Source organism: Flavobacterium zepuense (genome assembly GCF_007097145.1).
GTDB classification, from domain to species: domain Bacteria; phylum Bacteroidota; class Bacteroidia; order Flavobacteriales; family Flavobacteriaceae; genus Flavobacterium; species Flavobacterium zepuense.
In genome coordinates this window covers 173,015-288,357 of record NZ_VJVZ01000003.1, presented here as the reverse complement: position 1 = coordinate 288,357, position 115,343 = coordinate 173,015, and the positions used below count along the sequence as shown (strand labels likewise).

112 protein-coding genes and 1 riboswitch (2 of these 113 running past the window's edge) are annotated in these 115,343 nt (G+C 41.0%); of the genes, 57 read left to right on the top strand and 55 right to left on the bottom strand.

Features of this window, described 5'->3' with window-relative positions; all coding sequences use genetic code 11:
• From FMM05_RS06590 to FMM05_RS06575, 4 genes are all read left to right on the top strand, one after another.
• Positions 1-2,349, top strand: partial view of a translocation/assembly module TamB domain-containing protein gene (locus FMM05_RS06590; protein WP_235894366.1) — the 3' portion only. 2,196 nt of this gene lie to the left of the window's left edge; the window shows 2,349 of its 4,545 coding nt (coding positions 2,197-4,545); the start codon falls outside the window, past its left edge; it ends in the stop codon at positions 2,347-2,349.
• A 209-nt stretch (positions 2,350-2,558) separates the two neighbouring features.
• Positions 2,559-3,545 carry a 6-phosphofructokinase gene (pfkA, locus tag FMM05_RS06585; RefSeq protein WP_143372549.1) on the top strand — a complete coding sequence of 329 codons (987 nt, stop codon included), beginning with the start codon at positions 2,559-2,561 and terminating at the stop codon, positions 3,543-3,545.
• 44 nt (positions 3,546-3,589) lie between these two features.
• A complete protein-coding gene (gene gap, locus FMM05_RS06580) occupies positions 3,590-4,591 on the top strand; it encodes a type I glyceraldehyde-3-phosphate dehydrogenase (RefSeq protein ID WP_143372548.1) in 1,002 nt (333 codons plus the stop codon).
• 140 nt (positions 4,592-4,731) lie between these two features.
• Positions 4,732-5,592 carry an N-acetylglucosamine kinase gene (locus FMM05_RS06575; protein ID WP_143372547.1) on the top strand — a complete coding sequence of 287 codons (861 nt, stop codon included), beginning with the start codon at positions 4,732-4,734 and terminating at the stop codon, positions 5,590-5,592.
• 73 nt (positions 5,593-5,665) lie between these two features.
• On the opposite strand, the gene FMM05_RS06570 is transcribed toward FMM05_RS06575, so the two are convergent.
• The 3 genes from FMM05_RS06570 to FMM05_RS06560 are packed head-to-tail and all read right to left on the bottom strand — an operon-like array spanning position 5,666 to position 9,702.
• Positions 5,666-6,046, bottom strand: coding sequence for a RidA family protein (locus FMM05_RS06570; RefSeq protein ID WP_143372546.1), 381 nt, complete (start codon positions 6,044-6,046; stop codon positions 5,666-5,668).
• Between the two features lie 10 nt (positions 6,047-6,056).
• On the bottom strand, positions 6,057-7,001 hold the full coding sequence (locus tag FMM05_RS06565; protein ID WP_143372545.1) for a hypothetical protein: 945 nt from the start codon (positions 6,999-7,001) through the stop codon (positions 6,057-6,059).
• A gap of 1 nt (position 7,002) precedes the next feature.
• Positions 7,003-9,702: a putative LPS assembly protein LptD gene (locus FMM05_RS06560; protein WP_394345146.1), complete on the bottom strand. Its 2,700-nt coding sequence runs from the start codon at positions 9,700-9,702 to the stop codon at positions 7,003-7,005.
• A 123-nt stretch (positions 9,703-9,825) separates the two neighbouring features.
• Between FMM05_RS06560 and FMM05_RS06555 the strand changes: the two genes are divergently transcribed.
• From FMM05_RS06555 to FMM05_RS06515, 9 genes are all read left to right on the top strand, one after another.
• Complete coding sequence (locus tag FMM05_RS06555) at positions 9,826-10,986, top strand: N-acetylmuramoyl-L-alanine amidase (RefSeq protein ID WP_143372543.1); 1,161 nt, start codon at positions 9,826-9,828, stop codon at positions 10,984-10,986.
• 66 nt (positions 10,987-11,052) lie between these two features.
• Complete coding sequence (locus tag FMM05_RS06550; protein ID WP_143372542.1) at positions 11,053-12,036, top strand: MlaD family protein; 984 nt, start codon at positions 11,053-11,055, stop codon at positions 12,034-12,036.
• 33 nt (positions 12,037-12,069) lie between these two features.
• Entirely contained in the window at positions 12,070-13,401 is a 1,332-nt protein-coding gene (locus FMM05_RS06545) for a (Fe-S)-binding protein (RefSeq protein ID WP_143372541.1), read from the top strand.
• 20 nt (positions 13,402-13,421) lie between these two features.
• Positions 13,422-13,874: an LNS2 domain-containing protein gene (locus FMM05_RS06540; protein WP_143372540.1), complete on the top strand. Its 453-nt coding sequence runs from the start codon at positions 13,422-13,424 to the stop codon at positions 13,872-13,874.
• Positions 13,875-13,877: 3 nt separating this feature from the next.
• The gene (locus FMM05_RS06535; RefSeq protein WP_143372539.1) at positions 13,878-14,672 is read left to right on the top strand and encodes a (Fe-S)-binding protein; all 795 of its coding nucleotides are present in this window, start codon (positions 13,878-13,880) and stop codon (positions 14,670-14,672) included.
• Positions 14,673-14,683: 11 nt separating this feature from the next.
• Entirely contained in the window at positions 14,684-15,166 is a 483-nt protein-coding gene (locus FMM05_RS06530) for an ABC transporter ATPase (RefSeq protein WP_143372538.1), read from the top strand.
• A gap of 81 nt (positions 15,167-15,247) precedes the next feature.
• Positions 15,248-18,154, top strand: a complete 2,907-nt coding sequence (locus FMM05_RS06525) for a glycoside hydrolase family 3 N-terminal domain-containing protein (protein ID WP_143372537.1) — start codon at positions 15,248-15,250, stop codon at positions 18,152-18,154.
• A gap of 189 nt (positions 18,155-18,343) precedes the next feature.
• Positions 18,344-19,477, top strand: coding sequence for an N-acetyl-alpha-D-glucosaminyl L-malate synthase BshA (gene bshA, locus FMM05_RS06520; RefSeq protein WP_143372536.1), 1,134 nt, complete (start codon positions 18,344-18,346; stop codon positions 19,475-19,477).
• Positions 19,474-19,899: a protease complex subunit PrcB family protein gene (locus tag FMM05_RS06515; RefSeq protein WP_143372535.1), complete on the top strand. Its 426-nt coding sequence runs from the start codon at positions 19,474-19,476 to the stop codon at positions 19,897-19,899. Before bshA ends, FMM05_RS06515 begins: the two co-directional genes overlap by 4 nt.
• Before the next feature lie 215 nt (positions 19,900-20,114).
• Here FMM05_RS06515 and FMM05_RS06510 read toward each other — a convergent pair whose 3' ends face one another.
• Positions 20,115-20,900 carry a hypothetical protein gene (locus FMM05_RS06510; RefSeq protein ID WP_317129562.1) on the bottom strand — a complete coding sequence of 262 codons (786 nt, stop codon included), beginning with the start codon at positions 20,898-20,900 and terminating at the stop codon, positions 20,115-20,117.
• A 191-nt stretch (positions 20,901-21,091) separates the two neighbouring features.
• On the opposite strand from FMM05_RS06510, the gene FMM05_RS06505 reads away from it, so the two are divergent.
• The 7 genes from FMM05_RS06505 (at position 21,092) to FMM05_RS06475 (ending at position 26,083) form a co-directional block, all read left to right on the top strand.
• A complete protein-coding gene (locus FMM05_RS06505; protein ID WP_143372533.1) occupies positions 21,092-22,129 on the top strand; it encodes a formimidoylglutamase in 1,038 nt (345 codons plus the stop codon).
• A 165-nt stretch (positions 22,130-22,294) separates the two neighbouring features.
• Entirely contained in the window at positions 22,295-23,572 is a 1,278-nt protein-coding gene (locus FMM05_RS06500) for a DEAD/DEAH box helicase (RefSeq protein ID WP_143372532.1), read from the top strand.
• 47 nt (positions 23,573-23,619) lie between these two features.
• The gene (locus FMM05_RS06495; RefSeq protein ID WP_143372531.1) at positions 23,620-23,937 is read left to right on the top strand and encodes a hypothetical protein; all 318 of its coding nucleotides are present in this window, start codon (positions 23,620-23,622) and stop codon (positions 23,935-23,937) included.
• Positions 23,937-24,212 carry a hypothetical protein gene (locus tag FMM05_RS06490; RefSeq protein WP_143372530.1) on the top strand — a complete coding sequence of 92 codons (276 nt, stop codon included), beginning with the start codon at positions 23,937-23,939 and terminating at the stop codon, positions 24,210-24,212. The genes FMM05_RS06495 and FMM05_RS06490 overlap by 1 nt, the downstream gene beginning before the upstream one ends.
• Positions 24,213-24,890, top strand: a complete 678-nt coding sequence (locus FMM05_RS06485) for an ATP-binding cassette domain-containing protein (protein WP_143372529.1) — start codon at positions 24,213-24,215, stop codon at positions 24,888-24,890.
• Positions 24,887-25,726, top strand: coding sequence for an endonuclease/exonuclease/phosphatase family protein (locus FMM05_RS06480; RefSeq protein WP_143372528.1), 840 nt, complete (start codon positions 24,887-24,889; stop codon positions 25,724-25,726). The genes FMM05_RS06485 and FMM05_RS06480 overlap by 4 nt, the downstream gene beginning before the upstream one ends.
• Before the next feature lie 3 nt (positions 25,727-25,729).
• A complete protein-coding gene (locus FMM05_RS06475) occupies positions 25,730-26,083 on the top strand; it encodes a hypothetical protein (RefSeq protein ID WP_143372527.1) in 354 nt (117 codons plus the stop codon).
• Between the two features lie 3 nt (positions 26,084-26,086).
• Here the strand turns inward: FMM05_RS06475 and hutI are convergent, their stop codons facing one another.
• Positions 26,087-27,322, bottom strand: coding sequence for an imidazolonepropionase (gene hutI, locus FMM05_RS06470; protein WP_143372526.1), 1,236 nt, complete (start codon positions 27,320-27,322; stop codon positions 26,087-26,089).
• A 74-nt stretch (positions 27,323-27,396) separates the two neighbouring features.
• On the opposite strand from hutI, the gene corA reads away from it, so the two are divergent.
• The 4 genes from corA (at position 27,397) to FMM05_RS06450 (ending at position 31,012) form a co-directional block, all read left to right on the top strand.
• Positions 27,397-28,479, top strand: coding sequence for a magnesium/cobalt transporter CorA (gene corA / locus FMM05_RS06465; RefSeq protein ID WP_143372525.1), 1,083 nt, complete (start codon positions 27,397-27,399; stop codon positions 28,477-28,479).
• Positions 28,480-28,499: 20 nt separating this feature from the next.
• Positions 28,500-29,198, top strand: coding sequence for a DUF1003 domain-containing protein (locus tag FMM05_RS06460; RefSeq protein ID WP_143372524.1), 699 nt, complete (start codon positions 28,500-28,502; stop codon positions 29,196-29,198).
• Positions 29,199-29,295: 97 nt separating this feature from the next.
• Positions 29,296-30,174 carry an SDR family NAD(P)-dependent oxidoreductase gene (locus FMM05_RS06455; protein WP_143372523.1) on the top strand — a complete coding sequence of 293 codons (879 nt, stop codon included), beginning with the start codon at positions 29,296-29,298 and terminating at the stop codon, positions 30,172-30,174.
• Between the two features lie 40 nt (positions 30,175-30,214).
• A complete protein-coding gene (locus FMM05_RS06450; protein ID WP_143372522.1) occupies positions 30,215-31,012 on the top strand; it encodes an AraC family transcriptional regulator in 798 nt (265 codons plus the stop codon).
• Here FMM05_RS06450 and FMM05_RS06445 read toward each other — a convergent pair.
• Positions 31,005-31,502: a GNAT family N-acetyltransferase gene (locus FMM05_RS06445; protein WP_143372521.1), complete on the bottom strand. Its 498-nt coding sequence runs from the start codon at positions 31,500-31,502 to the stop codon at positions 31,005-31,007. The two genes, FMM05_RS06450 and FMM05_RS06445, sit on opposite strands and share 8 nt — an antisense overlap.
• A 239-nt stretch (positions 31,503-31,741) precedes the next feature.
• Positions 31,742-33,139 carry a class II fumarate hydratase gene (gene fumC, locus FMM05_RS06440; protein WP_143372520.1) on the bottom strand — a complete coding sequence of 466 codons (1,398 nt, stop codon included), beginning with the start codon at positions 33,137-33,139 and terminating at the stop codon, positions 31,742-31,744.
• Between the two features lie 215 nt (positions 33,140-33,354).
• Between fumC and FMM05_RS20950 the strand changes: the two genes are divergently transcribed.
• Positions 33,355-33,522, top strand: coding sequence for a hypothetical protein (locus tag FMM05_RS20950; protein WP_185965522.1), 168 nt, complete (start codon positions 33,355-33,357; stop codon positions 33,520-33,522).
• A gap of 95 nt (positions 33,523-33,617) precedes the next feature.
• Here the strand turns inward: FMM05_RS20950 and FMM05_RS06435 are convergent, their stop codons facing one another.
• The 4 genes from FMM05_RS06435 to xth form a co-directional block, all read right to left on the bottom strand.
• The gene (locus FMM05_RS06435) at positions 33,618-34,271 is read right to left on the bottom strand and encodes a hypothetical protein (protein ID WP_143372519.1); all 654 of its coding nucleotides are present in this window, start codon (positions 34,269-34,271) and stop codon (positions 33,618-33,620) included.
• Positions 34,272-34,383: 112 nt separating this feature from the next.
• Positions 34,384-34,554, bottom strand: coding sequence for a hypothetical protein (locus FMM05_RS20945; protein ID WP_185965521.1), 171 nt, complete (start codon positions 34,552-34,554; stop codon positions 34,384-34,386).
• Between the two features lie 68 nt (positions 34,555-34,622).
• Complete coding sequence (locus tag FMM05_RS06430) at positions 34,623-35,498, bottom strand: bestrophin family protein (RefSeq protein WP_143372518.1); 876 nt, start codon at positions 35,496-35,498, stop codon at positions 34,623-34,625.
• A gap of 189 nt (positions 35,499-35,687) precedes the next feature.
• Entirely contained in the window at positions 35,688-36,458 is a 771-nt protein-coding gene (gene xth / locus FMM05_RS06425; protein WP_143372517.1) for an exodeoxyribonuclease III, read from the bottom strand.
• Positions 36,459-36,634: 176 nt separating this feature from the next.
• Here xth and FMM05_RS06420 point away from each other — a divergent pair, with 176 nt between their 5' ends.
• Entirely contained in the window at positions 36,635-36,994 is a 360-nt protein-coding gene (locus FMM05_RS06420; RefSeq protein ID WP_143372516.1) for a hypothetical protein, read from the top strand.
• A gap of 101 nt (positions 36,995-37,095) precedes the next feature.
• Here the strand turns inward: FMM05_RS06420 and FMM05_RS06415 are convergent, their stop codons facing one another.
• Entirely contained in the window at positions 37,096-37,815 is a 720-nt protein-coding gene (locus FMM05_RS06415) for a hypothetical protein (RefSeq protein ID WP_143372515.1), read from the bottom strand.
• 215 nt (positions 37,816-38,030) lie between these two features.
• On the bottom strand, positions 38,031-40,130 hold the full coding sequence (recG, locus tag FMM05_RS06410) for an ATP-dependent DNA helicase RecG (RefSeq protein WP_143372514.1): 2,100 nt from the start codon (positions 40,128-40,130) through the stop codon (positions 38,031-38,033).
• Positions 40,131-40,347: 217 nt separating this feature from the next.
• On the opposite strand from recG, the gene FMM05_RS06405 reads away from it, so the two are divergent.
• Entirely contained in the window at positions 40,348-41,037 is a 690-nt protein-coding gene (locus FMM05_RS06405; protein ID WP_143372513.1) for a hypothetical protein, read from the top strand.
• A 15-nt stretch (positions 41,038-41,052) separates the two neighbouring features.
• Complete coding sequence (locus tag FMM05_RS06400) at positions 41,053-41,538, top strand: hypothetical protein (RefSeq protein WP_143372512.1); 486 nt, start codon at positions 41,053-41,055, stop codon at positions 41,536-41,538.
• Positions 41,539-41,590: 52 nt separating this feature from the next.
• Here the strand turns inward: FMM05_RS06400 and FMM05_RS06395 are convergent, their stop codons facing one another.
• Together FMM05_RS06395 and FMM05_RS06390 are read right to left on the bottom strand one after the other, a co-directional pair.
• Positions 41,591-43,033 (bottom strand): FAD-dependent oxidoreductase, encoded by a 1,443-nt coding sequence (locus FMM05_RS06395; protein WP_143372511.1) that lies wholly within the window; start codon positions 43,031-43,033, stop codon positions 41,591-41,593.
• An 80-nt stretch (positions 43,034-43,113) separates the two neighbouring features.
• Entirely contained in the window at positions 43,114-44,091 is a 978-nt protein-coding gene (locus tag FMM05_RS06390) for an LptM family lipoprotein (RefSeq protein WP_143372510.1), read from the bottom strand.
• Between the two features lie 110 nt (positions 44,092-44,201).
• Here FMM05_RS06390 and FMM05_RS06385 point away from each other — a divergent pair, with 110 nt between their 5' ends.
• On the top strand, positions 44,202-45,344 hold the full coding sequence (locus tag FMM05_RS06385) for a cysteine desulfurase family protein (protein ID WP_143372509.1): 1,143 nt from the start codon (positions 44,202-44,204) through the stop codon (positions 45,342-45,344).
• Between the two features lie 32 nt (positions 45,345-45,376).
• On the opposite strand, the gene FMM05_RS06380 is transcribed toward FMM05_RS06385, so the two are convergent.
• The 4 genes from FMM05_RS06380 to lpdA form a co-directional block, all read right to left on the bottom strand.
• Positions 45,377-45,661: a hypothetical protein gene (locus FMM05_RS06380; RefSeq protein WP_221932250.1), complete on the bottom strand. Its 285-nt coding sequence runs from the start codon at positions 45,659-45,661 to the stop codon at positions 45,377-45,379.
• Between the two features lie 87 nt (positions 45,662-45,748).
• A complete protein-coding gene (locus FMM05_RS06375; protein ID WP_143372508.1) occupies positions 45,749-46,225 on the bottom strand; it encodes a hypothetical protein in 477 nt (158 codons plus the stop codon).
• 12 nt (positions 46,226-46,237) lie between these two features.
• The gene (locus FMM05_RS06370; RefSeq protein WP_143372507.1) at positions 46,238-46,621 is read right to left on the bottom strand and encodes a carboxypeptidase-like regulatory domain-containing protein; all 384 of its coding nucleotides are present in this window, start codon (positions 46,619-46,621) and stop codon (positions 46,238-46,240) included.
• 132 nt (positions 46,622-46,753) lie between these two features.
• Positions 46,754-48,142: a dihydrolipoyl dehydrogenase gene (gene lpdA, locus FMM05_RS06365; RefSeq protein ID WP_143372506.1), complete on the bottom strand. Its 1,389-nt coding sequence runs from the start codon at positions 48,140-48,142 to the stop codon at positions 46,754-46,756.
• Between the two features lie 140 nt (positions 48,143-48,282).
• Between lpdA and FMM05_RS06360 the strand changes: the two genes are divergently transcribed.
• Both FMM05_RS06360 and FMM05_RS06355 read left to right on the top strand, forming a co-directional pair.
• Positions 48,283-48,873, top strand: a complete 591-nt coding sequence (locus tag FMM05_RS06360; protein WP_143372505.1) for a hypothetical protein — start codon at positions 48,283-48,285, stop codon at positions 48,871-48,873.
• 2 nt (positions 48,874-48,875) lie between these two features.
• Positions 48,876-49,871, top strand: a complete 996-nt coding sequence (locus FMM05_RS06355; protein ID WP_143372504.1) for a hypothetical protein — start codon at positions 48,876-48,878, stop codon at positions 49,869-49,871.
• A 282-nt stretch (positions 49,872-50,153) separates the two neighbouring features.
• Here FMM05_RS06355 and FMM05_RS06350 read toward each other — a convergent pair whose 3' ends face one another.
• The gene (locus tag FMM05_RS06350) at positions 50,154-51,923 is read right to left on the bottom strand and encodes an ABC transporter ATP-binding protein (RefSeq protein ID WP_143372503.1); all 1,770 of its coding nucleotides are present in this window, start codon (positions 51,921-51,923) and stop codon (positions 50,154-50,156) included.
• A gap of 13 nt (positions 51,924-51,936) precedes the next feature.
• On the bottom strand, positions 51,937-52,671 hold the full coding sequence (gene truA, locus FMM05_RS06345) for a tRNA pseudouridine(38-40) synthase TruA (RefSeq protein WP_143372502.1): 735 nt from the start codon (positions 52,669-52,671) through the stop codon (positions 51,937-51,939).
• A 160-nt stretch (positions 52,672-52,831) separates the two neighbouring features.
• Here truA and FMM05_RS06340 point away from each other — a divergent pair, with 160 nt between their 5' ends.
• Positions 52,832-53,329, top strand: coding sequence for a metallophosphoesterase family protein (locus FMM05_RS06340; protein ID WP_143372501.1), 498 nt, complete (start codon positions 52,832-52,834; stop codon positions 53,327-53,329).
• On the opposite strand, the gene FMM05_RS06335 is transcribed toward FMM05_RS06340, so the two are convergent.
• From FMM05_RS06335 to FMM05_RS06320, 4 genes are read right to left on the bottom strand one after another with little or no spacing between them, the layout of a single operon-like run.
• On the bottom strand, positions 53,326-53,955 hold the full coding sequence (locus FMM05_RS06335; RefSeq protein ID WP_143372500.1) for an outer membrane beta-barrel protein: 630 nt from the start codon (positions 53,953-53,955) through the stop codon (positions 53,326-53,328). The genes FMM05_RS06340 and FMM05_RS06335 overlap by 4 nt on opposite strands.
• Positions 53,956-53,957: 2 nt before the next feature.
• Positions 53,958-54,701 (bottom strand): hypothetical protein, encoded by a 744-nt coding sequence (locus tag FMM05_RS06330; protein WP_143372499.1) that lies wholly within the window; start codon positions 54,699-54,701, stop codon positions 53,958-53,960.
• Between the two features lie 13 nt (positions 54,702-54,714).
• The gene (locus FMM05_RS06325; RefSeq protein WP_143372498.1) at positions 54,715-55,329 is read right to left on the bottom strand and encodes an outer membrane beta-barrel protein; all 615 of its coding nucleotides are present in this window, start codon (positions 55,327-55,329) and stop codon (positions 54,715-54,717) included.
• A gap of 3 nt (positions 55,330-55,332) precedes the next feature.
• Positions 55,333-56,052 (bottom strand): hypothetical protein, encoded by a 720-nt coding sequence (locus FMM05_RS06320; RefSeq protein WP_143372497.1) that lies wholly within the window; start codon positions 56,050-56,052, stop codon positions 55,333-55,335.
• Positions 56,053-56,173: 121 nt separating this feature from the next.
• Between FMM05_RS06320 and FMM05_RS06315 the strand changes: the two genes are divergently transcribed.
• On the top strand, positions 56,174-57,172 hold the full coding sequence (locus FMM05_RS06315; RefSeq protein WP_143372496.1) for a 2-hydroxyacid dehydrogenase: 999 nt from the start codon (positions 56,174-56,176) through the stop codon (positions 57,170-57,172).
• A 70-nt stretch (positions 57,173-57,242) separates the two neighbouring features.
• On the opposite strand, the gene FMM05_RS06310 is transcribed toward FMM05_RS06315, so the two are convergent.
• Positions 57,243-57,653: a DUF4293 domain-containing protein gene (locus FMM05_RS06310; protein WP_143372495.1), complete on the bottom strand. Its 411-nt coding sequence runs from the start codon at positions 57,651-57,653 to the stop codon at positions 57,243-57,245.
• A 187-nt stretch (positions 57,654-57,840) separates the two neighbouring features.
• Between FMM05_RS06310 and rho the strand changes: the two genes are divergently transcribed.
• On the top strand, positions 57,841-59,778 hold the full coding sequence (gene rho, locus FMM05_RS06305) for a transcription termination factor Rho (protein WP_143372494.1): 1,938 nt from the start codon (positions 57,841-57,843) through the stop codon (positions 59,776-59,778).
• A gap of 104 nt (positions 59,779-59,882) precedes the next feature.
• Here rho and FMM05_RS06300 read toward each other — a convergent pair whose 3' ends face one another.
• Genes FMM05_RS06300 through FMM05_RS06290 form a run of 3 tightly spaced genes read right to left on the bottom strand, consistent with a single transcriptional unit; the run spans position 59,883 to position 63,203 of the window.
• Positions 59,883-62,144, bottom strand: a complete 2,262-nt coding sequence (locus FMM05_RS06300; protein ID WP_143372493.1) for an ATP-binding protein — start codon at positions 62,142-62,144, stop codon at positions 59,883-59,885.
• Positions 62,145-62,150: 6 nt separating this feature from the next.
• Positions 62,151-62,756 carry a biliverdin-producing heme oxygenase gene (locus FMM05_RS06295; protein ID WP_143372492.1) on the bottom strand — a complete coding sequence of 202 codons (606 nt, stop codon included), beginning with the start codon at positions 62,754-62,756 and terminating at the stop codon, positions 62,151-62,153.
• A 12-nt stretch (positions 62,757-62,768) separates the two neighbouring features.
• Positions 62,769-63,203 carry a response regulator gene (locus tag FMM05_RS06290; protein WP_143372491.1) on the bottom strand — a complete coding sequence of 145 codons (435 nt, stop codon included), beginning with the start codon at positions 63,201-63,203 and terminating at the stop codon, positions 62,769-62,771.
• Between the two features lie 606 nt (positions 63,204-63,809).
• Here FMM05_RS06290 and FMM05_RS06285 point away from each other — a divergent pair.
• The 5 genes from FMM05_RS06285 to FMM05_RS06265 all read left to right on the top strand — a co-directional run bounded on the left by FMM05_RS06285 (position 63,810) and on the right by FMM05_RS06265 (position 70,334).
• A complete protein-coding gene (locus FMM05_RS06285; protein WP_143372490.1) occupies positions 63,810-66,287 on the top strand; it encodes a YfhO family protein in 2,478 nt (825 codons plus the stop codon).
• 58 nt (positions 66,288-66,345) lie between these two features.
• Positions 66,346-67,635, top strand: coding sequence for a glycosyltransferase family 4 protein (locus FMM05_RS06280; RefSeq protein WP_143372489.1), 1,290 nt, complete (start codon positions 66,346-66,348; stop codon positions 67,633-67,635).
• A gap of 12 nt (positions 67,636-67,647) precedes the next feature.
• Positions 67,648-68,154, top strand: a complete 507-nt coding sequence (locus FMM05_RS06275) for a MepB family protein (RefSeq protein ID WP_143372488.1) — start codon at positions 67,648-67,650, stop codon at positions 68,152-68,154.
• Positions 68,155-68,310: 156 nt separating this feature from the next.
• Positions 68,311-69,768 (top strand): glycoside hydrolase family 30 protein, encoded by a 1,458-nt coding sequence (locus tag FMM05_RS06270; RefSeq protein ID WP_235894365.1) that lies wholly within the window; start codon positions 68,311-68,313, stop codon positions 69,766-69,768.
• A gap of 89 nt (positions 69,769-69,857) precedes the next feature.
• The gene (locus tag FMM05_RS06265; RefSeq protein ID WP_143372487.1) at positions 69,858-70,334 is read left to right on the top strand and encodes a hypothetical protein; all 477 of its coding nucleotides are present in this window, start codon (positions 69,858-69,860) and stop codon (positions 70,332-70,334) included.
• Between the two features lie 2 nt (positions 70,335-70,336).
• Here the strand turns inward: FMM05_RS06265 and FMM05_RS06260 are convergent, their stop codons facing one another.
• The 3 genes from FMM05_RS06260 to FMM05_RS06250 all read right to left on the bottom strand — a co-directional run bounded on the left by FMM05_RS06260 (position 70,337) and on the right by FMM05_RS06250 (position 73,672).
• A complete protein-coding gene (locus FMM05_RS06260; protein WP_143372486.1) occupies positions 70,337-71,239 on the bottom strand; it encodes an alpha/beta hydrolase in 903 nt (300 codons plus the stop codon).
• Between the two features lie 243 nt (positions 71,240-71,482).
• Positions 71,483-73,171 (bottom strand): GH39 family glycosyl hydrolase, encoded by a 1,689-nt coding sequence (locus FMM05_RS06255; RefSeq protein WP_143372485.1) that lies wholly within the window; start codon positions 73,169-73,171, stop codon positions 71,483-71,485.
• 141 nt (positions 73,172-73,312) lie between these two features.
• Positions 73,313-73,672, bottom strand: a complete 360-nt coding sequence (locus tag FMM05_RS06250) for a winged helix-turn-helix transcriptional regulator (protein ID WP_143372484.1) — start codon at positions 73,670-73,672, stop codon at positions 73,313-73,315.
• A gap of 127 nt (positions 73,673-73,799) precedes the next feature.
• Here FMM05_RS06250 and FMM05_RS06245 point away from each other — a divergent pair, with 127 nt between their 5' ends.
• Positions 73,800-74,666, top strand: coding sequence for an SDR family oxidoreductase (locus FMM05_RS06245; protein WP_143372483.1), 867 nt, complete (start codon positions 73,800-73,802; stop codon positions 74,664-74,666).
• A 49-nt stretch (positions 74,667-74,715) separates the two neighbouring features.
• On the opposite strand, the gene lepB is transcribed toward FMM05_RS06245, so the two are convergent.
• The 7 genes from lepB to FMM05_RS06210 all read right to left on the bottom strand — a co-directional run bounded on the left by lepB (position 74,716) and on the right by FMM05_RS06210 (position 82,031).
• Positions 74,716-75,363 carry a signal peptidase I gene (lepB, locus tag FMM05_RS06240; RefSeq protein WP_143372482.1) on the bottom strand — a complete coding sequence of 216 codons (648 nt, stop codon included), beginning with the start codon at positions 75,361-75,363 and terminating at the stop codon, positions 74,716-74,718.
• A gap of 28 nt (positions 75,364-75,391) precedes the next feature.
• Positions 75,392-76,651: a voltage-gated chloride channel family protein gene (locus tag FMM05_RS06235; RefSeq protein WP_185965520.1), complete on the bottom strand. Its 1,260-nt coding sequence runs from the start codon at positions 76,649-76,651 to the stop codon at positions 75,392-75,394.
• 39 nt (positions 76,652-76,690) lie between these two features.
• Positions 76,691-76,755: riboswitch (Fluoride riboswitch) on the bottom strand.
• Positions 76,756-76,778: 23 nt separating this feature from the next.
• A complete protein-coding gene (locus FMM05_RS06230; protein ID WP_143372481.1) occupies positions 76,779-77,138 on the bottom strand; it encodes a heavy-metal-associated domain-containing protein in 360 nt (119 codons plus the stop codon).
• A gap of 48 nt (positions 77,139-77,186) precedes the next feature.
• Positions 77,187-77,951, bottom strand: a complete 765-nt coding sequence (locus tag FMM05_RS06225; protein WP_143372480.1) for a TIGR02757 family protein — start codon at positions 77,949-77,951, stop codon at positions 77,187-77,189.
• Between the two features lie 42 nt (positions 77,952-77,993).
• Positions 77,994-79,694, bottom strand: a complete 1,701-nt coding sequence (locus FMM05_RS06220; RefSeq protein ID WP_143372479.1) for an LIC_10190 family membrane protein — start codon at positions 79,692-79,694, stop codon at positions 77,994-77,996.
• A 4-nt stretch (positions 79,695-79,698) separates the two neighbouring features.
• Complete coding sequence (locus tag FMM05_RS06215; RefSeq protein ID WP_143372478.1) at positions 79,699-81,369, bottom strand: LIC_10190 family membrane protein; 1,671 nt, start codon at positions 81,367-81,369, stop codon at positions 79,699-79,701.
• Positions 81,366-82,031, bottom strand: a complete 666-nt coding sequence (locus tag FMM05_RS06210) for an ABC transporter ATP-binding protein (RefSeq protein WP_143372477.1) — start codon at positions 82,029-82,031, stop codon at positions 81,366-81,368. Before FMM05_RS06210 ends, FMM05_RS06215 begins: the two co-directional genes overlap by 4 nt.
• 269 nt (positions 82,032-82,300) lie before the next feature.
• Between FMM05_RS06210 and msrA the strand changes: the two genes are divergently transcribed.
• Positions 82,301-82,852, top strand: a complete 552-nt coding sequence (msrA, locus tag FMM05_RS06205; protein ID WP_143372660.1) for a peptide-methionine (S)-S-oxide reductase MsrA — start codon at positions 82,301-82,303, stop codon at positions 82,850-82,852.
• A 61-nt stretch (positions 82,853-82,913) separates the two neighbouring features.
• On the opposite strand, the gene FMM05_RS06200 is transcribed toward msrA, so the two are convergent.
• From FMM05_RS06200 to FMM05_RS06175, 7 genes are all read right to left on the bottom strand, one after another.
• Entirely contained in the window at positions 82,914-83,240 is a 327-nt protein-coding gene (locus tag FMM05_RS06200; RefSeq protein ID WP_143372476.1) for a DUF6787 family protein, read from the bottom strand.
• 93 nt (positions 83,241-83,333) lie between these two features.
• Entirely contained in the window at positions 83,334-83,792 is a 459-nt protein-coding gene (locus FMM05_RS06195; RefSeq protein ID WP_143372475.1) for a DUF6146 family protein, read from the bottom strand.
• A gap of 102 nt (positions 83,793-83,894) precedes the next feature.
• A complete protein-coding gene (locus FMM05_RS06190; protein WP_143372474.1) occupies positions 83,895-84,170 on the bottom strand; it encodes a hypothetical protein in 276 nt (91 codons plus the stop codon).
• 44 nt (positions 84,171-84,214) lie between these two features.
• Positions 84,215-84,439: a hypothetical protein gene (locus tag FMM05_RS06185; RefSeq protein WP_143372473.1), complete on the bottom strand. Its 225-nt coding sequence runs from the start codon at positions 84,437-84,439 to the stop codon at positions 84,215-84,217.
• Between the two features lie 370 nt (positions 84,440-84,809).
• Positions 84,810-84,950, bottom strand: a complete 141-nt coding sequence (locus tag FMM05_RS20940; RefSeq protein WP_185965518.1) for a hypothetical protein — start codon at positions 84,948-84,950, stop codon at positions 84,810-84,812.
• Positions 84,951-85,164: 214 nt separating this feature from the next.
• Positions 85,165-85,707 carry a GNAT family N-acetyltransferase gene (locus FMM05_RS06180; protein WP_185965517.1) on the bottom strand — a complete coding sequence of 181 codons (543 nt, stop codon included), beginning with the start codon at positions 85,705-85,707 and terminating at the stop codon, positions 85,165-85,167.
• Position 85,708: 1 nt separating this feature from the next.
• Entirely contained in the window at positions 85,709-86,074 is a 366-nt protein-coding gene (locus tag FMM05_RS06175) for a VOC family protein (protein ID WP_143372471.1), read from the bottom strand.
• Between the two features lie 131 nt (positions 86,075-86,205).
• Here FMM05_RS06175 and FMM05_RS06170 point away from each other — a divergent pair, with 131 nt between their 5' ends.
• The 12 genes from FMM05_RS06170 (at position 86,206) to FMM05_RS06110 (ending at position 96,642) form a co-directional block, all read left to right on the top strand.
• The gene (locus tag FMM05_RS06170) at positions 86,206-86,913 is read left to right on the top strand and encodes an HAD family hydrolase (RefSeq protein WP_143372470.1); all 708 of its coding nucleotides are present in this window, start codon (positions 86,206-86,208) and stop codon (positions 86,911-86,913) included.
• Positions 86,888-87,757 carry a phosphoribosyltransferase family protein gene (locus FMM05_RS06165; protein ID WP_143372469.1) on the top strand — a complete coding sequence of 290 codons (870 nt, stop codon included), beginning with the start codon at positions 86,888-86,890 and terminating at the stop codon, positions 87,755-87,757. The genes FMM05_RS06170 and FMM05_RS06165 overlap by 26 nt, the downstream gene beginning before the upstream one ends.
• Complete coding sequence (locus FMM05_RS06160; RefSeq protein WP_143372468.1) at positions 87,717-88,271, top strand: TerD family protein; 555 nt, start codon at positions 87,717-87,719, stop codon at positions 88,269-88,271. Before FMM05_RS06165 ends, FMM05_RS06160 begins: the two co-directional genes overlap by 41 nt.
• Positions 88,272-88,275: 4 nt before the next feature.
• On the top strand, positions 88,276-88,884 hold the full coding sequence (locus FMM05_RS06155; RefSeq protein ID WP_143372467.1) for a TerD family protein: 609 nt from the start codon (positions 88,276-88,278) through the stop codon (positions 88,882-88,884).
• Positions 88,885-88,894: 10 nt separating this feature from the next.
• On the top strand, positions 88,895-89,995 hold the full coding sequence (locus FMM05_RS06150) for a toxic anion resistance protein (RefSeq protein WP_143372466.1): 1,101 nt from the start codon (positions 88,895-88,897) through the stop codon (positions 89,993-89,995).
• 20 nt (positions 89,996-90,015) lie between these two features.
• Complete coding sequence (locus FMM05_RS06145; protein ID WP_143372465.1) at positions 90,016-90,990, top strand: hypothetical protein; 975 nt, start codon at positions 90,016-90,018, stop codon at positions 90,988-90,990.
• A gap of 4 nt (positions 90,991-90,994) precedes the next feature.
• Positions 90,995-91,549, top strand: a complete 555-nt coding sequence (locus tag FMM05_RS06140; RefSeq protein ID WP_143372464.1) for a TerD family protein — start codon at positions 90,995-90,997, stop codon at positions 91,547-91,549.
• A 23-nt stretch (positions 91,550-91,572) separates the two neighbouring features.
• Positions 91,573-92,235 carry a TerD family protein gene (locus FMM05_RS06135; protein ID WP_143372463.1) on the top strand — a complete coding sequence of 221 codons (663 nt, stop codon included), beginning with the start codon at positions 91,573-91,575 and terminating at the stop codon, positions 92,233-92,235.
• A 54-nt stretch (positions 92,236-92,289) separates the two neighbouring features.
• On the top strand, positions 92,290-93,276 hold the full coding sequence (locus tag FMM05_RS06130) for a TerC/Alx family metal homeostasis membrane protein (RefSeq protein ID WP_143372462.1): 987 nt from the start codon (positions 92,290-92,292) through the stop codon (positions 93,274-93,276).
• Positions 93,277-93,338: 62 nt separating this feature from the next.
• Positions 93,339-94,085: a 3-oxoacyl-[acyl-carrier-protein] reductase gene (gene fabG, locus FMM05_RS06120; protein ID WP_143372460.1), complete on the top strand. Its 747-nt coding sequence runs from the start codon at positions 93,339-93,341 to the stop codon at positions 94,083-94,085.
• A gap of 32 nt (positions 94,086-94,117) precedes the next feature.
• Complete coding sequence (locus FMM05_RS06115) at positions 94,118-96,145, top strand: hypothetical protein (protein WP_143372459.1); 2,028 nt, start codon at positions 94,118-94,120, stop codon at positions 96,143-96,145.
• Between the two features lie 77 nt (positions 96,146-96,222).
• Entirely contained in the window at positions 96,223-96,642 is a 420-nt protein-coding gene (locus FMM05_RS06110) for an META domain-containing protein (protein WP_143372458.1), read from the top strand.
• A 51-nt stretch (positions 96,643-96,693) separates the two neighbouring features.
• Here FMM05_RS06110 and FMM05_RS06105 read toward each other — a convergent pair whose 3' ends face one another.
• Positions 96,694-97,089, bottom strand: a complete 396-nt coding sequence (locus tag FMM05_RS06105; protein WP_143372457.1) for a glyoxalase — start codon at positions 97,087-97,089, stop codon at positions 96,694-96,696.
• A 75-nt stretch (positions 97,090-97,164) separates the two neighbouring features.
• Positions 97,165-98,430 carry an OmpA family protein gene (locus FMM05_RS06100; protein ID WP_143372456.1) on the bottom strand — a complete coding sequence of 422 codons (1,266 nt, stop codon included), beginning with the start codon at positions 98,428-98,430 and terminating at the stop codon, positions 97,165-97,167.
• Positions 98,431-98,537: 107 nt separating this feature from the next.
• On the opposite strand from FMM05_RS06100, the gene FMM05_RS06095 reads away from it, so the two are divergent.
• Positions 98,538-99,890 carry an NAD-dependent succinate-semialdehyde dehydrogenase gene (locus FMM05_RS06095; protein ID WP_143372455.1) on the top strand — a complete coding sequence of 451 codons (1,353 nt, stop codon included), beginning with the start codon at positions 98,538-98,540 and terminating at the stop codon, positions 99,888-99,890.
• Positions 99,891-100,061: 171 nt separating this feature from the next.
• On the opposite strand, the gene FMM05_RS06090 is transcribed toward FMM05_RS06095, so the two are convergent.
• From FMM05_RS06090 to uvrA, 4 genes are all read right to left on the bottom strand, one after another.
• A complete protein-coding gene (locus tag FMM05_RS06090) occupies positions 100,062-102,464 on the bottom strand; it encodes an alpha-ketoacid dehydrogenase subunit alpha/beta (protein ID WP_143372454.1) in 2,403 nt (800 codons plus the stop codon).
• A 255-nt stretch (positions 102,465-102,719) separates the two neighbouring features.
• A complete protein-coding gene (locus tag FMM05_RS06085) occupies positions 102,720-105,557 on the bottom strand; it encodes a gluzincin family metallopeptidase (protein ID WP_317129561.1) in 2,838 nt (945 codons plus the stop codon).
• Between the two features lie 128 nt (positions 105,558-105,685).
• Positions 105,686-106,411, bottom strand: a complete 726-nt coding sequence (locus FMM05_RS06080) for an LOG family protein (RefSeq protein ID WP_143372453.1) — start codon at positions 106,409-106,411, stop codon at positions 105,686-105,688.
• Between the two features lie 92 nt (positions 106,412-106,503).
• Positions 106,504-109,344 carry an excinuclease ABC subunit UvrA gene (uvrA, locus tag FMM05_RS06075; protein ID WP_143372452.1) on the bottom strand — a complete coding sequence of 947 codons (2,841 nt, stop codon included), beginning with the start codon at positions 109,342-109,344 and terminating at the stop codon, positions 106,504-106,506.
• 125 nt (positions 109,345-109,469) lie between these two features.
• Between uvrA and FMM05_RS06070 the strand changes: the two genes are divergently transcribed.
• From FMM05_RS06070 to FMM05_RS06060, 3 genes are all read left to right on the top strand, one after another.
• The gene (locus tag FMM05_RS06070; protein ID WP_143372451.1) at positions 109,470-109,808 is read left to right on the top strand and encodes a DUF6650 family protein; all 339 of its coding nucleotides are present in this window, start codon (positions 109,470-109,472) and stop codon (positions 109,806-109,808) included.
• A 1,004-nt stretch (positions 109,809-110,812) separates the two neighbouring features.
• The gene (locus FMM05_RS06065) at positions 110,813-111,058 is read left to right on the top strand and encodes a hypothetical protein (protein WP_143372450.1); all 246 of its coding nucleotides are present in this window, start codon (positions 110,813-110,815) and stop codon (positions 111,056-111,058) included.
• 124 nt (positions 111,059-111,182) lie between these two features.
• Positions 111,183-112,094 carry a hypothetical protein gene (locus FMM05_RS06060; protein WP_143372449.1) on the top strand — a complete coding sequence of 304 codons (912 nt, stop codon included), beginning with the start codon at positions 111,183-111,185 and terminating at the stop codon, positions 112,092-112,094.
• Between the two features lie 100 nt (positions 112,095-112,194).
• Here the strand turns inward: FMM05_RS06060 and FMM05_RS06055 are convergent, their stop codons facing one another.
• The 3 genes from FMM05_RS06055 to FMM05_RS06045 all read right to left on the bottom strand — a co-directional run.
• The gene (locus FMM05_RS06055; RefSeq protein WP_143372448.1) at positions 112,195-113,763 is read right to left on the bottom strand and encodes a L,D-transpeptidase family protein; all 1,569 of its coding nucleotides are present in this window, start codon (positions 113,761-113,763) and stop codon (positions 112,195-112,197) included.
• A 214-nt stretch (positions 113,764-113,977) separates the two neighbouring features.
• Positions 113,978-115,048, bottom strand: coding sequence for an agmatine deiminase family protein (locus FMM05_RS06050; protein ID WP_143372447.1), 1,071 nt, complete (start codon positions 115,046-115,048; stop codon positions 113,978-113,980).
• 151 nt (positions 115,049-115,199) lie between these two features.
• Positions 115,200-115,343 carry the 3' portion of a carbon-nitrogen hydrolase gene (locus FMM05_RS06045; protein WP_143372446.1) on the bottom strand. Its footprint extends 732 nt past the window's final position, so 144 of the gene's 876 nt are visible here — the last part of the coding sequence; the start codon falls outside the window, past its right edge; it ends in the stop codon at positions 115,200-115,202.

Here is a 115,343-nt window from a genome sequence, read left to right as displayed (position 1 = left end):
AAGGTATCTGATTTTAGCCTTATCAATGTAACGCAAAATGATACGCTGTACCTGCGTACCGAGTTTAACGGCGGTAATAAGGACACCGATAGCTTTAAGCTGAATCTTTTCCATACTATTGATGATAAGAATAATTCGGTTGTAGGGTTTAAAAAATCAGAGATCAACTTTAAAAACTACCAGTGGTTTATTAACGAGCAAAGCGATCGTAATAACAAGATTGTCTTCAATAAAAAATTGACCGATTTTTCTATTGATAAGATATCCATGTCGCATAACGACCAGGCAGTAGAGCTTATGGGGCTTATAAAAGGCAAGGATTATAAAGATTTGCACCTTTCGTTTAATGATGTAGACCTTAATAAAGTAACGCCTAATATAGACAGCCTTAGTTTTGGCGGAAGGCTAAACGGCGAGGTAAGCTTTAAGCAAAATAAAAACCAGTTTGAACCGGCATCTGCCTTAACTATCGATTCGCTTAGGGTAAATAAATTCGTACTGGGCGATATGAACCTTAATGTAGAGGGCGATAAAACCTTTAAAAAGTTTGCGGTTAACAGTGCTATCGTCCGCAATGGCGAAGAAACGTTTTACACAGCAGGCTCTATAGATATTGTAAATAAAGAAACGGTATTATCGTTAGATGCGGCCTTTGCCAATTTTGATCTTGGCCCGCTTACCATTTTCTTAAAATCGGTATTCCCTGAAATTCGTGGTAAAGCCAGCGGCCGCGCAGCTATTGTGGGCAATGCAAAAGACCCTGAAATTAACGGACGACTCTATATTAAAGGAGGAGGGGTAAAAGTAGGCTATCTTAATACCGATTACGATTTTGAGCAGGATGCCACGGTAGATATTAACCAGGAGCTGATACTCTTCAGGAATATAGAACTTACAGATACTAAATATAAAACTACGGGCAGGCTAAACGGCAGTGTTAAGCACAAGCTGTTTAAGGACTGGGGGCTGGACCTTGATATAACTACAGACAGGATATTAGTGCTGGATACTAAAGACAGCGATGATGCCATATATTACGGTACTGCCTTTATAAAAGGCAAGGCCGAGATTACCGGACCTACCACATCCTTATATATAAGTGTAGAAGCAACATCTGCCGCCGGGACAGATATTAAGATACCTATAAACAATGCAGGTACCAGCAGCACCGCAGCTTCCTACATCCATTTTTTAAGTCCGCAGGAAAAACTCAACAAGCTAAACGGTGTGGTATCGCAAACCAAAATGCTTAAAGGCCTTGAGATGAATTTCGATCTTAATATTACCCCCGATGCGCGTATAGAGGTTATTATAGATAAGAACACAGGGCATAGCTTATCGTCTACGGGTTATGGTACAATGCTCCTTAATATTAATACCCTCGGTAAATTTAATATGTGGGGCGACTACCAGGTGGTAGATGGGCAATATAACTTTAAGTATGGCGGCCTTTTTGATAAAAAATTCACCGTTAAAAAAGGTGGTACCATAGTTTGGGAGGGCGACCCTACCCGTGCAAGGCTAAACCTGGAGGCAGTTTATAAAACGCAGGCTAACCCGGCTGTATTATTAGAGAACCCTGCCTTTAGCAGGAACATACCGGTAGAAGTAGGTATTGTGCTTACGGGTAACCTTACCACGCCGGAGCCTACATTCTCCATCAATTTTCCGGGTGCGAGTTCGGTATTAAAATCCGATCTTGATTACAGGCTGAGCGATCAGGACACGCGCGAAATACAGGCATTGTCATTATTATCTTCGGGTGGGTTTACCAGTGCCAGTGCAAACGGTGCGGTATACGGCAGCCTTTTTGAAAGGGCCAGTAGCCTTTTTAACGACCTGTTTACCGATGGCGACAGCAAATTTGTGGTGGGCCTAAACTATATAAACGCTACCAAGAACCCATATGTAGAAACCAATTCTCAGGTGGGGGTTACGGTATCATCTCAAATAAACGACAGGATAACTATAAACGGCCAGCTGGGTGTACCGGTGGGTGGTGTAAATGAGAGCGCCATTGTAGGTAATGCCGAGGTGCAGGTGCGTATTAATGAAGAGAATACCTTTAAATTCAGGATGTTTAACCGCGAGAACGATATTAACTTCTTAGGGGAGGGTATAGGCTATACCCAAGGCGTGGGTTTAACGTATGAATTAGACTTTGATACCTTTAGCGAGCTTATGGCCAAGATATTTAAAAATGGTAAAAAAGAAGAGGTAAAAACAAATACTACTGATATACCGGATTCTGAATTTTCGCCGGAATATATCAAATTTGTAGAGAGCAAAAACAAGAAAAAAGCCGGCGGTGAAGAAAAGCCCCAGGAAAAAATTCCTGAAACTGATTAATTGATAATTTTAGTTTTTTAAAATTTTACATAATAAAAAAAAGCAGGTGTTTTTTTAAGGAAACACCTGCTTTTTTTGTCAATCTTAACAGTATGTGTAAAAAAACTTATTAACGAAAACGATTGAATCTTTGCGTATTTTATAATATAAGGTATTTTACAATATAAAATTCATATTAAATTATTAATTTTACAATCAAATACAAAAAAATGTCAGTTAATATAACGAAGATTGGTGTGCTCACATCAGGTGGAGATTCACCTGGTATGAACGCCGCAATTAGGGCCGTGGTACGTACATGCGCCTTTCATAATATAGAATGTACAGGTATTTACAGAGGTTACCAGGGAATGATAGAGGGAGATTTTGAAATTATGGGCCCGCGTTCTGTAAATAACATCATCAATAAAGGAGGAACAATCCTTAAATCGGCCCGCTCTAAAGAGTTTATGACCCCCGAAGGCCGAAAAAAAGCACACGAAAACCTTGTTGCAGCCGGTATAGATGCCCTTGTGGTAATAGGTGGTAACGGTAGTTTTACCGGTGGGCTTTTATTTAATAAAGAATATGGCTTTCCTGTTATAGGTATACCGGGCACTATAGATAACGATATTTATGGTACCAGCTTTACCTTAGGTTATGATACTGCCCTTAACACGGTTGTAGAAGTAATAGATAAAATCAGGGATACCGCAAGCTCGCACAACAGGCTTTTCTTTGTAGAGGTAATGGGGCGCGATGCAGGCCATATTGCGCTTAATGCAGGTATTGGTGCAGGTGCCGAAGAAATCCTTATCCCGGAAGAAGATATGGGCTTAGACAGGCTTGTAGATTCCCTTAAAAAGAGTAAGGCATCGGGCAAATCATCAAGCATTGTGGTGATAGCCGAAGGCGACAGGATAGGCAAGAGCGCTTTTGAGCTTAAAGATTATTTTGACCAGAACATGCCGGAGTATGATGTGCGTGTATCGATACTTGGGCACATGCAGCGTGGTGGTGCACCGTCTTGTTTTGACAGGGTACTGGCAAGCAGGCTGGGTGTAAAAGCAGTAGAGACATTGCTGGAAGGCAATTCTAATTATATGGTTGGACTTTTAAAAGACGAAGTGGTGCTTACACCACTTGAGCAGGCTGTAAAAGGAAAATCTCAAATTGACCAGGAACTTATCAGGGTATCTGATATTGTTTCTATATAATGCTCTTAATAAATTTCAACAAACAAAAAAACAATTAGAAGAAAATGGCAACAGTTAAATTAGGAATAAACGGTTTTGGCCGTATTGGCCGAATCGTTTTCCGCGAAACTTTCAACAGAGATAATGTTGAAGTTGTGGCTATTAACGACCTGCTTGATGTAGATCATTTGGCTTATTTATTAAAATATGATTCAGTTCACGGCCGTTTTAACGGTACAGTAGAAGTAAAAGACAACCAACTTTATGTGAACGGCAAACACATTAGAGTTACTGCAGAAAAAGATCCTAAAAACCTTAAATGGGATGAAGTAGGTGTAGACGTAGTTGCAGAATCAACAGGTATATTTACTACTATAGAAACAGCTTCACAGCATATTACAGGTGGTGCTAAAAAAGTTATCATCTCTGCTCCATCGGCTGATGCTCCAATGTTTGTAATGGGTGTAAACCATGAAAAAGCTACAGCTGCAGATACTGTTGTATCTAACGCTTCTTGTACAACAAACTGTCTTGCTCCGCTTGCTAAAGTAATCAACGATAACTTTGGTATTGTAGAAGGTTTAATGACAACTGTTCACGCTACAACTTCAACTCAAATGACTGCTGATGGCCCTTCAAGAAAAGACTGGAGAGGTGGCCGTGCAGCAAGTATAAACATCATTCCATCATCTACAGGTGCTGCAAAAGCAGTAGGTAAAGTAATCCCTGAGCTTAACGGTAAACTAACAGGTATGTCGTTCCGTGTTCCTACGGTAGACGTATCGGTGGTAGACCTTACTGTAAAAGTTGCTAAAGAAACCTCTTACGAAGAGATCATGGCAGTACTTAAAAAAGCTTCAGAAAACGAGCTTAAAGGTATCCTTGGTTTTACAGAAGATGATGTTGTATCTCAGGATTTCGTTTCAGATAAAAGAACTTCGATTATAGATTCTAAAGCCGGTATTGGCCTTAACTCTACATTCTTTAAATTGGTTTCATGGTATGATAACGAATACGGTTATTCAAGCAAGCTGATAGACCTTTCGGTGCATATTGCATCGCTATAATAATTTTTACCTTGTCCCGCTTTTTAAAAGAAAGGCGGGACATTGTTTTTATATATGAGCTGGTTTCGCCCAAAAACAGGCTTATTTAACCCAAATTTAATAGTATAGTCCCAAACTTAACCCAAAACTAACCCAATATTATGGTATTAATAGTTGATAGTGGCGCGACCAAAGCCGATTGGATAGCGCTGGATGACGACGGTAACAGGCTTTTTACCACCCAAACATTAGGCCTTAGCCCCGAAGTTATCAATAAGGAAGAAGCTCTTGAAAGGCTTGAGGCACGTTTTGATATTTATAATAACCGCAAAGAGGTTTCTAATTTATATTTCTACGGCGCCGGATGTGGTACCGACAGGATGAAAAATTACATGACTAACGTATTTAAGGAATTTTTCCCTAATGCAGATGTTAGTGTAAAAGAAGATACTTATGCAGCGGCTTATGCTACAAACCCGAATAACGATAAGGCAATTATATGTATATTAGGTACAGGCTCTAACTGCAGTTACTTTGATGGCGAAGGCCTTCAGCAAAAAGTACAGTCGCTTGGCTACATAGCTATGGATGATTGCAGTGGTAACCGTTTTGGCCGCGACCTGGTTCGTGCCTATTACTTTAACAAGATGCCTGCGCACCTTTCTCAAAAATTTGAGCAGGAGTACAACCTTGACCCGGATATTATTAAGCACAACCTTTACAAAGAGCCAAACCCTAACGCCTACCTGGCTACGTTTGCAAAATTCCTTATCCAGAATAAAGATGAGGCTTTTATCAAACAAATTATTGTTGATGCCATGCAGGTATTTGTAGATAACTACATTACACAGTATGATAACGCACGTGAGGTGAAAGTACACTTTGTGGGATCTATTGCATTTTACCTTAAAGCTGAGCTTGCCGAAGTTTTGGGCAAAAACGGGCTACAGCTTGGTAATGTGCTAAGAAGGCCTATAGACGGGCTTATTGAGTACCATGAGGTTAATAAAGCTGCTAAATAATTTACAGCTATTACATAAAAAAGGGTTGCAACAATAGTGTTGCAACCCTTTTTTATTTGGCTAAAACTAAGTTTTAGTTAATTACAGCTATCATAGATATCTCTACATTAACATCTTTAGGCAGGCGTGCCACCTGTACGGTTTCGCGAGCAGGGGCAAACTCTTCATTTAGGTAACTGCCGTATACTGCGTTTATTTTGGCAAAATCGTTCATGTCACTAATAAAAATGGTTGCTTTAACAACATCGTCAAAAGTGGCACCGGCAGCCTCCAAAACGGCTTTCATGTTTTCCATAACCTGTTTGGTCTCGTCTTCTATAGAGCCTATAACAAGGTCGCCCGCAGGGGTAAGAGGTATCTGCCCTGATGTGTAAAGCGTATTGCCTGCAAGCACCGCCTGGCTGTATGGCCCAATAGGAACAGGAGCTTTATCTGTAAAAATAATCTTTTTCATAATTTATGTATTAAAAATATAATTCGTTTCTAACGTTTACACCCTCTTTTTCAAGGTGATCTCTAAGTTTCTGCCAGTCGCTATCGTATAACGTGGCGGCATAATATCGTTTATTTTTATAATTGTTTGTAATAACTCTTAAGGCATTTGGTGCGCGATTTTCGATTGGTACTAAAACAATTTCTTTTATGTCGTTTAAAGTGTAAATAATTTTCTTTCTAAATATAACGTGATTTCTAACCACAAGGTATTTTTCGTTAATACTAAAGTAATACAGTTGAGCCGACATAAAGTAATATATGATAAGGAGTATTAACAGGAAAAAACATGATGCAATATGCTGATGTAAGACAATAAACACAATAAACATGCATAAGAAAAAACCACTAAAGAGTACAAATGTGGCACCCGTAAGACTAAATAATAATGGTTTTTTATAATTGTAAAAATGTTCGCCCTCAATATTTATTTTGGTAGAAGTAGGGCGGCTCAAAACGGTTTTTTCTGGGTTTAGTAATGCGTCAAGGTACATTTTTAATTCACTTGAATTTTCATACAGCTCGTCATATATAAAAACTACATCGCCATTGGTAAAAGTTATTTTTGCCGCCTCTTTATAGTGGGGTAGCATGTCTTCAAATTTTTGCCTGCCGGTATACGTTACGTCTTTTATATAGCTTAGCTTGTAAAACCTACGGTTTACCTGGATGGATTTTTCGGTTATAATTATCTTTGGGGTATTTTTATGATACCGTATTAGTAAATAAAATGCTGCAATAAGCAAAGCAATTCCTAAAAGCGGCAGAAAGTAAATTTTATTTTCTTTGTTGCCCTTGCTTATTTCCTGTAAGAAGGTACTTATGAAAGCAAACGAAAGAAAACAAAATAATGCAAATAACCCCGTAAGACTAACGTAAAAATGAAAGAAGCTTCTCCTCGAACTAACACTATCCATATTAATTACCAACCCTTTGATCAGGCACCTGGCGCTTATCGTATTTAATATCGCTAAGTACCGATGATTTTATCCCTATAAAAAAGCCCCAGTAAGTATTATCGCCAAACGGAACCCAGTTAAAATCCATCCTCCAGCTTAAAAGGTCTCTTTCAAAACGCAATTGGGTAAAAGTAACGCCCTTTTGCACAAAGTCGTAACCGGTAGAAAAGCCCATCTTCCAGCGCGGAGTAATATCAAGGTTGCCCGATACCATTAAAGAGCTGCCACTGATCTTTTTTTCTCGGTTATTGTTAGTATATGTTAAGGAGTAGGCAAGTCGCAAATCCCACGGCAGTTTTGCATTATAAAATCCACCCTCCGATTTATCTTCCTTTTTATCGGTATCTTCATCGTCCTTAAAAAGGCTCTGCCTGCTGTCGCTCAGGTCGGTTGCGCTACCAAACAAGTCATCGGTACGGCCACCGTTACGTGCGGTTTGGCTGTCTTCATCTTTACCCTGACCCGATTTGCCGTCGCTGCTGGCAACAGAGTAGTTCATGGTAATGTTAGCGCTGGTAAGCCTGAAAAGGCTACCGCCGTTATCAATATTATAAGTGTCTATCCTTTGTCCGGAGTTGTTAATAGCGTAAGGATCTAATGTAGTACCAAAGTTAATATTCATCTTTTCCTTAAAAAGATTGGTACCTGCCGTAACCCTTAGGGGAGACCACGCTAATGAGTCGGCAGCCATGTTATAGCTGGTGGTAAAGTTAAGGTTGTTTAGCAGCATAACTTTTTTAGGCTCGGTAGCGGTTTCGTTCTCGTCATCCCTAACTTTTGCCTCAAAGGTATTGTTTACTGCAATACCTACATTACTACTATATTCCTGCCCCGGTGGTGAGTATAAACCACCCGTAAACCGGCTGTAATCGGCATAATTACCGTTAGCGTCTATTTGGTAGGTATCCCAATACTGGTCAAAACTCGGCGTGTAGGTATATGTAAGCGACGGACGCATAACGTGGCGTATGGCTTGTAATTTTCTGTCATCTCCAAAGTTAAACGTACCATATATGGTAGTACCAATACTTGTTGAGAAATTATAGGTACGGAAAGAGTCAAATCCTTTTACATCCCTAACAATAGATGAATCGTTTACAAATTCTCTCCTAATGGTATTCATTACCCATGTTTCCTGATAGTTGGTACTTGCCGAAACACTAAAATATTTAAATACCTTAAAGTTTGTGCTTAGTGGTATGGTATGCTGCAAACCGCTTTTGGCATCCCTAAACATTTGGGGTTTAAAAAACAAGGAGTCATACGTTTGTATCCTGTTTTCGCCACGAAGGTTGTATTGTAAGTTTATGTTTTTTATAAAACCTTTTTTAGGTGCATCGGCAGGAGCAAATAAAAATATCCTGTCTACACTGGCCTGTAGGGTAGGCAGCGTCATGTTAATGACTTCAGTATTCGTGTTCTGGCTGTGGGTGGCTGTAAGCGATAAGTTTACCTGTGGTACACTCCTGAATGTTTTAGAATAGGATATTGATGAGTTCATGGTGTTTACCAATGATGCTCCTACGTTTACAGTATTTAACGACTGCCTGAAATACTTGCTTGAACCTAAATTAACACTGGCCGAGAACCTGCTATCCGGGCTTGCCTTAGCATCCTGGTTATGCGACCATTGTATATTGTAGTTTTTTGCCCGGGTATAATCGGGTAAACCTCTCTCGCTGGTAATGAGGTTTTCAAAACGCACGTTAAGATTACCGCTAAAATTATATCGTTTAGCATAATTGGTTTCAAACCTTAACCCGTAACTACCATTGGTATAATAATCTCCGGTAACGGTAAGGTCGTAATAATCGCTAAGGGCAAAATAGTAACCACCGTTTTGCAGGTAGTAACCTTGTGAGTTACTGTCGCCATAGGTAGGGAATATTAAGCCGGATTCTGCCTTATCGCTCATAGGGAAAAATGCAAAAGGTAATCCCACCGGCGTAGGCACATTGGCAATAACCATATTAGTAGGCCCTACAACTACCTTTTTGCCCGGAACAAATTTTATTTTGTTGGAGTAAAAATAATACTCCGGGTCTTTCATATTTTTAGATGTGGTAAACTTTGCACCTTTAATAAAGTAAACGGAGTCGTTTTCTTTTTTAGTGATCTCGCCCATAACCCTAAACTCACCCTGATCGGTACGCGAGTTCCAAACGCGTGCTTTCTTGGTTTTAGTATTAAAATGTATCGAGTCGGCTTCCACCACGCTGCTGCCCTGTTTAAAGTAAGGGTACTGTGTGTAATTACCTAATGAGTCTTTAATGCGGCCGGCAAAAACTTCATCGGTATCATATTTCATGACAATAATACCCGACTTAAGTTCTATATCCTTATAATATAATTCGGCCTCATTATACAAAGTGAGCTCTTTTTTACGTTGATCTATTTTCTCGTAATCTTTAGCTTTTCGCCTTGTTACTGCATCCAGCCCCTGTTTCTTTTTAGGTTTTATGGTATCAGTAATAGGAGTATTGGCAACACTGGTAGTGTCGGTAAGTATGGGGTTATCTGTCGTTATCCTTGTGGTATCAGGCTGTTGTACAGCAGGTATCGGATTTTTTTTACCCGGAAGGTCCTGAGCCGAAACCTGAATACTACCTAATGTTAGGAAAAATGATGATAAAACGATATGAAATAAGTTTGTACGCAATGGTTTTAATACTATTTTTGTATCAGTGTGGCTTATTTTTTGGAGTGTCAAACTTACAATATTTTTGGCAAAATTAATCACTAATTGTAATTATAACACAAGCAACATTATAACCAAATGACAATGACAGGAAACACAAATTTAAAACTGGCTTTTTTTGCTTTTATTATATTTTGCGGCGCAAGTTTTGGGCAGGGCAACTCAAAATTCAGGGTAGTGCTCGATCCGGGCCACGGCGGTAAAGATTATGGTGCTATTTATCATGGCTTTATCGAGAAAAATATTGCGTTGAATGTGGCGCTAAAGGTGGGAAAATTGCTGGAAGACCAGGGCGTGCAGGTAATCTTTACCCGTAAAACCGACGTTTTTATAGAACTTACCGAAAGGCCTAATATTGCTAACAAGGCCGATGCCGATATTTTTGTTTCCATTCACTGTAACGGCGAAGTTAAAAAAACGGCTTTTGGTACCGAGACCTTTGTTATAGGTCCCACTAAGAACGCGTCTAACTTAGAAGTTGCCAAGCACGAAAACTCGGTAATTACATTAGAAAGTAACTATAAGGTAAAATACGCAGGCTTTGACCCTAATGCCCCCGAGACTATAATAGGTATAGTATTGCAGCAGGAACAAAACATTAACCAGAGTATAGACCTGGCCAGTAAAATGCAGGATGGCTTTACCAATGTGGTTAAAAGAAAGAACAGAAGCGTTAAGCAGGCGCCTTTTTGGGTTCTACACAAAACAGCTATGCCAAGCATACTTATAGAGCTGGGCTTTTTATCCTACCAACCGGAAGGGGAGTACCTAAATTCTGAAGCTGGGCAAAACGAAATGGCGCAATCTATAGCAAAAAGCATTGTTGCTTATAAAAAAGAATATTTTACAGCAGGTACCCAGGATTATAAAGAGCCTGCCGAAGTACCCGTTGTAAGTAAGCCGGTTGCTGAACCTAAAGCCAAGCCGGTTGCCGAAACCAAGACTGATGAGCCTAAACCATCGGCACCTGTTACAGCTGCTGATAAAGGGGTAGTATTTAAGGTGCAGATATCTGCAAGTAGTAAAGTTCTGGAGCTTAGCCCATCTAACTTTAAAGGGTTAAGCAATATATCTAAAGACTCAAGTACCGAGGTTATAAAGTATTTTTATGGTGCAACGGCAGATTATGCCCAGGCAAGGGGAGAACTTTTAGAGGAAGCTAAGGCTAAAGGCTATACATCGGCCTTTGTGGTTGCTTTTAAAGACGGTAAAAAGATAACCGTACAGGAAGCTTTGAAAAGGTAACCTTTAGAATAATATTCACATATTACTAATTTATTTATCCTACATTTGTTAAAAAAATAACCTGTTTTGAAAATAACAAGAGAAGCAAAGACGGCAATACTGGTAATAGTTTCCATTTTATTATTTATTTGGGGCTACAGTTTTTTAAAAGGAAGAGACCTTTTTAACTCATACCAAACTTATTACGTAATATATAGTGATGTAGAAGGATTGTCGCCATCTGCACCTGTTACTCTTAACGGGCTTGTTGTAGGTAAGGTAACATCTATACAGTTTAAAGACCTTGTAAAAGGCGACCTTTTAGTAGAGCTTCAGGTAAAAACTGATTTTCCTATCTCTAAAACAAGCCACGCAACATTATATGAGCCGGGCTTTGGCCTTTCGGGAAAACAAATTGCATTAATTCCTGATACAAAAAATACTGATCTTGCCGAAGATGGCAGCTATCTGCAAAGCGGCTTAAAGCCGGGTATGCTTAGTGTTGTAGGTGAAAAATTATCGCCATTGCAAACTAAAGTAGAGGCTACCGTAGTAACTGCCGATAGCTTACTTCACAATCTTAGTAATGTGTTTGATAAGCAAACACAGCAAAACCTTAGGGTTGCTATTGCAGAGATGAGCAGTACCATGAGAGAATTTAACCAGGCGGCACATAGCCTTAATGGTACTATAGCCGGTAACAGGAGCAACATAGATGCTACTATGGCGAACCTTAACCGTACAAGTGCTAACTTTGCAAAAATATCCGACTCTATAAACAGTGCAAACCTGGGCCAGGCGGTAAGAAAGCTGGAACAGTCGCTTGCTAATGTAGATCATATTATTAATGATGTAGAAGCAGGTAAAGGTACTCTTGGCAAGTTGCTTAAAGATGATGCCATGTACAATAATCTTACAGATGCATCTAATGAGTTAAAATTATTGTTAGCCGACCTTAAGAACAATCCTAAGCGTTACGTTCATTTCTCTGTCTTTGGTAAAAAAGGCACTCCGTACGTAGAGCCTGCCGAAGACGATAAAAAAGACAAAAAAACTGAAAAGACTGAATAGTGCCCACCTCAGGGCGCTACTTACCTTTACTATATGAGTTACATAGATAATATCCTGTTTGTTATTATACTCGCCGCAGGTTTTGGCTACTTTGCCATGAACATTAAAAAGCTGTGGCGCAATATCAAACTGGGCAGGAGCATTAACAGGTTTGATAATCCTTCGGCCCGCTGGAACAACATGGCCATGATAGCCCTTGGGCAGTCTAAAATGGTGCGCAGGCCGGTATCGGGGGCATTGCATATAATAGTATATGTAGGCTTTGTTATCATCAACATCGAACTTCTCGAAATTATAATAGATGGTATCTTTGGTACCCATCGCATTTTCTCGTTTATGGGAGGGTTTTATAATTTCCTGATAAGCTTTTTTGAAGTGTTGGCACTTGGTGTAATAGTTGCGGTTGTAACGTTTTGGATACGCCGTAATGTTATTAAACTATGGAGGTTTGCCCACGGCGACCTTAAAGGCTGGCCTAAAAGCGATGCAAACATTATCCTGTATTTTGAAACTGTACTAATGGTGCTTTTCCTTGCCATGAATGCTGCCGATTTTCATTTACAAACCATAGGTGCCGAGCATTTTACAAAAGCGGGCGCTTTTCCAGTTTCAGGATTGATATCCCCATTATTTAGCGGAATGAGTGAAGGCACGGTTATGATAATCGAACGTGCGGCATGGTGGTTACACATTTGCGGCATCCTTGCGTTTATGAACTACCTTTATTTCTCTAAACACTTACACATACTGTTAGCTTTCCCCAATACCTACTTTGCAAGACTGGACCCTAAAGGTAAATTTGAAAATTTAGATTCGGTTACCGCCGAGGTTAAATTAATGATGGATCCTAATGCCGACCCTTTTGCTGCACAACCGGCCCCGGCCGAAGGTGAAGAACCGGCAAAATTTGGTGCAAGTGATGTACAGGACCTTAACTGGGTGCAACTACTTAATGCCTATACCTGTACTGAGTGTGGCAGGTGTACATCTTCCTGCCCGGCCAACCTTACGGGTAAAAAACTATCTCCGAGAAAAATCATGATGGATACCAGAGACAGGCTGGAAGAGGTGGGTAAGAACATCGATAAAAATAAAGGCACGTTTGTTGATGATGGTAAATCATTATTAAACGACTATATAACACCCGAAGAACTTTGGGCATGCACCACATGCAACGGCTGTGTAGAGGCCTGCCCGGTAAATATAGATCCGCTGTCAATCATTATGGATATGAGGCGTTTTCTTGTTATGGAGCAGAGCGCTGCGCCTAAAGAGCTTAACGGTATGATGACCAATATAGAGAACAATGGCGCGCCGTGGCAGTACAGCCAGATGGACAGGCTTAACTGGAGAGAAGAATTGTAAAGTTTAAAGTGACACATATAATGAAAAACGAGGATATCGAAAAGAACCTTCAGCCGATTACAGAAAATGGCGAACATTTAAGCCCAATATTGCCTCCGGGTATTAAAAACTACCTGATTGATATTGATGGTACCATTTGCGACGATATCCCTAACGAGGAGCCCGAAAGGATGGTTACTGCCGAAGTGTACCCCGATGCACTGGAAACGCTGAATGGATGGTATGACGAAGGGCATATTATATTTTTCTTTACATCGCGTACAGAAGCACATAGGGAAGTTACAGAAACCTGGCTTAAAGAGCACGGTTTTAAATACCACGGTATGCTTATGGGCAAACCGCGCGGGGGTAATTACCACTGGATAGACAACCACCTTGTTAAGGCTACACGATACAGGGGCAGGTTTACAAACTTAATTGAAAAAGAGGTTACCATTCAGGTTTTTGATGATGGTAAGCACGACGAAGATTAAATTATGACTCAGGAAAATATCACAGTTCCTACAATGGCCGATATGATGGCTACAGGGCAGCAGCCGGAAGTTTTATTCTGGGTGGGCTGTTCGGGTAGTTTTGATGACCGTGCTAAAAAAATAACCAAGGCGTTTGTTAAGATATTAAACAGCGCCAAGGTGACTTTTGCCGTATTGGGAACAGAGGAAAGCTGCACTGGAGATCCCGCTAAGAGGGCCGGTAATGAGTTTTTGTTTCAAATGCAGGCTATGGCAAACATAGAGGTATTAAACGCTTATGATGTAAAAAAAATAGTAACGGCCTGCCCGCACTGTTTTAATACCATTAAAAATGAATACCCCGGGCTGGGTGGTACCTATGAAGTGGTACACCATACCCAGTTTTTAAAATCGCTTTTGGATGACGGCAGGCTAACTGTAGAGGGCGGCCAGTTTAAGGGCAAAAAAATTACGTTTCATGACCCATGCTATTTAGGCAGGGCAAACAATATTTATGAGGCCCCCCGCGACCTTATAGAAAAACTGGATGCCGAACTGGTAGAAATGAAACGCTCCCGCCGTAATGGCCTTTGCTGTGGTGCAGGTGGTGCCCAGATGTTTAAGGAGCCCGAGCCGGGAAATAAGGATGTGAATGTAGAAAGGACAGAAGATGCCCTGGAAACGCAGCCTGAAATTATTGCAGCGGGCTGCCCGTTTTGCAATACCATGCTTACCGATGGTGTTAAAGCCAAAAACCGTGAGCATGATATTAAAGTAATGGATGTGGCAGAATTAATTGCCAATGCGAAGGATTTATAAGAAAAGAAATTATGTACGTTGAATTTGATACATTGCCAGAAGAGTCCAGGATTTGGATTTACCAGTCTAACAGGAAATTCTCGGATGAAGAAGTTGCCGAAATAGAAGCTGCCCTAAAGCAGTTCCTTGAAAACTGGGCGGCACATGGTGCCGGTCTTGAGGCTGGTTACGAGTTAAAATATAACAGATTTATAGTTATTGCCATCAACCAGGATACACAGGCTGCTACCGGTTGTTCTATAGATGCATCGGTGCAGTTTATACAGGCGCTTGAGGCTAATTATGGTGTAGACCTTCTGGATAAAATGAACGTTACTTTTAAACAGGGCGAATTTATTACCCACAAGCCCTTAATTGAGTTTAAAAAGCTGGCAAAAGATAAATCGGTTTCTGCTAATACTGTTGTGTTCAATAACCTTGTAAATACTGTAGGAGAGTACCGCGAATTTTGGGAAGTGCCTGCATCAGAGAGTTGGCACAGCCGTTTCTTTTAAGCATAAACATTTAAGCGATAATTAAGATCATCATTATGCTAAAGTAATGATGATTTATTTATTTAAAAATACCGAGGATTAATGAGGTTTTTTGCCCTACTATTTTTGTTTGCATTGCAGGCTGTATCGGCGCAGCAGGCTATGGTTTTTAATGATTATAAGTCGCCTGCCGAAAAAAAATGGACCGACAGTGTTTACAATTCTTTTTCGTTTGACGAAAGGGTGGGGCAGCTGTTTATGGTGGCAGCGTATTCTAATAAAGATTCTGCACATGTAAAAGGCATTGACAGGCTTATTTCCGATTATAAAATTGGCGGACTGATATTCTTTCAGGGTGGCCCTACAAGGCAGGCCAAGCTAACCAACCGTTTTCAAAAAAAATCTAGACTTCCTTTATTTATAGGTATTGATGCCGAGTGGGGTCTTAGCATGAGGCTCGACTCTACCTACCGATACCCTTGGAATATGACATTGGGTGCCGTTCAGGACCTTTCCCTTATAGAAAAGCAGGGCTACCAGATGGCAGAACAGGCTAAAAGGGTAGGCATCCATTTTAATTTTGCCCCGGTGCTGGATATCAACACCAATCCTGATAATCCCATCATTGGCAACCGTTCCTTTGGCGAAGACAAAAACAACGTTACCAACAGGGCGCTTGCCATGATGCGCGGTATACAAAGCAACGGCGTTTATGCTACCGGCAAGCACTTTCCCGGGCACGGCGATACTGCTACCGATTCGCATGTTGGCTTACCGGCACTTCCGTTCGATAAAAAGCGGCTGGATGATGTAGAGTTCTTTCCCTATAAAAAACTGTTTGCTGAAGGGCTTTCAAGTATCATGGTGGCGCATTTAAGTGTGCCATCACTGGAACCTACACCTAATTTGCCTACATCGCTTTCCTATAATGTGGTAACTAATATCGTGCAGCGTGATCTGGGCTTTAAAGGCCTTATTTTTACCGATGCACTTAACATGAAAGGGGCCAGCGGCTACATGCAGCCGGGCGAGATAGACCTTGAGGCCTTTCTTGCCGGTAACGATGTATTGCTTTTTGCAGAGAACGTTCCGCTTGCAATAGAAAAATTCCGCCAGGCTTATACCGATACCATTCTTACAGAAGAAAGGTTACAGTTTTCGGTTAAAAAAATACTGGCATACAAATACAGGGTAGGGCTTAACAAGTATAAGCCTATCGACCTGAAAGGCATCAACCAGGAGCTTAATGCTTCTAAATACGATGATCTTAATTACCAGCTGTATGAAAATGCCGTTACGGTATTAAAAAACGAAGCTGAAATCGTGCCTATTGCTGAGCTCGAAAATGAAAAGATAGCCTATGTAAAAATGGGCGACGATGATGGCGCTAACTACTTGGCTACGCTTCAAAAATATGCCGATGTTACCGAGGTTAAGGAGGACACGCTGACCGTGCTCACCAAAAAGCTCAAAGAATACAGTACGGTTGTGGTTGGCTACCACAAAGCCGATGGTGCCTGGAAAAAGCACGACTTTAGCAATAAAGAACTGGAGTGGCTGGATACCATTGCAAAAAATAAAAGGATAATCCTTACAGTGTTCGCCAAGCCGTATACGCTTAATAAGATAAAAGATTTTAAAAATATTGAAAGTGTTGTACTGGCCTACCAAAACAACAGCTTTGCACAAACTGTTGCAGCTGAAATTGTTTTTGGTGCTTTAGGGTCTAAAGGCAAAACGCCCGTATCTATTGGTACTACTTTTAAGGTTAATGATGGCCTCCACACCAAACAGATCAACAGGCTGGGTTTTACAACGCCTGAAAATGTAGGTATGAGTTCTGCTAAGCTTAGCAATATCGACCTGATCGCGGAGCGTGCCATCAAAGAAAAAATGACACCCGGCATACAGGTGCTTGTGGCGCGAAGAGGTAAGATCATCTACCAAAAATCTTTCGGTTACCATACATATGATACTAAAGATTTAAAGGTTAAGGATACCGATATTTATGATGTGGCATCGCTTACAAAAATGTTGTCTACGCTGCCAAACATCATGCAGTTGTATGATAAAGGCCAGTTGAAGCTTGATGAAAAACTGGGCGACATGCTGCCGGTTTTTTCCAGGACCGATAAGAAAAACATTGTTTTAAAAGATATGTTGCTGCACCAGGCACGTTTTCAGCCTTGGCTGCCGTTTTACCAGCAAACGCTTGATAGCTTAAAGCGTCCGGATTCGCTGTACTATAGAAAAATGTATAGTCCGGAATTCCCCCACCAGGTGGCAGAGAACCTTTTCTTAAGGGAAGACTATCCAACCATAATGATCGAAAAAATTGCTGAAAGCAAGCTGCTTGCTAAAAAAGAGTATAAATACAGTGACTTCTCGTTCATCCTGCTAAAAGAATTCTTAGAAGTTAAAACCGGTAAAACGCTGGATGTACTGGCTGATCAGGCGTTCTTTAAACCACTTGGGGCTAACAATACAACCTATAACCCGTTGCGTAAATTTGACATGAGCGCCATACCGCCAACGGAGATTGATAATTACTTTAGGTATCAAACCATACAGGGCTACGTGCACGATATGGCTGCTGCCATGCAGGACGGTGTTGCAGGGCATGCGGGGCTTTTTTCTAACGCGCAGGATGTTGCCAAGATCATGCAGATGTACCTTCAAAAAGGGAATTACGGCGGCAAACAATACTTTTCTGCTAAAACGTTCGACACCTTTAATACCTGCTATGAGTGCAAAGAAGGAAACAGGCGCGGTTTAGGTTTTGATAAGCCACAGATAGAAAAATCAGGCCCTACCTGCGGATGTGTGTCTAAAGCCAGCTTTGGCCACACCGGCTTTACGGGTACTATGGCATGGGCCGACCCGGAAACAGGTATAGTATATGTTTTCCTTAGCAACCGTACCTATCCAGAAGCAGGCGAAAACAGGCTGTCTAAAGAAAACATTAGAGAAGACATACAAAAAGTAATACAGGAAGCGATAATAGAGTAGTTATCGGTTGATGGTTGTCCGTTGATGAGTTTAACAGAGTCGCTCTGGCAACTGACAACTATCAACCGTCAACTTAACTAAAGAAATCCTGCTTTTTTGGAAGGTATTTATTACGTTAATTAAAGTACAAAAACGGTTTAGGCCGTTTTTTTTATTTAATTTCGTTGTTTTATTTTTGAATACTTTTTTATGAAAATCGCAATAGTTTGTTACCCCACCTTTGGCGGGAGCGGCGTTGTTGCAACCGAATTAGGTTTGGAACTTGCCCGCAGGGGACACGAGATACACTTTATAACATACAGGCAGCCCGTGCGCCTTGCACTGCTTAACCCCAATATACATTACCACGAAGTACACGTACCGGAATATCCGCTGTTTCATTACCAGCCGTATGAACTGGCGCTATCCAGCAAACTGGTAGATATGGTTAAGCTGCACGGTATAGAACTGCTGCACGTGCACTACGCCATTCCGCATGCTTATGCAGGCTATATGGCCAAGAAAATGCTTAAGGAGCAGGGTATTAAGATCCCTATGGTTACCACCCTTCATGGTACCGATATTACCCTTGTAGGCAATCACCCGTTCTATAAGCCGGCGGTAAGTTTCAGTATTAACCATTCTGATGTGGTAACGTCGGTTTCGCAGGACCTTAAAGATGAAACCTACAGGCTCTTTGATATTAAGCGCGAAATTTTTGTGATTCCTAACTTTATAGAAGTTAATCAGGAAAAATCGGCTAACACACCATGTAAAAGGGCTATTATGGCTCCGGGTGGCGAAAAGATAGTTACACACATAAGTAACTTTAGGGAAGTAAAACGCATACCCGATGTGGTTAAGATATTTAATGAGATACAAAAGAGCATCCCTGCCCGCCTTATGATGGTAGGTGATGGCCCCGAACGCGAACCTGCGGAAAAACTGGCGGAAGAGCTGGGTATTAGTGATAAGGTGGTTTTCTTTGGCAACAGCCATGAGATTAACGAGATACTTTGCTTTTCTGACCTGTTCCTGCTGCCTTCGCAAACGGAGAGCTTTGGCCTTGCAGCCTTAGAAGCGATGGCTGTTGGTGTACCGGTTATATCGTCTAACACCGGTGGATTGCCAGAGGTTAACCGTGATGGGTATTCAGGGTATCTTGGCAATGTGGGTGATGTACGAGGGATGGCTGAGAAAGCCGTCTCAATTTTATCGGACGATGATAAGCTTGCACAATTTAAAGCCAATGCCCTTGAGGTGGCAAAAGAATTTGATATTCAACGCATAATGCCTATGTATGAGCAAATATACCGCAGGGCACTAAAACAACAATTTGTATGAAAAAACTAATTACTCTTACCTGCTTTTTGGTCTTAATGGTTAGCTGTAACGCTAAAAAGGAGACAATTACAAACGATCCTAATGCCGGATTCGACGTTTTAAAGAAAGAAGCTTACGGCGGAAAAGATCAACCCGGCCATGCAACCATAAAATCTCAGGAAAAGCTCGCAGCATTGTACAAAGAGCTTAATGTTGAGGAAGTTCCGCAGATAGATTTTGCGTCGTTTAATGTTGTTGTATTGTATATGGGGCAAAAAAATACCGGAGGTTACAGTATAGATGTTGCTAATGTAGGTGTCAGCGGTAACACAGCGTATATTAAAAAAGTTGAGGCAGCACCTGAGGATATGGCAACTATGGCACTTACAAACCCGTATGTAATTGTAAAGGTTCCTAAAACCGATAAAGTAGTAGTAGAATAATAAGATGATATATAATATAGCCGCCTAAATTAATTTTTAGGCGGCTTTTTCTTGCGTGCGTATTTAAGTGTAAGTTATTATATTTTTAGAAGCTGCTAAACGTAACTATCGTTATTTATAAATTCAGATGCCGGTCTACGCCGATGTACCTGTAATAAATTGCAAAAAAAAGAGGCTGCCTAATGGCAGCCTCTTTTAATATAGTTTAACAAGTACTATTTAAGCGTAAATGTTTTGTTGCCAACAAGTTGGTCTTTATCAAAAACGTTTACAGTGTAAAGTCCTTTTGCAAAATCTTTACCGGCAATAGTTTCAGCAACTTCCATAGTTTTACCTTCATAAATAGCGTTGGTAATAAAGCTGTATGTAAGGGTATAGTCACCAAAAACTTCTGTTTTCTTTTCGCCTACTACGTTGTTTTTGCTGTCAATAACCTGTATATAATACATTTTGTTACCAGTTTTAGCTACTTCGTTAGCAGCAAGTGTAAAGCTCACTTTAAGCACATCTACACGTTTAGCTTTCTCAGTAGCAACAAGTTTACCGGAGCTTTTTTCTTTAAACGATTCGGCTTTAAGGTTAAGTACCTGCACTTTAGCTGCTTTTTCTACAGTCCTGCTAAGGTTTTCGTTTTGAGACATAAGCGTATCGTTATAACGCTTAGTTTCGCCTAAAGCTGTCATAGTGCTGTCGCGTTGAGTAGTAAGCGTACCATTCTCTTGCTTGAGCTTGTTATTTTCGGCAATAAGCTTATCCATATCACGCTTTAGCCTCCTGTAGTCGTCTTTAAAGTGCTGTAACGATTTTACATCACCTTTTGATTTTTCTACTTCGGCAATTAAACTTTCAATTTTTGCACGCTCTGCAACCAGCTCTTCGCTTAGCCCGGTGTTTTCTGCAATAGCAGCATCATAATTTGCTTTGGCAGCTTTAAGGTCGTTTAACAAACCTTCTTTTTCAGTTACTAATTTCTTTTCAGTTTTCTCACTATCTGTACTCATTTTGTACATATAAGCTAAACTTCCCACAAGTAAAATTGATAATACAATAATAATTGCCTTTAAACTTGAATTGCTTTTTTGGTTTTCCATCTTAAATTATTTTTTTCAAATTTATATATATTTTAATAGTCCGTTTTCTTTTTAACGAAAAATTAAAGAATTATAGTATTTTTGACTGCAACTTTACAGCTATGGAAAACATCATAAGGTTTACTCAGGCCGACCTAACTAAGTATACATCACAGCGCAGTGGAGAGATAAAATTTGGTGAGCGTATTCTTACACTTACCAATGATGCCACCCTGTTTGACGATATAGAAACCTCTGAGGCAGAATTTGTTCTGTTTGGGATACCCGAAGATATTGGCGTACGTGCCGACTATGGCAGGCCCGGTACTGCACTGGCATGGGAGCAGGCCGTAAAGAGCATTGTAAACCTGCAGCACAACAAATTTTGCAAGGGCGGAAGGTTATTAATTTTAGGCCAGCTTGATGTTGCCGCTGCCCAAAAAGAGGCAGAAACGCTTGATGCGGGTACTAAAGAAGGCCGCAAGCAGCTGATGCTTTTGGTAGAAAAAATTGATAAAGACGTTTCGCATATTATATGCCAAATTGTAAAATCGGGTAAAATACCGGTTGTAATAGGCGGAGGCCACAATAATGCTTACGGTAACATAAAAGGTACTGCCCTTGCGAAAGGCAAGCCCGTAAACGCTATAAATTTTGATGCCCATGCCGATTTCAGGATGCTGGAAGGAAGGCACAGCAGTAACGGCTTTTCTTATGCTTTTGAGGAAGGTTTCTTAAAGCACTACTTTATATTTGGGCTGCACGAAAACTATGTATCTAAAGGGGTTATGGAGAGCATAAAAAAATATGCCGAGAGGATACGCTACAATACTTACGAGCAAATTGCCATCCGCAAGGAAAAAGGCTTTGCCGAGGAAAAGGAGAAGGCCCTGGAGTTTATTCGCGAAGAGCCTTTTGGGCTGGAGATAGACCTTGATGCTATTTTAAACACAGCCAGCAGCGCCATGACGCCAAGCGGTTTCAGCGTAGAAAAAGCAAGGCAGTTCGTGCATTATTTTGGTAAGAACAACAACGCGGCCTACCTGCATATTTGCGAGGGCGCACCTAACTTTGGCTACGAAAATAACCCGCAGCTTACAGGTATGCTGATAGCCTGCCTGGTTACCGATTTTATAAAATCTAAAGAAATTAAACTTTAATTTTTTGTAAATAAAAAAGTTGAAAAAGCAGGAAATTATTCCTGCTTTTTGTTTGTTATACACCGGTAAATACCGCCAATAGCCTTATATATGCCTAAAGCTGGGCAAAAAGGCGTATCTTTGCCGCAGCTTGGCACTAACTGTTAAGCACTTAATACGTTTTAAATGAAATTTGAAGATCTTAATTTACTAAGAAATATACAACAGGCCCTAACCGAGGAAGGTTACGAAAACCCTACCCCAATACAGGAACAGGCCATACCCGTAATTATGGATGGGACCGACCTTGTAGGCTGTGCCCAGACCGGTACCGGTAAAACGGCTGCCTTTGCAGTGCCTATACTGCACAACCTGCACCGCATAGTGGGTTCTGCTACTAAAGTTAAATACATACGTGCCCTTGTAGTTACCCCTACCCGCGAGCTTGCCCTGCAAATTGGCGAAAGCTTTGATACGTACGGCAAATACACTAACATTCGCCAGCTTACTATTTTTGGCGGTGTAAACCAAGTTTCGCAAACCGATCAGCTTCGTAAAGGTGTCGATATCCTTATTGCTACCCCGGGAAGGCTATTAGACCTTCATAAGCAGGGTTTTATTAAGTTTGACCACCTGCATACACTTGTGCTTGATGAAGCCGACCAGATGCTGGATATGGGCTTTATCAACGATGTAAAGAAAATTATTAAACTTACGCCCGATAACAGGCAAACGCTGTTGTTTTCGGCTACCATGCCGGTGGCAATACGCGAACTTGCTGATACATTCCTTACTAAACCGCAGTATGTTTCGGTTGCGCCGATATCATCTACGGCGGAAAAAGTTAAACAACAGGTATATTTTGTAGATAAAGGCGATAAGCGCAAGCTCTTGTACCACCTTATCCGCAACGAAAACCTGGATAATGTATTGGTGTTTACCCGTACCAAACACGGAGCCGATAATGTAGTTAAGGCCCTTAAAAAGAACGGTGTAGAAAGTGGTGCCATTCACGGTGATAAATCACAGAACTCAAGGCAGCGCGTGCTGGAGGCTTTTAAAAATAAAGAAATACCCGTACTGGTTGCTACTGATATTGCTGCCCGTGGTATTGATATTGAAAGCCTGCCGTTTGTTATAAACTTTGACTTACCGAATATTCCTGAAACCTACGTTCACCGTATTGGCCGTACAGGCCGTGCCGGTAATAGTGGTTTAGCCATATCATTTTGTGCTAAAGATGAGAAACCTTATCTTAAAGATATAGAGAAGCTTATCCGTATGCAGATAAAGGTTATAGAAGGACACCCTTACCCTTACGGAATGGGCGAAGATGCCGAAAAAGAAGGCCAAAAGCCGGATTTAAGGAACAAGCAGCCCAAAACCGGACAGGGAGGCAACCAAAAGAAAAACAATTCAAGGAAGTCAGAAGCTTCTAAACAAAATAAAAAACGCTGGTACTAACCGGCGTTTTTTTATTAAATTTGGGTTTAACCAAATAAACCATACCAATGAGCATTGTTTACCACTACGCTACTGTTATAAAAGCAATCGACGAACTAAGGGAAAAAGGCTACACCGAAGATTTCAACATACAGGAAAACTGGCTGGCGTACCATTCGGGTAAATTTAGCCACGACGAATTTGAAATTACCCACCTTTACTTTTACGAAGGCGACAGCAACCCGGATGACGAGGCTACCGTATACGGCATAGAGTCTACATCGGGAGTTAAAGGAGTACTGGTTACAGGTAATGATGCCTTTCCTGAAAAAGCTTCCAGCAAAATTGTAGACAAACTACTGGTTCATAAAAAGGATAAGGAATAGTGATTCCTAAAGCGTTCTGGAATTACTACTTTACCATTAACGCCGTTAGTGTGCCGGCATCCGGTGTATTGGCAATATCTGGGCTGCATTGGTTCCCTATCGCGTTGTGTACTTTTGGCCCCTGCATGGGGCTTTTGGCGTACTACACATTTTACAGGCAGCATTATTATTTTTATTACAACCTGGGTTACACCAAAACCAGGCTTGCCTTTATGGTTTTTGCCCTCAACGCAATCATGGCCATACCGTTGCTTATTTTAATCCTGAGCTTTTAAATGAATACCCTTACCATAACACAACTTACCAAATCGTTTAAAGGCAAGGTAGTGCTTGATAATGCCGGCCTGCGCTGTACTACGAGTGATATATTGAGTATTTTTGGCAGTAACGGTTCGGGTAAGTCTACGTTGTTAAAGATACTATTCGGTACAGAAAAGGCTGATAGCGTCAGGATACAATTTAACGATGTTTATGTAGCGGCAAAGCACATTATCCCAAAGCAAATAATTGGCTACCTGCCGCAGGATCCGTTTATTCCTAAGGCATTAAAGGTCAGGGATGTCATTCCGCTATACTTTAAAGGCGATTTACAGGACAAAATATTTTATGCCGATGGCATCCACAAAATGACCAATACGCAGGTAGGAAAGCTTTCTATGGGCGAATTACGCTATTTAGAGCTGCTGCTTGTGGGCAATTTAAACCATTCGTTCCTGATGCTCGATGAGCCATTCTCTATGGTAGAGCCGTTATTTAAAGAAAAGATAAAGGAGTTTTTAATAACACTATCGGCAAATAAAGGTATTATTGTAACCGACCATTACTACCGCGATGTGCTGTCTATAAGCAACAAAAACCTTTTGCTAAAAAACGCACAGCTCATACCTGTTAACACAGAAAGCGAGCTGGCGGCTTTGGGCTACCTGCCTACTTCACAAAATATCTCAATATGAAAAAATTACTGATACTCGCTTTTACGCTTTCAACAGGTATAGCAGCTGTTGCGCAAAATATTAAGTTAATGAGTTACAACCTAAGATTGGAAACTACAACCGACGGCGATAACCAATGGAACAACCGTAAGGCCTGGCTGGCACAGCAGGTACTGTTTTACGAACCCGATTTTATGGGCGTGCAGGAAGCATTACCGCAACAGGTACACTACTTAGACAGTACATTTGCACACTACAGCTATATAGGTGTTGGCCGGGATGATGGCAAAAACCAAGGCGAATATTCGGCTATTTTTTATAATGATAAAAAGTATAAAGTTGTGCAGCAGTCAACGTTCTGGCTTTCGCAAACTCCCGATAAAGTCTCCAGAGGCTGGGATGCCGCCTGTAACAGGGTGTGCACCTACGGCCTGTTTGAAGACAAAACTACCAAACAAAAGCTATGGGTTTTTAATACCCATTTTGACCATATAGGCGATGTTGCCCGTGTAGAAAGTGCAAAACTTATAATCGCCAAAATAAAGGAACTTAACAAACAAAACCTGCCGTTTGTACTTACCGGCGATTTTAATTTAGAAGATGACAGCGAGAGCATTAAGCTTATAGCATCGCAATTAAAAGATAGCAAAGCCATTGCAAAACAGGTTTTCGGGCCGGATGGCACTTTCAACAATTTTGAATTTAATAAGCCGGTTACAAAGCGTATCGATTATATCTTTACAGCCAGTAAAGGAATAACTGTAAACAAATATGCCGTTTTAAGCGATTCTAAAAATTGCAGGTATCCAAGCGACCACCTGCCAGTGTATGCCGAGATCTCGGTATCAAAAAACTAAAATATGAGCAACGAAACATTAAGCGGCCTTATAACAGATAAAGGTTTTGATAAGTACAAAGATGCCCTGCAGGCCAAATGCGATACAGCGGGAATCGACTTTATTTACACTTATGGTAACGATGGCAAAAGCCTTACCGTATGGCTTAACTTTGGCAACATACCCGCCACCATTGCAGCCGATGTAAGTGGCAATATTACCTTTACCTACTTTCAGGGAGGCGGACGGGTACAGGACAACTTTAGCGATTTCACTGCTCAGGACTTCCTAACACTTGTAGACCATGCCTATTTATTTCTTCGCGACGGCGGTTTTGATGTACACCGCGAATGGTACAGCGCATTGCAGAAAGCATAATAACTAAATTATCTGCCCCTCAATAATAACCGTATCTATTAAGTTACTTCCAAAGGCATACGGCAACTGATAGTAGGAGGTAAGTGGTTTGGTAATGATAATGCTAGCACTTTTACCTACAGTGATACTGCCGTGGCTGTTACTTAACCTCATGGCATAAGCACCGTTTAGGGTGGCGGCATTAATGGCTTCTTCGGGAGTCATTTTCATTTTAATGCAGGCCGTTGCAACAACAAGGTTCATGTTGCCGCTTGGTGTGGTGCCGGGGTTAAAGTCGGTTGCCAAGGCAAGCGGCAATCCCGCATCCAGCATTTTGCGTGCGGGTGTGTAAGGGATACTAATAAAAAAGGAGCAGGTAGGTAAGGCCACCGGCATGGTATTACTGTTCTTTAAAGCTTCAATATCTTCATCAGTCACAATTTCAAGGTGGTCTACACTCAGGGCGTCGTGCTTAACGCAGGCGGCAATACCATCAATGGCGGTAAACTGGTTCACGTGAATTTTAGCACGCAGGCCGTACTTTTTGCCGGCATCCATAATACGCTCGGTTTCTGCTACCGAGAAATATCCCGTTTCGCAAAAGGCATCAATATAATCGGCCAGCTTTTCTTCGGCTATAGCCGGAAGCATTTCATTCACAATTAAATCGATATAACCAGAATGGTCTTCCTTAAATTCTTTAGGAAAGGCATGCGCCCCCAAAAATGTAGCCTTAATAGCAATAGGGTAGGCCTCGCGCAGGCGTTTGATAACACGCAGCATTTTAAGCTCGCCATCAACGGTTAGCCCGTAGCCCGATTTTATCTCAACAGCACCCGTACCCTGCTGCATGACTTCTTCCAGCCGTAATTTAGATTGTGCAAACAAATCGTCTTCGGTAGTTTCATTCAGCTTTTTAGCCGAATTTAAAATGCCGCCGCCACGGTTGGCAATTTCCTCATAGCTTAGGCCGTTAATGCGGTCTACAAACTCCTGCTCCCGGTTGCCGGCATACACAATATGGGTATGGCTGTCGCACCAGGCAGGGAGCACGGTTTTGCCTGTAGCGTCAATCAGCTGTGCATTGGGCAGGGTGGGGCAGGTATCCATTGTGCCAAAGCCTTTAATAATGTCGCCATCTAAATGCAGCCAGGCATTGTTAATCAGGGGCAGTTGCGCCATCTCGGCACCACTCAGTTTGGTTATTCCGCTTTCGCGGATTTGAAGTAATTCTTTTATATTGGTTATAAGGATAGGCATATTTAAACTTTTTGTAAAAATAAGAAGCGTTTTTAAAAAACTCCTATATTTATAGGATACAAATTTGCTTTTTAGTGAAAAGGATAGAATACAGAAAAGTACGCAAGGTACAGCCCAACTATTTTGAATATACCGGGGAGTATAAGACAGAGCCTGTAGAAATGCAGCTTTTTGTTTTTAATGAAGATGGGTATGAAGAATACAAGAACGTATCGTTAGACCGTGTGGTTAAGGAATGTAAGGACGAACTGCAAATAGATGATACCAAGTGGCTTAATGTGCATGGGCTTCATGATATTGAATTGGTTAAGCAAATAGGCGACCTTTTTAAGATAGACAGCTTAGTGGTGGGCGATATACTCAACGTATCGCGCCGCACGCGTATTGAAGAGCTGGGCGACGTGCTGTTCTTTAGTGTAAAATCGATACTGCCTGAAGAAGAAAACGGTAACATTAAGACTGAACAGGTTAGCTTTTTGCTGAAGGATGAAGTAATTGTATCATTCCAGGAAAAAAAGAGCGACTATTTTGAGCACATCCGTGGGCGTATCCGTACCGGTACGGGCATTGTTCGTAAAAAGAAAAATGATTTCCTGCTGTACCTTATGCTGGATGCCATTATGGAGAATTTTTTCATAACCATAGAAAAGTATGAGGGCAAAATAGAGCTGTTAAGTGACGAATCGAAATCGGCTACGCGCCGCAATTTTATAAGCGAGGTAGAAAAAACAAAAGACAACCTTATCTTTTTAAAGCGTGCCATAACGCCCTTGCGCGAAGCTTTATATAACCTTAAAAGCGCTAAAGAAGATGAGGAATACGAAACCATTAATAAAAGCACCCATACCTATTTTGCCCGCCTGCACCAAAAATGCCTTGAACTTCAGGACCAGATAGATTACGACCTTACCTCTTTAGACAGTGCGTCCAATTTTCATTATTCGGCGCAAAGCCAAAGGATGAACCAGATCATGAAAACCCTAACCATCTTTTCGGTTATTTTTATGCCGCTTACCTTTATAGTGGGGGTGTACGGTATGAACTTTGATAATATGCCCGAACTGCATACAGAGCACGGTTATTATATAGTGTGGGGTGTCATGCTGGTTACCATTATTTGCATGGTGTTTTATTTTAAAAAGAAAGACTGGTTTTAGTCTTGAATACAATAGATTAAATGAAATTTACGAGTGATATTTCGGGAAAAGAATTCCCACAGCGCGAAAAGGTGGATGCCAGCCTGGTACGCAAACCTATAGTTGACGTCATTAAAAAAGACCATCCGGATTTTGATGATACCTGCAGCCTGGCAATGACCGAACTTAACGAGTACCGCGAAAAATATATAGCCGACTTTTTGCAGCAGGAACTGGGCCAGCTGGATGAGATGGAAACCAAGGTGGTTCAGGCGCTTAAGGATAAGACACTAATATCGGACAATCCTGATGACGATGATGACTTGGCTAACGCTACCTTTGGGCAACGTGTAGCCGATAAGGTTGCCTCTTTTGGTGGCAGCTGGACGTTCATTATCATCTTTGTCACCTTTTTATTGGGTTGGATAGCCGTTAATATTTTGTTGCTGGCTAATAAGGGCTGGGATCCGTATCCTTTTATCTTGCTCAATCTTATACTATCGTGCGTAGCGGCGTTACAGGCTCCCGTGATTATGATGAGCCAGAACCGCCAGGGCGAAAAAGACCGCGACAAAGCTCAAAACGATTATATGGTGAATTTAAAGTCGGAACTGGAGATACGCATGCTCCATGAAAAGATAGACCACCTTATACTACACCAGGAGCAATCGCTTATCGAAATTCAGAAAGTTCAGGTAGATATGATGAACGATATTTTATCCCGTCTCGAAAAAAAATAAACCTGAACGTTACAACAAAGTAAGTTTGAACGTTCCAACAAAATGCCTACCTCTGTATTACCCGAACTTTGTACTATAATAGTAAAACAATTATATTATGCAAAAAGTTTGGTTTATAACAGGAAGTTCAAGAGGATTGGGCCGCAGCCTTACGGTAGCGGTATTAGAATCGGGAGATAAAGTGGCCGCTACGGCGCGTAACATTAGCCAGTTAGATGATTTAGCAGCAAAATACGGCGATAGGCTGCTGCCGGTACAACTTGATGTTACCGATTATGCACGTGTGCATGATGCCGTTGCCGAAACAGTTGCCCATTTTGGTAAGATTGATGTATTGGTTAATAATGCCGGCTTTGGTATAACCGGAGCCGCAGAGGCTTACACTGATGAGCAGGTGCGCAGCCAGCTGGAAACTAACCTGTATGCGGTTATAGAAGTTACCCGTGCCGTTTTGCCTTACATGCGTAAACAAAAAAGCGGTAGGATCTTACAGGTAAGCTCAATTGGCGGCAGGATGGGTACCGCAGGCGTAAGTATATACCAGGCGGCTAAATTTGGCGTAAGCGGGTTTACAGAGTCGCTTGCGCAGGAGGTTAAAGAGTTGGGTATCTGGGTAACATCGGTAGAGCCGGGAGGTTTCAGGACCGACTGGGCCGGTGATAGCATGACCTACGCTCCTACAATAGAAGAATACAGCCTGGTAAACAGCAGGGCAGATTTCTTTAAAGGCGGGACTTTTGTAGCCGTAGGCGACCCTGATAAAGCAGCGCAGGTAATGGTAAACCTGACTGCACATCCTAACCCGCCGGTGCATTTAGTGCTGGGTAGTGAAGCTATAAAAATGCTTGGGAATATGGACGATTTAAGGGCAAAAGAAAAAGAAGAATGGCTCCCGGTAAGCCTTAGTACTGATCATGTGGACAATGCAGGCGACTTTTTTAATTCTGAGTTTACAAAGTCTTATTTAAACCGATAATCATGGCACGGGCACCCCAGTGCCTGTGTTTTTTATACTTATGGGAAACATATTTAGAAATAGCGGTGTTATCTATTCCTGTTATACTACAATTAGCAGGGAGAGCGAAAACTTTATCCCTGAGCATATTTTTACGTATATAGAATCTGGCAGCCTGCAAATTAATGTTGGGCATACCGTGTATATCCTTAAAGCGGGCGATTTTGCTTTTTATGTAAAGAACAGGCTGGCAAAGTTTATCAAACAACCTGTAGAGCAGGGTAGCGAATACAAATCGCTTTCGGTAATGCTTGATACGCAAACGTTGTTAAAACTAAAAGAGAATTATAAATATACCGATGAAAAATCTCAATTTCAGTCGGTTATTGGCCTTGAGCCAAACCCGCTGTATAAAAGCTATGCCGAATCGCTTATAGCCTACATTAATACCGAAGATAAGCCCAGCGAAAAACTGCTGGACATAAAAGTACAGGAAATTGCACTTTTACTTTTAGAAACACAGCCACAACTGGCTAACGTTTTGTTCGACTTTAACGATCCTGGTAAAATTGACCTGAAAACCTTTATGGTTCGCAACTTTCATTTTAATGTCGACTTAAACCGGTTTGCCTACCTTACGGGTAGGAGCCTTAGCACGTTTAAACGCGATTTTGAGAAGATTTTCAGCACTACGCCTAACAAATGGCTGCAACAAAAACGCCTGGAGGAAGCCCGTTCTCTTATTGAGAAAGGCAAAAAACCATCGGATGTGTATTTAGAGGTAGGTTTTGAAAACCTGTCGCATTTTTCGTTTGCTTTTAAAAAGGCGTTTGGCGTTGCGCCCTCGCAGCTTACTTAAGTATAAGCTGCATAAATTGCAAATCCAGCCAACGGTCAAATTTATAACCCGACTGCCTTAAGATTCCGCCATCTGTAAAACCAAACTTTTTATGGAAGGCAATGCTGCCTGCGTTATCAGCATCTATGCAGCCCACCATGCAGTGCAGGCCTTGCTGCTTGGCAAGAGAAATTAACTCTGCTAATAATATGTTGCCAATACCTTTACCTGTGTGCGAGGGCTCTACATATACCGAATGCTCTACTGTATATTTATAACCTTCCTTTACCCTAAAAGTACCGTAGCTTGCGTAGCCTACAAGAACATCATCCTTTTCGGCAACAATAACCGGCAAGTTGGCAGCCTGTTTATCGGCAAACCATTGCTGCATATCGGGCAGTGTTTTTGTGCTGTAATCATATACGGCGGTACTGTTTAAGATATTAAAATTCATAATATCTAAAATAGCAGGCAGGTGCTGGGTAGTGGCGGGTTTTACTATAATATTCATAGTACAAAGATAATTTTTATTTTAGCCACGAATTACACAAATTTTCACCAATCTAATTAGTTTCAAAATTTGTGAAATTGGTGTAATTCGTGGCAAAGAAAAAAAGAATTATATGCCGCTACTCCGAAGCTCATAAAAAATGCCGAAAATATTTTACTATAAATATGGCACTCCTCCGGAGTTAAAAAAAACCTGCACAATTACTCGTGCAGGCCTCTGTTATAATTTTTGGGTAGGAACTATTTTAAAGAACCCACCATATCTTCGGGTTTAACCCATGCATCAAAATCTTCCGGGGTTACATAGCCTAAACGTACCGCCTCATCTTTAAGGGTAGTTCCGTTTTTGTGGGCTGTCTGGGCAATTTCGGCAGCTTTGTAATAGCCAATTTTGGTGTTAAGCGCCGTTACAAGCATTAAAGAGTTGTCTACCAATTCTTTAATACGGGTGTAGTTAGGCTCAATACCCTGTGCGCAATGCTCATCAAAAGATATACATGCATCGCCCAATAAACGTGCCGACTTTAAGAAGTTGGCCGCCATAACCGGTTTAAACACGTTAAGCTCGTAATGGCCCTGCATACCGCCTACGCTAATGGCAACGTCGTTGCCCATAACCTGCGCGCAAACCATAGTAAGCGCTTCACATTGTGTAGGGTTAACTTTACCCGGCATAATAGACGATCCCGGCTCATTTTCAGGTATGATGATCTCTCCAATACCAGAACGCGGACCCGAAGCCAGCATACGCACATCGTTAGCAATTTTATTTAGAGAAACTGCAAGTTGTTTAAGCGCACCGTGTGCCTCTACAATAGCATCGTGAGAGGCAAGTGCCTCAAATTTATTGGGAGCCGTTACAAATGGCAATCCTGTAAATTTAGCAATGTATTCGGCTACCTTAACATCATAACCATCAGGCGTGTTAAGTCCGGTACCCACGGCAGTTCCGCCAAGGGCAAGTTCAGATAAATGCGCCAGTGTATTTTTAACCGCTTTAATGCCATAAGTAAGCTGCGCCACGTAGCCGGAAAGCTCCTGCCCAAGGGTTAGGGGAGTAGCATCCATAAGGTGGGTACGGCCTATTTTTACCACATTCATAAACTCTTCCGATTTTGCCTTAAGCGTATCTCTAAGTTTTTCTACACCCGGTATAGTAACCTCTACCACAGCTTTGTAAGCAGCAATGTGCATACCGGTAGGGTAGGTATCGTTAGATGATTGCGATTTGTTAACATCATCGTTAGCTTTAAGAACCGGTTCGCCTTCGCCTATTTTAAAGCCGGCAATTACCTGGGCGCGGTTAGCCACCACCTCGTTAACGTTCATGTTACTTTGTGTGCCCGACCCTGTTTGCCAGATAACTAAAGGGAACTGGTCGTCCAGTTTGCCTTGTAATATCTCTTCGCACACCTGTGCAATGGCATCGCGTTTTTCTACGCTAAGCACACCCAGGTCGTGATTGGCATAAGCAGCGGCTTTTTTAAGGTATGCGAAGCCCTCTATAATTTCTTTAGGCATAGAGCCTACAGGGCCAATTTTAAAGTTATTGCGGGAACGCTCGGTTTGTGCACCCCAGTATTTCTCTGCAGGTACTTTAACTTCACCCATGGTGTCTTTTTCAATCCTGTACTCCATTTTTTAAAATGTTTATGGTTGTAATGTTTATTAAGGTTAACAGCCCCGTAAAAGCCTGGCTGTGTGCAGGCAGTTTTTAAAGCCAGCCAAAAATAAGCATAAATGAAGGGTAAAGAAAATGATTTCGTATTTAATTTTGTATGAATTTTAGCGTATACCCGTTGCTTAAATAAAATATTCACACTATATTTGGTGCATTAAAAATAAACACAGACATGGAATTTTCTCAATACTTAGGCTTTTTAGCTTTTTTAACGATCATCTCAATAGGTTTTTGGTTAATGATGTTTTTAGTACCGTTTGTAATGTACTGGGTAACCGGAGGCGCTATAGAGCTTATTAAAGAAAAAAGGACAGAGAAAAAGCTTGCTAATAAAGAGTAATTTCTTTACCATATAAAATAACAAAGCCCCTGAATTTCAGGGGCTTTGTTATTTTATATGGACTGCTGTAGATATCTGTAAAAAAGATAATATAATTATTCTTTAATAACCATTACAGTAGCTTTAAAGCCTGTGGCGAGGTTCCATTGGTTATTAGAAATGAGGCCCTGCTTATCGTCATATACCCTGAACTCAGCCGTATTTGGGCCAGATGTACCCTGATTAAGTGCCTCAAAATCAACTTTATTAAAACCCGGATCTAAGGTTATCTGAATACCTTTAAAGCTGTTGATGAGGGTGACTTCGGCAATAACTACCCTGTCGTTAACCATGACTTTGATGCGGTCGCCATCTTCGGCACCAAAATCGCGTGCCATAACCTGTATGTATTGTGATTTAGTACGTACTTCTCCAAAACTCTGATTACCCCTATATGCTTCATTCGATTCGCCTTCAGGCTTAACAGCCGCTCTCTCAGCAAATTCGCTACTTCGGTTTACGTATTTCTCTTCCTGAAACATACTAAATTCGCTTTTCTTTTCACCTACACTAAATTTAGGGAGGTTAAAGTCGCTTTTTTCCTTTGGCTTAGCTGAAAAAGGGCTATCCGGACTCACAGTTGTGGTAGAAGGCGTAATGGTTGTATTAGCCTTTGCCTTGGGTATAGCTATGCCACCCGAATGCGTATCTACCTGAGCGTAAGTGCTAAGCGACAATAAAAACAACGATATAAGAAAAATTTTCTTCATGTAATCCTGTAAGATAAAAACAAAGTAACAAAAATTCTGCCAGTATTTACAAGAACTGTAGTATTTGTGAGGTTAATAACGTTTTTAAAGCGGTTAAATTGCAGAGGATCGTTTATTTATGCCTGCCTGTACGGCTTTGTTCAGCATCCCAATCGGTGGTGCTGTCGTTGCGGTCGCGGTCGTCTTTGCGTGTAACGTTACCGTCTTTGTCTATGTAAATGTTATTATTAACGTTGTCATCGGCGCTGGTGGTGCCTTCTGATGGTTTTTTATCGGTACTCATAATTTTTTTTTACACGTAAAATTATTGATTTTGAAGCCTAATGTTGTTAATTTGATATTAATTAATGTTTATTGAAGCAGTTCTTCAACATTTCTTTTAATGTTTTCTGATATCTTCTCTAGCGGAAGGTCGTTAGCATCGGTGCCAAAAGGGTCTTCAATTTCCTCGGCTATAAGCTCCAGGCTTGCAAGTACATAAAATATAAAAACCACCACAGGGACTACAAAATATCCCAACTGAAACACATATCCAAAAGGCAGTGTCATCACATAAAAGAAAATGAATTTCTTGATGAAGGCACTGTAAGAATAGGGTATTGGAGTGTTCTTGATACGCTCGCAGGCGCCGCAGATATCGGTAAGGCTAAGTACCTCTGCGTTGAGTATAATTAATTGGTCGCCAGTTAGTTTGCCACCAATGTATAGGTCGTTTACCCTGCCCGTAATGGCCTTGGCTACCATGTTTGGCTTATGGTTGTAATGGGCGGGTGAGAGGGTAGCATCATCAAAGAGTTCATGGCTAATGTCGGCGTTCTTTAGGTGCAGGTTAAGCACTGAAGCATACGTGGGTATCATCCTCTTAAAGAAGTCTTTATCTTCTTTATCTTCTTTATCTTTAAGCATTACAGCAAGCTTTATGGCCAGGTTTCGGCTGTTGTTAACGAGCGAGCCCCACATGCGGCGGCCCTCCCACCAGCGGTCGTAAGCGGTGTTGGTGCGAAAAACCAGCAACAGCGATATTACAAACCCCAGCATGGTATGCATAACCGTAGTGTTTTTAATGTGGCTGGTATCGGCCAGTTGCCAGTACTCAATTTCCAGGAAAGCAACCACCGCAGAATACACGCCAATTCCCGCCATTAAAGGGATTAGCTTCCTGAACGTATCGCCTTTATGGAACCTGAAAATAAACGAAAACCACTCTTTGGGATTATACGATAGCATTTTTTTTCGCGTTGTTGGGAAGGCTAATTTACAAAATTTATCCCGACCAAAAACAGGGGTTTATTAGGCTAAAATCTTGCACAAGTACAGTTGCCGAAGCGCGAGGGTTAACTTTATTTTAAAAAATATTGCCGCGCTTCTACAGGCTCAGCATAACAATATTGTTGTTTATTGTTTAAGAATTACATGCTACTCCCCAACTTCAATCCATACCGGGGCGTGGTCGCTGGTTTTTTCCCAGCCGCGCACTTCGCGGTCTACCCCTGCGGCGGTAAGGCGTGAGGCAAGTTTGGGCGAGAGTAGAAAATGATCTATGCGCAGCCCGGCGTTGCGGCCGTATGCGTTCCTAAAATAATCCCAAAAAGTGTAAATCGTTTCGGTAGGGTACAGCTTTCGTATAGCATCCGTCCACCCCTGGGCTACAAGGTTATGAAAAGCCTCCCGCACTTCGGGCCTAAAAAGGGCATCGTTTACCCAGCGTTGGGGCTTATAAACGTCCAGTTCGGTTGGCATAACATTATAATCGCCCACCATAACCACGGGTATGTTAAACTCCAGCAGTTGTGCCGCACGGGCGGTAAGCCTGGCAAACCATTTCAGCTTGTATTCCAGCTTGGGGCCGGGCGCAGGGTTGCCGTTGGGCAGGTACAGGCAGCACACCAGTATGTTGTTAACCATGGCTTCTATGTACCGGCTTTGTACATCATCAGGGTCGCCGGGCAGGCCGCGGCCCACCTCTTCAATATCATATTTAGACAGGATGGCAACGCCATTCCATTGCTTTTGTCCGTGCCAAATGGCATTATATCCCGCGGCGTTTATTGCCTCTATGGGAAATTTTTCCTGCGGAGCCTTTAGTTCCTGCAGACAAACAACATCAGGTTTGGCTTCTGCCAGCCATCTAAGCAGCACATTCAGCCTGCCGTTTACACCATTTACATTATAGGTTGCTATTTTCATAATGTTAAATTACATAGATAATCTTAAACTTAATGTTATAAAAATTATATTTCTTCTAATAAATAAGACGTTACAAATTATTAATAGTGTATCACTTGTTAAAATTTTCTTAATGTTATAATTTCTTAAAACTCGTAATCCTATATTCACGTAAATATTTACAAATCGAATATTATATGAAACACCATTACTTTATTGTTTTAGAATTGCCAGGGGAAAGCAATCTAAAAATTACAGAAGGGCAGGAAGTACCAAGATCTTTTTGGGAAAATGCAGCAACAACTGTGGGCAATGGCAATGCAAAAATTATTTGTACGCGCCAGGACACAGGGGTATCTGAAGATCTGCGGAAACACGTAACAAAGGTTAAACAATTTACCACTTACATATTGGTAAGTTTGCGCCTTAACCGAAAGGTATCTAAAAAAAACAGAACTCTTAACAGGCAGTTGTCGCAATGTATTAGCGATACCGCAACCGGGCTCGTGTTAGAAAATGATACTAATTTTAGCCTCTATACTATTGAGGCTGCTTAAGCAAAACAACACACACCTTACAAAATAGCATACACCAACTTTACTATTACTAAATAAAAAATGCTGCACCATGTGCAGCATTTTCTGTATGTATTACATAATTACAGCTTTTTACCGGCCTTATCTATTATTTTCTGAATCCTTTTATCAAGATCTTCCATAAGCTCGGTTAAAGCGCTCTGGCACATTGGCAATATCTTTTCAGCCTTCATAACCGGTACACCGCCCACCATAACACCGGTTTTTTTAGAGTTGGCATGCTCGTTAATGGTAAATACCTTATCGCCTTTTTTGTTGTACACCACAATATTGGTATAAGCCTGCATTTTAGTGGTTGCAGTGCCGCCGACGCCAAAACCTTTGTTAAGTGCAAACTTTACGTAAACAAACATAATACCGTCTACATCATTAAATATCTTTTCCATGCCCTCTTCATTCTTCTTGCCATTGTTATGGTCAAGGGGCTTGTAGCCCTCTATAACCTCAAAACTGCTGGCAGTATAACCGGCAGTATATTCGGGCATAAAGCTTTGGTAAGCGGCATTACCTGTTACAGTAGCTTCGGGTACTAAATCAAAAGGGAATTTTTTAGCGTATTCATTAAAAAATTTATCGTGGTATTCTTTTAATAACGGCTGAAGGTTAAACGTAGGGTCGTTCATCAGGTCGGCAGCAACCGTTACGGCATCAAGGCCGACATCGGCAAGGTCTACCTGCTTCTCAGCATAAAAAGTAACCACGGCTACTTTTTTTCTTTGGGCAAAACCAGGTAAAGCAACCGCAACCATAGCAACAACAAGAAGCATCTTTAGCTTTTTCATAAGTAATTGTTTTTAAATATCTTAAAAGGATTATTGTGCGGCAAAGAAAGCAAAATCCCGCACACGGCAAACAATCATTTTAAATTATTTTTAAAATTAACATGCTTATTTTGAGAATTATACAGTTTACCGATAAAAGCGCGTAACTCATCCCGATAGTTATTGATAATCTTTAAGCGTTACGACTTTATGACTTTTGACATTACGACTTTCGACTAACTAATATAATTCCAGATGTTCTTTTTCTTGGTCATTTCTATATAAGCATGCCTAAGGGCAGCATGCTCCGGCCGCGCCATAGGCGCGTCATCCTTAAGGAGTTTAATGGCTTGTTCGCGCGCAATTAAAAGTATTTCTTTATCTTTAACAATATCGGCAATTTGCAGGTTAAGTACGCCGCTTTGCTGCTTGCCCATAATATCGCCGGGGCCGCGCAGTTTAAGGTCTACCTCGGCAATTTCAAAGCCATCGTTAGTGCGCACCATAGTTTCCATACGCAGTTTGCTGTCGTTGCTAAGTTTTTGGCCCGTCATTAAAATACAGTAAGACTGGTCGGCACCCCGGCCCACACGACCCCTGAGCTGGTGCAATTGCGAAAGCCCAAAACGCTCGGCACTTTCTATAACCATAACGCTGGCATTGGGTACGTTAACGCCTACCTCTATAACCGTAGTGGCTACCATAATATTGGTTTTACCTGCCGAAAACCGCGCCATTTCGCTGTCCTTGTCGGCGGGCTTCATTTGCCCGTGAACAATGCTAACGCTGTATTGCGGCAGCGGAAAATCACGCGAAATACTCTCATAGCCGTCCATAAGGTCTTTGTAATCCATTTTTTCGCTTTCCTGTATCAATGGGTATACGATATAGATCTGTCTGCCTTTGGCAATTTCATCTTTAAGGAATTTCCACACCTTTAAGCGGTTGCTGTCGAACCTATGAACCGTTTGGATAGGCTTACGCCCCGGCGGAAGCTCATCGATTACCGACACGTCCAGGTCGCCATACAGGCTCATGGCCAGCGTACGCGGAATAGGGGTGGCTGTCATGACCAACACGTGCGGCGGAATCTCGTTTTTTTGCCAAAGTTTGCTGCGCTGCTCTACGCCAAAGCGGTGCTGCTCATCGATTATTGCCAGCCCTAAATTTTTGAATTGTACTTTATCTTCTAACAAGGCATGGGTGCCGATGATGATGTGCAGGCTGCCATCCTCTAATGCTTCATGAATAATGCGGCGTTCGGATGTTTTGGTAGAGCCTGTAAGTATTTTTATATTGATGCCCAGTGGGGCGGCAAGTTCGCTCAACCCGATAAAATGTTGGTTTGCCAAGATCTCGGTAGGGGCCATTAGGCATGCCTGAAAGCCGTTATCCAGTGCCAACAGCATACTCATGAGCGCCACAATGGTTTTACCCGAACCCACATCGCCCTGCAGCAGGCGGTTCATTTGGGCAGCCTGGCCCATGTCGTTACGTATTTCTTTAAGCACGCGTTTTTGCGCGCCTGTCAGGTCAAACGGAAGGTGGTTGTTGTAAAACGTAGTAAAATACTCGCCCACGTTACCAAAAGGATGCCCTTTTATTTTGTGCTTGCGTACCAGATTTTTTGTAATAAGCTGTAGCTGAATAAAGAACAGCTCCTCAAACTTTAACCTGAATTGCGCCTTTGCCAGCAACTCCTGACTTTTAGGAAAGTGTATGTTAAACAACGCTGCATTTTTAGGTATCAGCTGCAACTCATTTATAATAGATGCAGGGAGGCTGTCGGTAAACAGGGCCTGTGTCTCGGTAAAGAGCTGCTGCATCATTTTGTTAACCACTTTGTTGGTAATGCCGCGCTGCGTAAGCTTCTCGGTGCTTGGGTAAATGGGCTGCATTGCGCTGCGCAGGCTGGCCTCGTGTTCGGCAAGGGGCTCCATTTCGGGGTGCGCCATGTTAAACAGTCCATTAAAGGCGGTTGCCTTACCAAATATCACATAAGGCACGTTAAGCTTAAGGTTTTCCCGTATCCATTTCTGCCCCTGAAACCACACCAGTTCCATCTCGCCCGTACCATCGGTAAAAGTGGCCACCAGGCGGGTGCGCTTGTCGCCAACGGTTTTAATATTGATAACCTTGCCCACCACCTGAACCTCTGCACCGCTATTCGTCAGCTCGTTAATGCGGTAATAGCGGGTACGGTCTATATATCGGTTAGGAAAAAGGTTTAGCAAATCGGCATATTTAAAAATGCCCAACTCTTTCCGGAGCTGCTCACCGCGCGCCGGACCCACACCTTTTAGGTATTCTATGGGGGTTTCGAGAAGGTTGTTCATTAACTTATCCTTTAAGAGTAATCAAGACCGCCTGCTCTATAGGCAGGCGGTCTTATGCGCAAAGATAAGGTATTACTGAAAAGTTTTAAATATGGATTTTGATAATGGTTGCTAAGTCCAAAAAAATCCAATTTTTAGAACGCATGGCTTTAACATTTAGGAATGTAGCCTAAATAATAATATATTATAATTGATTATTTTTATCCGAAAAATTGCAATGGATTTTCAGACGGATTTACAAAGATTACTATGGCATGAGTTCGGTCATTTATGTATTGATATCATTCAAATTGAATATTATAATAACTATGAGTTCGAAAGTTTTTTTGCAAATTTTCATTCTAATGCAATTTCTACATTCAAGTGGGGTGGTGGTGTTAAAATTATTCCTTCAGTAAAATTTACAGACATGGTTAATGATATACAATTGACTTCATTTTGTCTCATCAGTACAATTTCGGGATGTGTATTTCAAACAATTTTTTTAAAAGATATTGGTGTAGATGTAAACTTTAATGATTGTTTTTGTTTGAATGCAAAATGTTCAGGTTATCAGGATAGTATGTCATTTTATCAAATTAATTCTCAATTCAGATTAAAGCATGGGTATTCAATTAATTATATAAATTTTATTGAAAAAGAATTGCAAGTTTTATATGCTGATATCATTAATAAAAATAAAGTTTTTTTAAATCATCTGAATAATATATCTTTAAAATATAGAGACATAATTCTAAATGATTATAAGGCAAAAGGTAATCCTAATAGATATGAATTTAATTTTTCACAAGAAAGAATTAATGTTTTAGTGAAAGAAATAACTGAAATCATAAATGACACATCATTTTATGGTGAAATAATCACTATGAAAGATTTAATAATACAGAAAATTACTTTTAAAAGTTAAAATACTAAGCCAAGTATGAAATACTTATTCCTTTTCTTTATATCTACAGCACTTTTTGCACAGAAAAAAAAGAATTTAGACTCTTTACCGGCTTTAGAAAAATTAATTATTTACAACTATACTCCGCGGCCAAACCACGGCTATATTTTAACCTTCTATAAAAAGTCATCAATTCCAAAAGTTCTAAAAAAAGCACTAAAAAAGAGGTATAGCAATTTTAGAATTGCAAACCCCGGTAAAAAATTTAGGGAAACTGATGTTGTGAGCAATGCTCATTTACCTCCGAGACAATTATTATTTACAGTTCGCAATGCTAACTATTGCAGCGTGGTGTACAGACAGGGCGGAAGGTCTTTAGGAACTTATTTCGCATTTTCTGAAATTATAGATAATAAAGTTACATTACTTCATGTATATTACTTATCAGGTCCTACAATTAACACCTATGATGATTTTGTAAATGCCATTAGGCAAGGTAATTTTTCAGAGTTAAGCTTTTAAAATCAGTAGAAACCATAATTTTAAATTCTATAGTTTGAAATCGGCAATATGCCTACTTCCCACACCTGCCCCTTGGCGAATTACTTTCATGCAGCACAATTTCTGAATGAAGGAACTGTGCCGCAGCCGCCGAATCTTTTACTTTAACAGCACTGCGCTCTAACATAGCTGCTTCAAATTCGGTCAGTACAGTGGCTCTTAGCCCGTTTTCTTTCCATTGCGGGGTTCTGCATTCTTTAGAGATAGCGCGTGCCAGTGCAATGGCATCCAGCAGCGCCTGGTTGGCTCCCTGGCCTTTAAACGGACTCATGGGGTGGGCGGCATCGCCTATTAAGGTGGCACTACCGGCGTTTGCCAGTAAATTTGCCGTGAGCATTTCCCTGTCGTACACCGGGTAACCGGATATATTAGCCTGTGGCGTGGCAGCCATTATCTGTGGGATAGGGTGGTGCCATTGGGTTCTTTTACACGCCTCTTCTTTAAGGGCTTGTTGCCCCAAAGCACTTAGCGCCTTAGCATCCTCTTCGGACATGGGGAAACTGAGTTGCCACATTATAGCATCGGCCGTATAGGGCATCATATAAATACGCTCGTTGCCGTTTGCGGTTTGAAATACCGTGGCGGAATCCAATAGCGGACTTTCGATACCCTTAAGCGCGCTTAACGGGCAAATACCCAGTATAACAATGCAGTCGAGGTAGCGCAACGGTGCAGCGTCTTCACCTATAAGGAGCCTCCTTACCGAACTACGGATGCCATCTGCTCCAACAACAAGGTCGGCTTTAGCATTTACTACTTCGCCATTTACACTAAAGCTAAGCTGAATGCCGCCGCCATCAACCGCTTTATAATCAGTTAGCTGATGGTTCCATAGTATCTTGTCGTGCCCGCCCAACTGCTTCAACAGAGCCGCCCGCAATGCCTGCCGCGCAATATGTATGTTAGACCGTTTGGCGGGGCCTTTAGCCTCCTCCTGTATCCATTTACGGTTGCCCCATTCGCCAATAATAGTCCCATCGGTAGTATGAACCACATGCCTTGTAGAAACCACACCATCGTTTAAAGTAAAAATGCCCAGGCCTTGTATTGCTTTACTGGCTTGTTGCAAGGTTAGCCCGTAGCCCTGCGAACGGGCATTAAAATTGCTATCGCGCTCGTAAAGGGTAAAGGGTATGCCACGGTGCAGGCAGGCCACAGCTAGTGCTACACCGCCAATGCCGCCACCAATAATGGCAACGTGCGGATAATTTTCGTTATAAGGTAGCGTGTTAGAGGTGGTTGTTACAAGCCCCGATCCGCCGCAATTAGGGCAGACATAAGAAGAGCCTTTAGGCCGCACGGGAGCTGTACCTTCGGCATTTGATTTTTCAAACAGATCGAGCGCTATCTGGTAGTTAAGCCGCACTTTTTTGCTGAGTTTACGGCGTTTTGTGCCTACACCTTTGCATTCATCGCAAACAGTCCATTTTACAGCTTCATTTTCTAATTTTTCCACAACTCTTTGTTAGCCTGTTTATAACCAAAAGCCTGAAAATTAGCAGTAATTTTCAGGCTTTTGTATATTTATATATTTGGTTATTGCGCTACCGAATATTGCCCAAAGTAATACACACCCGGTTCGGTAGTATTGTCATCCGGTTGAAAATTCTCTAAGCTACCCGTTGCCTGGTTGTAAAATATGGCATTTACTAAATAAATGTCGTAATTATAAAAACCGCCGCTTAGGGTAGTAACAATCCTTATGGTGCCATCCTGTGCCTGCCAGCGTTGCGTTTGCTCCGGCGCATCTATACTCGGGTTGCATATACGCGTGTTTTGCGGGTTGTTTGGGTTGGCAATAGTACCGCTAAATACCCTTAGGTTAATATCGTAAATGTCAAGATTATCTTCAATATTAATTGTAGCTGTACCTACGGTTGTAGAAAATGCTGCTGACGGAAACTCTAATACTAATGCTTCATCTGCTTTTGCAGTAAATACCCTGCCGTCGCAGTTTTGGGTTTGCACAGGGTTGCCCGTATCCTCATCTTCAAAATCAAAATCAAAGCCGCGGGTAGTGGTTACGCTTCCAAATGCATTATCCTGTATGCGTATCTCTTCGCCGTCTTTAGTAAAAGTAACATCAGTAAGCCTAATGGTATGCTGAAAGCTCACAACACCGCCACTGGTTATCCGGGTTGTTAAAACCGATATGGTTCCCTGGCCTTCCCATTGGTCAATTACAACAGGGGTAGAGGGGGCAAACTGGGTACATATAACATCGTTGGCTACTTCGCCGCTGTAATTCCTGTAGGTAATGCTGTTTGTAGAGCCGCTAAAGGTAACTACGCGTGGTGTGCCGTTGGTTTCTACATTGGGCAGGAGGGTGTTACGGTCAAATTGCAGGATTAAAACCTCGGTGCCTACAATTTTATAAAGCACATCATCGCCGCAGGCCGTAGGGTTTTGGTCGTTATCAAAATCGAATGTTTTAAAGCTCATTTCGCCATCATCACAGCCCGAAAGGGTGCTTAATGCTATAATGGCAAGTACAAAGCCAAAAATCTTTTTCATAAGTGCATAATTTTAAACAAAAATACTATTTTTTAGTTGGTTCATGAAAGCTTTTGCCACAGCGCGCCCAAAAATAGTTTGGCAATACATTTTTGAGTAATTTTGCCTCAATGAAAAAAGCTTATTTAGACAACGCCTCTACCACAGCTATGCACCCCGATGTTATCGCGGCAATGGTGCAGGTTATGGCCGATGTATACGGTAACCCATCGAGCACGCACAGCTATGGCCGAAGCGCAAAAGTAGTGCTGGAAACGTCACGCAAAACCATTGCCCACCTTATAAACGCCGAAGCACGCGAAATTATTTTCACGTCGGGCGGTACAGAGTCTAATAATCTTGTAATTCGTGGTGCGGTTAGAGATTTAGGCGTGCAGCGCATTATTACCAGCAGGGTAGAGCACCATTCGGTTTTAAACAGCGTGCCCGAAGTTGCAGCCGAATTTGGCATTAATGTAACCTATCTTGACCTGTTACCCGGAGGCCAGCCCGATCTTACACAGCTTGAAGCCCTGCTTGCCGAAAATATCCCTACACTGGTAAGCCTTATCCATGTTAATAACGAAACGGGGGTGGTTTTAGACTTGCTAAAAACAGGTAGCTTATGCCGACAGTACAAGGCGCTTTTTCATACCGATACAGTACAATCTATAGGTAAAACGGAGTTTGACCTTCAAAACCTTCCGGTAGATTTTTTAGTGGCAAGCGCCCATAAATTTCACGGGCCTAAGGGTGTCGGGTTTATTTATATAAGAAAAAATATCGGCTTAAAGCCGATGATTTATGGCGGTGAACAGGAAAAAGGCCTGCGTGGCGGTACCGAAGCGATCCACCAGATTGCCGGTATGGCAAAGGCTTTAGAATTATCGTACCAAAACCTTGAAACTGAGAGGGAGCACATATCAGCCATTAAAAGCTATTTGTTAGAGCAACTGAGCATACACTTTACCGGATTTAAAGTAAATGGTTTACCCGAAGATGGTAACGGCAGCGAACTTTTTTACAATATAACCAACGTTTTACTGCCTTTGCCGGAAGATAAAACCGCCATGATATTGTTTCACCTTGATATGCAGGGCATCGCAGTATCGCGCGGGAGTGCCTGCCAGAGCGGGAGCATTAAGCCATCGCACGTGTTGAAAGAAATTTTACCCGAAGCCGATATTAAAAAACCGTCGCTTCGTATATCGTTCAGCCATTACAATACTAATGAAGATATCGATCTGCTTATTGCGGCTTTAAAGACTGTGTAGCGTAAAAGATCACCAGGAATGGTGATCTTTTACTATTTCTTTTTCTTTGATTTAGATTTCTTCTTACCGCCTTTTTTGCCGGATTTTTTACCTGCTTTTTTCTTGGCAGTTTTCTTTTTACCCGACTTCTTTTTCTTCTTCTTGCCCCAGTTGTCCTGCATTTTGTCGTAGGCTTTGTCGGATATTTTCGACTTTTTCTTAGAACGCGCTTTACCCTTGCGCTTGCGGGCGTTTATATTATTTACAAGCGAGTTTTTTACCCCCAGCTTGTTCTTTTTCTTGCTGCCTTTTTTAGCTTTTTTCTTTAGTTTACTCATAATGCTTTGGTTTTGTAAAACTAAAGTTACGCTAAAGTTATGGGCAACGTATGCGCTATAACATTAATATGGGAAGTGTTTAGTGATTTAATTACTCAAAACCAGTTCAGCAGCAATGGTAGTGATCTCAATTTTAGTATCGGCCCAATTGCCGGATGAATACCCGTATATAGCTGGGGCTTTATTATCGTATACCATACCAATGGCAGGCTCATAGGCAATTCTCTTTTCTATTTTGCCGGGCTTGTTAACATCGGCTTTAAAATTAAATTTGTGTACGTTCTTACCAATTATAAGCCATTCAAAAACAACATACAAGCCCTCCTTTGGCATTGCAATGTTAAGTTTAGAAAGGTCGGCTTCGGTAATGCCTGCACCTTTTTTTGCAGTGCATAAAATATTCTGGCTGTATAAAACAGCTCCGGGTTTCCCTTCGGCATCAGGCGTGTATAGCCTTATGTTTAAAACAGCATTGCGTATTTCGTTTCGTGTGGCAAAACGTATGGTTTTTAAATAGGGTGTTTTCTCATATGAATCTTCATATTTAAACAGCTTGGCTATCATCCAGGGGCGTTCTCAACAGGCAAAATAGCGGTATATATCAGCTTGGCTAAACTTGCCGGTGCATGCCTCTATATTATTTTTTTTGCCAATAACCACTTCCTGAAGCTCTATTGCAGCCGGCGACAGCAATATATACTGTGGCAGGTTTAAGGCACTAACCTGAAGCGTTTCGTATCCAATGGCAGATAAGACCAGCATAGCATCATCGGCAAGGGCAGGGAGGTTAAAGCTGCCGTTTTCATTTGCAGTAGTTCCAATGTTTTTACCATCAACCCAAATGTTTACATAGGGTACAGGCTGATTAGTGGTTTTGTCTTTAATTATGGCCGATGTTTGCGCAAAGAGGCTATTGCAGCACATAAATAAGATTACAAAGTATTGTAGCGTTAATTTCATTTATGGTACTTGGTTGGTTATTACCATAACGAAAATGTAGGATTTTTATTTGTGAATTACCTATATAAAAAAATCCGCCCAAATTGCTTGGACGGATCTGTATGTTTGAGTCAGAATCTAAATTCTGAAATCTTAGATGTGAATCACTTCATCATAAGCGGCAGCAGCAGCTTCCATAATGGCCTCGCTCATGGTAGGGTGAGGGTGAACCGACTTAATGATCTCGTGGCCGGTAGTCTCTAACCTGCGGGCAACAACAGCCTCGGCAATCATATCGGTAACGCCGGCGCCAATCATGTGGCAGCCTAACCATTCGCCGTATTTAGCATCAAAGATAACTTTTACAAAACCATCAGAATTACCCGATGCTTTTGCTTTACCCGATGCACTGAAAGGGAATTTACCCACTTTAATTTCGTAACCTTTTTCTTTAGCAGCTTTCTCAGTAAGGCCTACCGAAGCAATTTCCGGAGTAGCATACGTACAGCCCGGTATGTTACCGTAATCAAGCGGCTCTACATGAAGGCCTGCAAGTTTTTCTACACAAAGGATACCCTCGGCCGAAGCAACGTGTGCAAGCGCCTGGCCCGGAACCACATCGCCAATAGCGTAGTAACCCGGTATGTTCGTTTGGTAGTACGAATTTACAAGTATCTTATCCCTGTCGGTAGCGATACCCACTTCTTCCAATCCAATATTTTCGATGTTCGATTTGATACCCACAGCAGAAAGAACGATATCAGCTTCGATGATCTCTTCGCCTTTAGCCGTTTTAACGGTAGCTTTAACGCCATTGCCGCTGGTGTCAACTTTTTCAACCGAAGCATTGGTCATAACCGTAATACCCGATTTTTTAAGCGAACGCTCAAATTGTTTCGAGATATCTTCGTCTTCTACCGGTACCACGTTAGGCATAAACTCAACAATAGTTACCTGCGTACCCATAGAGTTGTAAAAATGTGCAAACTCTACGCCAATAGCGCCTGAGCCTACAACGATCATACTTTTAGGCTGTTCCGGCAACACCATAGCCTGGCGGTAGCCAATTACTTTTTTACCGTCCTGTGGCAGGTTAGGCAGCTCGCGTGAGCGTGCACCTGTAGCAATAATAATGTTATCGGCGCTAAGTTCGGTTACGTTACCGTCTTTATCGGTTACGTCCATTTTTTTGCCCGGCTTAACTTTACCGGTACCAAAAATAACCTCGATCTTATTTTTTTTCATAAGAAACTGAACACCTTTGCTCATACCCTCGGCAACGCCACGGCTACGGGCAATTACAGCGCCAAAATCCTTATCAAACTCGTTTATTGTTAATCCGTAATCAGATGCATGTTTAAGGTAATCAAAAACCTGGGCACTTTTTAAAAGCGCTTTAGTAGGGATGCAACCCCAGTTAAGGCATATGCCGCCAAGGCTTTCTTTTTCTACAATGGCTACTTTAAAACCTAATTGAGAAGCCCTTATGGCTGTTACATAACCGCCCGGGCCACTGCCTAAAACAATAATATCGTATTTCATTAGTATATAATTTGCTTTAATATTTGAGTGTACGAAAATAAGGATTTATTTAGAATTAGGGAAATGTTTTCGGCACATGCACGTTGATAAATTATAATAATTTAATTTTAATATCTTTGTTAACCCCTAAGCAAATATATATGGCTATATTAGATATATTTAATAACGAAATTGTAGAATTTGTAAATTTTCCAAATGATCAGGTGTTTTCTATAGAGTTTGGGGCTGGTCGGGGCTGCTTTGGTAAAAAGTTTCTGCCGGCATGTTATTTGACTGATGCCGTTAATAACAATTTACCGCATTTTAGAGAACTTGAAGAATATAGTGAAAATTCTCAATGTCATTACCTAGATTCTATGTACGATTTTATTAATTCTGAGGATTTAGGCAGGACATTTACCAAATTAATTTTCTGTAATCCCTATGATTTTGGAGTAGGGGGATATGGGGAAACAAAACAGTTTCTTTCAAGAGCTGGACAGCTTTTAGATGTCGGAGGTGAAATATTAATGATTGGTGGTGTAAAAAATAGATGGGTAAAACATAAAAATGCTGTAACTTTCTACGAAGAATTAATTGCTCATAATAATCTCTCCTACGAATTTCAGATATCTCAGCCAATTGTTCTAGATGAAAATCATGAATATAGACAGAATCACGTATTTACATTATGCGATATTAATGTGGAAATTAAACCTACACAAATGTACAAAATCACTAAAGTCGCTTAATTATGGAAAATATTATTTTAGAAGCAAGAAATACATTTAGTGATGTGCACTTGACAAATGATTACCGTATTAAGAGATATAGGAATAATTTTCAGATACACTTGAATACTTTGTTTGACATATCTAACGTAATTGTTGATGATAGTCAAGCAATATTTAATGATACGGCTTTAATACTGACAGATAGAATATATCATCAAACAGAAGGCTTTGTTATCGAGAGTCTTGACGATTTAGAAGATGAAAGTATTAATGAAGAATTCGATAACCTGCAAGGTTTTTTATATGAAAAAATAAGAAGAGAATTGGGAATGTATTATGATAGAACATCGTTGGAACTTTTAAAGATGATAGATAGGACAGTCCATTCGGCTATATTATCAGTTAAATACAATTATTTTTCAAAGTGTAATGAGTTTATAAATCCATGGGAATCTGAAAATAATATTTTTACAGATAATAAAGTACTCCACTTATTTTCAACTAATAGGGATGAAGTTGTAGATTTTATAGATGACGATTCTAATGAGAGTAATGAAATAAGTGATAAGAAAATATGGATTTTAGCTAAAGGACATAGAAGTGATACTACTCATGGATTTGTCCGTGATTTATTGGGTTTGAGAAATACTATCCTTGCTATCCTTGATGAATCTGCAAGTTCATATAGAAATCCTATGAAAACAGAAATAATTATCAGAAAGCTACGTCAAATGGGAATATCCCAAGACGAATATTCTGACAGCAATATAAAAAATTGGCTTATTACTCCTCTAAAGAGAAATAATAGGATTGGTTCAAGTAAAGATGGATATTTTATGTTGAATACCTGTGATGATATAGCATTCTCTTATGGAAGTCACCTTGAAAATTTAAAGGGCTATTTTAGAACACTTGAGAGTCATAGAAGGTTAGCTGAACAAAAAAATTGTTTAAGTACTCATAATTTAAATGAGCATATCGAATTCCTATTACGATACTTAAATTTGCCATCCTAAATCCAGTAGTCTTATTAAATAGTAATCAAACCATAGTTTATCAATATACGATAGTTTGTCAAAAAAGAGGTCTCTGTTTAAAACGAAACCTCTTTTTTTGATTTATCGGACTTAGTCTAAAATTCCGACAATCTAAATTCTAAAATACCAATCTCAGAATCCAAAAGTGAAATATTAGGCTATTTGTAAGTTTATTCCTGTAAAATATGGTCGTAAAATAGGCCTGTTTAAAGCAACTTAAAATCCAAAAGTGAAATATTAAGCCCTTTTTGGGTCGAAAAACTACTTTTCAGTCTCCACTGCAAACTGCGAGTAGTATAAATTTTTGTAGTACCCCTGTTCGCGGTTTATAAGCTCATAGTGGGTGCCTTCTTCTACAATTTTACCTTTGTCCATCACAATGATCTTATCAGCGTTTACAATGGTAGCCAGCCTGTGGGCAATAACTATTGAGGTCCTGTTTTTGGTAACGGCATCGGTGGCGTTGCGTATCAGTTCTTCACTGTAAGTATCTATGGATGAGGTTGCTTCATCTAAAATAAGGATGCTTGGGTTGCTTACATACGCCCTTAAAAACGCTATTAACTGGCGCTGCCCTGATGACAGCATTACGCCACGTTCCTTAACGTTATAGTCATAACCGCCCGGCAGGCTCATGATAAAGTCGTGTACGCCAATGGCTTTAGAGGCCTTTACTACGTCTTCGCGTGTAATGGCAGCATCATTTAAAGTGATGTTATTCAGGATAGTATCGGCAAATAAGAACACATCTTGCAGTACAATGGCTATCTGCCTGCGAAGGCTGTGGAGGCTAAAATCGTCTATATTAGTGCCGTCTATTGTTACACTGCCGCTGTTGATCTCGTAAAAGCGGTTTAACAGGTTAATTATCGTGCTTTTACCGGCTCCCGTAGCGCCTACAATGGCTATGGTTTGGCCGGCATCAATTTTAAGCGATATGCCTTTTATAACTTCTTCGTTTTCTATATAGCTGAACCTAACATCTTTAAAGTCAAGCTCTCCCTTAAAGTGCCATGCCTCGGTAGTGCCGTTCTTCTGGGTGTTACCCTGCATATCCAGCAGCTCAAAAACCCTGTCAGACGCTACGATACCCATTTGCATTTCGTTGAATTTATCGGCTATCTGCCTTAGCGGGTTGAATAGCATGGGAATGAACATGATATAGGCAAACATGTCGCCGGGCCTGGTTATAGGGTCGAGGTTTAAGATGCTGATACCCGCATACCAGATTACGAAACCCATTGTAAGAGAGGAGATTATATCGGCAATGGGGAAGAAGATGGAGTTGTACAGGATGTTTTTTTGCCAGGCATCGTTGTGTTTTTTGTTGATTACCTTAAACTTTTCGTACTCAATATCCTCACGGTTAAAGAGCTGAACGATCTTCATGCCTGTAACGCGCTCCTGCACAAAGGTATTAAGGTTGGCAACCTGGGTACGTACCTCCTCAAAAGCGCCTTTCATTTTCTTTTGGAAGATGCGCGTGGCAATTACCAGTAAAGGCATGGCAAGCATTACGATAATGGTTAGTTTCCAGTTCATTACAAACATAACGATAAGGATAACCAGCATTTTTAGCATGTCGCTTATTATCATAAATAATCCCTGGCTGAATATCTTAGAGATGCTCTCAATATCAAATACGGTACGGGTTACAAGACGGCCAACTGCTTCGTTATCAAAGAATTTCATCCTGAAACTGCTGATGTGTGCAAACAATTTTTCGCGGATATCTTTTACAATATCCTGCCCGAGCCAGTTGGCCCAGTACACAAAATAAAATTGCGCTGCAACCTCTAAAATGAGCATAATACCCATAAGGCCAATGTAATATAACAGGCCTGAGTGGTCTTTTTTTATAAGGTACATGTCTACCGACTGTTTTAGCAGGTAGGGGCGTGCCGCAGCAAATATAGATAATGCTATAGAGAATATTATAACCCACGCAAAACGAGCGCGGTAGGCTTTTGCAAACCGCATCAGTTTTGTTAGTGACGAGGTTTTATGTGGAGTGTTTGTAGTGGCTTTCATATAATTTAATGGCTTAAAGGTACGGATAAATTACCTTAGTAAGGTACAGCCCGTGTGCAGGTACCGATGCTCCGGCATGGCCCCGGTCGCGGCTTTCTATAATGGTTCGTACATCATCAACAGTTATCTTGCCAATGCCCACATTTACAAGGGTTCCCACAATGGCGCGTACCATGTTGCGTAAAAAACGATCGGCAGTTATGGTAAATACCAGCTTGTTGCCGTGCAGTTCCCACTGTGCCTGGGTGATCTTGCAGTTGTAGGTACGTACGTCGGTATGGGCTTTAGAAAAGCACTTAAAATCAGTGGATTGCAAAAGCACCTGTGCGGCTTCGTTCATACGCGCTACATCCAGCGGGTGAAAATGGTACCAGCTGCCCTCGTTATCAAAGGCATCTTTGTAGGTGTGTATGTGGTATTCGTAGGTTCGGCTGGTGGCATCAAAACGGGCATGGGCATCATCGTGCAGCGGTATAAAGCCGTATACCACAATGTCTTTGGGTAAAAATGAGTTGAGTTTTTGGGTAAGCGCGGTGTTGTTAATTTCGGTATCAATGTCAAAGTGGGCATACATTTGGCGGGCATGCACACCGGTATCGGTACGGCCTGCGCCAACAACATCTATTGGAGTGCGAAGCAGGGTAGTTAGGGCCTTGTTTAAAGTTTCCTGTACCGATGGGCTGTGCGGCTGATACTGCCACCCACAGTAGTTTTTACCATTGTATGCAAACGCTATAAAGTACCTCAAAACTGTTGTAATAATTTAAAGTGCAAAGATACTTATTTAAGTTGGAAAGTAGTAAAGTTGAACGTTGTAAAGTAAGAAACTCCCCATTAACGAATAGCTATATTTTTATTACGGAATTTAACTTTGTAACTTTACAACATTAAAACTTTATAACAGTAAATTGAAAAAAATCCTCCTTCTTTCTGATACTCACAGCCATATTGACGATACTATAATGAAATATGTGTGCCTGGCCGATGAGGTTTGGCATGCGGGAGATATTGGTAATCTGGGTGTTACCGATGCTATTAAGAAAGAAAAGCCGTTGCGTGCCGTTTACGGTAATATAGATGATGCATCGGCAAGGCAGGAGTTTCCGCTAAATAACCGCTTTTTTTGCGAAGGGGTAGATGTATTAATTACCCACATAGGCGGATATCCGGGTAAATACAACCCTACTGTACGGCAGGAACTGGCGCTAAATCCGCCGAAGCTGTTTATTTGCGGACATTCGCATATACTTAAAGTTCAATACGATAATAAATACAACTTACTTCACATGAACCCCGGTGCCGCCGGGACACACGGCTTTCAGCAGGTGCGAACCATGCTGCGTTTTGAGATAGACAACGATAAGATACAGGCGCTTGAAGTAATTGAAATTGCCCGAAAAGGCTAAAGTTTGATACCTACCACTATATTGAGCTGGTGCAGTGTGCCGTAAAATGATTTGTATTCACTTTTTGTTTCGGTCTCGGGTTTTAATAGTGAATAGTTGAGTCCTGCAAACACCATAAACGACTTTGTAACAGCATAATCTACATTAAAACCGGCGTTATAAGAGGTACCGCTTTGCGTACCATATTTTTTAGATCCTGTTTTTTGGCGCACATCGGCATAACCGATACCTATTTTAGGATTTACCGTTATCTTCTTGTAAACCGGTATCTTATACATTATTTCGCCAAAATAATTGGTAATATTGGTATGGTCTATATTGCCTGCCAGCGATGCATCGGTTACATCATATTGCGAAAATTCTAAACCTGCATTAAGGTAAAAATTGTAGACAGTGATGAGGCTGAGTGACATCCCGAACCCTAATTTAGCTTTATTAGCTTTTGCCAGCACATTATCTCCCACGGCTCCGGGAAAAATATAATATACCCTAAAGCTTTCGTCAAACTGCTGATACTTAACCTTATCAATATACGTACTGTCATATACCCGTTCTTCTTCTTCTTCCTGAGCCTGTAAATTTGCAAATACAAACAGGGCTACTATAATAAATACTGCTTTTTTCATGCCTAATATTCTATAATATAGTTAACAGGTTCATTACCAATGTGGATGGTAGTTTGCGCGTAAGACGATATGCCATTTACAATACCATTGTTGTAGGTAAATACAATATCCTGATTTTTAGCTACCTTAAAAACATAATGTGCCGATGTATCATCATATGGCCCTGTAGTATCATAATTAAAATGCGCAGGGAGGTTGTAATCATATATTGCATCGTTTACCAATCCGGCTAATTCAATATCAATATAACCGTAATAATACAAAGGGATATTGTTGACGGTAACCGTCAGTTCTGTCTGGTTATCAAGGTTAAAGATTCTCTGCTCGCCAAAATTAAGGTCAAAATCGGTTATGTTTTCGGGCTTGATACCAGTTATAATTGAATTAGAATAATTTGAATTGTAATGTGTACTTGTTTCTACTTCCCGATTAATAAACAAAGCAATATTATCCTGATCCCTTGGCATAGGGAATATCATGCGGTAATAACCATTACTGTCTGTAGTTGTGTACGTTATAATATCTTCGTCGCTATCAGAATGTGCTCCAAAAATAAATGAAGATTCTCCGCCGGAGCCTTCTTTAGATACATAAACGCTGACATCTATATTGTTAAGCGGCAGATTGTTTTCGTCTACTATGCGGCCTTCAAACACTATTTTTTTAGTACCGCTGTATTCAAGGCGGTCGTCACAACCTGTTAATAACAAGAATACTAAAATTAAGTAAAATAATTTTTTCATCATAGCCTTATAATTTTTAATCGATACCTACCTTTAATCCCAAAGAAAAATTTAACTGGTTCAGGTTGCTAAAAAACTTTTCATCCTTTGCATTTGCTGTAACATCAGGATACAGGAAACCGTAGCGTGCCCTGCCAAATAAGCCTAAAGCTTCGGTAAGTTTAAAATCTATATCGGTCCCTACACTAAAAGCCGCCCCACGTTGCTTGCCGTAGCTTTTACCTGCTGTTTTTTGATGGATCATCACGGCACCGCCGGTTATAAGCGGACTCACAGCAAACCGCCTATTATCTATCGGAATTTGGTATAACAGCCGTGCATAATAGTTGTTAACATTGGTATGTTCTATATTTCCTGCAAGAGCTGCATTGGTAACGTCATATCCTGAAAATTCATAACTGCCGGCCAGGTAAAATTTACGATAACTAATAAGGTTCATTTCAAAACCAAAGCCATATTTGCCCTCATTGCCCTTGCTGAGTACATTATCGCCACTCGCGCCGGGAAAGGTATAATATACTTTTAGGAAGGTGTTAAACGCAAATTTATCAACAGGTTTGGCAATGCTATCGGTAGTTTGGGCATAGCCAAATTGTAGGCACAAAGCCAGTAAAATTGTATATAATTTCATGGCTTAATAGTTTAATTGGTATATAACAGGCTCTGTGCCAATGGGTATTTGTACCTCATGGTTGCTAACTACCTGAACTCCTGCCTCGTTGCCGCTTCGTGTTTGGTATTTTAATGTAACGGTCTGATCTTTACCCACATTATAATTGGTCATTATATATGCATTTACGCCATCAACAGGGGGGAGGTTAAAGTTGTAATCTATAACGCTTTCGCTTACTTTACCTATGGTATTAAGCTTGGTTAACGATTGGCCGCTTGTGTTTGTAAAATCAATTTGCAGTGTAGTACTGTTGGCAACCTCATAAAGTTGTGTAACACCAAAATCAATTTTATAATCAGTAAGGTTTTCGGTTCGTAAATTAGTGATAACCAATTTAGAATACGACTCATTTACAGCTATTCCCGGTATATCCTGATTGATAAACAATACAATATTATCCTGGTTTTTAGGCTGCGGAAAAAACATTTTATAGTCGCCATTGCCATCGGTAGTAGTATAACTTATCATATCATGGTCATAAGCAAAAAGATAGTTAAGGCCATTGGCATCTTCATCTTTAGAGATGTAAACGCCCACGGGCAGGTTGGCTATAGGGTTTCCGGCAGCATCGGTTACACGCCCCTGATAGGCTATGCGTATGGTAGAATCGTATTTTAGCTCGTCCTGACAGCTTATAAGCAGGAATGGACAGAGTAGTAATAGTAGTATTTTTTGTGTCATAGCGGTAGGTGGTTATGCTACAAAGATGCTCGAAATTTTAAAAGGTTGCTTTGTGGTATCATTATTATTTTTGATGTATATTACAATAGTTACAAATAGTTAACAATTATAGTAGTAGATTATGAAAATTATTATGTTTTCTGCACAGCCTTATGACAAGGTTTTTTTTGACAGATACAATGTAGATATAGGCATTGAGATAGAATATCTGGAAACGCATTTGGGCCCGCATATTGTAAATGTGGTTGATAATGCCATTGGTGTGTGTGTATTTGTTAATGATAAATTAACCGCAGATGTTATAGCCACCCTTGCACAAAAAGGTGTGAAAATTATAGCCCTTAGGTGTGCCGGGTTTAATAATGTAGACCTTGATGCTGCAAAAAGGTATGGTATACGCGTTTGCAGGGTGCCTGCGTATTCTCCCGAAGCCGTGGCCGAACACGCTGTTGCAATGCTTTTAACCCTTAACCGTAAGACCCATAAAGCATATAACCGTGTGCGCGAGCAAAACTTTTCTTTAACAGGGCTATTAGGGTTTAACCTGCATCAAAAAACTGTAGGTGTTATAGGTACAGGCAAAATAGGCAGGGCTTTTTGTAAGATCATGCTTGGTTTTGGGTGCAGGGTAATCGCGTATGACCTGTTTGAAGACGCTCAGCTTATAGAACTTGGCGTTAATTATACCACACAGGAGGAGTTAATGCGCCAATCGGACATTATATCGCTGCATTGCCCCTTAACTGCCGATAATCATTATCTTATAAATAAAGATACTCTTGCTTTAATGAAGGATGGTGTAACGCTGATAAACACCAGCCGTGGCGGGCTTGTTTGTACTGCCGATATTATTGAAGCCCTCAAGCAGCATAAAGTAGGGCATTTAGGTATAGATGTATATGAGCAGGAAGAGAAATTATTTTTCAGGAATCTCTCGGAAGATATTATTGAAGATGATACCATACAGCGGCTAATGAGTTTCCCTAATGTATTGGTAACGGCACATCAGGCCTTTTTTACCGATGAGGCACTATCTCAAATTGCCCAGATTACATTAGGGAGCATTGCCAGCCTGATAAAAGGGGAGGAGCCGGAAGATAGCGCTGCTGTATTGGTTTGATGTATATAACAAAAAAATCCGGACTTATAGGTCCGGATTTTTAACGCACTAATAAACTAAGTTAAAAGGTTTATCTAAGTCGGTCGGCAGATTTTACGAGATCTTCATCCTTCTTAACAGCCCTGTTGGCAAGGCTTAAAAAAACGATAGAAATGATAGGAAGAATCATCCCAATACCCTTCTCTGAGATTTCATCCTCTCCGGGTAAATTTAGCGACTGGTATACAAATAATCCTAATAAAATTAAATTCAATATTATATTAAGCCTGTTTAAAACAAACTGATTTTGTCTTCTTTTATAACTAAATATCGTAACGATAGAAAGCGTTGCACTAAACACAAACAACACCACAAAAGCAATATTATCCATAAAGCTTACCTCTGTACCGTTGCTTAAGGTGTATAACGGTAAAAAAATAGGCAGTATGCCGCTTACTATAACGGCTATTAGTAAATATATGCTTTGTATTCTTTGTATCATTGCAGCGTTTAATTGCAGCACAAAAATATGGTTTCTTTTTAAAAAATACTATTGCATAGTAAAAATAAATTTGTAATATTGCAGTACAAAACCACAAGTACTTCATTCTGCGAAGTATGGTATCCCCAAAAAAATCAAATACCCTTACCCCATTTTAAGTTACGATTTAATTAACCAATAGTTATACATGTTTGATATTTCTGAATTAAAAGAAATGAAGCTGCCTGAGCTTCAGGAAATTGCAAAAAAAGCAAAGATCAGTAAGTTCAGGGGCCTGAAAAAAGACGAGTTAGTATACCAGATACTCGATCACCAGGCGGCAAATCCGGCAAAAATACAGCCACTTTTTGAAGAAGCTGCTCCCGCAGCGGCAGAGGCACCGGCACCTGTAAATGATGATGCAGCCCCTGAGAAAGCAAAAAGGGCGCGTATGAGCAAAGGCGCAGCCGAAGAAGCTAAAATTATTGCCTCTATGCCCGAAGCACCCGCAAAAACAGAAAAGCCCGCAGAAGCGCCTGTACATGCCATTATAGAGCCTGTACCCGCAAGGCAGCCAAGGCAGGAAAAGCCATTTGCCAAAAAAACCGATTTTAAAAAGGAGCGTCCTGTAACAGAGAGCGCCCCAACCGAAGATACACCTGCCACTCCAGACGATAAAACAGAGCCTGCCGCTGTTAAACCGGTAGCTATTAAAGCTCCGCAAAAGGATGACAGGAGAAAAATTGTACCTGCAAAAGATGCAGTGCAGCCTAAGCAAGCCGATGGTGCTGCTCCTGTAAGGACAAGGCCCCAGCTTAGTGAAGAAGAGCGTTTGGCGCAGATTGAAAGGGCTAATGCCAACAATCCTAACCACCCGAGCTACAAAAAAAACCAGGCCGGCCAAAGCGCACAAAACGGCCAAAACACCCCACCTATTATTTCAAATAAAGAAAACATACAAAGTTCCCCTGCAAGTGCAGCGCAGCCTGTACAGCAAAAGAAACAAAATTTCAGGGAGCCTGATTATGAATTTGATGGCATAATAGAGAGCGAAGGCGTACTGGAAATGATGCCCGATGGCTATGGTTTCCTGCGTTCATCTGATTATAATTACTTAGCATCGCCCGATGATATTTACCTGTCTAACTCGCAAATACGTTTGTTTGGGCTTAAAACAGGCGATACCGTAAAAGGTGTGGTGCGCCCGCCTAAAGAAGGCGAAAAATATTTCCCACTGGTTAAGGTTAACAAAATTAACGGCCACGACCCTCAGGTTGTACGCGACAGGGTTTCTTTTGAGCACCTTACACCGCTTTTCCCGGAAGAAAAATTTAACCTTGCTGATAAGCAAAGCACCATTTCTACCAGGATCATCGATTTGTTCTCGCCCATAGGCAAGGGCCAGCGTGGTATGATAGTGGCGCAGCCTAAAACAGGTAAAACAATGTTGCTTAAGGATATAGCCAACTCTATTGCGGCTAACCACCCGGAGGTTTATCTTATTGTTTTGCTGATTGATGAGCGCCCGGAAGAGGTTACGGATATGCAGCGCAGCGTTAGGGGAGAGGTTATTGCCTCTACCTTTGATGAACCGGCTGACCGCCATGTAAAAGTGGCAAACATAGTGCTTGAAAAGGCTAAACGCCTTGTAGAGTGCGGCCACGATGTGGTTATCCTGTTAGATTCTATTACGCGTTTGGCAAGGGCTTACAATACGGTTCAGCCTGCATCGGGTAAAGTGTTGAGTGGTGGTGTAGATGCTAACGCACTGCAAAAGCCGAAACGCTTTTTTGGTGCAGCCCGTAATATTGAAGGTGGCGGATCGCTTAGTATTATTGCTACGGCTCTTACTGATACCGGCTCTAAAATGGACGAGGTTATTTTTGAAGAATTTAAAGGTACAGGTAATATGGAGCTTCAGCTGGACAGGAAAATTGCCAACAAGCGTATTTTCCCTGCGATCGACCTTACTTCATCGAGCACAAGGCGTGATGACCTGTTACTTGACGAAAAAACCATACAGCGCATGTGGATAATGAGGAAATACCTTGCCGATATGAACCCGGTTGAGGCTATGGACTTTATTAACGACCGCTTTAGGAAAACCAGGAATAATGAAGATTTCCTTCAGTCTATGAATGATTAAACTTAGATGCTTAGCATCTGAGGGACTTAGGTTCTGAGATTGCTAACAATTAGATATGTAAAAAGCCCCAATTTGGGGCTTTTGTATGTTTATTAAGCTTGTAATTAGTTTTTTACGGGAAAGTACAAGCTCATTACTGTACCTGAGCCCAGTTCGCTGGAGGCAGATATATGCCCGTTATGGTTTTGCATAATCTTTTTGCAAAGCGCCAGCCCAACGCCCGACCCTTTATATTCCGGCGATGAGTGCAGCCTGGTAAAGATATTGAATATGCTTTGCGAAAAATGCTGCTCAAAACCTATACCGTTATCTGCCACATAAATTACCTGGTAAAGGGTGTTATCATCGGCATTAAAAGGTACAAGACTATGCTCTTTAGTAATTTTTATCTGAGGGGTTTTACCCGGTGCCACATACTTTATAGAATTGGCTATAAGATTAGAAAACAGCTGTTTTAATAAAAATGGTATGCCAAAAACATCCGGCAGTTCGTCTATGTTTATTTCAGCATTTTTTTCGGCAATAGCCTCGGCCATATCCAGTTCTACCTCTTTTAAAAGTTTGGCAAGGTTTACATTGTCAAAAGAATCATCGGTATGTTTAAGGCGCGTGTATTTAAGTATATCTACCAAAAGTGTTTGCATACGGTTAGCTGATGCATTCATTCTTTTTATAGAATCCTGCACGTTGCTGGACATTTCTTCTTCTTTACCTAATATCCTTGATGCTATAAGCTGTATTTTTCTAAGCGGCTCCTGCAAGTCGTGCGTACTTATCCAGTTTATATTTTCCAGTTCAGAATTAGTTTGGCGCAATAGCTCGCTCAGCTTGCGATAGCGCTCCTCTTCCTGGCTAATAATAAGCAGGTTTATCTGCCTTTGGAGATTATAAGCATACGATGACGCTGCATTTAATTCGGGCTGTAGCCACGGCTTGCTGATGCATTCCAGTAATTCTTTCCAAAGTTTAAAGGAATTCCTCGGCGAAAGTCCTTTTTGATCTTTAATAATGGCCTTTGTGGGGTCGCCGGCCCATTTAACCTCAGTTTGGGTTTCAGGCCTGTACCATATAATACAGTTGTTACTATCCATATCTAAAGAATGGTATATAATACCCGATGTGTTGGTACACATCTCTTTAGCTTCAGGTAAAAAGTCTATCAGTTTATCAGTAGTAAACGTGCTGTTGCCACTATATGTTGAAAGCCAGCTGCCCAACTGATTAATTTCTTCATCACTTGGTGTTAGTCCATTTTTATATACCCGTCCGTTAAAGGTAATAGAGACCCCGGCTGCATTACAAAGTTGCAATATGTTACTGCTGTCTACAAGTGTTTGAAGATCGGCATCGCGGTTAAGGCTATAGCTGTTCATACTCTCCAGGGCAAGGTTGGTTTTTCGCGCCAGTTCGTATTCTTCGCTGGCCTGCCTCAGGTCTATTTGCGATGTAATAAAATGTCCCTGTAATTGTGCTGCCAGCCTAACTTCCGGACTAAGGTTTTTAGGCGAATAGTGATGGCAGGCAATAAGGCCCCAAAGCCTTTTTTTGTAAATAAGCGATATGGTTAGTGTAGCGCCTACGCCCATGTTGTGCAGGTACTGCACGTGTATGGGCGATGTGCTTCGCAATACCGAGAGGCTAAGGTCCAGGTTTTTATCTTCAGAATCATCTAAAGTATAAATTGGTACCGGGGTATAGTTAATATCGGTAATAAGGCGCAGTAAATTGCGCATATATAGCTCCCTTGCCTGTGGTGGTATATCAGTATGCGGGTAGTGCAGCCCAAGGAAAGGCTCCAGGTCTTCGCGGCAGCTTTCGGCAAAAACCTCGCCGTTATAATCTTTATCAAAGCGGTATACCATTACTCTGTCATAACCCGTAATATCGCGTGTGCCCTTGGTAACAAGTTGGCACAGCTCTTTAAGGGTATGGGTATCGTGCATGTATGCAAGAAACTGCGATGTTTGGTCGTAAACCTCGTTGAGGGGTTTGCTATCAAGGCTTACAGGCTCTGCTTCTAATATATAAGTTGTTCCATTATTATGAACCGTACATAAAAAATCTACCCCCGCGAGTGTAAGCTTAAGCAGGGAAGAGGATAGCATTAAATTGTTGCTAATGTAATCTTCCAGCAGTTTTTTAGCTTTATAGCCAAAAATACTTTCAAAAGTATTGCCCAGCAGCTGCAAATGAAACATGCTTATATATTCGGCCGTATTGGCGCTGCAATAATCAATAGCAAGTGAACCTGGTTTTAAGCCAAGCAAAAAACCGTGCGGCTGTATGCTGCCCGGTATGTGTATGGGTTCCTGCTCGCAGTTGGTAAGGTTTACAATATCGCGGTTTACAATATCTTTAATCTTCATAAAAAACTATTGGTGAGACGTTTTTGTAAAATGGCGGCTAATAGCATCAAAAGCATAGTTTGCGCCGGCAATTATTTCATCTTCGCTTTTAGTATTGTTTTCATATTGTATTAGCTGCCCGAGAAAACTTTTCCAGTGGCTGCCCGTTTGCCCGCCATAGCCCGCAAAGTAACGTGCGCCGCAATCTTCGTTATGGCCCAATGCTCCGTTTATATTTTTAAGGATTACACGCCCACCAAGAGACGAACCCTCTATAACATACATTACACCTAATGCAAAAGCAACCGATGTATCGGTTAACTCGCCCGATAACGGTTTAACATCATCAGCTTTCGGCGCAAAGCCTAAAGTGGCAAGGTCGGCTGTAATAAACTGGGCTTTAGGGTGTACATCAAGTTCCGGCAATGTATTGTGAACCAGCGGAAAGATGTTTTCTTCGGCATCTTTAACCACATCGTGCATAAGGTTAAGATATAAGGCATATTCGGTATTAGTAACGGCAGGATTCATAATTGAAACCGAAACAGGAAGCGCTTCCAGGTTAGTGTGCGACTGTGTAGTGGCTAAACGTAATTTTTCTAAAAAAGCGGGAGCAGATACGGTATTATTCATTGAAATGTTTAACTATATGGTAAAAAGAAAATTTTCCTGCGATGATTTAAAGCTTGCCCAATTAATAGAAAGGGCATGCTCTATAGATTTTTTAAGGTTACTGAATATATTTGATTTAGGCATGTAAAAACTTGCCCCAAGCAGGCGGCTTTTTTCTATAATATCCTCATCGTTTGAGGTAGAGAACATTACTATAGGAAGCTCTTTGTGCCTTGGTGTTTCGCGTAGTTTTTGCAGCACTTCAAGCCCTGTAATGCCGGGCATGTTGATATCTAAGAATACTAAGTAAGGATGCGGCGGCGGGCTCTCTATAGCCTGTAGCAATGCCTCGCCATTAGTTTGGGTAACTACGTTAAAGTGCTCGCCAATTTCGCCAACAATTTCTTTAAAGAACTCTAAATCGTCCTGGTCGTCATCTGCATAAAATATCGTTAAATCTTCTTTCATGACCGTTATAAATTTAGATTAAAAATTGGCTAACCTTACAAATATAGGCATAATTTTGCGCATTGCCCTGCAAAAGTGCCGCTTTTGGTGCGTTGTAAGTCATAAATAAAACTTAAAATTTAAATATTTTAGTCAGAAACTAAATTTAAAATACGCGCAGCAGTGCAGGTATGTATTATAACGCATGTTGTAAAATCCTGTAAACTTTTGGTAAAATACCTTAGGTAAATTTGTAGTCACCACTTAAAAAGTACTACTTAATGAAAGCATTATTATTTTTAATATGCCTAACAGGTTTTTGCCTCGCAGGTTATTTTTTGTTTAATGAGCTAATGTACGGATATCACTCAAGCCATCTTATTTATGTATTGTTGCTTGCAATATTATTGTGCAATAGTATATTAGGGATGCTGATTACCTATCCCGGGGAGTTGTTTAAAAAACGCCGAAGCCTTAAACTTGCTCCTGTTAAAAAGTAAAAAGCATCTTAAAAAAGATGCATTTTTTATTTTGGTGCGCACCATAAATTACAGGCCTGCGTTTTCAATTACGGGAAATTGAGTATCTTCACGGCGTTTTTTATAAAGGCTAATAAAACATTTTTAAATGAAAAATATCAACAGGCTATACCCGTATTTTCTGGCCGTTTTAGGATTTGTTATTGTATCCCTTATCTACTTTTACCCGGTATTGCAGGGCAAAAAGATATACCAGAGCGATATAGTGCAGTACACCGGTATGGCCAAGGAACAAAACGACTTTAGGAAGGCCACAGGGGGCGAGGAGCCTTACTGGACCGACAGTGCTTTTGGCGGTATGCCTACCTACCAGTTAGGGGCCAACTACCCTCATAATTACATTAAGCAAATAGACCGCCTTATACGCTTTTTGCCACGCCCTGCTGATTATTTATTCCTATATTTTCTTAGCTTTTTTGTGCTGTTAAGGGTATTGAAGATAGATCCGCTTAAAGCGTTTTTTGGGGCGCTTGCATTCGGGTTGTCTACCTATTTTATCATAATACTGGGCGTTGGGCATAACGCAAAGGCCCATGCCATTGCATATATGCCACTGGTAATATCGGGTGTGCTTTTGGTATTTCAGCGCAGGTATATTGTGGGCGGATTGCTAACCCTGTTTGCTACGGCGTTAGAGATTAACGCCAACCACATACAAATGACGTATTACCTTATAATACTGCTGTTTGTAATAGGTATTTATTATGTTATAGAGATCATTAAAAATAAAGAATTTAAGCATTTAGGCCTTACCGCAGGGGTGTTTGCCATTGCGGGTATATTAGCCATAGGTATGAATGCTACAAGCCTTATGGCTACTGCCGAATATGCTAAGGTTAGTACCCGTAGCGACAGCAAGCTAACCTTTAACCCAGACGATACTAAGAAAGATAACACCAATGCCATGAGCTACGAGTACATTACAGAGTACAGTTATGGCGTAGGCGAAAGCCTTGATATTATTGCACCGCGACTTTATGGTGGCTCTACAGGCAGTGAAAAGCTGGGCCAGGACTCGCACGTGGTTGAGTTTTTGCAAACGGTAGAGGTAGAGCAGGGGCGTTACCTTAGCCCGCAGGAAGCAATGGAATTTGTAGCGCAGGGACTACCAACGTATTGGGGCGACCAGACTATTGTGGCTGCTCCGGCATACATAGGTGCAGTGGTGTTCTTCTTGTTTATACTGGCCATGTTTGCCGAAGAGCGTAAAATTAAATATGCTTTTTTTGCAGGTGCCGTACTGGCACTATTGCTATCATGGGGTAAATATTTCCCGGCACTGACCGACTTCTTTATAAACTATGTACCCATGTATAACAAGTTTAGGGCTGTGGCATCTATACAGGTTATATTAGAGCTGTGCATACCGGTACTGGCAATAATGGGGTTATTTGCATTTTTTAATTCAGATAAAGAAAAGCAGTTTAAATCGTTGTGGCAGTCGGCGGCGGCGGCTCTTGGCTTTTTGTTACTGATACAACTGTTTAAAGGCTCGTTTAGCTTTGCCGGCCCGCGCGATGCAGGGTTAGCACAGCAATTAGGCCAGATAGGTAATTCGTTTATAGAAGCCCTAAGGGAAGACAGGCGCGATATGTTTAGCGATGACCTGTTGCGTTCGGGTATTTTTATAGCGCTTGTGGCGGGCATATTGTTCCTGTATAACAAGCAAAAATTATCGCAGACTGTGGCGGTAGTAATTGTAGGTATATTAATGGTGGGCGATCTTTTCTTTATTGACAGGAAGTATGTTAACGAAACCGACTTTGTTAGCGCACGCGAAGCCGATATGCCGTTTGAAGCTACCCCGGCCGACCAGCAGATTTTACAAGATACATCGCATTACCGTGTGTTTGACTTTGATGGGCACCTTAACAGTGCAAGGGCATCGTATTTCCATAAGTCGATAGGGGGGTACCATGCGGCTAAGCCTCAAAAGATACAGCAGCTTTTTGATTACCAGATCTTTAAAAGCCCTATGAATATTGGTGTGCTTAACATGCTTAACGTTAAGTATGTTTTGCAAAGTAACGATAAAGGCGAAGTAATGCCTATACCTAACAATACGGCTAACGGCAATGCCTGGTTTGTAAGCAGGGTAAAAGCGGTTACTACTGCCGATGAAGAAATGAAAGGCCTTGATAAGCTTAACTTTAAGCAGGAAGCGGTTGTTAATAAAACTAAATTTCCTGATGCGGTTACGGCAACCAGTTTTGCAGTAGATAGTACCGCTACCATTAAGTTAGATTCATACGAGCCTAACTACCTTAAATACACAAGTAACAACAAGAACGCAGGGCTTGCAGTGTTTTCTGAAGTATATTATGGCGACGGATGGAATGCCTATATTGATAATAAGCTTACACCACATTTTGAAGCTAATTACATGCTAAGGGGCTTAAAAATACCGGCAGGCAAACACACTATTGTATTTAAGTTTGAACCGCAGGTAGTACAAACAGGGGGCACAATTTCGCTAATAAGCTTTATAGCCATGTTAGTGTTGTTAGGGGTTGGTATTTATACAGAGACCAAAAAGAACGATCATCAGCCTCAAAAAGCACTTTAGAGTTTTCAGTCTGTCTGAACCGCGAACATCTAAATCCAGCAATCTGAAATCTAAATTAATGAAGGTTCTTATCATAACATATTACTGGCCGCCTGCAGGTGGCCCCGGCGTACAGCGCTGGCTAAAGTTTGTTAAATACCTGCCTGATCATGGTATTGAGCCTGTTGTGTATATACCGGAAAACCCTACTTACCCGTTATTAGATAACGGCCTGCTGGCAGAAGTTAACCCTTCGGTAAAAATTATAAAGCACAAGATTATTGAGCCGTATGCATGGGCTTCGGCATTTTCTAAGGGCAATACTAAAAAGATAAGTTCGGGTATTATACCCAATACAAAAAAGCAGTCGATTTTACAGCGGCTAATGCTTTGGGTCAGGGGTAATGTGTTTATCCCCGATGCACGTGTTTTATGGGTTAAGCCCTCAATTGCTTACCTTTCAGGTTACATTAAAGAAAACAATATTGATACCGTTATCACCACTGGGCCGCCACATAGCCTGCACCTAATTGGCCTTGGGCTTAAAAAGCAATTGGGTATTAACTGGCTAGCCGATTTTAGGGACCCGTGGACAACCATTGGCTACCATAAGCAGCTAAAGCTTACAGCTTCGGCGGCAGCAAAACATAAAAACCTTGAAAAAGAGGTGCTTACCACAGCCGATACCATTTTAGTTACCAGCCCTACCACCAAACGCGAGTTTGAAGCAATCACCACCAAACCCATAGCCGTAATAACTAACGGTTATGATGTAGAAAAGGTTGCCAAACAGCCTTTAGACGAAAAATTTACACTGGCACATATAGGGTCGTTTCTATCGGAGCGTAACCCAGCCATATTATGGGAATCATTATCCGAATTAATTTCTGAAAATGAAGCATTTAAGTCGGCTTTCCGGCTTAAATTAATTGGTGCGGTAAGCCGCGAAGTGCTGGATAGCATAACCCAATTCGGGCTTAACCTGTATGTAAATAATTTAGGCTATGTACCTCATAACGAGGCGGTGGTGCAACAGCGTAAATCGCAGGTATTGCTGTTGGTAGAGATTGACAGGGAAGAAACCAAATGCATTATACCCGGTAAATTGTTTGAATATATGGTGTCTGAAAGGCCTATACTTGCGATTGGCCCGCATGGCGCTGATTATGCCGATATTATTAAGCAGACCAATACCGGTGTATCGGTAAACTATTCTGAAAAGAAACGCCTTAAACAGGCTCTTTTGGGTTATTTTGAGCAGTACCTACAGGGTAACTTGCAATCGCATGCCATAGGCTTACAGCAATATTCCCGTAAAAGCCTTACCGGAGAGCTGGCGGCCCTTCTTAAAAAAGACAGCCGCTTATAATAGTATCATTACATGGAAATTAATGCGCTTAGTGAACCTTTTAAGACAAAATCCCTTATTTACGATACATTAGGGTACACTTTTGATACTCTGGTTGCAGAAAAAGAAAGCCAGGATTACAGCGCCTTTACTTTTACGCTAAATAATCTTAAAATAGTATTTAGGTCAGCTAAAATTACCCCTACAAAAACAGGCCAGTTTGTAACACTTTGGAAACGTTTAAGCAACGGCCCAATAATGCCGTTTAATGCTTTAGACCCAATAGACCTTGTAGTTATTAGCGTGCAGAAAAATAATTATTACGGCCAGTTTGTATTCCCTAAAAAAGTACTTGCTGCAAAGGGCGTCTTCACTACTAATTGTAAAGATGGCAAACGTGCCATACGCGTATATCCGCCCTGGGATGTAACCGAAAACGCCCAGGCAAAACGCACCCAAAAATGGCAGTTGGATTATTTTTTAGAGGTTAAAGAGGGTAGTGTAACTATTGAAAAGGCGAAACTTCTTTATGGCATTTAGCCTGCCAATCACGGCCTTTGCTTCGCAACCGTACAATATTAAGGGCTTAATAAACGTTAAAAGTAGGTTAGGCGTGTTAAACAGGGCAACTTACTTCGTATATATATTAGAAATACTCTATTTTTACCCCTTTCCAAAACAATCTAAATTACCCAAATGAAAAAAATGTTTTCTGTTTTAAGTCTATCTGCATTACTGTTTATGCAGGTTAACTGCTCATCGTCGGATGGTGGCGATGATGGCACTCCTACAACCCCAACACCTCCTGTAACCCCAACCGACCCTGTTGCTAATGAAGTAGAATTCTGGATGACCAACAATGCCGGCACTACCAAACTTGCATTGCAAAACACCATACTTGGTTTTAGCGCTACCGCTAACAATTACCAGAATATTGATGTTGTAGATACGTCAACCTATCAAACTGTAGATGGTTTTGGCTATACCTTAACGGGCGGTAGTGTACTAATGATCAATAGCCTTAGTGCATCCAGCAAGCAAGCATTGCTGCAGGACCTGTTTAATACTACCACAGGCATTGGTGTAAGCTACCTGCGTGTAAGCATTGGCGCGTCTGACCTTAACGAAGCGCCTTTTACCTATGATGATATGCCTTCCGGCCAAACCGATACCGACCTTTCTGAATTCAGCATCACGCAGGATCAGCCTGTAATAAATATGCTGAAAGAGATACTCGCAATTAACCCAAACATTAAAATTATTGCAACACCGTGGTCGGCTCCGTTATGGATGAAAACCAACGGTAGCTTTGTAAACGGCAGCCTTAAGCCCGAATACTACGGTGTGTATGCCGATTATTTTGTAAAATACATACAGGCCATGCAGGCCGAGGGTATTACCATTACGGCTATTACCCCGCAAAACGAGCCTTTAAACCCGTATAACAACCCAAGTATGGTTATGCAGGCTACAGATCAGGCTACGTTTATTAAAAGCAGCCTGGGCCCTGCATTTGCAGCAGCTAACATTACGACTAAAATTATTGCTTACGACCATAATTGCGATATGCCATCGTACCCGGCCACTATTTTTGCCGATGCTGCTGCAAGCCAGTATGTTGATGGCGCAGCATTTCACCTCTATGCAGGCGATATTAATGCGATGGGCAACCTGCACAATACTTACCCAACTAAAAACCTGTATTTTACTGAGCAGTACACCGCCGGTAACGGCAGTTTTGGTGGCGACTTAAAATGGCACCTTAAAAATGTAGTTATTGGCTCTATGCGAAACTGGAGTAAAAATGCCATGGAGTGGAACCTTGCCAACAATGCAAGCTACGACCCGCATACCGATGGCGGCTGTAGCGACTGTAAAGGTGCTATAACCATTACAAGCAACACGGCTTATACTAAAAACGTGGCCTACTATATTATTGCACATGCCTCTAAATTTGTACCGGCAGGATCGGTACGTATAGGCAGCAACATATCGGGTAACCTTAATAATGTGGCGTTTAAAAGGCCCGATGGCAAGCACGTACTTATTGTAGAGAACGATGGTGGCGGTGCCGAAACTTTTAATATTAAATACAACGGCGAGTGGGTAACTACAACGCTGGAAGCCGGTGCCGTAGGTACTTACGTTTGGTAAACTCTATCTTTTAAATATAGAACCCCAACAGATTTTAAAGTCTTTTGGGGTTTGTTTTTTTAATATATTTATAAATACATTTTATCAGTATGAAAACCATAATATATATAGCTGCACTATCATGTTTTTTTCTATTCGTTTCATGCAACGAAAAACAAACTGAAGTTAATAGTGATGTTGCATTGCTCAAAAAAATGATAAAGCTGGATATGAATCCATTATCAGTTAAATTTACATACAAACCTGTTGGAAGGGAGACAGGTATAGGGCCTGCTGATTATAGTCTTACTGCTATTGTACAGTTATCTGTGAACGACTTAATACGTTTGCAGAAATATCATCAACAAAGTATTACAATTGTTAATGAACAATATTCTTCCGACATATTTGCAGATGTGGATTGGTACACTCCTGCGGTACAACAAAGTTTCAGCAAGCAAAACGGATATGTAACTATAAACACAGCTACATATCCGGCAGATTATTTTTCTAAAGGCTCGCTAATAAATGGTTTTTGTTTCTTTACTAAAAACAATGAGGTGTTTATTTATCTTCATACTACTTAGGCCTACAAAAACTTACTTGCGATCATCCAGTTTTTAAGGTTGTCCATCCATTTATCGGCAGTAGTAAGGTTTATCATGCCGTAGCCGTGGCCACCGTGAGGATAGATAAGCATTTCGCCGTAAATCTTATGTTTTAATAATGCCTGGTAATATTCTATACTGTTTCCCACAGGCACAGCGCCATCATCGGCAGAGTGTACTAAAAATGCAGGGGGAGTCTGGTCGGTTACCTGTAGTTCGTTAGAATAGCCCTCAATGCTTTTTTGAGCCGGGTTTTTGCCAATTAAATTATCACGGCTGCCCATGTGGGTAAGCGCATCAGAAAAACTTATTACCGGGTAAATCAGCACAGAGAAGTCAGGGCGTAAGGAGGTGTTTTTATCATTACTAATTACCGCATTGTTAAAATGTGTAGAAGCTGTTGCCGCTAAGTGCCCTCCGGCAGAAAAGCCCATTATGCCCACTTTGGCAACATCGATATTCCACTCCTTGGCGTTTTCCCTAACCATTTGGATGGCTCGCTGCGCATCCTGCAACGGCCCTATAGATTTATCTTTCATGATGCTGTCGTTAGGTAACCGGTACTTTAATACAAAAGCTGTAACACCCCAACTGTTTAGGGCTTTAGCTATATCTGCACCCTCATGGGCTGTTGCTAACATTCCGTAACCACCGCCCGGTACAACAATTACAGCGCTGCGCAAAGCGTTTGGTTTCGCCGGTTTATACATGGTGAGTGTAGGCACAGATACATTTGTAGTGATCTCTATGCCATAACTGGCCATTTCGGTTTTTTCTTTCTTTACAGATGGTTTGCTGTTGGGTACGGTTTTGTAAAGTGGAAGCACTTCTTGTGCAGAAGTTGTGATCATGGCAAATAAAAATAACGGAAGTAATAATTTCATGGTAAAAGTTTGGTTTGTTTACTCCAAAAATAGTTGGAAACCCGGAGGTATAAATGCTTTAAGTTTTTAAAAAATTAAAAGTCGATGTCAAAAAGTGAAATATTAAGATATTTAGGTTGTTTTTCCTACAAAAATTGACTGATAAATGCACTAAAAAAGATAAAATCAAAATCCGAAAGTGAAATATTAAGTCTTTTTTTGTCCAAAAATGAATTCAAATTAAAAAAATAATAGAGATAGTAGCTACCAGTCTAATTTTATCAAAGCCACACCCTGGCGCATTAACTCGAGTGCAATAGTGGCTTTACCACCCTCTGTTTTTACGGTTGATGTACTAACACATTTTAGCTGTCCATATTTTTCTAAAGTGCTTATTTGTAAGGTGGTAGGGTTCTGTGGCGATCCCATGCCTTTCCATACTTCGTAAGAGTTACTGTTCTCTTTATCAATCATATAGATGTTTAGCGTAGCCTTTTTAGCAGGGATGTTGCTAATGGTAATAGTAACGGTTTCGGCAGGGCCCTGTTTATCGTCGTCATGGTAGTTCCACACCATTATGGCGGCAGCCTTTTTGTCTTTACTTGCCAGTGCGCCAATGTCTGTCTGTGAGCCTCTTACGCTTTTTTGAAGCACTTCTTCCAGCGGGTACATCCGGTTGCTTTGTACCGCTATTCGCTTGCCTGTCATCATGCCAAACATCCTGAAAACATTAAGCACGGGCTTATCTACACCATTGGTTGCCAGGTCTCTAAACCCATAGAACCAGGGTTGGTCTTCAAACTCAAACGACCAGGATACCGCGCCTAAAAAGTTGGCTTTGGTTTGGTCTGCCAGTAAATATTTACGGGCAAAACTGGCGGCAGTATAGCTGCTGTACATGGTGCCGTTACGGTAGGCATTCTCAGGGTTGGTAGCCATACCGCAGGCCGCACAACCCTCAGGATCAGACTCTCCGATAATAACCGGGAGGTTTTTGGTTTCGGGGTATGCCATAGTCATTTTAAACCCGGTCTGGATGTCCTGCATTTGCGGTGCCATATCCATGCGCACCATACCATCTACCGATTTTGGCCAGCCCTTAGCATGAAACAATATGGCATTAACAGGAGAACCTTTCTTACCCGTGGCATAGTTAGTGCCACTTATACAGTGCTTTATAAAATTATTTGTCCAGTCCTGAGCGCCGTCCCCACGGGTACCGGCAATATTAATACCGCCTATTTTTGCTGTGGGCAGGGCTTTTTTAAGTCCGTCGGCAGCATAATCATACAATTTAAAAAATTCTTCCTGTGTGCCCTTCCAGTAATGGCCGTTGGGCTCGTTCCAAACTTCCCAATACCAGCTTTCTACCTCTTTTTTACCATAGCGATCTACACAATGTTTAACCCATTCGTATACCAGGTTGCGCCATTTATCATAGTCTTTTGGCGGATAAGCCCACCCTGTAATAATATCCGTATAGGGGTCGCCGGGTTTCCAGTAATGGCGGTAGGGCACAGGATGGGTAGATAAAGCTTCCGGCATAAAGCCAATTTGCGCCAGCGGTTTCATACCGCGCTTAACGTAGGTATCAAAAATACTATCTGCAATCTTCCATTTATAAATGGGGTTGCCATTAGTGTCTTCGGTATAGGCATTAGTAGATCCCCATTTTAGGGCAGCAACACCATCGCCGCTAACCAACAGGCTATGAGTACGTACATATACAGGAACCGGACTAAGCGCAGCAATTTCCGATAGCAACTTTTTACCGTCCTTCATGTAGGTATAGTTAGGCTCATCATACCCAAACCATGCCCAAACGGGTTCCATAGGGGCGATTTCATTTTTAAGGTTAACAGTAATAACGGCGGGTGTAGTTTGTGCCGTTACGGTAATTGCGGTTGTAAATATGAAAACGATTGCGAAATATCTAAGTAAAGTTAAATGCATAGTTTGTGGTTTGATTAATAAGTTGTTGTGGATACAAACAAAGTTGAGAAAAATAATTGTATTATTTACACTAATTATTTTTTAATGTGTTAACTCCCTTAGTTTTTCAAAAAACAAACAACTAATGCAATCAACCAAATCCTATTTTTCAATAATCCTTTTACGATGCAATTTGCCCCAGCTTTGCAGTTCGTGTATTAGCTTGCCAAGGGTACGGCTGTGGTCGGTCCAGGCATATTCTACCGTTGGCGGAAAGGTATCCAGCACTTTACGGCTCACCAACAGGTTCATTTCAAGGTCTTTTAGCTCTTTAGAAAGCATTTTATCGGTAATACCACCAACTTCCTTGCTAATTTCTTTAAAGCGCTTGGTGCCGGTACTAAGGGAAACCAGTATGGGTATTTTCCATTTTCCGCTTAAAGCTTCCAAAGCATCTTTTACAGGCATAATGGCCTCTTTTGGGCATTTAACAGTTTCGGGCAGGCAATCTAAAGTATCCATATTAAAGTCATTTTTACGATGCTATACTTTAGGGTGTCGCTATCCAAAAGCATAGTACTATAATTTAGATAGCAAATATAAATAAGTTTGCAGTATAAATAATGTACAACATCTTAAATACATAAAAATGATTTTAGTTACAGGGTCTACGGGCCAATTTGGCGCAGCCGCCGTTAATTATTTACTCGAAAAAGTTGATGCTTCTCAAATAGCTGTTTTGGCACGTGATGCCCAAAAAGCACAACACTTTGCCGATAAAGGCATTACTGTACGTGTAGGCGACTACCACAATTATGAGTCGCTTGTTGCAGCGTTTGAAGGAATTGATAAAATACTATTGGTTTCATCTAACGATTTTAACGATCGTGTTGGCCAACATAAAAATGCAATAAACGCCGCTAAGGCAGCCGGGGTAAAGCTAATTGCTTACACAAGCATTGAGGAGAAAGACGCGCATAATTCTGCCACCGGGATCTTAGCAAAAGACCACGCACTTACGGCAGATTACCTTAAAGAGTCGGGACTGGAGTACATATTGCTTAACAACAGCCTTTATGCCGATGTAGTGCCTATGTTTGTAGGTGAACAGGTACTTACAAACGGTGTTTTCTTTCCTGCCGGGGATGGAAGGGTTCCGTTTGCTACCCGCGAGGATATGGCGCTTGCTGCTGCCGTAGTGCTTACTACTTATGGGCATGAGAATAAAGAATATGCCATTGCCAATGACGAAACTTATTCTTTTGCCGATGTGGCGCAATATATTTCTGAAATAACAGGGAAAGAAATAACGTATACCAGCCCTGAAGCAGACGTGTACAAACAGGTTCTTGAGGGTGCAGGTGTACCGGAAATGTATATTTGGATGCTGAGCGGTTTTGCGCAGGCTATTAAAGATGGTGAACTTGAAACGGGTAACGCCGATCTTTCTAAATTAATTGGCAAGAAACCAACAACTCTTAAAGAGTATTTGCAAACTGTTTACGGTAGTAAATAATTGTTTTGTTTTACGTAGATGTAACCCGGTTCTTTAATTAAGGCCGGGTTTATTTTTTTAGCACAACCCCTGTAATTTTATCAGTATCTATTAATCCGAGATATCTCGAATCGTAAGCATTGTCGCGGTTATCGCCCAATACAAACACTTTGTTTTTTGGAATTGTTAGTGGGCCAAAAAAATCTTTATTCCAACCCTTGCCATATATCTTAACAATATGTGGGTCGGGTTCATTTTGCGGAGCTACATATTTATATTGCGCTAATCCTGCTTTATCAGCCACAGCATCTTCTAAAAATGCCGCGTATTTTCCATTAGGATTTGGTATTGCATACGGCTGAGGGTTTAATTGCAACAATTGCTCCGCGCTTACCAGATAACTATGTTTGGTTGCTACTTTGCTGTCAAAATCGGCATCGTTTACAAACAGCCGCCCATTTTTTATAAGTACTACATCACCTTCTTTTGCCACAAGCCTAAAAATATATACGGCAGTATCTTGTTGAAATGTAATAAGATCACCAGATTTTTCGTCTTTAAGATTAGAAGTAGCAAACATAGAGTTTAGCGGAAGCGCAGGCTCATTGGCCATTGTAACGCAGGTATGCAATCTGTACATTCCCGTAAATTTGCAAATATAAAAGCCTACTATTACGACACCAATAAAAATGCCCAGGCCAATTAATACTTTTTTCATAGTAAGGTGAAAATTTATCAAATATAAATTATTTTTTGCTAAGCCAAGTGTAAAAGTAGTGCTTTGGCCCGCCAACAATTTGCGATGTGTAAATGCCTTTATTACCGGAAAATAAGTAGGCTATAAAACAGGCCAGGCCAATGTAGAGTCCGCATTCATAGCCAAAAAGTTCCATACCCATAACGGTACAGGCAATTGGGGTATTAGTAGCTCCGGAAAATACCGCTACAAAGCCCATTCCTGCCAGTAGTGCCATAGGTAGCGGAACGAACAAAAACAAAGCATTGCCCAGCGTTGCACCTATAAAGAACAGGGGTGTAACCTCGCCACCCTTAAAACCCGCACTCAATGTAAAAGCGGTAATGATTAGTTTTAGCAAAAACGCATATTCCGGTTGCTGTATGCTGAAAGCTTCTACAATAGTGGGTATGCCCAGCCCTATATATTTTGTTGTGCCCAGTGTCCAAACTGCCAAGGCTATGAACACGCCGCCAATTACAGGGCGTAGCGGCGGGTACTTTATATGTTTGAACAGGCCACTAAAAAAGTGCATGCTTTGCGAAAAAAGGAAGGCTGTGATGCCGAATAGTATACCGGTAAATACAATCCACAACAGGATTACAGGCTGCATGGCAGATATAAACGGAATTTGATACTGTGTATGAGTTATCTGCCAGGCAGTACAGGTGTAATCGGCGATATAAGCTACAATAAAACTTTGAGCAATGGCCTTGTAGCGCATGCGGCCCAGTACCATAACTTCGAGCGCGAAGATTGCACCTGCCAACGGTGTACCAAATACCGATGCAAACCCGGCGCTGATACCCATTATAAGGATTATCTTCCTATCAGTTTCGATTAGTTTAAAGATATGAGTGAATCTGTCTGCAATGGCACCACCCATTTGTACGGCAGTACCCTCGCGCCCAGCAGAACCACCTAATAAATGCGTAACCAGTGTGCCAATGATCACAAGAGGAGCCATTTTAAAGGGGATAATTTGTGTTGGGGTGTGCAGTTCTTCCAGCAGTAAATTGTTTCCCTTAACAACGCTGGTGCCGTAATAATGGTAGGTAAGGCCAATTATGAGTCCGCCCAGTGGGAGCAGTGCAATTATCCAGGTATTGCTTTCGCGGAAATTAGTTACCCAGTTGAGGCTTGTCAGGAAAAATGCCGAAGCAGAACCTACGCTAACGCCAATAACCAATGCGAGCAGCACCCATTTGAGCAGGTAGGACAGATGAGGGATTTGTTGTAGCTGTGCAATGATGCTTTTTAAATGTGTCATAATTTGCCCTGATTGTATACATGATTTTTGGCATAAGCCATTAAACCAGACGCCATCAGCTGCGCGGGCAGCGGTTCAGGGCAGACATCATTGCCATTATGCATCACAAAAATAGTGAATTTTTTAATTAGCTCTTTTTGCAGCAGTCGTCTAAACCTTCATAAGCAAGAGGTTCGGCCTTAACATCATCGGCATCATAGCCCAGTTTGCTAATGGCTGTTTTTATCTTTGCAAGATCGGTTTTCTTAGTATTATAGGTAACCTTAATGGTCATGGCTTTTTCATCAAGCACCACCATTTGTACACCCTTTTCCTTAATTAATGTCTGGTTAAATTTATCGCCACAGGTTTCGCAATGCTTGCAGTGGTCGCAATAAATAGCTGTTTTTATGGTAGCGGTCTGCACGGTTTTTTGCTCTTGAGCGCTAACAGTGGTGCTGAATAAAAACGTTGCAAAAACGGCAAGGATAAGTTTTAAGGCTTTCATAAGATTTAGGTTTGGAAATCCAAAAATAGTAAAAAAATGTTAGTGCGGTTAAAACCCTTCAAAAACTCCTAATCCAAACAGGGCGAAATCATACTTAACAGGGTCGGTTGCATCCATAAGGCGCAGTTGGGCATCAAGTTCGGCAAGGGCTTTTGCATCGTTTTGCTTGCGGGTAAGTATGCCGAGCTTTCGGGCTACATTACCGCTGTGTACATCAAGTGGGCAGGACAATGCCGCCGGAGAGATGGTCTTCCACAGGCCAAGGTCAACACCCGCATTGTCGTTACGAACCATCCAGCGCAGGTACATGTTGATACGCTTCGCCGCCGATCCTGCCAGTGGGTCACTTACATGTTTTTGCGTACGGTCTTGGTGCTCAATCTCAAAAAATACTTTCTTAAACTGGTTAATGGCCGGCTGAAGGCTGTCATTTTGCTTATGGGTTGCAAATACACCTTCCAGGCCGCCGTGATTGAGGTAAATGTGCTTTAGGGCTTTAATAAAAGTGGCAAAATCGCCACCGTTAAACGTGCGGTGCACAAAAGTTTCAAGCGTTTCTAAATGGTGCTCCCTATGGTTCATTACAAAATCATATGGACTGCTGCCCATAAGGGTAACCATTTTTTTAGCGTTGTTAATGATCATCTTACGGTTACCCCACGCAATAGTAGCGGCAAGGAAACCGGCAATTTCGGCATCTTCTTTCAAAGTGAACAGATGCGGAATCTGTACCGGATCACTTTCTATAAAATTGGGGTTGTTGTATTGTATAACCTTCTCGTCTAAAAACGATTTTAACTCTAAAATATCCATTGTAGCCTGCATGTTGCAAAGGTACAAAAACGAGTTGTTAAATTAATCGCGTGCAACGGGGGCAGGGTAAAAACCGTCACCCGGGTTATTACCTCGTAGTTGCGGAACGATGCCGTACTTCTTTTTTCCGGTTTCGATCAGTTTTTGGTTTATGCAGGGCAAGGGGCCATTTCCGGTAACGTAAAAATACTTATTTCCTATAGGAGAATAATAAAGCAGGTTTCCTTCGCGAATTTGTTCAAACTCGAAGTCGAATTGTGAAATATCATGCGGAAAAACGATGTTTTCTAACTTAAAATTGCTCCTTGCCAGCGTAAATTTTTTACCCGAAAATTGGTTAAGGTCTATTGGTACCAACACTGCAAAAGCTGTAATGAATATTGAAAAGTACAAGATGGTAATAATTACGTTCTTGTTGTTTTTGATGAGAATTGCCAAGGGTAAAATACTGAATAACAGAATAAAATTGACGAAAAACCGGTACTGTGGTGAAGTAAAGAATAGCACCACCAGTTGAAGGCACATTACAAAGTACAGCACCCACAGGGCTTTTTTGTTGTAGAATTTGCGTATAACTATCGGAGAGACAACGATTAACAGAACAGCGAGCTTGTTAAAGAGGCCATCTATCTTAGGTAGCATGAGCCACCTTAAAAATAGTTTGTATATTGGCATATTGCCGTATTCCAGAGGTGTTACAAAGAAACTATAGGTCTTGGTTTGCTCGTAATATACCTGCGAAAGTTGTATTGGGATGCTGTAGTCGGCGTGGTAAATACTATTAGAAATGACAGGGAACAGCGGGTGCCCACTTATAATAAAATTTTTAACTAAGAACAGCACTAATACAATAATACTTATGGCTGTAAGTCGCAGTAAACCAGTGAATAAAAGCCTGTGGTTTTTTAGTAATAGTAGTAACGGAATTGCTAAAAGCACTATGGATGTCAGCTTTATGTAAAGGCAAAAGATAACAAGTAGGGTTAGCAGTTTAAATGTCTCATTGTCAATTGTTTTGTAACGATCTAAAAAATAAAAAAAGATGATAAAAGAGATTACATAAACCGGGATATCCGATGATGGTGCACTGATAAACTGGAATAAAAACACGTTCGCTAATGATAACAGACCGATTATCAGGTAGTTTTGATTGTCGTTTTTGAAATATTCGTTCACTTTTAGTATGGCGAACAGGTTGCCAAGCAATAGGCAAAAACCACTCAGGTCATTAAAATTAGGATATAAAAATGAAAAGCTAAACGCGCTTTGAGCAATATGCCAACCGCTTGTTTGTGAGAAGTATGGGTGCAGGTTGCCCAGTCCCTTTACCAAACCATATTCGTTAAGCCATTTTATGGTTTGTATGTAATACGTCTCATTATCAATGCCGTATGGAATGGCCGAACACTGAGCTATAATCAAAACGGCTATAGCGGCTAATATTATTTTAAGGTTGGCGCTAAGTTGTTTGATATCATTAAAGAAGTTGTTATAAACTTCTGAGACTTCACTTTTAAACTTGATGATTATCAGTAAATTAAGAAGTAAAAGTGTAGTGTGGAATTCCCAGTTTATCCTGCCGAAAATTGCCCAGGTGCTTGCAGTAATTGTTACGAGAAATAAACCTAATATTGATAGTACGGCAAAATCATTTACCTTGGTTTTTAATGCCTTGTTAAGGATAAAGCCAAGGTTGGTGGTTGTAAACACAATGTAGATCCAGCTTAAGAGTATCAGTATCATAGGTTTACTTTTTAACTGATTTAAATCCGTCCTTAAGCTCTGTTGAGCGCAATTGTGGTATAATGCCTAACTCCCTGTACAAATACTCTATTTGCTCTGAATTTACGCAGGGAAGTGGCCCATTTGCTGTTCCATACCTAAAGAAATTGTACTTAGGCGAATAGTACTCTAAATTATCCATTTTTATTTGAATGAATTCCAGTTTCGGTAATTTTGTAACGCCTTCCGGCTTATAAAGTTGCTGCCACCGCACCACACTATTAGATTGGTGATGTTTGTTGGCGGTTAGGCCTGAAAATTTGAGATTGAAGAATGTAATGCTAATAAGCAGTATTGATAATGCTAACAAACCTTTGTATACTAATGCATTTGTCTTTAGTATGTTAAATAGCCATGCCACTACAAAAAGTCCGGCGCATATAGTTATGTATAAAAAATACCTGAACTGTGGTGAGGTAAACAACACTACTAAAAAGTTGATTAATAGTGCTATATAAATGAGCATATACTTTTTATTTTTTGCAATAGCAACCGGCATTAAGGCTAAAACCGCTATTGTCAACCGGTTTACAATGCGTGCTAAACCATTTTGTTGCAGCCACATAAGCAATTTGTCGGTCATTGATGTGTCTGGTGGTAGCAATGCATTACCAGTAGTTCGGTTGTAGCCGTAATCCGCCGTATTATCAATAATAAAATGGAATAAATTATCAGGCATTGCCCAATCGTAACCTGTTTTAAAATAAGCAATTGGATATAAAGGGTAACCATTTACGATGATATTTTTAGATATCCATAGAATAGCGATAGGTATTGCTGTAACCGTTATAAAAACAAGGTTTTGCCTTTTAAGTAAGCCGGGCAAAAATAAAATGCCAAGAGGTAGTACAGTCAGCTTTATAAACACGAGCAATATAAAAAATAGCAGCGCTATTTTGTAATTGTCTTCATTTTCAGAATGTTGTGCATACAGGTGCAGTATTATTGACGTGATTATAAGCAGTGGCAAATCGGGTGAGGGTACATCAAGAAACTGAAAAAAGAGTATTGCAGGCAACGGCATGAACATGAGCCAATGTAACCGTCGGTCGGTGCTAAGCCTTTGGCCTTCAATAATGCAGTAAAAGGTGCATATTAAAAATACAAAGCCATTAATGTCATTAATAATATAAGATACAAAACTAAAATTAAGCCCTGCCTGCAACACGTGCCACCCTGAGTTCTGGGCAAAAAACATATGCAGGTTACCCAGCCCTTTTACAAAGCCAAATTCATTTAACCATTTTATGGTTTGCACATAATAACTCTCATTATCAATTATAAAGGGGTATTGAGCGCTTTTTAGCAGTGCGGCAAAGGTTAATATTCCAATAACTATTTTAAGGTAGGAGGGTAGCTGTTTTAGGCTTTCACCGAAACTTTTGATGAGCCTAAATACCTCACTTTTAAAGTAAATTCCCGATGCAAGGCTAATGATACACCATATAGCGAGGCTGAAAGCCCCTAAAGGCATAAAAAAAGCCGTAAAGGTAAAACCACAGGTAAGCAATACAATTCCCGAAAGCAGGGTTAGTATTGGGCTGTTGGTTTTAAGTTTTAAGGCATGTTGGGTTAAAACGCCAAGAGGCAGCAGCAGTATAAACAAAAACAGCCAGTATACTGCTATAACTATCATTGCTGTACAATTTGGCCGTCGCTCATAACAAGCTTACGGTCGGCCATGTTAGCAAGCTCTTCGTTATGGGTAACAATAACAAAGGTTTGGCCCAGTTCGTCACGCAGCTTAAAGAACAATTTATGCAGGTTCTCAGCCGAATTAGTATCCAGGTTACCTGATGGCTCATCGGCAAAAATAACGGCGGGGTTATTAATAAGCGACCTTGCCACGGCCACACGTTGTTGCTCACCGCCGGAAAGCTCTCCCGGCTTGTGGTTTATCCTGTGCGAAAGGCCAAGGTATTCTAACAGTCTTTTGGCTTCTTTTTCGGTTTCTGCTTTTGGTTTATTAGCAATATAGGCAGGTATGCAAACATTTTCTAATGCTGTAAATTCGGGCAATAACTGGTGAAACTGGAAAATAAAACCCAGGGTTAGGTTCCTGAATTTAGAAAGCGCCTTATCATTCATTGCAAGTACGTTCTCGCCATTTATGGTAAGCGATGTACCAACTTGTTTGGCCGGATTATCCAGCGTGCCCAATATTTGCAGCATAGTAGTTTTACCGGCGCCTGAAGCGCCTACTATAGATACAATTTCTCCCTTTTTTATATGCAGGTCTACGCCTTTAAGTACATGTAAATCGTCGTAATATTTATGAATGTTTGCGGCCTGTATCATTAATTAGGTTTTAAGACAAAGAAACAAACATTTTAAAACATAATAAATCTTTTTTGGCACAATATTTCGTATATAGAATTGTAAAGTTTAGTTAACGGCCCGGGGAGGTGGCAAAACTATCAATTAAATTAGGGTATATATTTATGAAAAAAATTGCAGCAATAGTACTGGCGCTGGCATCAGTGTCATGCCAGTCTAAAGATAAACCATCTGCTACGGCAGATGGCGATACAAATACCAATGTTCAATTAACAGATAATAAACAACAAATGGATAACAACGCGACTGAAACTGCCATTTTTGCAGGAGGCTGCTTTTGGTGTACCGAAGCCTTTTTTACCGATCTTAAAGGGGTTGAAAAAGTAACATCGGGTTACATAGGCGGTAAGACCGAAAACCCTACTTACAAAGAAGTGTGCAGCGGCTATACCGGCCATGCCGAGGCCATACAAATTACATATGATCCTGAGCAGATAGCTTATGAAGACCTGCTTGAAATATTTTTTGCCACACACGACCCTACAACCCTAAACAGGCAGGGCGCCGATGTAGGCACACAATACCGAAGCGAAATATTTTATACTACTGAGGCCCAAAAAGCATCGGCAGAGAATTTTATTAAACTGCTTACCGACCAGAATATTTACCAAGGCAAAAAAGTGGTGACTAAAATATCTGCGGCCAGCAAATTTTATCCTGCCGAAGATTACCACCAGGATTATTATGCCCAAAACTCCAGCCAACCGTATTGCCAGATGGTAATTACCCCTAAGCTGGATAAGCTTAAAAAGAATTACAAGAACAAGCTTAAAGCTGAATAATTATAAAATTTTGAAGATGTAAGGCCTCGCATTTGCGGGGCTTTTCTTTTTTAAGTAATGGTTATTTGTCTCCCTGAGAAGGTTCGTCTCTTAATAAAAAACCAAGCCCAAGTGTCCTGAGCATGCGTTTTTCAAAAGCCCAGAAAAATTTAAACTGACCCGATATAAACCCGAAAAATACAAGCAGCACTTGGTAAAAAGGAAAAATAAGGATAATGTAAAGAGGGTAATACAGCCAAAGCGAAATATCGTTTTTGCTAAGGCCCATATACGCTAAGACTGGTTTAGATATATACGCAGAGGTAGACCCCGTAACGGCAAAAACTATAAAGATAACCACCAGTTGGTAGTTATGTGTTATTCCCCAGCGTTGCTTTAATTTTTCCATTTACGAGCCAAAGCCACAAATATAGCTGTTTTGGTATTGTGGTACAATACTTTTGCTACTTTAAGATTGGCTCAAATAAAAAAATAACGAATGCTAATTTTGGGGTACAATACCACCCAGCCTTTGGTTATTGGTCTGCTGAAAATATACAAGATAGTTGTAAATAAGGTAGTTTACTTCATACCCGTATTCAATTTTTGGGTCGTAGTCTATACGCATTTGGTAAAGATCGCCATAGCGTTGCGAATTAAGTACACGTGCATTCCATTCAGTTGTCCATATGGTGTTTTTTGTACGAAGGTAAGGCTCACCATAATACCCCCTTGCCTGGGCGCGCGATGCCAACCATGATGTAAATCCGCCATCTATTATAATAACCTCATATTCTAACGAGTCGTTGGCTATACGCACCGTATCGCTGGCGGTTGGCACAGTAGTAACTTCATTTTGCGGAATAGCGGTAATAGTAGTATTGGCATTTTCATTGGTTTTACAGCCCACAACGCTTGCAAGCCCTATTATTGCGGCAATGGTTAGCATATACGATTTCATAATAGTAAAGTTTGGTTTATAAAGATAAAATAAAAGGCACCTATAATTAAACAGGTACCTTTTAAAAAAATTGCATTTTTGTTTTTGGGGAAAACGTCTTTATTATACTGTAGGGGTGCTTGTAGCAGCATCTTTAGCCGCTGTAGCGCCTTCAGTTTTATATTTATCGGCAATTTCACTACCTTTTTGTACTACCTCGTCAAATTTTTTGCGGGCGCTATCTTTAATGTTGCTGTATTTGTCGGCAATTTCGCCACCAAACTCTTCAGCTTTTTCAATTACTCCGTCAAGGTAACCTTTTCTTTTAAGAACAATTCCTACAACTGCAAGGGCTGCAACTCCGGCTGCAATCCCTAAGATCAACTTTTTGTTACTCATAATGTTTAATTTTAATGGATTTTATCAATTTAGTTTATTAAAGCTTATTTGTCCCTGTTCCTCTCAGGATTCCTGCTATCAGGCCTTTGTTCCTGGTTAGCATTAAGCTGAGACCTTTCGTGGGCAATGGTATTTTTTTGAATGTTGCCGCTCATGTGAGCTTTTTCATTATAGTTAATACCGGTATGGTCTTGAGGTATAGGGCTTTTTTTCTCGTTCGATCCATGCTCTTCAGACGTGTGATCGAATTTGTTATCAGACTCTCTCATAATAATTGTTTTTAGGTTTATAACCGGCTCATTAAAGAGTTTATTATATAAGAATAAAACATATGTTTTTAATTCTCATACTAAATTAGCCATTGTTAATAAGGGTAACTATTAACGATGTCTTAAAATTTAAACCGTTGTGAGGGTTTTAACTTTTTTTGATTAAAACGTTAATTTACAGGGTATTTATTTAAGAGAATAAGCAGTTGACAACAAGCAATAAACAATTTGTCATAGATAATTATAGAGAAATAATTACTTATAAAAAAGAAGTAGGAAGAGGATGAAAAACAGAAAGATCGCAACAGGTGTAAACGCGCTTAGCACCCTGTTGCAGGTGCTAAACTTATGTGTGTGCTATGTAAGCAAGTTATACAAATAAAGGATATTCTTCCTCGTCGTACAAATCATGTTCCTTCTCATCATTAAGCTCATCTTCGTTAAAATAGCCAAAGAATTTAATAAGCCCAAATCCGGCAATTGCTGCAAGGAAAAATTTAAGCAGTTTCATATCGTGAATGTTTTCTGGTTTAAATACTGTTTTTATGCTTCAAAATTGTAATTTTCTTAGTATTACGGTTTGAAATTACCAATAATAAGCTTACCAGTTCTTTTTTTTAATAAAATTTTAATATTTAAAACTGAGATTTGCAACAAGAGAGAAGTTTCGTGTAACGAAAATTTTAAAGCTGTAATAAAATTGAAGAATAAGGTTTATGTAAGTACTATTCTAGGTACTTAACCATCGTGATTTTATCGGCAGGAATATCTTCATTAAAAAAGTCTTTAATAAAGCCGCAGGTTTCAAAACCACATTTTTCGTACAGGCGAATGCCGGCCGCATTGGTACTGTATACTTCCAGCCAAATGATGCGCAGCAAACTTTTAGTAACCGCCCATTGCAGGGCACTTTTAATGAGGAAACCACCCACTTTACGGTTTTGCCAATTATAGGCTACGCCCATACCAAGCATAGCGGTGTGGTGCATTTTTTTGCGCAGGCTGCCTGTCAAATCCAGGTTGCCAATAAGGTTGTTGCCATGTTCTGCAACTAAGAGCAGGCTATTACTTTCGGCAATGTATTTTTCTATAAGCTCCTTTTCCTGCTGTATGGTGTTTTTGTATTCATACTCATATAGCGGAATAGTGCGGGTATTTTTAATATAGCTCTTTTTAAGTTCTAAAAGTTTAAGCGCATCATGGGGCACGGCAGGGCGGATAATAACTTCCTTGCCATCTTTAGTAAAATATAGCGCCGGGCTTAGCATTTTAAGGTAGTTTAAATTGAGGATTGTATATAAGGCCAATAACGTTACCCCATTCATCTTTTACCGATGCCACTATAATTTCGCCGCCCACGTTTTGAGGTGCTTCATGTTCTGTAGCGCCCAAGCTTAAAAAATGATCGTATTCTGCCTGAATGTCTTCAACACCCCAATAGGTAACCACATTGTCTCCGGTAACGGCCTCATCGGGCTGCAGCCCCAGTTCGTATCCCGCAATATTAAAGCCTACATAAAAAGGCTCATCAAAATAAGGTTGTGTCTTAAAGGCAGCGGTGTACCATGCTTTTGCTTTATCGATATCGCTAACTTTATAACCTACAGTTCTTAGTCCCAGTATTGTTGTGCTCATAGTGTTTAAATTTAAAGGTTCTGTAAAGTTAAATTAATAATTTTGATAATGGATAATGGTGATTTGTATTGCATTAAAAAAGATAAAATTTTATATTTACCCTCATTTATATATTCAAATGATATAAGAGCATGATGCAATGGATACCGAAATTATATAAATACAAGCATATTTCATTCGATTTATGGCTAACCCTCATTAAATCGCACCCGGAATTTAAAACCCACAGAAACCTTTTATTCAAAAACTACTTTGCTATAAATAAACCTATTGAAGAGGTTGCTGCGATTATCAGGAAATTTGACATTCTTACCAACAGCATTAACGAAAAGGTAGGCCGCAATTTTGATACCTTCGAAATTTACTACCTTATATTAGATGCCCTTGCCGTAGATATAGAAACCATAGACAGGCCAAAGCTGGAAGATTTTTACGCCCAGACACACAACCTGCTATTGCAGTACAAGCCGGTTTTGCTGGATAATGATATTCCGCAGGCCTTACAGCAGCTAAAAGCAGAAGGCAAAACCATGAACATACTTAGCAACACCGCTTTTATAAAAGGCAGCTCTTTGCGCAAGGTGCTTGCACATTACGGCCTGGATGATGTTTTTAACTTTCAGATATATTCAGATGAGGCAGGGTTTTCTAAGCCTTCTGCAGGTATTTACCAACACACTTACAACAACATAGCCGCCATTGGCACCATTGCAAAAAACGAGGTATTGCATGTTGGCGATAACCGCATAAGCGATTATGACGGCGCCCTCGCTTTTGGTTTTGATGCCCACTTAATTATTAACGCTCCCGTAAATGAACCTAACTTACAGCCTGCATAAAATTACCGATAAAAATAATTGCCCGTTTAGTGAGGCAGAATATAGCAAGTTTAAATTTGGCGATGATGCCCTTGCTGAAAAATTTGCCGATGAGCTTTTTGAAGGATTTATACAAAAACATGCCGACCTGATTTTGGCTCACGATGAGATCGTGATACTGCCAAGCCCGTACCTTGCAATACCTACGGCATCCAACTACCTAAGCTTTCATTTTAAGGCCAGGATGAACGAGTTTTTATACACCCACAACAAAAAAGCACTGGCCGAAAGCAAAATATACCGTAACCAAACCTATACTACGGATTATGGCAACCTTGATTTTACCGATAGGGTAAAGCTTATAGCTAACGATACCTATTATATAGACAGTAATTACATTAGCAACAAGCTGTGCCTGTTTATGGATGATATTAAAATAACCGGCAGCCACGAGCATATAGTAAAAAAAATACTGGATCAGCATGGGGTGCAGGGCGAATTTGTATTTGTTTACTTTGCCGAGCTTGTTAATAAAGACATTCACCCTAATATAGAAAATTATTATAACTACTTTTATGTTAAGGATGTAGAGAGCCTTAGCCACATAATTAACGGGGCTTCTTTTGTGTTTAATACCCGCACGGTAAAATATATTTTAAAATTAGACAGGGAAGACATTGTAACACTTTTGGCACAAGTAACGACTAATAGGCAACAGGAGCTTTTTAGGCTGGCTGTGAGCAACAATTATCATACAATAAACGACTACAGAGATAACCTGGAGTTTATAAATAAAAGTTTAACCAACAAAAAAACAAATAATTATGGCTATCAATTTACAGAAGGGTCAGCGCGAAACGCTTAATGCGCCAAAATTTACCATTGGCCTTGGTTGGGATGTAAATGCATCTTCAACAGGAACTGCGTTCGACCTTGATGCATCGGTATTTATTATGGGAGAGAACAAAAAGCTCCTTGCCGATGAATTTTTTGTATTCTATAATAACACAAAATCGCCCGATGAAGCTGTAGAGCACACCGGCGATAACCTTACCGGCGATGGCGATGGCGATGATGAGCAAATACACGTAGACCTTAGCAAAATAGACCCAAGGGTTACAGAGCTTTGTATTGTGGTAACCATACACGATGCCGATGCCCGCAAACAAAACTTTGGCCAGGTGCGCAACTCTTTTGTGCGCATTATAGATGCCGCAAACAATACCGAACTTGTAAAGTACGAGCTTGAAGAGGACTTTAGCATAGAAACCGCTGTAGAGTTTGGCAGGATATACAAAAGAAACAACGAGTGGAAATTTGAAGCCGTTGGCGCAGGCCAGCGCGGTGGTTTACAGGAATACTTAAACAAATACAACTAACATTATGGCAATTAATTTACAAAAAGGGCAACGCATAAGCCTGGAAAAAAGCAGCGGAGCTAAATTATTAAATATTTGCGTAGGTGTTAACTGGGGCGCAATAGAGAAAAAAGGATTTTTTGGCACTAAAAAAGAGCCGGTAGACCTTGATGCCAGCTGCGCTATTTATGATGAAGATAAAGTTAATATAGATACAGTAAGCTTTCGCCAGTTAAAAAGTAACGACCAGGCTATCCGCCACAGCGGAGACGACCTTACGGGCGACTTAAACGGTGATGACGGACTGGATAACGAGGTTATAACGGTAGATTTTTCTAAGCTTAACCCTAAAACCAATTACGTGGCGTTTTTTATAAACAGCTTCCGCGGGCAGGATTTTAAAGATATTCCGTTTGCTTCCATCAGGATTTACGAAGGTACACCAACCCGCGTGAGCGAGGTATTTGCAAAATACGATATTGCCAACGAAAAAGCTTTTGAAGGCGCAGTATCTATGGTGCTTGGCGTATTTTACAAAAAGAACGGCGAATGGAAATTTAACGCCATCGGTAACCCAACATCTGACAGGAAACTGGAGGAGACCATCAAAACAATTCAGCAAAACTTCCTATAAATAATACATTATGGAAAACAATATTAATCCTGTTCCTGCTCCGGCTAACATTACAACTGCCCCAATAGATAAAGAGGGCAATGTAAACCTGGCCAATATATCGGATGCCGATGCGGTACAGTACCAGTCGCTTTCTAACCAGCTGACTGAAACGGATGTAAACTCTATATTAAACTACGGTGCCGAGATACAAAACAACATTGCCAAGCAAAGTGATACGTTTCTTAGTAATGTAAGAACACAGCAGGGCGGCGATGTGGGTAACCTTATCAACGAGCTTTTGGGCGAGCTTAACTACATAGATGTAGATGAGCTTAATAAAAACGCTTTTCAAAGGTTCCTGTCGGGTATACCGTTACTAAATAAATTGGTTATTGATGTTAAACAACTTTTCCAAAAGTATGATAAGATCACTGCCAATGTAGACAGGATAAGCAATAAGGTAAAGGCAGGTATGATCAACTCGGTTAAAGATAACACGGCGCTACAAACAATGTTTGATAGCAATGTGGGCCTTATTAAAGACCTGGAGCGTTACATTATAGCAGGGCAGCTTAAGTTTAAAGAACTTAGCGAAGAACTTGCTGTTATGGAGGGTAACCCCGCTAACTACCAGGATTACCAAATATCAGATAAGCGTAACTTTGTTACACGCCTTGATAAAAGGCTGGCTGATATGAAGGTGGTTCGCTTTATATTGCTGCAATCTTTAGCGCAAATAAGGGTAGTGCAAAACAACAACACTTCTATTGCAGAGAAAGCACAAACCATATTGACTACAACAATGCCAGTTTGGAAAAACCAGCTAACCCTTGCAGTAGCCCTGCAAAGGCAAAAACAGCACATTGAAGTTCAGAAAAAAGTAAGCGAAACCACCAATACCATCCTGTTGAAAAATGCTGAAATGCTGAAAACAAACAGTATAGAGGTAGCAAAGGAGAACGAGAAAACTGTGGTATCTTTAGATACGCTAAAAACCACTACGAGGTCGCTTATTGATACGCTTACCGAGGTTAAACAAATACATGAGCAGGGTGCTCAGAGCAGGCGCGAGCTTGATGCCGGCTTACAAAACCTTGAAGCCGAACTTAAAAAAGGCGTAATTAGTTAGGGAAGGGAGTTACATAGTAAATGTTAGAAGAGCAGGACGAAACATATGCCCGGGTAATAAGGGACAGCGAGAAAAATGTATTGATGGTAAAAATGTTATCTAACTTTTTTAACCATAAAGACCTTTTTGCGGTATTAGTCCGCACTAATGTTATCCATAATTTATTTGCATCCAACAAAAACCTCGACATTAACAAGCTGGAGCTCTTTCATGTACAATACACTACGAGCCTTATAGACCTCTTCCAAAAGCTAAAAAAAGCCAAGGAGCAGCAGTATCTTTTGATTTCAGATGAGATCTACATAAACGACGACCTCATTAAAAAACTGGAAAAGGAAACCGAAGGCCGCAACTTTATCCAGGAGGCACGCAGGCATGCGCAGGAGGTGTCGGTTAAACTAAAAGAGTTGTACAGCCTTTTAGCAGATAACAAACAGGATCTTATAGCATGGGGCGATGTTTTGGCATTTTCTACCCGCATGGGGCAGGAATTTTACCGTGAAACAGGGACGGAGCAGTTTGAGAGGTTAACTTCCGGCGCAAGCCGAAAAACCTACGAAAGCAACAACGCCGTAATTGAGCGCAAGCTTATGGGCAGGCTTAATATACTTAATTTCAGGGTTAAGTTTGCCTGCGGTTTAAGCTGCAACAACCAATATGCTGAGGTGTACGAATTTGTAGACAGTAACGACCGTTTTGTGTTTGTAAACAACACTAAGGCGTTTTATTTTTTAGATGATGAGGTTGCTAAAACTGCCGACCTTTCTAAAAACCTGTCGAACAAAGGGAGTATTGTTACCGATATGAAATTAAAGAATGAGCAGCTAAAAGAAAAGCTGAGTACCATTAAAACATCTATGCCCAATGATGTAGAGAATGTGCTGGCTGCCTACCTGGAAAAGATATCCGGGGTAGATTTTTTAGAGGAACTGCAAAATGTAGATGAGCAAACCAATATTTTAAGGGCAATGTTAAACATAAACATCACAAAATAAAACAATGGCAATAAATTTAGAAAAAGGCCAAAGGCAAAGTATTGCCGCGCCAAAATTTACCGTAGGCTTAGGCTGGGATACTAACAGCAGCAACACTGGCGAGGGTTTTGACCTTGATGCATCGGTATTTGTGCTTGGCGCTAACGGCAAACTGGTTAGCGACAGCCACTTTATATTTTACAACAACCTTACCACGCCCGATGGCGCAGTAACCCACAGCGGAGACAGCCTTACCGGCGAAGGTGATGGCGATGATGAAAAAATTGTTATCGACCTGTCTAAAATTAGCAGCGATGTAGCCGAAATTACGTTTGTAGTTACCATACACCAGGCAGCAGAAAGAAGGCAGAACTTTGGGCAGATACGCAATTCGTTCATCCGTATTGTAGATGGTGTAAACAATTCTGAACTTGTAAAATATGAGCTTGACGAAGATTTTTCTATAGAAACTGCTGTAGAGTTTGGCAGGCTGTACAAAAGAAATAACGAGTGGAAGTTTGAAGCGGTAGGATCTGGCATGAAAGGCGGGCTTCAGGACTTTTTAAATAAGTATAATTAATTACTAACAACTACAATCAAACCATGGCAATTAATTTAACTAAGGGTCAGAAAATAGACCTTAAAAAATCATCGGGCGAAAGCCTTACCAATTTTTGTGTAGGTGTTAACTGGGGCGCTATAGAAACCAAAGGCGGCTTTTTAGGCCTTAGCAAGAAAGTAAAAAGCATAGACCTTGACCTGAGCTGTATATTAGTGAACGGGCAAAACCAGGTTACAGATCATTTGTATTCGCCGCTGTACCGCGAAGAAGTACTGAAGCAATTTGGCCTGCAAAAAGGTAAGCTGCTAACATCTGACGGTGCCATGAAACACACCGGCGACGACCTTGCCGGCGATACCGGTGGCGATGACGGCCTTGATAACGAAATTATTACGGTAGACCTAAACAGGGTAAACCCAAACGTTACCCAGATTTTCTTCTTTTTAAACAATGCCGGTAAAGAAGATTTTTCTCAAATACCGTATTCTAAAATAAGAATGTATGAGGGTACGCCTACAAAAGTAGTATCGGAGTTTGCATCGTATAACGTTTCTGCCGAAGGGCAATATTCTGGCAAACGCTCTATAATTATGGGCAAGCTATATAAAAGGGATGGCGAATGGAAATTTAGCGCTATTGGCGACCCAACCGAAGATACTTTTTTGGGGCAAACGGTGCAGCGCATTGTAAAATCGTATCTTTAAAAATTAATTGCATATCAATAAACAACGCAAATTAATAATCAATAAAAAAATAAAGTGGATAATAACTTAATTAGTCATCCTGGCTTAATAGGCATTTTTGCCGTAGTTGTGGTAATAATGCTGCTGTTAGACCTTGGCGTTTTTAACAAAGGTAGCCATGTGGTAACCAACAAAGAGGCCGTAACCTGGTCGCTTGTATGGATAAGCCTTTCTATGGCCTTTAGTGGTGTGGTTTATTACTATGCCGGGGTAGAAAAATTCTCCCAGTTTCAGAGTGCCTACTGGATAGAAAAAGCCCTCTCTGTAGATAACCTTTTTGTGTTTATACTCGTGTTTGGGTTTTTTAACGTACCTAAAGAAAACCACCATAAAGTGCTGTTTTGGGGTATTATAGGGGCGTTGGTGCTTAGGGCGGTATTCATTTTCAGTGGGGTGGGGCTTATTAAGCTTACCTACCTTCCCGAATTTGAAGCCTGGGGCCACATGCTTAAAGTAAATGTTATCCTTACCCTGTTTGGTATCTTTCTTATCTACGCGGGTATTAAATCGGCTTTTGCCGAGGACGATGATGATGAAAATAAAGACTTTAACAAGAGCCCGGGTGCAAGGGTAGTGCACAAATTCTTTAACGTAAGTAAAGGCTACGATAAAGATAAATTCTTTACGATAGAAAATGGCAAAAAGCTGGCTACACCATTGCTTGTAGTAGTTGGTGTAATAGAATTTACCGACCTTTTATTCGCGGTAGATTCCATCCCTGCAATTTTTGCCATCGCACCAGATGATCCTTTTATCCTGTATACCTCTAATATTTTTGCGATATTAGGTTTAAGGGCACTGTATTTTTTACTGGCAAACTTTATCCATTTATTCAGCAAATTAAAATACGGTTTGGCTATCATCCTGTCTTTCATTGGGGTAAAAATGGTAATATCACCAATATACCATATCGAGTCTATCACATCATTAATAGTGGTTGGTAGTGTACTTTTGTTATCGGTGCTGGCATCGGTAGTATTTCCTGAAAAGGAAGAAGCCTAAGCAAATAAATAAAGCCACATTTATTATATTTGTGGCTTTCTTATTATAAAACAAACAAACCTATGAAATTATTAGAAGGAAAAACGGCAATAATTACAGGCGCAAGCCGTGGTATAGGCCGTGGTATAGCCTTGGTATTTGCCCAGCATGGAGCTAATGTTGCGTTTACCTACAGCGCATCGGCAGAGGCTGCCAAAGCCTTAGAGGAAGAACTTGCTGCTTATGGTATTACTGCTAAAGGTTACCAAAGCAACGCTGCCGATTTTAATGAGGCACAAAAACTTGCAGAAGACGTACTGGCCACTTTTGGCGCTATAGATATTTTGATAAACAATGCAGGTATTACTAAAGATAACCTGCTTTTGCGCATCTCTGAAGAAGATTTTGATAAAGTAATAGAAGTTAACCTTAAGTCGGTTTTTAACATGACTAAAGCGGTGCAGAAAACAATGCTGAAGCAACGTAAAGGCTCAATTATAAACATGAGTTCTGTTGTAGGTCTTAGCGGTAATGCTGGCCAGAGTAACTATGCAGCATCTAAAGCAGGTATGATAGGTTTTACCAAGTCTATCGCGCTTGAGCTGGGTTCCCGCAACATCCGTTGCAACGCCATCGCACCGGGCTTTATTGAAACTGAAATGACCGAAAAACTGTCTGAAGAGGTAGTTAAAGGCTGGAGGGAAAACATTCCTTTGAAAAGGGGCGGATCTCCGGAGGATGTTGCCAATGCGTGCGTTTTCTTAGCATCAGATATGTCGGCTTACATTACAGGCCAGACCCTGAGTGTAGACGGCGGTATGCATACATAATATTAATTTTTTTCTGGAATAACAATTAGCTAATGACTGCATCTACGGTTTTATTATTACTATTATCTGCAATTGCAGCATTGGCATTGTCGTTTTACCAATATCTTTTTAAAGCCAAAAAGAAGGGCAGGATGTTCTTCTTTTTGGCCTTTTTGCGTTTTGTAACCTGGTTTTCCATCTTTGTGCTGCTTATAAACCCAATTATAACGCGCAAAGACCTTGAAACGGTTAAAACTCCGCTACCTATATTAATAGATAACTCATTATCTATAATAGAATTGGGGCAGGACAGCCTTGCTAAAATTGTGGCTGCTAAAATAGCGGGCAGTTCGGCATTAAAAGATAAGTACGATGTGCAAACCTACACATTTGCAGATGGCTTTGAAGCAGGCAAAACACCCGATTTTAAAGGAAGGCAAACGCATATAGACCAAGCGGCACAAAACCTGAAGCAGCTTTACAGGAACACCAATTACCCCGTGGTTATTTTAACCGATGGTAACCAAACCATAGGTAACGACTATGTATACAGCTTTCAGGAAAACACTTCGGTTTACCCCATTGTGCTGGGCGATACTACGTCAGTCTTAGACCTAAAGGTAAACCAGGTTAATGTAAACAAATATGCGTTCCTTAAAAACAAATTCCCGGTAGAGGTATTTTTACAATACAGCGGCAACAAAAGCGTTAACGCAGTTTTTAGCATTATGCAGGGCAACTCGGTTTTGTTTAAGCAAAATGTGGCCTTTTCTAAAGATAAAAAAGCACAGTCGGTTTCGGTATTGTTAGATGCTGCTAAAGTAGGGGTACAAACCTATAAGGCAGTGCTATCATCATCGGAACCTGAAAAAAACAAATACAACAACGTTAAGAATTTTGCGGTTGAAGTAATCGACCAGCGCAGCGAGGTGGCAATAATATCTGCCATAACGCACCCCGATCTTGGTGCTTTAAAACGCGCTATAGAAACCAACCAGCAGCGCAAGGTTACAATACTAAAACCATCTGAAGTTAAATCGCTACAGGATTACAATGTGCTTATTTTGTACCAGCCCGATGCATCGTTTAAAATGCTGATGGGGCAAAATAAAAATGCAGGGTTAAATACCTTTATAATTACCGGCCTTAACACCGACTTCAACCTGCTTAACCAGTACCAAAACGGTATCGATTTTAAAATGACATCGCAAAGCGAAGATTACCTTGCCGATTTTAATGCGCAATTTAACCTTTTTGCTTTGCAGGACATTGGTTTTAGCCAGTTTCCGCCACTTACGCACCCTTTTGGTACCATTACCGTAAAAGGAGGGGTAAACACGCTGTTGCAGTCGCGCATACGTAATGTGCAAACCGGCAACCCGCTTATGGTGTTCTCTGAAACCGGCCCGGCGCGCAGCGCATACCTTTTTGGCGAGAACATCTGGAAGTGGAGGGTAGAGAGCCACCTTAACTCTAAATCATTCGAGCAGTTTGATGTTTTTATAGACAAGACCATACAGTTTTTAGCATCCAACTCTAAACGCAAATCGCTCGTGGTAAACCATGAGAGTTTTTATAATTCGGGTGAAGTGATACCCATCACGGCACAGTACTTTAATAAAAACTATGAGTTTGATGAAAATGCCAGGCTAACCATACAGCTTAAAAATAAGAAAGATAATACTACTAAGAGCTTTGACTTTTTAAAGGGCAATGCCGAATATAAAGTTAACCTTGACGGCCTTGCTGCCGGGCAATATAGCTTTACGGTTAAAGAAAGCACGTCGGGCAGCAGCTATGCAGGTTCGTTTGAGGTACTTGACTTTGAAATTGAAAAACAATTTGTAAACCCCGACCTTGCACGTTTACAGCAAACGGCTGCCAATACCAATGGCGCGGTTTACTATCCGGATACTGCTGATAAGCTTATTAAATTCTTATCTGAAAATGAGAACTATAAGGCAGTACAAAAAGAGATAACTAAAAAATCTCCGCTTATAGAGTGGATTTGGCTGCTGGTTATTTTAGCCGTTACGCTAAGCGCCGAGTGGTTTATACGCAAATACAACGGCCTGCTGTAATATTAAACTATTCTAAAAAATATATGTTTCTGTAAGATAATCTTTAACTTTGGTGAATAACCAAAAACTAAAAGATTATGAAACAATTAATAATAGGCTGTAGTGCATTTTTTATGGTAATGCTTACAAGCAGCTGTAATTCTACAAAATCGGTTGATAGCGCGCCTGTAACAGGTACAGAGTGGGAACTTTCTACAATTAATGGCAGTGCTCCCATAGCCGATGAATTTAACAACGGCCTGCCCACTATAAATTTTACAACCGATAATAAAGTTAACGGTAAAGGCGGTTGTAACGGGTATAGCGGTACATACACCCTTACAGACAAAGGTGCACTTACATTGGGGCCACTGATGTCTACTAAAATGTTTTGCCCCGGTGGTGGCGAAAATAAATATATGGCGGCGCTGCAAAAAGCAAACACTACTAAAGTTGCTGATGGAAAATTGATGCTAATGAACGGTACGGAGGAAGTGCTGGTCTTTACTAAGAAGTAATCAGTCCTCAACTATATAAAATAGAAGAGCCTCTTTGCGGAGGCTCTTTTTTTATTCGTTCGTAAGTAATAGCACCTGGTCTTTTAAACGCTCTATAAGGAGGTTCATCATGCGTTTGTTAAGGTTAGAAGAATTAAGAGTGTATTCCTTAAATTCTTCTACAGTGAACAGTGCTATTATCATACCCTTTAATGCATTCCTAAACTTTATGTCTTTGTGTATGGTATTCTCAATGTAATGCAATTTCTTCTCAATAGAGAGGGTGTAAAAATAGTTTTTTTGTTTGTTGGCATAATTTAAAAATGCTTCTATAAAGAGATCATTTTGAAGCTTTAGCACCGGCCTTAAAGTCTTGTTCTGAAACGATTCTTCTTTACCGGATTGTTCGTGTATATCGCCAATAGCTTCACCTCTAAGGGTAAGGATACCCGTATCGCGTTCGTTCATGGTTTTCTTTTAAAGATAAAAAAAAACCGCTGCATAAGCAGCGGTTTCAATATTTATTTTTTGAGTATACTTTTGTTATTTAAGTATAAAGGTTACCCTTCTTACAGTTTGACGTGCATACTGAGAATCTTTGCTCACAGATGTGTCTTCACCGTTACCAACAATGTTTAACCTTCCGGCATCGATACCTGCAGCAACAAGTATTGCTTTAACATTTTCAGCCCTTCTTGAAGATAGTGCTTTGTTGTATTCAGTATCTCCAACCTCGTCAGCATAACCAATAACATCAGCAGATGTAGATGGGTTTTCTTTCAGGTATTTGATAAGGAAGTTAATACCACTTACAGATTGTGCATTAGGCTGGTCTTTATTAAAGTCAAAGTAAACATTTACATAACCACCGTTAATTAGGTCGGCAAGGTCAGCGTTTATGCTTTGTTTCATTTCAGCGTTTTTCTGCTCAACATAAGATTCCATTTCGTCAGGAATACCGTTGTTGTTTAAGTCGATGCTTCTACCTTTGCTATCCACTTTAACACCTGCAACAGAGTTTGGCTCAGCATCAAGATAATCCGGCACACCATCTTTATCGGTGTCGTTCATCATTGTTTCAAGCTCTTCTATACGGCTTTCAGCTTCTTCAATAGCATCCGGTTTCTCATCAACATACCAGTCAGCATGAGGCTGTCCTTTTTGTCCTATGTAAATAGCAAGGCCAAGTGTTGCATGGTAAAGTGAGCTATCAAAACCTTGTCTTCCTTTAGCATCATAAACAGCGCCATCCCAAGTTCTTTGGTGGCCAAAGTTATTTAGCATAGAGAAGTCTCCCTGGATAGCACCAAAGTTACCTATTTTGTACTGTGCGGTTAAACCAAAAACAATGGTACCAAGTACATCATCATCTAAATCGTAATCGTCATTTTTAAGCATGGTAACACCACCACCAGCGTGTCCTAAAATGTTAAGGTGTTTTGTCCATGATTCAAAGCCCATAACGCGGCCTAAGTTTACAACACCTTCAAGTGTTCCACCGTAAGCGCTGCTTTCAAAGTCAGCACTGATATCATCACCTTCAAACTTGTCATAGAAACCTGTTAACTTCAAACCAAATTTAGTGTTGAACATATACCTGAACCCTAAATTTGCATCGAACAAGTTCGTGGTGCTCATGTGATAACCTTCTGTCATCGGGTTTGCAGCTTTGGCAAAACCAAAACCTAACTCAATAGACGCCTTTTTGAAATCATTTGCACCCGTTGTGGTGCTTTCTTCTTTGTCCTGCGCACGCACACTTGCACAAGTGAGCGTCAGCATTAGTAGGGGGAGTACAACTTTCTTCATAAATAATTGTTTTGTTTATCAGTACTTTGAAATTTTCGGTAAAAATAGTAAAATTATCCTAAGAAAATATTTGTTATTTTTACTATTAATTTAAGCAAAAGTAAAAAATGTTTTCTATAGTCAATCCTTTTAACAAAACTTTTTTATCTGAACATCAATATTTTACTGGTGCTCACGTAAAAAAAATCCTTCAAAACAGTAGTGAAACCGCTGAAAATTGGAGCAGTACAAATGTACAACACAGACTAAATTTTATAAAAACTTTAGTATTTGCATTAACAAAATCACAACAAAATCTCGCGGAAAGGTGTAGTTTAGAGATGGGTAAGCCCATAAAGCAGTCGCATGCAGAGGTAGAAAAATGCAGGTTGTTGTGCGAATATTACCTAAAAAATGCAGAAGAGTACCTTAAAAACAAGCAAATTGCCACCGATGGCACCGAAAGTTTTGTTACTTATGAGCCACTTGGAGTGATACTTGGGGTAATGCCATGGAACTTTCCGTACTGGCAGGTTTTCAGGTTTGCCATACCGGCAATTGTAGCGGGTAATACTGTTGTGGTAAAGCATGCCAGTAATGTTGCCGGCTGTGCTATATTGATTGAGGAACTATTTAGGGATGCCGGTTTTCCTGATGGAGTGTATACCAACCTGCTTATTGCGGGCGACCAGGTTAAAGAGGTAATTGATAATCCGGTTATCAGCGGTGTATCGGTTACGGGGAGTGAAAAAGCCGGTACTTCAGTAGCATCTGCGGCAGCGGCACAGGTTAAAAAGGCGGTTTTAGAGCTTGGTGGTAGTAATGCCCTTATCGTTCTTGAAGATGCCGACCTTGAAGCCACGGTGCCTGTTGCAATTAATGCCCGTTTCCAAAACACCGGGCAAAGCTGTATTGCTGCAAAACGCTTTTTAGTACACAGCAGCATATATGATGCCTTTATGGAGCAGTTTATTAAAGGTGTGGCCGAATTAAAAAGTGGCGACCCAATGAATGAGGATACTTACATTGGCCCGCTTGCCAGGGTAGACCTTGCTGAGGATGTGCAGAAGCAGGTTGATGATTCGGTTGCTATGGGGGCGAAGATCGTGATAGGGGGTAAGCGTTCTAATGCTTTTTATGAACCTACAGTGCTTACTAATGTTACGCCCGATATGCCTGTTTTTAAAGACGAGGTTTTTGGACCCGCTGTGCCTGTTGTACCTTTTGATACGTTTGAAGAAGCGGTTGAGCTAAGTAATAAAACTGAGTTTGGCCTTGGTGTATCTGTCTTTACAAAAGATGTAGAGACGCTCAAAACAAAAATAAGCCTCTTTAAAGAAGGTGCTGTATTTATAAATGCGATGGTAAAGTCTGACCCTGCGTTGCCGTTTGGTGGCGTTAAACGCTCAGGGTTTGGCCGTGAACTGGCTAAAGAAGGCTTACTGGAATTTGTAAACGTAAAAACGGTGTATATTAAATAAAATTAATGGAACGCGGATTTAGCGGATGCTTCGCAGCGCAGATTTCAAATATGATTACTAATTATAGTATAAAACAAAAATTCCGGTTTAGCACCGGAATTTTTTATTTGAATAGTTTAGACTTATAAAATCCGTGCTGCGAAGCATCCGCTAAATCTGCGTTCCAAAAGCTTAATATAACTCAGGATATTCATTCGGTTTTGCCTCGTGCATAATGGCATATATTTTTTCGTAAATATCTTCGGAAGATGGTTTAGAAAAGTAATCACCATCGGTACCATAAGACGGCCTGTGCTCTTTTGCGGTAAGCGTATCGGGTTTGCTGTCTAAATGCTTGTAAGCGTCCTGTACATCGATTATTTGCTGTAATATGTATGCTGATGCCCCACCGGGCACATCTTCATCTACAACAAGCAGCCTGTTGGTTTTAGCCACGCTCTTTACAATGTCGTGGTTAAGGTCAAACGGCTGTAAGCTCTGCACATCAATTATCTCTACATCAATACCGGTTTCAAGCAGTTCTTTTGCAGCCTGCTCTATAACCCTAAGTGTAGAACCGTAAGAAACTATAGTAATGTCGCTACCTGTTTTAATGGTTTCTACCACGCCAATAGGTGTTTTAAAGTCGCCAAGGTTAACCGGCATCTTTTCTTTAAGCCTGTAGCCGTTAAGGCATTCTATAACAAGGGCAGGTTCATCGGCCTCCATAAGGGCATTGTAAAAACCGGCTGCTTTGGTCATGTTTCTTGGTACCAGTACATGGATGCCTTTAAGCGCATTAATTATCATACCCATAGGCGAACCTGAGTGCCATATACCCTCCAGCCTGTGGCCGCGGGTACGTATAATAAGCGGCGCTTTCTGTCTGCCTGCGGTACGGTATTGCAGTGTTGCAAGGTCGTCGCTCATAATTTGCAATGCATACAACAGGTAATCAAGATATTGGATCTCGGCAATAGGACGAAGGCCGCGCATGGCCATACCAATACCCTGGCCTAAAATGGTAGCCTCGCGAATACCGGCATCGCACACCCTGAAATCGCCAAATTTTTCCTGTAAGCCTTCAAGCCCCTGGTTAACATCGCCAATGCCGCCACAATCTTCACCAAAAACCATAGCTTCAGGATATTTTGTAAACAGTGCATCAAAATTATTGCGGATGATAACACGGCCATCGGCTTCGGCAGGGGTATCGCCATACCGGGCCTCTTCGGCAGTAATCGAATAAATATTTTTATCTGACTGCGAATATAAATGTGAACTGTAGCTTGGCTGTATACGCTCTGTAAACGCGGTAATCCAGGCCGAAAGCGTGCTTTTAGAGGCTTCTTTTATAATAAGGCGCAGCACTTTACGTGCCACCACCAAGATGTCTTTACGTATAGGCTCCTTAATGGCCGCCAGTTCGTTACTGTATCGTTCTATAAAAACTTTATTGTCGCTTTGAGCGGCGATTGAATTTAATAGTGTGATAAACTCCGTACGGTCCTGCTTGATAGGATCCTGATAGGCCGACCAAGCGGCTTTTTTTGCCTCAAGCACATCTACTTTAGCTTGTTTTTCTATAGCTTCTAATTCGTCATCGGCAGCTATATTATTATCAAGCATCCATTTTTTCATCTGTGCAATACAGTCAAACTCGCCTTCCCATTGCAGGCGGTCAGAGTTTTTATAACGCTCATGCGAGCCCGATGTAGAGTGGCCCTGCGGCTGTGTAAGCTGGTATACGTGCATTAACACAGGTACATGCTCTGTACGTGCAATGTGCGAAGCCCTCTCGTAAGCGGCCACAAGCTCGGGGTAATCCCAGCCTTTTACGGTAATTATTTCGTAGCCTTTTGCATTTTCATCACGCTGAAAGCCTTTTAATATTTCAGAGATGCTTTCTTTGGTAGTCTGGTGGCGTGCGTGTACCGATATGCCGTATTCATCATCCCAAACGCTTATAACCATAGGTACCTGTAGTACACCGGCGGCGTTTATGGTTTCAAAAAACAACCCTTCGGATGTACTGGCGTTGCCAATAGTACCCCAGGCAATTTCGTTACCGTTTATAGAGAAGTTTGGATTATTAGTACCGCTAACATTCCTGTATATTTTAGAAGCCTGCGCCAAACCCAGTAAGCGAGGCATTTGCCCGGCAGTAGGGGAAATATCGGCACTTGAGTTTTTTTGTTGGGTAAGGTTTTTCCAGTTTCCGTTCTCATCAAGGCTATGGGTAGCAAAATGCCCGCCCATTTGGCGCCCGGCCGACATAGGGTCGGCTTCCAGAGAAGCGTGGCCGTATAATCCTGCAAAAAACTGTTGTATGGTTAACTGGCCTATGGCCATCATAAACGTTTGGTCGCGGTAATAACCGGAGCGGAAATCGCCGTTTTTAAAGGCTTTTGCCATAGCCAGCTGCGGTACCTCTTTACCATCGCCAAATATGCCAAACTTTGCCTTGCCCGTAAGCACTTCGCGGCGGCCTAAAAGGCTGCACTCCCTGCTAATTACAGCAGTTTTATAATCGTTAAGTACTTCGGCTTTAAAATCTGTAAAAGATAGGGCCTGTTTTGTTTCTGTACCTGTCATAACTAAATGTGTTGTGCGAATTACAAATTTAATCAAAACTACGACATATCATAACATATGGATTAAAATTTGAATTTCATTTTTATCAATAAAACAAAATCAGGTGGTTGTATAAATACATTTTAATTAGCGAATGTGCTTTAAAAGTATATTTTGTGTATTTTTTTGTAGAGAATGAGGCGGAGCTGTTATAAATTTTAATATTGAAGCAATTGTGTTATTTTATTGCTCAATATACTACCAAATACGTTTAAATTAAAACCACTTCCTGGTAAATAAGTTAAGCAGCGTGCTTGGTGCAAGCGTTACCACAAAGCGTATTTTCTGGCTGTAATTGCCCAACCCCGGCTCAAAACCGTTGCTGGAATACATTGGGAAATACAGCTCAAAATAATCGGTGACAAGGTTTAAACGAATCCCGCTATCGTAAACAAACTCGGTACCCCGGTATTTGTTTTCAAAAACACCGGCATCGCCGTAAATTTCTATCCAGTTCCACACGTTAAAGCTACCGTTAACTGTGGTCATCCACTTGTTTGCAAAGCGGTTATCCATGATGGATTTAAAACCACCCTCTGCCAAAATAAACTGCTGGCTCATAAGCCCTTTATCTTCAGATCGGCCATAGTAATTGTAATCAAAAAGATAATCGGTAGGCCTGTCTAAACCAAAGCTAAAAAACTCTGAACTGGTGCTACGGTACATAAACATACCCGCATACACCCTTAGGTTAACCTGCCTGTTATCGTTAAAGAGCCTCCTGAACTGAAACTCACCCGATAGTTTACCAAACGCATTGGCTATCTGGGCATCGGTATAAAAGTTATAATGGCGGGTAATTTCTGAGTCGGATTTGCTGTAGCGGGCGTTAAATACCGAGTAGTTTTCGTTTTGCTCATCGGTACGTACAAAAAGCGATTTTTCGCGGTTTACCGTTACCTGGCGCAGCATTATGAACTCTTTTTTATTTTTACGGATGTTCTCATCGCGAATGCGGAACTGTACCTGCGGGGTGAATTTATAATATCGGGCATCGGGCGCATAATGAAACGTAGAGCCGGTAAGTGTGTACCGCACGTTATACAGGTTATCCTCCCTAATGTAATGATTGTAAAGCAATGAAACCGAACCGATAAGCTCGGATGTTTTTACCGAGTAGGTAGGGTTAACCTCAAAAATAAAAGGCTTTTCCAGCATTGATTTGTTGTGCAGCCTTAACCCGGGCGAAAATCCGTCGTAAATATTGAATATAAAGCTGGGTACATAAAATATCTGGTTAACCGCAGGATTTTCAAGATCCTGGAAAAAGCCTAATTTTATTGGCTTATTGTTCGGGAAAAACTTATCCAGCCTTTTATAATTATCGCGTTTGTTATATTCCGGTATCAGGTCGTTATTGTTAATAACCAGCCTGTCAGCATCGTTGCGGGGTATGGTAAGGGTGCTGTCTACTGTAAAGCCCTCAAACCATTGCTTGTAAACCACCTGGCCATTTTTAAGGCCGTAAACCGATACCGGCACTTTAGTACCTGTCACATTTTTTAATGTAACCTGTAGCGAATCGTTTTCTTTTCTTACCCTGCCAAATTTATAATCTATAAGGTCGCGGGTATCTACAACGGTATCAAAAAACCAGCTAATGTCCTTATCGGTATTCTTTTTCAGGATACTTTCAAAGTCGTCTCTGTTGGTCTTCGCTTGGGCTGCGTTAAGGCTATAAAATTCTTTAAAAGAGTTAATTACAACATCATTACCTAAGTAATCGTCTAAATAGCTAAAGCTAAGGCCTGCACGGTATTTGCCGGCAATTTGCTCGTTAAATTTAATGAAGGTATTTTTAGGGTCGCCTATGGGTTGATCGAGGTTACGGCGCGCCATGATCATATACAAATAGCTATACTGGCCATTAAAGTTAATGTTGAACAGGTTAAAGTTAAATGCCTTAAGGAGTCCCCATTGACCCACTTCGCCCATCATTTTTTTATCGGCATGTTTCTCGTTAACATACTTTATCATCAGCTGCATTTGTATGGCATCGTATATCCAGCTGTCTTTACGTGGGTCGAGCTTTAATGTAGTCTTTAAATAAGCGTTAAGGTAGGTTTTAAGAAAACGGACCTCATACAAAAAAGAATCGGGGAACGGACTTATAAAGGCCGGCAGCTGGTTAAGCCCGTACATGGGGCTGCGCTCATATTCGGCCTGCGATACTATAATTTTGCCATGAGGGAAAGCACCAAGGTTTTCGGTAGTAAAATCTACAACTTCCTTGATAATTACCGCCCTCTGGATATCGGTGATGCGGTTTTCCTTAAGGTTACAGCTTACCTCGGCATCATCAAACCTAAACACTTCAAAAGTGTTTTTAGCCTCAAGTATAAGGTTAAAGTTGGTGCGGTTCTTACCGATAAAGTAATATTCATCGGTGCTATCCGCCGTTTTTTTGTTGCCCTGATACAAATCTGATGTTACAAAACTGTTTTTGGGTACCTTTAGTGTAAGCTCGTAGTCGCACACGGCATTGGCAATATCATCTATATTTTCGTTGCTGTATTTTACAAAGCCGTTGTCATAACGGGCGGGGGTAAGGTACCAGTCTTTAAGGTTAAAAGTCCCGGCTTTATCATCGTAGCCAAAGCGGGTAAACCTGTCGTTAGGTATCTTAACTTCATAAGTTAATGATATGGCAAATTTTTGACCCGGGCGTATGGGATTTTTTAACTGTACTTTTAAAATATCGGGATGATCTGTAAGATGTTCAGCGGTAAGCATTAGCCCGTTTTGGTCTACTACCGAATACACTTTTGTATACCCTCTGTCGGCATCTTTAGCCAGGTGAAACGACTTAACAAATTCATCTGTAAAGCGTTTGGCAAGCGGCGTTGTTTTAGATGAATAGGCATTGTTCCAGTCGTTAAGCAGGATACTGTTTAGCGTATCGGCCGACTGGTTGTAGTACACAATATGTTGCTGTATCTTAAATACTTTTGTATCGTAATCTGCCTGTATAACCATGCTGTTTTGGTGCTGCGCGTGCAACATGCCGGTAAACAGCATTATAAACAGTAAACAGAGCTTTATCTTTATCGTCAAAATGGCTTAAATTAATTGTACGGGTTTAAAGTTGCTGCCTTGTTTTAATTTGGCTACAAGTATAACTATATATACGATGCAAAAATAGGTTTTGGGTTGCTTTGTGTAATGTTAAATAAAAGTAATGATTAAAAGTTAGGGCTAAGGCTGTATTTTTTGTAGAAGTTATCTATAACGGTAACTACCTCATCGGCAGTGTCTACAATTTTTATAAGGTTAAGGTCTTCGGGGCTGGCGTTGTGGTTTTCGTCAATCAAAACGTTTTTAATCCAGTCTATGAGTCCGCTCCAGTATGCTGTACCCACCAATATTATGGGGAATTTAGCTATCTTTTTGGTCTGGATAAGCGTTACTGCCTCAAACAACTCATCGAGTGTACCAAAGCCACCCGGCATAACCACGAACCCCTGAGAGTACTTTATAAACATTGTTTTACGTACAAAAAAGTAATCGAAATTTAAATTCTTGTCGTGGTCTATGTACGGGTTAAAGTGTTGCTCAAAAGGCAATTCTATGTTAAGCCCAACCGATGGTGCTATACCACGCTTGGCACCTTTGTTACCGGCCTCCATAATACCGGGTCCACCACCGGTAATAACACCGTAACCGGAATTGGCTATCTTTTCGGCAATTTCCTCGGTAAGCTGGTAATATTTATTATCTGAAGTTGTACGCGCCGAACCGAATATCGATATACACGGGCCTATGCGCGCCATGGTTTCAAAACCATTTACAAACTCACTCATTATCTTAAAAATAGCCCACGAGTCGTTGCTGCGTATTTCGCTCCACGGCTTTTGCTTTAGCCCTTCGTTAATCCACTCGTCGTCGCTGTTGTATGTTTCTTTTGCCATTTGTTTTTTTGTTTTTGCCACTAATTTCACGAATCTCACAAATTTCCAATCGTCTCGTATAATTTGTTTAATTGGTGTAATTCGTGGCAGACTTATTTAAGTTCTTTTTTAAGGAATTTTGCGGTGTAGCTCTTTTTGTTCTTAGCCACTTCTTCGGGTGTGCCTTTTGCAACAAGCTGCCCACCACCTTTACCGCCTTCGTAACCAATATCTATAATGTAATCGGCAAGTTTAATAACATCCATATTATGCTCTATAATAAGTACGCTGTTGCCTTTATCTACCAGTTTGTTGATGACCTCCATAAGTACGCGGATGTCTTCAAAATGCAGACCCGTTGTAGGTTCATCTAATATATAAAAAGTATTGCCGGTATCTTTTTTAGAAAGCTCTGATGCTAACTTAATTCGCTGTGCCTCACCACCGCTAAGGGTAGTACTCTGCTGGCCCAGTGTTATGTAACCCAAGCCTACATCCTGTATGGTTTTTATCTTTCGGAAGATCTTAGGGATGTTCTCAAAAAACGGAACCGCCTCATCTACCGTCATATCCAGCACATCACTTATGGATTTGCCTTTGTAGCGAATCTCTAAGGTTTCGCGGTTAAAGCGCTTGCCCTGGCAGGTTTCGCACTCCACATAAACATCGGGTAAAAAGTTCATCTCTATAACGCGCAGTCCGCTGCCTTCGCAGGTTTCGCAACGGCCGCCACTAACGTTAAAGCTAAAACGGCCGGGTTTGTAACCGCGTATCATAGCCTCGGGCGTTTGGGTAAATAGCGAACGTATCTCGCTAAAAACCTCGGTATATGTAGCCGGGTTAGAGCGCGGTGTGCGCCCAATAGGGCTTTGGTCTATATCTATAACCTTGTCGATATGCTCAAGGCCTTCAATTTTTTTGTAAGGGGCCGGTTTTTTAACCCCGTTGAAAAAATGGGCGTTTAAAATAGGGTAGAGCGTACCGTTTATAAGCGTACTCTTGCCACTGCCCGAAACCCCCGTAACGCATATCATTTGCCCAAGAGGGAACTCTACCGTTACATTTTTAAGGTTGTTGCCTGTTGCACCACTCAGCTTGATGGACTTGCCATTGCCTGCACGGCGAGTTTTAGGTACGGCAATTTCTTTTTCGCCGTTTAAATAAGCTGCAGTAAGGGTGTGCTCTTTAAGCAGTTCGGCAGGAGTGCCTTTGCTCACTATCTGTCCGCCAAAGCGCCCTGCAGCAGGGCCTATATCTATCACGTAATCAGCGCGCTCAATCATATCCTTATCGTGTTCTACCACGATAACCGAATTGCCTATATCGCGCAGCTGCTCCAGCGAGTGTATCAGTTTTTCGTTATCGCGCTGGTGCAGGCCAATGCTGGGTTCATCTAAAATATAGAGTACGCCCACAAGCTGCGACCCAATTTGCGTAGCCAGCCTTATACGCTGTGCCTCGCCACCCGAAAGTGTGCCCGAGCCACGGCTAAGCGACAGGTAATTCAGTCCTACATCAACCAGGAAGCTAAGGCGCGCCTTAATTTCTTTAATGATCTCTGTAGCGATAACTTTTTGTTTTTCAGACAGGTTCTGGTCAAGGCTCTCAAACCATTCCGCCAGGTCTGATATATCCATCGCCGAAAGCTCGGCTATGTTAAGGCCGTTCACTTTAAAGTAAAGCGACTCTTTTTTAAGGCGGGTTCCGTGGCAAACGGGGCACTGCACCTCGTCCATAAACTCCTTTGCCCAGCGTTTTAAAGATGCTGTGGCACTCTCATCGTACTGGTTTTTTATGAAGGCAGATATCCCCTCAAAATCAATTTTATATTCGCGGTTAACGCCAAGGGTTTTGCTGTTTACGGTAAATTTTTCCTTACCGCCATTAAGGATCATCTCCATAGCATCGGCCGGAATTTTCTCTATGGCATCGGTAATCTTAAAGCCGTATTTTTCGCCAATGGCCTCTAACTGCTTAAATATCCATGAGTTTTTATATTCGCCCAAAGGCACAAAACCGCCCTGTTTGATGGACAGTTTAGGGTTGGGAATTATTTTTTTAACGTTAATTTCGTTAATAATTCCAAGGCCGTTGCAGTTATCGCACGCACCCTTTGGGGAGTTAAACGAAAAATTATTAGGCTCCGGATTAGGGTAGGATATACCCGACGACGGACACATTAGGTTACGGCTGTAGTAGCGCACATCGCCGCTCTCCTGCTCTATAACCATCATAACATCTTCGCCGTGGTACATGGCTGTTTTAATGCTGTCGGCCAGGCGTTTATCGGTGTCCGGGGTGGCATCAATAGCCATACGGTCTATCACGGTTTCAATATCGTGCACCTTATAACGGTCCAGCTTCATGCCGCTTTCAATATCCTTAATAACACCATCTACACGCACCTTTAAAAAGCCCTGCTTGCTAACCTGCTCAAAGAGCTCGCGGTAATGCCCCTTACGGGAACGGATGATGGGCGCAAGGATGCTGATGCGTTTGCCATCAAACTTTTCGATTATAAGGTCTTTAATCTGGGTATCGCTGTAGCTCACCATTTTTTCGCCGGTCATGTAACTGTACGCGTCGGCGCCACGGGCGTAGAGCAGACGGAGAAAGTCGTAAATCTCGGTAATGGTGCCCACGGTAGAGCGGGGGCTCTTGCTCGTGGTTTTTTGCTCTATGGCAATAACGGGGCTAAGGCCGTCTATCTTATCAACATCAGGGCGCTCTAAGCCGCCCAAAAACTGGCGTGCATAAGCCGAAAATGTTTCTATATAGCGGCGCTGCCCTTCGGCATAAATGGTATCAAAAGCGAGTGACGATTTACCCGAACCCGAAAGCCCGGTTATAACCACCAGTTTTTCGCGCGGAATGGTAACATCTATATTTTTAAGGTTGTGCACGCGGGCACCTAAAACCTCTATATTATCTGTAGTATCTGTAAAATTTGACATAGCAATTTTTGTGCAAAACGCAAAGGTACTCAATTTTACGCTATTTTTATGTGAGGGTGCGGCGTAAGAAATTGTTAAAAGGATGGGGGAGGAATTTGCTATATTTGAAATCTAATCAAATAATTATGAAATTTAAAGAAATCGCAAATCGTATTACTGGAATCAGTATCCCTATATTTGGTATTTCATGGAATCCACCAATACTTGAAAGAAAAATTGCTGAAAAAGTCGTAATTTTTTTAGAAGATAGAAGAGTATTATATAATCCATTTCAGTTAGAAACACCAAGATATTGTACGCAGTCAATAATTCAAATTAGAGAATTTATAAATCAACAGTTGTACGATGTTAAGAGAGATTCTGAATTAGATAAAATACTCAGAGCTATGAGGAGTGCTTGTCATAAATTTTTGAGTATTTTACAGGAAAATGATTTTTATTTTACCAGTGAGGGATATCAGTAATTCTAGTTTTGGAGGTCAAATATTATACTTTAGTGGTATTGGTGAACTACGTAGTACTTTCGGCCATTTACTTGCTAAAATATTTGTCATTTATAAAATTGATTGCGAAGGTGAATTGTTAAAAATTATACCTTTAGATATTGACGAGCCTTAATACTATTAATTCAGAATAAACATTGCTTCGTCGTTCCTCCTCGCAAAGACGGTGCGTGAAGAGTGTGACGAACGATACCCGGCTACGTCTTTGCGAGCGAAGTGCAACGGAGCGCGGCAATCTCACTCCGGGGTACGCAAAGGTAACTATCAAACTCTAACGAACCTAAACCGTTAAATCCCCCGCCTTTACCATTCGGGCAGGCGCGATTGCTTGCATCTGTGTTATCCGCGCCCGCCTGAACGGCACGGGCAGGTTCCATTTCCCGCCACAAAATTACAACACAAAAATAGTCACAGTACTGACGCCATTCTTGCAGTAAATTAAAACCGGTAATTTGGACTAAAAAAGGTTGGTGTAAAGAATATTCATGCCCGATTTTACACGTTTTTACAAAAACGCGAAAAAAAGGGGTATTCCAAAATCCGAAAGTGAAATATCAAAATGTAATTAATTGATTATCAAAGTAAAACTGTTTTGCGTAATTTTAAAAAATGAAATAAATTTTTTGCTGCTAAAATTGTATACATTATAAGTTTTTGCTTTAATTCTGAAATAGAATAACTTCGAAGAATTAAAGTTAAAATCCGCTTTTATCCGCGATTGCGAAGCATCAATTAAATCCGAGTTCCATAAATAACCGATTTGTTAAAATTTTACATTATTTATGGGTTTGTAAGAAAGTTAAGGCAATCATAACACGTTGATGCAAACTGCTATCAGTTAGCTTTTTAGATATCTTATTTATAAACGGTCTATTTACAAATAGCTCAATAACAGTTATTTAGAATTTCTCTAACATATATTCTGCTTAAATTTGTACTATTACTAACTGCAAAAATAAAATGTTATGGATATTAAATTAGCAAATTGTTGTGGTAACTGCGATCACCATGTAAAAGGGCAGTTATGCAACGTACACGAAATAGTTACTGCCGAGACCCAAGCCTGCCAGGCTTATGAGTTCCGCGCCGTATTGAGCAGAGAATCAGACTGTTTAAAATGTTCTAAATTCCAGACAGAGCATTGCGCACACCCAAGCAAAGCAAGCGAAGGCATGATGTGTACCGTTTTTTATCCTAGGATAATGGCATAAAGCATCAATTCAATAAAATACAAAAGGCTGCCCTGCAACGCATTGGGCAGCCTTTTGTGTTTTATGAAGTAGTGGTTTGAATGAAAGCCAAAATCCTTTACATTTGGGTATATACTCCTGATAAATGATTCATTTTCGACACTATAGCCTGATTTTACTGCTGTTAGCATCAACTACTTACGCACAGAAACCCAAAAGCCTTAAAAAACTCAAAACCGTTCATATAATTGATAGCTGCGCTACCGAAGATGTCCAGCAACGCTTTGATACTAAGGGGCAATTAACCGAAGAAGTAGCCAACAAGCAGACGTTTTTGGGCAGTAATAATGTGGTATACCGCGACGCATTTTTGTATGATGGTGGCAAGACAAAACGTATTCAGCACTTTTGTAACGATACACTTATAAGCGAGGAACTGACTGATTATAAAGGCGATAACCTAATACGCTACCGCGAAATCATTAAGGGACGTACCACTGCTGACGAAACCTATACCTACCATAAAGGCAAGCTGCAAAAAATGGTCTCGGTACAGCCGGGTGGCGATGTGGTACGCGAAACTAAATATGATAACGCGCTGGGGCTCAAGGAAACAACTATTAAAAACGCCGGTATAATTACAGGGGTAGAGAAGGAGTACCGCAACGGCAACACCCGCACAGTGGAGTTTTATAGTATTCCGGGCGACTCATTAAAACCGTCTGTTACACAGGCTTATATTTACGATGATAACAACAATATAATTGACCTCCGGACCTTTAACCGAGGTAACGAGACATCGCGCGAAATAAAACGTTACGATGATGCTAATGTGCTGGTTAGCCATAAGTTGTTTGAGAATGGTAAAGCGGTATCCGAGACACTTTACGACCTGAGCGGTAACATCTTAAAAGAAACTAATTTAACCACAAAAGAGGTTACAATCTACGAAAATAAGTACAACAAAATTGGCGACCTTGTTAGTGTTACCATTATTAAGAACGGGCAGCCTTCTTGCCGAAAAAATTATACCATTGATTACTGGGAGGAGCGTTAAGGTTTTGGTTTGTAATATTTTAGCATATTTATTTCGCAATAGGACATAAAAAAATCAGCAGGTTTCCCTGCTGATCTATATTTATAATCCTGAAAACTGTTTACGATTTGTAAAGCAGGTTTGCCAGGCTGTTATCGCGCTCGTACACATCGTCAAAAAAGCCTACGTTGCCGTTTTCATCGGCAAATGCTGTAAAATAAGCTATATATACCGGTATTTTTGTTTTGAGTGCATAGTTTGTTTCTTTGCCTGCGTTCATGGCTTCATCTACCTTTTTCTCGCTCCAATTACCGTCCTTTTTAGTAATGGCAATAGCAAGGTCGCGGGCTTTTTCTACACGCACACACCCGTGGCTAAATGCCCTTTCATCCCTGTTAAACAAACCTTTTGCAGGTGTATCATGCAGATAAATATTGTTTGAGTTAGGGAACATAAATTTTACTTTACCTAAAGAATTCTCTCCGCCCGGTTTTTGCCTTACCATATTACCGTTCCACTCCATATTATGGTCGGCCAGGTAATTTTTGTTTTTAGCAATGCCCGGTTTAATTTCTTTTTCGAGGATGCTCTTAGGTACATTCCAGTACGGACTAAATACCAAGTAGCTCATTTGTCCGCTGAAAACCACAGTTTTATTAAGCTCTTTACCCACCACCACGTTAGATGTCATAAATATCTTACCATCGCGCACATATCGTAGCCTGTACGATGGTATGTTAACCACAATGTATTCTTTTTGAGTGTCGATATCAGGGGTTATCCAGCGGCAGCGCTCCATATTAACGGTAATTGTTTTTATACGGTCGGCAACAGGAACGTTAAGTTCTTTGATGATTTCCGGGCCCACTTTACCGTCAAATTCACGGTAACGCATCCTTTCATAGCTGCTGATGGCTTCTTTAAGCTCACCGTCAAACTCTGTGCTTTTGCTATCCGATTTTAAATAACCTTCAGCTGCAAGGCGTGCCCTTAACTGAGCCACGGCAGGGCTATCGTCGCCCTCTTTAAGCGATTTTGTGCCTTCGGGCAGGGTTATGGTGCCCCAGCCACCTTTTTTCTTGATATCTCGGTATTTGCTAAGCCCTTTTTTTAGGTTAAAATAGCCGCTGTACATTTCTTCTTTATCGCCTTTTATCTTTTTAGGATCGCGCATCAGGGTATCAAGATAAGCAACATAATCGGTACGCTCGCGCGGAAGGTACCAGCCCGTTTGCTTGCTTTCCTTAGCATTTAAGCCGCCAAGAACCTTATCTGCATAGTAAAAATACATCGAGCTTATAAGTAGTTCTGATGTTTCATCCGGCTTTTCGCCTCGGCCTGAATTTTCAAACAGCTCGTCGATCTCTTTTTTATACGGAACTTTAGTAACAACACCTTCGGTACCAATCTGGTTAACCTGGTTGTAAAGCACTTCGGCAAACTCTATAAACCCCCTTTTTTCATGCCAAATGTAATGGTTGTGCTTTTTATACAACTCATTAATTTGGGTTTCGTAGGGTTTAAACTCCGGGTATTTTGCAAAAAATGCGGGGAATTTAGAGGCATCAATAGCAATTTCTTTTTCGTTATTGCTGTGCTCATGTACATCGGGGTTGTTTTCCTTTTTACAGGATATGGTGGTGAATTGCAGTCCTGCTATCAGGAAGGCCAGTAAGCATAATCTTTTCATAGCGTGTGTTTGTTTTTATATAAATGTAGCAAGTTTTTTTCGCCAACAAACACATTTAATAAGCTTTAACGTACAATTATGAGTAAGTACCCTGCAATTATAAAATTGTCATAAAGAACGATTTTAGATTTCAGATTTAATTACAATTATAAAAAAATCAGATTGAACTTTTGAGTGAAGCCCAATCTGAATTCTGAAATCTAAAATCTTAATTCTAAACCGGTTCCTGTTGGCTAAGGCAATGAAAACTACCGAGACCCCAAATAAGGTCGGTACTGTCTATGCCAATAACCTCACGGCCTTTAAAGCAGTCGGTTAATATATTTAATGCAGCCTTATCGTTCACGCTGTCGCGGAAGGTAGGCACAATAACACTCTGGTTAGCAATGTAAAAGTTAGCGTATGATGCCGGTAGTCGCTGGTCTTCATAAATTACAGCCTTGGGCATAGGCAGCTCTATAACATTAAGCTGTTTACCATCCTGAAGGCGCATCTTATGCAGGCTCTCCAGGTTTTCCTGTAGCAGCTGGTAATTGTCGTCGTTCTTATCTTTTTCTACCACAGTAACCACAGTATCCTCATTTACAAAACGTGTAATATCGTCAATATGCCCGTCGGTATCATCGCCTACAATACCATCGCCAAGCCATAAAATGTGCTCAACACCATAGTACTGAATAAGGTATTCTTCAATTTCTTTTTGAGAAAGGTGTGGGTTACGGTTTTTGTTCAATAAACAAGCCGTGGTGGTAAGCAGCGTGCCTTTACCGTTAAACTCTACACTGCCGCCCTCCATAACAATACCCGGATTAAACACTTTTAAACCAAGTGCTTCTCCAATTCGGGTAGGGATAACATCATCAAGATCATACGGAGGATATTTATCGCCCCATGCGTTGTAACCCCAGTCTACAATTGCTTTTTCGCCGGTTTGGCGGTTAACCAAAAATGCAGGGCCATGATCGCGGCACCAGGCATCATTAGTAGGGAAAAAGTAAAACGAAACCTCGCTTACCTTAGCTCCCGGTACAAGCGGTGCATACTTTTCAATTTCTGAAATTGCAAACTGCTTCATAGCCTCATCTGCTACGTTAATGCACACCTTTTGATGGCGAGAAACCTGCAAAATAAACTCGCAGTACGGCTTATAAATGGTATGCAGCTTACCCGGCCATGATGCCTCTTTATGTGGCCATGATAGCCATAGGGCTCGTTGCGGAGCAAACTCGGCAGGGAAGTTGAAACCTAATTTCTTAGGTGTATCTATATTTTGTAGTAATGACATTTAATGTTTTATTTGGCCTTTAATTCTGATGGCGACAGCGGCAATTTACCGGCATTAATAATAAAGATTGCTGCGCTTCGTTCCTCCGCTCGCAATGACAGGCTGAAAGCGAACGTGCAATAACCTGAAACTTTAAACCTGAAACTAATTCTTATTCTTCGTCCAGATAACGTTTTGTTATGGGCTGGTAGCTATCTATCCTGCGGTCGCGTAAAAACGGCCAGTGTGTACGATAATGGTCGGTTGCTTTAGTGTCAATCTCAAGTACGGTAGTTTCTTCATCGTCGTGCGATGC

Excerpts from the sequence above, each read along its gene's own strand:
- FMM05_RS06575 (WP_143372547.1), top strand. The coding sequence starts at position 4,732 with ATGGTATTAATAGTTGATAGTGGCGCGACCAAAGCCGATTGGATAGCG.
- FMM05_RS06170 (WP_143372470.1), top strand. The coding sequence starts at position 86,206 with ATGATGCAATGGATACCGAAATTATATAAATACAAGCATATTTCATTC.
- FMM05_RS06110 (WP_143372458.1), top strand. The coding sequence starts at position 96,223 with ATGAAACAATTAATAATAGGCTGTAGTGCATTTTTTATGGTAATGCTT.
- FMM05_RS06155 (WP_143372467.1), top strand. The coding sequence starts at position 88,276 with ATGGCAATTAATTTACAAAAAGGGCAACGCATAAGCCTGGAAAAAAGC.
- FMM05_RS06235 (WP_185965520.1), bottom strand. The coding sequence starts at position 76,651 with ATGACACATTTAAAAAGCATCATTGCACAGCTACAACAAATCCCTCAT.
- FMM05_RS06080 (WP_143372453.1), bottom strand. The coding sequence starts at position 106,411 with ATGGCAAAAGAAACATACAACAGCGACGACGAGTGGATTAACGAAGGG.
- FMM05_RS06530 (WP_143372538.1), top strand. The coding sequence starts at position 14,684 with ATGTACGTTGAATTTGATACATTGCCAGAAGAGTCCAGGATTTGGATT.
- FMM05_RS06500 (WP_143372532.1), top strand. The coding sequence starts at position 22,295 with ATGAAATTTGAAGATCTTAATTTACTAAGAAATATACAACAGGCCCTA.
- fabG (WP_143372460.1), top strand. The coding sequence starts at position 93,339 with ATGAAATTATTAGAAGGAAAAACGGCAATAATTACAGGCGCAAGCCGT.
- FMM05_RS06140 (WP_143372464.1), top strand. The coding sequence starts at position 90,995 with ATGGCAATAAATTTAGAAAAAGGCCAAAGGCAAAGTATTGCCGCGCCA.
- FMM05_RS06355 (WP_143372504.1), top strand. The coding sequence starts at position 48,876 with ATGGAAAATATTATTTTAGAAGCAAGAAATACATTTAGTGATGTGCAC.
- FMM05_RS06325 (WP_143372498.1), bottom strand. The coding sequence starts at position 55,329 with ATGAAATTATATACAATTTTACTGGCTTTGTGCCTACAATTTGGCTAT.
- FMM05_RS06225 (WP_143372480.1), bottom strand. The coding sequence starts at position 77,951 with ATGGATATTTTAGAGTTAAAATCGTTTTTAGACGAGAAGGTTATACAA.
- FMM05_RS06390 (WP_143372510.1), bottom strand. The coding sequence starts at position 44,091 with ATGAAAAAGATTTTTGGCTTTGTACTTGCCATTATAGCATTAAGCACC.
- FMM05_RS06135 (WP_143372463.1), top strand. The coding sequence starts at position 91,573 with ATGGCAATTAATTTAACTAAGGGTCAGAAAATAGACCTTAAAAAATCA.
- FMM05_RS06570 (WP_143372546.1), bottom strand. The coding sequence starts at position 6,046 with ATGAAAAAGATTATTTTTACAGATAAAGCTCCTGTTCCTATTGGGCCA.
- FMM05_RS06295 (WP_143372492.1), bottom strand. The coding sequence starts at position 62,756 with ATGAATAATACCGTATCTGCTCCCGCTTTTTTAGAAAAATTACGTTTA.
- FMM05_RS06280 (WP_143372489.1), top strand. The coding sequence starts at position 66,346 with ATGAAGGTTCTTATCATAACATATTACTGGCCGCCTGCAGGTGGCCCC.
- pfkA (WP_143372549.1), top strand. The coding sequence starts at position 2,559 with ATGTCAGTTAATATAACGAAGATTGGTGTGCTCACATCAGGTGGAGAT.
- FMM05_RS06385 (WP_143372509.1), top strand. The coding sequence starts at position 44,202 with ATGAAAAAAGCTTATTTAGACAACGCCTCTACCACAGCTATGCACCCC.
- FMM05_RS06335 (WP_143372500.1), bottom strand. The coding sequence starts at position 53,955 with ATGAAAAAAGCAGTATTTATTATAGTAGCCCTGTTTGTATTTGCAAAT.
- FMM05_RS06525 (WP_143372537.1), top strand. The coding sequence starts at position 15,248 with ATGAGGTTTTTTGCCCTACTATTTTTGTTTGCATTGCAGGCTGTATCG.
- FMM05_RS06230 (WP_143372481.1), bottom strand. The coding sequence starts at position 77,138 with ATGAAAGCCTTAAAACTTATCCTTGCCGTTTTTGCAACGTTTTTATTC.
- FMM05_RS06165 (WP_143372469.1), top strand. The coding sequence starts at position 86,888 with ATGAACCTAACTTACAGCCTGCATAAAATTACCGATAAAAATAATTGC.
- FMM05_RS06105 (WP_143372457.1), bottom strand. The coding sequence starts at position 97,089 with ATGAACGAACGCGATACGGGTATCCTTACCCTTAGAGGTGAAGCTATT.
- FMM05_RS06050 (WP_143372447.1), bottom strand. The coding sequence starts at position 115,048 with ATGTCATTACTACAAAATATAGATACACCTAAGAAATTAGGTTTCAAC.
- FMM05_RS06195 (WP_143372475.1), bottom strand. The coding sequence starts at position 83,792 with ATGAAATCGTATATGCTAACCATTGCCGCAATAATAGGGCTTGCAAGC.
- FMM05_RS06400 (WP_143372512.1), top strand. The coding sequence starts at position 41,053 with ATGAAATACTTATTCCTTTTCTTTATATCTACAGCACTTTTTGCACAG.
- FMM05_RS06060 (WP_143372449.1), top strand. The coding sequence starts at position 111,183 with ATGATTCATTTTCGACACTATAGCCTGATTTTACTGCTGTTAGCATCA.
- FMM05_RS06175 (WP_143372471.1), bottom strand. The coding sequence starts at position 86,074 with ATGAGCACAACAATACTGGGACTAAGAACTGTAGGTTATAAAGTTAGC.
- FMM05_RS06350 (WP_143372503.1), bottom strand. The coding sequence starts at position 51,923 with ATGAAAGCCACTACAAACACTCCACATAAAACCTCGTCACTAACAAAA.
- FMM05_RS06405 (WP_143372513.1), top strand. The coding sequence starts at position 40,348 with ATGGATTTTCAGACGGATTTACAAAGATTACTATGGCATGAGTTCGGT.
- gap (WP_143372548.1), top strand. The coding sequence starts at position 3,590 with ATGGCAACAGTTAAATTAGGAATAAACGGTTTTGGCCGTATTGGCCGA.
- FMM05_RS06515 (WP_143372535.1), top strand. The coding sequence starts at position 19,474 with ATGAAAAAACTAATTACTCTTACCTGCTTTTTGGTCTTAATGGTTAGC.
- FMM05_RS06190 (WP_143372474.1), bottom strand. The coding sequence starts at position 84,170 with ATGAGTAACAAAAAGTTGATCTTAGGGATTGCAGCCGGAGTTGCAGCC.
- FMM05_RS06460 (WP_143372524.1), top strand. The coding sequence starts at position 28,500 with ATGAAATTTACGAGTGATATTTCGGGAAAAGAATTCCCACAGCGCGAA.
- FMM05_RS06245 (WP_143372483.1), top strand. The coding sequence starts at position 73,800 with ATGATTTTAGTTACAGGGTCTACGGGCCAATTTGGCGCAGCCGCCGTT.
- recG (WP_143372514.1), bottom strand. The coding sequence starts at position 40,130 with ATGAACAACCTTCTCGAAACCCCCATAGAATACCTAAAAGGTGTGGGT.
- FMM05_RS06505 (WP_143372533.1), top strand. The coding sequence starts at position 21,092 with ATGGAAAACATCATAAGGTTTACTCAGGCCGACCTAACTAAGTATACA.
- FMM05_RS06495 (WP_143372531.1), top strand. The coding sequence starts at position 23,620 with ATGAGCATTGTTTACCACTACGCTACTGTTATAAAAGCAATCGACGAA.
- uvrA (WP_143372452.1), bottom strand. The coding sequence starts at position 109,344 with ATGTCAAATTTTACAGATACTACAGATAATATAGAGGTTTTAGGTGCC.
- FMM05_RS06555 (WP_143372543.1), top strand. The coding sequence starts at position 9,826 with ATGACAGGAAACACAAATTTAAAACTGGCTTTTTTTGCTTTTATTATA.
- FMM05_RS06070 (WP_143372451.1), top strand. The coding sequence starts at position 109,470 with ATGAAATTTAAAGAAATCGCAAATCGTATTACTGGAATCAGTATCCCT.
- FMM05_RS06535 (WP_143372539.1), top strand. The coding sequence starts at position 13,878 with ATGACTCAGGAAAATATCACAGTTCCTACAATGGCCGATATGATGGCT.
- msrA (WP_143372660.1), top strand. The coding sequence starts at position 82,301 with ATGGATAACAACGCGACTGAAACTGCCATTTTTGCAGGAGGCTGCTTT.
- FMM05_RS06420 (WP_143372516.1), top strand. The coding sequence starts at position 36,635 with ATGAAACACCATTACTTTATTGTTTTAGAATTGCCAGGGGAAAGCAAT.
- FMM05_RS06285 (WP_143372490.1), top strand. The coding sequence starts at position 63,810 with ATGAAAAATATCAACAGGCTATACCCGTATTTTCTGGCCGTTTTAGGA.
- FMM05_RS06270 (WP_235894365.1), top strand. The coding sequence starts at position 68,311 with ATGAAAAAAATGTTTTCTGTTTTAAGTCTATCTGCATTACTGTTTATG.
- FMM05_RS06220 (WP_143372479.1), bottom strand. The coding sequence starts at position 79,694 with ATGATACTGATACTCTTAAGCTGGATCTACATTGTGTTTACAACCACC.
- FMM05_RS06565 (WP_143372545.1), bottom strand. The coding sequence starts at position 7,001 with ATGGATAGTGTTAGTTCGAGGAGAAGCTTCTTTCATTTTTACGTTAGT.
- FMM05_RS06290 (WP_143372491.1), bottom strand. The coding sequence starts at position 63,203 with ATGAAAGAAGATTTAACGATATTTTATGCAGATGACGACCAGGACGAT.
- FMM05_RS20950 (WP_185965522.1), top strand. The coding sequence starts at position 33,355 with ATGGAATTTTCTCAATACTTAGGCTTTTTAGCTTTTTTAACGATCATC.
- FMM05_RS06330 (WP_143372499.1), bottom strand. The coding sequence starts at position 54,701 with ATGATGAAAAAATTATTTTACTTAATTTTAGTATTCTTGTTATTAACA.
- FMM05_RS06185 (WP_143372473.1), bottom strand. The coding sequence starts at position 84,439 with ATGAGAGAGTCTGATAACAAATTCGATCACACGTCTGAAGAGCATGGA.
- FMM05_RS06275 (WP_143372488.1), top strand. The coding sequence starts at position 67,648 with ATGGAAATTAATGCGCTTAGTGAACCTTTTAAGACAAAATCCCTTATT.
- xth (WP_143372517.1), bottom strand. The coding sequence starts at position 36,458 with ATGAAAATAGCAACCTATAATGTAAATGGTGTAAACGGCAGGCTGAAT.
- FMM05_RS06090 (WP_143372454.1), bottom strand. The coding sequence starts at position 102,464 with ATGACAGGTACAGAAACAAAACAGGCCCTATCTTTTACAGATTTTAAA.
- FMM05_RS06375 (WP_143372508.1), bottom strand. The coding sequence starts at position 46,225 with ATGATAGCCAAGCTGTTTAAATATGAAGATTCATATGAGAAAACACCC.
- FMM05_RS06210 (WP_143372477.1), bottom strand. The coding sequence starts at position 82,031 with ATGATACAGGCCGCAAACATTCATAAATATTACGACGATTTACATGTA.
- FMM05_RS06265 (WP_143372487.1), top strand. The coding sequence starts at position 69,858 with ATGAAAACCATAATATATATAGCTGCACTATCATGTTTTTTTCTATTC.
- fumC (WP_143372520.1), bottom strand. The coding sequence starts at position 33,139 with ATGGAGTACAGGATTGAAAAAGACACCATGGGTGAAGTTAAAGTACCT.
- hutI (WP_143372526.1), bottom strand. The coding sequence starts at position 27,322 with ATGCCTATCCTTATAACCAATATAAAAGAATTACTTCAAATCCGCGAA.
- FMM05_RS06475 (WP_143372527.1), top strand. The coding sequence starts at position 25,730 with ATGAGCAACGAAACATTAAGCGGCCTTATAACAGATAAAGGTTTTGAT.
- FMM05_RS06180 (WP_185965517.1), bottom strand. The coding sequence starts at position 85,707 with ATGCTAAGCCCGGCGCTATATTTTACTAAAGATGGCAAGGAAGTTATT.
- FMM05_RS06450 (WP_143372522.1), top strand. The coding sequence starts at position 30,215 with ATGGGAAACATATTTAGAAATAGCGGTGTTATCTATTCCTGTTATACT.
- FMM05_RS06455 (WP_143372523.1), top strand. The coding sequence starts at position 29,296 with ATGCAAAAAGTTTGGTTTATAACAGGAAGTTCAAGAGGATTGGGCCGC.
- FMM05_RS06540 (WP_143372540.1), top strand. The coding sequence starts at position 13,422 with ATGAAAAACGAGGATATCGAAAAGAACCTTCAGCCGATTACAGAAAAT.
- FMM05_RS06215 (WP_143372478.1), bottom strand. The coding sequence starts at position 81,369 with ATGATAGTTATAGCAGTATACTGGCTGTTTTTGTTTATACTGCTGCTG.
- FMM05_RS06095 (WP_143372455.1), top strand. The coding sequence starts at position 98,538 with ATGTTTTCTATAGTCAATCCTTTTAACAAAACTTTTTTATCTGAACAT.
- FMM05_RS06445 (WP_143372521.1), bottom strand. The coding sequence starts at position 31,502 with ATGAATATTATAGTAAAACCCGCCACTACCCAGCACCTGCCTGCTATT.
- FMM05_RS06250 (WP_143372484.1), bottom strand. The coding sequence starts at position 73,672 with ATGGATACTTTAGATTGCCTGCCCGAAACTGTTAAATGCCCAAAAGAG.
- FMM05_RS06485 (WP_143372529.1), top strand. The coding sequence starts at position 24,213 with ATGAATACCCTTACCATAACACAACTTACCAAATCGTTTAAAGGCAAG.
- FMM05_RS06310 (WP_143372495.1), bottom strand. The coding sequence starts at position 57,653 with ATGATACAAAGAATACAAAGCATATATTTACTAATAGCCGTTATAGTA.
- FMM05_RS06150 (WP_143372466.1), top strand. The coding sequence starts at position 88,895 with ATGGAAAACAATATTAATCCTGTTCCTGCTCCGGCTAACATTACAACT.
- FMM05_RS06370 (WP_143372507.1), bottom strand. The coding sequence starts at position 46,621 with ATGAAATTAACGCTACAATACTTTGTAATCTTATTTATGTGCTGCAAT.
- FMM05_RS06435 (WP_143372519.1), bottom strand. The coding sequence starts at position 34,271 with ATGAAGAAAATTTTTCTTATATCGTTGTTTTTATTGTCGCTTAGCACT.
- FMM05_RS06160 (WP_143372468.1), top strand. The coding sequence starts at position 87,717 with ATGGCTATCAATTTACAGAAGGGTCAGCGCGAAACGCTTAATGCGCCA.
- lepB (WP_143372482.1), bottom strand. The coding sequence starts at position 75,363 with ATGAAAAAAGTATTAATTGGCCTGGGCATTTTTATTGGTGTCGTAATA.
- FMM05_RS06430 (WP_143372518.1), bottom strand. The coding sequence starts at position 35,498 with ATGCTATCGTATAATCCCAAAGAGTGGTTTTCGTTTATTTTCAGGTTC.
- FMM05_RS06260 (WP_143372486.1), bottom strand. The coding sequence starts at position 71,239 with ATGAAATTATTACTTCCGTTATTTTTATTTGCCATGATCACAACTTCT.
- FMM05_RS06380 (WP_221932250.1), bottom strand. The coding sequence starts at position 45,661 with ATGAGTAAACTAAAGAAAAAAGCTAAAAAAGGCAGCAAGAAAAAGAAC.
- FMM05_RS06255 (WP_143372485.1), bottom strand. The coding sequence starts at position 73,171 with ATGCATTTAACTTTACTTAGATATTTCGCAATCGTTTTCATATTTACA.
- FMM05_RS06480 (WP_143372528.1), top strand. The coding sequence starts at position 24,887 with ATGAAAAAATTACTGATACTCGCTTTTACGCTTTCAACAGGTATAGCA.
- FMM05_RS06545 (WP_143372541.1), top strand. The coding sequence starts at position 12,070 with ATGAGTTACATAGATAATATCCTGTTTGTTATTATACTCGCCGCAGGT.
- rho (WP_143372494.1), top strand. The coding sequence starts at position 57,841 with ATGTTTGATATTTCTGAATTAAAAGAAATGAAGCTGCCTGAGCTTCAG.
- FMM05_RS06415 (WP_143372515.1), bottom strand. The coding sequence starts at position 37,815 with ATGAAAAAGCTAAAGATGCTTCTTGTTGTTGCTATGGTTGCGGTTGCT.
- FMM05_RS06315 (WP_143372496.1), top strand. The coding sequence starts at position 56,174 with ATGAAAATTATTATGTTTTCTGCACAGCCTTATGACAAGGTTTTTTTT.
- FMM05_RS06145 (WP_143372465.1), top strand. The coding sequence starts at position 90,016 with ATGTTAGAAGAGCAGGACGAAACATATGCCCGGGTAATAAGGGACAGC.
- bshA (WP_143372536.1), top strand. The coding sequence starts at position 18,344 with ATGAAAATCGCAATAGTTTGTTACCCCACCTTTGGCGGGAGCGGCGTT.
- FMM05_RS06055 (WP_143372448.1), bottom strand. The coding sequence starts at position 113,763 with ATGAAAAGATTATGCTTACTGGCCTTCCTGATAGCAGGACTGCAATTC.
- FMM05_RS06065 (WP_143372450.1), top strand. The coding sequence starts at position 110,813 with ATGGATATTAAATTAGCAAATTGTTGTGGTAACTGCGATCACCATGTA.
- FMM05_RS20945 (WP_185965521.1), bottom strand. The coding sequence starts at position 34,554 with ATGAGTACCGATAAAAAACCATCAGAAGGCACCACCAGCGCCGATGAC.
- FMM05_RS06100 (WP_143372456.1), bottom strand. The coding sequence starts at position 98,430 with ATGAAGAAAGTTGTACTCCCCCTACTAATGCTGACGCTCACTTGTGCA.
- FMM05_RS06300 (WP_143372493.1), bottom strand. The coding sequence starts at position 62,144 with ATGAAGATTAAAGATATTGTAAACCGCGATATTGTAAACCTTACCAAC.
- FMM05_RS06320 (WP_143372497.1), bottom strand. The coding sequence starts at position 56,052 with ATGACACAAAAAATACTACTATTACTACTCTGTCCATTCCTGCTTATA.
- FMM05_RS06115 (WP_143372459.1), top strand. The coding sequence starts at position 94,118 with ATGACTGCATCTACGGTTTTATTATTACTATTATCTGCAATTGCAGCA.
- FMM05_RS06360 (WP_143372505.1), top strand. The coding sequence starts at position 48,283 with ATGGCTATATTAGATATATTTAATAACGAAATTGTAGAATTTGTAAAT.
- FMM05_RS20940 (WP_185965518.1), bottom strand. The coding sequence starts at position 84,950 with ATGAAACTGCTTAAATTTTTCCTTGCAGCAATTGCCGGATTTGGGCTT.
- lpdA (WP_143372506.1), bottom strand. The coding sequence starts at position 48,142 with ATGAAATACGATATTATTGTTTTAGGCAGTGGCCCGGGCGGTTATGTA.
- FMM05_RS06510 (WP_317129562.1), bottom strand. The coding sequence starts at position 20,900 with ATGAGTACAGATAGTGAGAAAACTGAAAAGAAATTAGTAACTGAAAAA.
- FMM05_RS06200 (WP_143372476.1), bottom strand. The coding sequence starts at position 83,240 with ATGGAAAAATTAAAGCAACGCTGGGGAATAACACATAACTACCAACTG.